The 115,343-nt window shown below is 49.7% G+C and carries 100 protein-coding genes and 9 pseudogenes (2 of these 109 cut by a window edge); 57 read left to right on the forward strand and 52 right to left on the reverse strand.

Annotated elements, in window-relative coordinates; all coding sequences use genetic code 11:
• The 3 genes in view from AC566Q_RS04175 to AC566Q_RS04185 are tightly spaced (at most 28 nt apart) and all read left to right on the forward strand, a layout consistent with a single transcriptional unit that may run on beyond the window.
• Positions 1-1,900, forward strand: the 3' portion of a protein-coding gene (locus tag AC566Q_RS04175) for an MMPL family transporter (protein WP_493806004.1). Its footprint begins 455 nt before the window's first position; 1,900 of the gene's 2,355 nt are visible here — the last part of the coding sequence; its start codon lies off the left edge, out of view; its stop codon occupies positions 1,898-1,900.
• A 28-nt stretch (positions 1,901-1,928) separates the two neighbouring features.
• Entirely contained in the window at positions 1,929-2,747 is an 819-nt protein-coding gene (locus tag AC566Q_RS04180; protein ID WP_499614031.1) for an outer membrane lipoprotein-sorting protein, read from the forward strand.
• Positions 2,748-2,769: 22 nt separating this feature from the next.
• A complete protein-coding gene (locus tag AC566Q_RS04185) occupies positions 2,770-3,996 on the forward strand; it encodes a hypothetical protein (protein ID WP_493806006.1) in 1,227 nt (408 codons plus the stop codon).
• A 215-nt stretch (positions 3,997-4,211) separates the two neighbouring features.
• On the opposite strand, the gene AC566Q_RS04190 is transcribed toward AC566Q_RS04185, so the two are convergent.
• From AC566Q_RS04190 to AC566Q_RS04205, 4 genes and pseudogenes are all read right to left on the reverse strand, one after another.
• On the reverse strand, positions 4,212-5,609 hold the full coding sequence (locus AC566Q_RS04190; RefSeq protein WP_333970111.1) for an IS1380 family transposase: 1,398 nt from the start codon (positions 5,607-5,609) through the stop codon (positions 4,212-4,214).
• A gap of 207 nt (positions 5,610-5,816) precedes the next feature.
• The gene (locus AC566Q_RS04195; RefSeq protein WP_499614037.1) at positions 5,817-6,434 is read right to left on the reverse strand and encodes a glutathione S-transferase family protein; all 618 of its coding nucleotides are present in this window, start codon (positions 6,432-6,434) and stop codon (positions 5,817-5,819) included.
• A gap of 129 nt (positions 6,435-6,563) precedes the next feature.
• Positions 6,564-6,950: pseudogene (locus AC566Q_RS04200) on the reverse strand (DDE-type integrase/transposase/recombinase); the annotation flags it as partial.
• A gap of 209 nt (positions 6,951-7,159) precedes the next feature.
• Positions 7,160-8,557, reverse strand: coding sequence for an IS1380 family transposase (locus AC566Q_RS04205; protein ID WP_333970111.1), 1,398 nt, complete (start codon positions 8,555-8,557; stop codon positions 7,160-7,162).
• Between the two features lie 129 nt (positions 8,558-8,686).
• Between AC566Q_RS04205 and AC566Q_RS04210 the strand changes: the two genes are divergently transcribed.
• Genes AC566Q_RS04210 through AC566Q_RS04220 form a run of 3 tightly spaced genes read left to right on the forward strand, consistent with a single transcriptional unit; the run spans position 8,687 to position 9,935 of the window.
• Positions 8,687-8,821: a hypothetical protein gene (locus AC566Q_RS04210; protein ID WP_499614040.1), complete on the forward strand. Its 135-nt coding sequence runs from the start codon at positions 8,687-8,689 to the stop codon at positions 8,819-8,821.
• 33 nt (positions 8,822-8,854) lie between these two features.
• On the forward strand, positions 8,855-9,670 hold the full coding sequence (locus AC566Q_RS04215) for an SDR family NAD(P)-dependent oxidoreductase (RefSeq protein ID WP_493806008.1): 816 nt from the start codon (positions 8,855-8,857) through the stop codon (positions 9,668-9,670).
• Between the two features lie 22 nt (positions 9,671-9,692).
• Positions 9,693-9,935 carry an SRPBCC family protein gene (locus tag AC566Q_RS04220; protein WP_499614044.1) on the forward strand — a complete coding sequence of 81 codons (243 nt, stop codon included), beginning with the start codon at positions 9,693-9,695 and terminating at the stop codon, positions 9,933-9,935.
• A 788-nt stretch (positions 9,936-10,723) separates the two neighbouring features.
• Here the strand turns inward: AC566Q_RS04220 and AC566Q_RS04225 are convergent.
• The 7 genes and pseudogenes from AC566Q_RS04225 to AC566Q_RS04255 form a co-directional block, all read right to left on the reverse strand.
• Positions 10,724-13,702 carry a Tn3 family transposase gene (locus tag AC566Q_RS04225; protein WP_499614047.1) on the reverse strand — a complete coding sequence of 993 codons (2,979 nt, stop codon included), beginning with the start codon at positions 13,700-13,702 and terminating at the stop codon, positions 10,724-10,726.
• A 234-nt stretch (positions 13,703-13,936) separates the two neighbouring features.
• On the reverse strand, positions 13,937-14,917 hold the full coding sequence (locus AC566Q_RS04230; protein ID WP_499614050.1) for an IS5 family transposase: 981 nt from the start codon (positions 14,915-14,917) through the stop codon (positions 13,937-13,939).
• 326 nt (positions 14,918-15,243) lie between these two features.
• Positions 15,244-16,266, reverse strand: coding sequence for an IS110 family RNA-guided transposase (locus tag AC566Q_RS04235; protein WP_105934647.1), 1,023 nt, complete (start codon positions 16,264-16,266; stop codon positions 15,244-15,246).
• 147 nt (positions 16,267-16,413) lie between these two features.
• A pseudogene (dmpG, locus tag AC566Q_RS04240) lies at positions 16,414-17,462 on the reverse strand (4-hydroxy-2-oxovalerate aldolase).
• Between the two features lie 19 nt (positions 17,463-17,481).
• Positions 17,482-18,373 (reverse strand): annotated as a pseudogene (locus AC566Q_RS04245) (acetaldehyde dehydrogenase (acetylating)).
• A 252-nt stretch (positions 18,374-18,625) separates the two neighbouring features.
• Complete coding sequence (locus tag AC566Q_RS04250) at positions 18,626-19,033, reverse strand: BphX family protein (RefSeq protein WP_342632656.1); 408 nt, start codon at positions 19,031-19,033, stop codon at positions 18,626-18,628.
• A gap of 480 nt (positions 19,034-19,513) precedes the next feature.
• Positions 19,514-19,869, reverse strand: a pseudogene (locus AC566Q_RS04255) (IS1380 family transposase); the annotation flags it as partial.
• A gap of 59 nt (positions 19,870-19,928) precedes the next feature.
• On the opposite strand from AC566Q_RS04255, the gene AC566Q_RS04260 reads away from it, so the two are divergent.
• Both AC566Q_RS04260 and AC566Q_RS04265 read left to right on the forward strand, forming a co-directional pair.
• On the forward strand, positions 19,929-21,065 hold the full coding sequence (locus tag AC566Q_RS04260) for an ISAs1 family transposase (protein ID WP_112403874.1): 1,137 nt from the start codon (positions 19,929-19,931) through the stop codon (positions 21,063-21,065).
• 88 nt (positions 21,066-21,153) lie between these two features.
• Positions 21,154-22,511: pseudogene (locus AC566Q_RS04265) on the forward strand (IS3 family transposase); the annotation flags it as partial.
• Here AC566Q_RS04265 and AC566Q_RS04270 read toward each other — a convergent pair.
• Together AC566Q_RS04270 and AC566Q_RS04275 are read right to left on the reverse strand one after the other, a co-directional pair.
• Positions 22,482-23,060 carry a DUF4158 domain-containing protein gene (locus AC566Q_RS04270; protein WP_499614054.1) on the reverse strand — a complete coding sequence of 193 codons (579 nt, stop codon included), beginning with the start codon at positions 23,058-23,060 and terminating at the stop codon, positions 22,482-22,484. The pseudogene AC566Q_RS04265 and the gene AC566Q_RS04270 overlap by 30 nt on opposite strands.
• Before the next feature lie 49 nt (positions 23,061-23,109).
• Positions 23,110-23,772 (reverse strand): annotated as a pseudogene (locus AC566Q_RS04275) (IS982 family transposase); the annotation flags it as partial.
• A 57-nt stretch (positions 23,773-23,829) separates the two neighbouring features.
• Here AC566Q_RS04275 and AC566Q_RS04280 point away from each other — a divergent pair.
• The 4 genes from AC566Q_RS04280 (at position 23,830) to AC566Q_RS04295 (ending at position 30,320) form a co-directional block, all read left to right on the forward strand.
• A protein-coding gene (locus AC566Q_RS04280; RefSeq protein WP_499613984.1) for an IS630 family transposase occupies positions 23,830-24,859 on the forward strand; the annotation gives its coding sequence in 2 pieces (ribosomal slippage) (positions 23,830-24,284 and positions 24,283-24,859; 1,032 coding nt in all).
• A 293-nt stretch (positions 24,860-25,152) separates the two neighbouring features.
• Positions 25,153-26,190: an IS110 family RNA-guided transposase gene (locus AC566Q_RS04285; protein WP_105933382.1), complete on the forward strand. Its 1,038-nt coding sequence runs from the start codon at positions 25,153-25,155 to the stop codon at positions 26,188-26,190.
• A 1,040-nt stretch (positions 26,191-27,230) separates the two neighbouring features.
• On the forward strand, positions 27,231-28,898 hold the full coding sequence (locus tag AC566Q_RS04290; protein ID WP_499614057.1) for a carbon starvation CstA family protein: 1,668 nt from the start codon (positions 27,231-27,233) through the stop codon (positions 28,896-28,898).
• A gap of 339 nt (positions 28,899-29,237) precedes the next feature.
• The gene (locus AC566Q_RS04295) at positions 29,238-30,320 is read left to right on the forward strand and encodes a CNNM domain-containing protein (protein WP_499614059.1); all 1,083 of its coding nucleotides are present in this window, start codon (positions 29,238-29,240) and stop codon (positions 30,318-30,320) included.
• Positions 30,321-30,335: 15 nt separating this feature from the next.
• Here AC566Q_RS04295 and AC566Q_RS04300 read toward each other — a convergent pair whose 3' ends face one another.
• From AC566Q_RS04300 to pdsR, 3 genes are read right to left on the reverse strand one after another with little or no spacing between them, the layout of a single operon-like run.
• Complete coding sequence (locus AC566Q_RS04300) at positions 30,336-30,770, reverse strand: hypothetical protein (protein WP_499614062.1); 435 nt, start codon at positions 30,768-30,770, stop codon at positions 30,336-30,338.
• Positions 30,771-30,787: 17 nt separating this feature from the next.
• Positions 30,788-32,956 carry a proteobacterial dedicated sortase system histidine kinase gene (gene pdsS / locus AC566Q_RS04305; RefSeq protein ID WP_499614064.1) on the reverse strand — a complete coding sequence of 723 codons (2,169 nt, stop codon included), beginning with the start codon at positions 32,954-32,956 and terminating at the stop codon, positions 30,788-30,790.
• Between the two features lie 28 nt (positions 32,957-32,984).
• On the reverse strand, positions 32,985-33,674 hold the full coding sequence (gene pdsR / locus AC566Q_RS04310; RefSeq protein ID WP_499614066.1) for a proteobacterial dedicated sortase system response regulator: 690 nt from the start codon (positions 33,672-33,674) through the stop codon (positions 32,985-32,987).
• Between the two features lie 292 nt (positions 33,675-33,966).
• Between pdsR and pdsO the strand changes: the two genes are divergently transcribed.
• Positions 33,967-34,695, forward strand: coding sequence for a sortase-associated OmpA-like protein PdsO (pdsO, locus tag AC566Q_RS04315; RefSeq protein WP_499614069.1), 729 nt, complete (start codon positions 33,967-33,969; stop codon positions 34,693-34,695).
• A gap of 3 nt (positions 34,696-34,698) precedes the next feature.
• Here the strand turns inward: pdsO and AC566Q_RS04320 are convergent, their stop codons facing one another.
• Positions 34,699-35,616, reverse strand: a complete 918-nt coding sequence (locus AC566Q_RS04320) for a GGDEF domain-containing response regulator (protein WP_499614071.1) — start codon at positions 35,614-35,616, stop codon at positions 34,699-34,701.
• 387 nt (positions 35,617-36,003) lie between these two features.
• Between AC566Q_RS04320 and AC566Q_RS04325 the strand changes: the two genes are divergently transcribed.
• The 4 genes from AC566Q_RS04325 (at position 36,004) to panP (ending at position 40,339) form a co-directional block, all read left to right on the forward strand.
• Positions 36,004-36,927, forward strand: a complete 924-nt coding sequence (locus AC566Q_RS04325; protein ID WP_499614074.1) for an ABC transporter ATP-binding protein — start codon at positions 36,004-36,006, stop codon at positions 36,925-36,927.
• Positions 36,927-37,700 carry an ABC transporter permease gene (locus tag AC566Q_RS04330; protein ID WP_499614076.1) on the forward strand — a complete coding sequence of 258 codons (774 nt, stop codon included), beginning with the start codon at positions 36,927-36,929 and terminating at the stop codon, positions 37,698-37,700. Before AC566Q_RS04325 ends, AC566Q_RS04330 begins: the two co-directional genes overlap by 1 nt.
• Positions 37,700-38,380, forward strand: a complete 681-nt coding sequence (trmB, locus tag AC566Q_RS04335) for a tRNA (guanine(46)-N(7))-methyltransferase TrmB (protein ID WP_499617354.1) — start codon at positions 37,700-37,702, stop codon at positions 38,378-38,380. The genes AC566Q_RS04330 and trmB overlap by 1 nt, the downstream gene beginning before the upstream one ends.
• Before the next feature lie 324 nt (positions 38,381-38,704).
• The gene (gene panP, locus AC566Q_RS04340; protein WP_499614079.1) at positions 38,705-40,339 is read left to right on the forward strand and encodes a pyridoxal-dependent aspartate 1-decarboxylase PanP; all 1,635 of its coding nucleotides are present in this window, start codon (positions 38,705-38,707) and stop codon (positions 40,337-40,339) included.
• Here panP and panC read toward each other — a convergent pair.
• The 7 genes from panC to sfsA all read right to left on the reverse strand — a co-directional run bounded on the left by panC (position 40,330) and on the right by sfsA (position 46,313).
• Complete coding sequence (panC, locus tag AC566Q_RS04345; RefSeq protein WP_499617356.1) at positions 40,330-41,178, reverse strand: pantoate--beta-alanine ligase; 849 nt, start codon at positions 41,176-41,178, stop codon at positions 40,330-40,332. The genes panP and panC overlap by 10 nt on opposite strands.
• An 8-nt stretch (positions 41,179-41,186) precedes the next feature.
• Positions 41,187-41,984 (reverse strand): 3-methyl-2-oxobutanoate hydroxymethyltransferase, encoded by a 798-nt coding sequence (gene panB / locus AC566Q_RS04350; protein ID WP_499614081.1) that lies wholly within the window; start codon positions 41,982-41,984, stop codon positions 41,187-41,189.
• Between the two features lie 36 nt (positions 41,985-42,020).
• Positions 42,021-42,536: a 2-amino-4-hydroxy-6-hydroxymethyldihydropteridine diphosphokinase gene (gene folK, locus AC566Q_RS04355; protein ID WP_499614084.1), complete on the reverse strand. Its 516-nt coding sequence runs from the start codon at positions 42,534-42,536 to the stop codon at positions 42,021-42,023.
• A complete protein-coding gene (gene pcnB / locus AC566Q_RS04360) occupies positions 42,526-43,815 on the reverse strand; it encodes a polynucleotide adenylyltransferase PcnB (RefSeq protein ID WP_499617359.1) in 1,290 nt (429 codons plus the stop codon). Before pcnB ends, folK begins: the two co-directional genes overlap by 11 nt.
• A 93-nt stretch (positions 43,816-43,908) precedes the next feature.
• Positions 43,909-44,829: a tRNA glutamyl-Q(34) synthetase GluQRS gene (gene gluQRS / locus AC566Q_RS04365; RefSeq protein WP_499614087.1), complete on the reverse strand. Its 921-nt coding sequence runs from the start codon at positions 44,827-44,829 to the stop codon at positions 43,909-43,911.
• A gap of 117 nt (positions 44,830-44,946) precedes the next feature.
• Positions 44,947-45,396 carry an RNA polymerase-binding protein DksA gene (dksA, locus tag AC566Q_RS04370; protein WP_070174721.1) on the reverse strand — a complete coding sequence of 150 codons (450 nt, stop codon included), beginning with the start codon at positions 45,394-45,396 and terminating at the stop codon, positions 44,947-44,949.
• 212 nt (positions 45,397-45,608) lie between these two features.
• Positions 45,609-46,313, reverse strand: a complete 705-nt coding sequence (sfsA, locus tag AC566Q_RS04375) for a DNA/RNA nuclease SfsA (protein ID WP_499614090.1) — start codon at positions 46,311-46,313, stop codon at positions 45,609-45,611.
• A 32-nt stretch (positions 46,314-46,345) separates the two neighbouring features.
• On the opposite strand from sfsA, the gene pepB reads away from it, so the two are divergent.
• Positions 46,346-47,623, forward strand: a complete 1,278-nt coding sequence (pepB, locus tag AC566Q_RS04380) for an aminopeptidase PepB (RefSeq protein WP_499614093.1) — start codon at positions 46,346-46,348, stop codon at positions 47,621-47,623.
• Between the two features lie 22 nt (positions 47,624-47,645).
• Here pepB and AC566Q_RS04385 read toward each other — a convergent pair whose 3' ends face one another.
• Positions 47,646-47,828, reverse strand: coding sequence for a helix-turn-helix domain-containing protein (locus AC566Q_RS04385; protein ID WP_499614096.1), 183 nt, complete (start codon positions 47,826-47,828; stop codon positions 47,646-47,648).
• A 117-nt stretch (positions 47,829-47,945) separates the two neighbouring features.
• Between AC566Q_RS04385 and AC566Q_RS04390 the strand changes: the two genes are divergently transcribed.
• On the forward strand, positions 47,946-48,542 hold the full coding sequence (locus AC566Q_RS04390; protein ID WP_123325672.1) for a YhgN family NAAT transporter: 597 nt from the start codon (positions 47,946-47,948) through the stop codon (positions 48,540-48,542).
• Between the two features lie 45 nt (positions 48,543-48,587).
• Positions 48,588-49,172, forward strand: a complete 585-nt coding sequence (locus tag AC566Q_RS04395) for a YjaG family protein (protein ID WP_499617362.1) — start codon at positions 48,588-48,590, stop codon at positions 49,170-49,172.
• On the opposite strand, the gene rsmD is transcribed toward AC566Q_RS04395, so the two are convergent.
• Positions 49,169-49,768, reverse strand: coding sequence for a 16S rRNA (guanine(966)-N(2))-methyltransferase RsmD (gene rsmD, locus AC566Q_RS04400; RefSeq protein ID WP_105934944.1), 600 nt, complete (start codon positions 49,766-49,768; stop codon positions 49,169-49,171). The two genes, AC566Q_RS04395 and rsmD, sit on opposite strands and share 4 nt — an antisense overlap.
• Before the next feature lie 104 nt (positions 49,769-49,872).
• Here rsmD and ftsY point away from each other — a divergent pair, with 104 nt between their 5' ends.
• Genes ftsY through AC566Q_RS04420 form a run of 4 tightly spaced genes read left to right on the forward strand, consistent with a single transcriptional unit; the run spans position 49,873 to position 53,480 of the window.
• The gene (gene ftsY / locus AC566Q_RS04405) at positions 49,873-51,168 is read left to right on the forward strand and encodes a signal recognition particle-docking protein FtsY (protein WP_499614100.1); all 1,296 of its coding nucleotides are present in this window, start codon (positions 49,873-49,875) and stop codon (positions 51,166-51,168) included.
• Positions 51,169-51,222: 54 nt separating this feature from the next.
• Positions 51,223-51,906, forward strand: a complete 684-nt coding sequence (gene ftsE, locus AC566Q_RS04410) for a cell division ATP-binding protein FtsE (protein ID WP_105934942.1) — start codon at positions 51,223-51,225, stop codon at positions 51,904-51,906.
• Positions 51,903-52,883: a permease-like cell division protein FtsX gene (gene ftsX, locus AC566Q_RS04415; RefSeq protein ID WP_499614103.1), complete on the forward strand. Its 981-nt coding sequence runs from the start codon at positions 51,903-51,905 to the stop codon at positions 52,881-52,883. Before ftsE ends, ftsX begins: the two co-directional genes overlap by 4 nt.
• 12 nt (positions 52,884-52,895) lie before the next feature.
• Positions 52,896-53,480 (forward strand): acyl carrier protein phosphodiesterase, encoded by a 585-nt coding sequence (locus tag AC566Q_RS04420; protein ID WP_499614106.1) that lies wholly within the window; start codon positions 52,896-52,898, stop codon positions 53,478-53,480.
• A gap of 6 nt (positions 53,481-53,486) precedes the next feature.
• On the opposite strand, the gene AC566Q_RS04425 is transcribed toward AC566Q_RS04420, so the two are convergent.
• Positions 53,487-54,731 carry an EAL and HDOD domain-containing protein gene (locus tag AC566Q_RS04425; protein ID WP_499614109.1) on the reverse strand — a complete coding sequence of 415 codons (1,245 nt, stop codon included), beginning with the start codon at positions 54,729-54,731 and terminating at the stop codon, positions 53,487-53,489.
• Between the two features lie 130 nt (positions 54,732-54,861).
• Positions 54,862-56,082 carry an EAL and HDOD domain-containing protein gene (locus AC566Q_RS04430; protein ID WP_499614112.1) on the reverse strand — a complete coding sequence of 407 codons (1,221 nt, stop codon included), beginning with the start codon at positions 56,080-56,082 and terminating at the stop codon, positions 54,862-54,864.
• Between the two features lie 504 nt (positions 56,083-56,586).
• Here AC566Q_RS04430 and rpoH point away from each other — a divergent pair.
• Positions 56,587-57,453: an RNA polymerase sigma factor RpoH gene (gene rpoH / locus AC566Q_RS04435; RefSeq protein WP_489808618.1), complete on the forward strand. Its 867-nt coding sequence runs from the start codon at positions 56,587-56,589 to the stop codon at positions 57,451-57,453.
• Between the two features lie 170 nt (positions 57,454-57,623).
• Entirely contained in the window at positions 57,624-58,058 is a 435-nt protein-coding gene (tnpA, locus tag AC566Q_RS04440; RefSeq protein WP_105933925.1) for an IS200/IS605 family transposase, read from the forward strand.
• Between the two features lie 85 nt (positions 58,059-58,143).
• On the opposite strand, the gene purT is transcribed toward tnpA, so the two are convergent.
• From purT to pip, 4 genes are all read right to left on the reverse strand, one after another.
• Entirely contained in the window at positions 58,144-59,334 is a 1,191-nt protein-coding gene (gene purT, locus AC566Q_RS04445) for a formate-dependent phosphoribosylglycinamide formyltransferase (RefSeq protein ID WP_499614115.1), read from the reverse strand.
• Positions 59,331-60,239, reverse strand: a complete 909-nt coding sequence (locus AC566Q_RS04450; protein WP_123326814.1) for a bifunctional GNAT family N-acetyltransferase/hotdog fold thioesterase — start codon at positions 60,237-60,239, stop codon at positions 59,331-59,333. The genes purT and AC566Q_RS04450 overlap by 4 nt, the downstream gene beginning before the upstream one ends.
• Before the next feature lie 75 nt (positions 60,240-60,314).
• Positions 60,315-60,752, reverse strand: a complete 438-nt coding sequence (dtd, locus tag AC566Q_RS04455) for a D-aminoacyl-tRNA deacylase (protein WP_105934934.1) — start codon at positions 60,750-60,752, stop codon at positions 60,315-60,317.
• A 7-nt stretch (positions 60,753-60,759) separates the two neighbouring features.
• A complete protein-coding gene (gene pip / locus AC566Q_RS04460) occupies positions 60,760-61,701 on the reverse strand; it encodes a prolyl aminopeptidase (protein ID WP_499614120.1) in 942 nt (313 codons plus the stop codon).
• Positions 61,702-61,798: 97 nt separating this feature from the next.
• Here pip and AC566Q_RS04465 point away from each other — a divergent pair, with 97 nt between their 5' ends.
• The 4 genes from AC566Q_RS04465 (at position 61,799) to AC566Q_RS04480 (ending at position 65,306) form a co-directional block, all read left to right on the forward strand.
• On the forward strand, positions 61,799-62,032 hold the full coding sequence (locus tag AC566Q_RS04465; protein ID WP_105934932.1) for a hypothetical protein: 234 nt from the start codon (positions 61,799-61,801) through the stop codon (positions 62,030-62,032).
• Positions 62,033-62,034: 2 nt separating this feature from the next.
• The gene (locus AC566Q_RS04470; protein ID WP_499614123.1) at positions 62,035-62,685 is read left to right on the forward strand and encodes a DUF2959 domain-containing protein; all 651 of its coding nucleotides are present in this window, start codon (positions 62,035-62,037) and stop codon (positions 62,683-62,685) included.
• A 132-nt stretch (positions 62,686-62,817) separates the two neighbouring features.
• The gene (locus AC566Q_RS04475) at positions 62,818-64,374 is read left to right on the forward strand and encodes a sensor domain-containing diguanylate cyclase (RefSeq protein ID WP_499614126.1); all 1,557 of its coding nucleotides are present in this window, start codon (positions 62,818-62,820) and stop codon (positions 64,372-64,374) included.
• Positions 64,362-65,306, forward strand: coding sequence for an EAL domain-containing protein (locus AC566Q_RS04480; RefSeq protein ID WP_499614129.1), 945 nt, complete (start codon positions 64,362-64,364; stop codon positions 65,304-65,306). The genes AC566Q_RS04475 and AC566Q_RS04480 overlap by 13 nt, the downstream gene beginning before the upstream one ends.
• Before the next feature lie 48 nt (positions 65,307-65,354).
• Here AC566Q_RS04480 and AC566Q_RS04485 read toward each other — a convergent pair whose 3' ends face one another.
• Together AC566Q_RS04485 and metF are read right to left on the reverse strand one after the other, a co-directional pair.
• Positions 65,355-66,248 carry a virulence factor BrkB family protein gene (locus AC566Q_RS04485; RefSeq protein ID WP_499614132.1) on the reverse strand — a complete coding sequence of 298 codons (894 nt, stop codon included), beginning with the start codon at positions 66,246-66,248 and terminating at the stop codon, positions 65,355-65,357.
• Positions 66,249-66,342: 94 nt separating this feature from the next.
• On the reverse strand, positions 66,343-67,236 hold the full coding sequence (gene metF / locus AC566Q_RS04490) for a methylenetetrahydrofolate reductase (RefSeq protein ID WP_499614135.1): 894 nt from the start codon (positions 67,234-67,236) through the stop codon (positions 66,343-66,345).
• Between the two features lie 266 nt (positions 67,237-67,502).
• Between metF and metJ the strand changes: the two genes are divergently transcribed.
• The gene (gene metJ, locus AC566Q_RS04495) at positions 67,503-67,835 is read left to right on the forward strand and encodes a met regulon transcriptional regulator MetJ (protein ID WP_123326806.1); all 333 of its coding nucleotides are present in this window, start codon (positions 67,503-67,505) and stop codon (positions 67,833-67,835) included.
• Positions 67,836-67,935: 100 nt separating this feature from the next.
• Here the strand turns inward: metJ and AC566Q_RS04500 are convergent, their stop codons facing one another.
• The 3 genes from AC566Q_RS04500 to AC566Q_RS04510 form a co-directional block, all read right to left on the reverse strand.
• Positions 67,936-69,111 carry a pyridoxal phosphate-dependent aminotransferase gene (locus tag AC566Q_RS04500; protein WP_123326805.1) on the reverse strand — a complete coding sequence of 392 codons (1,176 nt, stop codon included), beginning with the start codon at positions 69,109-69,111 and terminating at the stop codon, positions 67,936-67,938.
• A gap of 31 nt (positions 69,112-69,142) precedes the next feature.
• On the reverse strand, positions 69,143-69,964 hold the full coding sequence (locus tag AC566Q_RS04505) for a sulfite exporter TauE/SafE family protein (protein ID WP_105934926.1): 822 nt from the start codon (positions 69,962-69,964) through the stop codon (positions 69,143-69,145).
• Positions 69,965-70,133: 169 nt separating this feature from the next.
• Complete coding sequence (locus tag AC566Q_RS04510) at positions 70,134-72,707, reverse strand: TonB-dependent receptor plug domain-containing protein (RefSeq protein WP_499617365.1); 2,574 nt, start codon at positions 72,705-72,707, stop codon at positions 70,134-70,136.
• 479 nt (positions 72,708-73,186) lie between these two features.
• Here AC566Q_RS04510 and AC566Q_RS04515 point away from each other — a divergent pair, with 479 nt between their 5' ends.
• The gene (locus tag AC566Q_RS04515) at positions 73,187-74,200 is read left to right on the forward strand and encodes a LysR family transcriptional regulator (RefSeq protein ID WP_499614140.1); all 1,014 of its coding nucleotides are present in this window, start codon (positions 73,187-73,189) and stop codon (positions 74,198-74,200) included.
• Here AC566Q_RS04515 and yjeH read toward each other — a convergent pair.
• Positions 74,197-75,444, reverse strand: a complete 1,248-nt coding sequence (gene yjeH / locus AC566Q_RS04520) for an L-methionine/branched-chain amino acid transporter (RefSeq protein ID WP_499614143.1) — start codon at positions 75,442-75,444, stop codon at positions 74,197-74,199. The genes AC566Q_RS04515 and yjeH overlap by 4 nt on opposite strands.
• A gap of 279 nt (positions 75,445-75,723) precedes the next feature.
• Between yjeH and AC566Q_RS04525 the strand changes: the two genes are divergently transcribed.
• Positions 75,724-75,909, forward strand: coding sequence for a hypothetical protein (locus AC566Q_RS04525; protein ID WP_499614146.1), 186 nt, complete (start codon positions 75,724-75,726; stop codon positions 75,907-75,909).
• A gap of 56 nt (positions 75,910-75,965) precedes the next feature.
• Here AC566Q_RS04525 and katG read toward each other — a convergent pair whose 3' ends face one another.
• Positions 75,966-78,197, reverse strand: a complete 2,232-nt coding sequence (gene katG, locus AC566Q_RS04530) for a catalase/peroxidase HPI (RefSeq protein ID WP_499614149.1) — start codon at positions 78,195-78,197, stop codon at positions 75,966-75,968.
• 425 nt (positions 78,198-78,622) lie between these two features.
• Between katG and AC566Q_RS04535 the strand changes: the two genes are divergently transcribed.
• Together AC566Q_RS04535 and nei are read left to right on the forward strand one after the other, a co-directional pair.
• Positions 78,623-79,093, forward strand: coding sequence for a hypothetical protein (locus tag AC566Q_RS04535; RefSeq protein ID WP_499614152.1), 471 nt, complete (start codon positions 78,623-78,625; stop codon positions 79,091-79,093).
• 68 nt (positions 79,094-79,161) lie between these two features.
• Positions 79,162-79,986: an endonuclease VIII gene (gene nei / locus AC566Q_RS04540; RefSeq protein WP_499614155.1), complete on the forward strand. Its 825-nt coding sequence runs from the start codon at positions 79,162-79,164 to the stop codon at positions 79,984-79,986.
• 30 nt (positions 79,987-80,016) lie between these two features.
• Here nei and AC566Q_RS04545 read toward each other — a convergent pair whose 3' ends face one another.
• The 3 genes from AC566Q_RS04545 to AC566Q_RS04555 all read right to left on the reverse strand — a co-directional run bounded on the left by AC566Q_RS04545 (position 80,017) and on the right by AC566Q_RS04555 (position 82,971).
• Positions 80,017-80,619, reverse strand: a complete 603-nt coding sequence (locus AC566Q_RS04545) for an outer membrane beta-barrel protein (protein WP_499614157.1) — start codon at positions 80,617-80,619, stop codon at positions 80,017-80,019.
• Between the two features lie 83 nt (positions 80,620-80,702).
• A complete protein-coding gene (locus AC566Q_RS04550; protein ID WP_499614160.1) occupies positions 80,703-81,974 on the reverse strand; it encodes a hypothetical protein in 1,272 nt (423 codons plus the stop codon).
• Positions 81,975-82,074: 100 nt separating this feature from the next.
• Positions 82,075-82,971, reverse strand: coding sequence for a LysR family transcriptional regulator (locus AC566Q_RS04555; protein ID WP_499614163.1), 897 nt, complete (start codon positions 82,969-82,971; stop codon positions 82,075-82,077).
• A 216-nt stretch (positions 82,972-83,187) separates the two neighbouring features.
• Between AC566Q_RS04555 and uxuA the strand changes: the two genes are divergently transcribed.
• A complete protein-coding gene (gene uxuA / locus AC566Q_RS04560) occupies positions 83,188-84,360 on the forward strand; it encodes a mannonate dehydratase (protein WP_105934914.1) in 1,173 nt (390 codons plus the stop codon).
• A 156-nt stretch (positions 84,361-84,516) separates the two neighbouring features.
• On the opposite strand, the gene AC566Q_RS04565 is transcribed toward uxuA, so the two are convergent.
• Positions 84,517-85,530, reverse strand: a complete 1,014-nt coding sequence (locus tag AC566Q_RS04565) for a zinc-dependent alcohol dehydrogenase family protein (RefSeq protein ID WP_499614167.1) — start codon at positions 85,528-85,530, stop codon at positions 84,517-84,519.
• A 280-nt stretch (positions 85,531-85,810) separates the two neighbouring features.
• Between AC566Q_RS04565 and AC566Q_RS04570 the strand changes: the two genes are divergently transcribed.
• The 4 genes and pseudogenes from AC566Q_RS04570 (at position 85,811) to AC566Q_RS04585 (ending at position 89,579) form a co-directional block, all read left to right on the forward strand.
• Positions 85,811-86,308 carry a MarR family winged helix-turn-helix transcriptional regulator gene (locus AC566Q_RS04570; RefSeq protein WP_170308477.1) on the forward strand — a complete coding sequence of 166 codons (498 nt, stop codon included), beginning with the start codon at positions 85,811-85,813 and terminating at the stop codon, positions 86,306-86,308.
• Positions 86,309-86,397: 89 nt separating this feature from the next.
• Positions 86,398-88,387: pseudogene (locus AC566Q_RS04575) on the forward strand (FUSC family protein).
• Positions 88,378-88,578: a DUF1656 domain-containing protein gene (locus tag AC566Q_RS04580; RefSeq protein ID WP_105934781.1), complete on the forward strand. Its 201-nt coding sequence runs from the start codon at positions 88,378-88,380 to the stop codon at positions 88,576-88,578. Before AC566Q_RS04575 ends, AC566Q_RS04580 begins: the two are co-directional and overlap by 10 nt.
• Before the next feature lie 2 nt (positions 88,579-88,580).
• Positions 88,581-89,579, forward strand: coding sequence for an HlyD family secretion protein (locus tag AC566Q_RS04585; protein WP_499614170.1), 999 nt, complete (start codon positions 88,581-88,583; stop codon positions 89,577-89,579).
• Between the two features lie 9 nt (positions 89,580-89,588).
• On the opposite strand, the gene AC566Q_RS04590 is transcribed toward AC566Q_RS04585, so the two are convergent.
• Positions 89,589-90,302: a FadR/GntR family transcriptional regulator gene (locus tag AC566Q_RS04590; protein WP_499614173.1), complete on the reverse strand. Its 714-nt coding sequence runs from the start codon at positions 90,300-90,302 to the stop codon at positions 89,589-89,591.
• A 930-nt stretch (positions 90,303-91,232) separates the two neighbouring features.
• Between AC566Q_RS04590 and AC566Q_RS04595 the strand changes: the two are divergent.
• A pseudogene (locus tag AC566Q_RS04595) lies at positions 91,233-91,747 on the forward strand (GGDEF domain-containing protein).
• A 54-nt stretch (positions 91,748-91,801) separates the two neighbouring features.
• On the forward strand, positions 91,802-92,170 hold the full coding sequence (locus AC566Q_RS04600; protein ID WP_105934785.1) for an MmcQ/YjbR family DNA-binding protein: 369 nt from the start codon (positions 91,802-91,804) through the stop codon (positions 92,168-92,170).
• Positions 92,171-92,191: 21 nt separating this feature from the next.
• On the opposite strand, the gene soxR is transcribed toward AC566Q_RS04600, so the two are convergent.
• Complete coding sequence (gene soxR / locus AC566Q_RS04605) at positions 92,192-92,635, reverse strand: redox-sensitive transcriptional activator SoxR (RefSeq protein ID WP_420836932.1); 444 nt, start codon at positions 92,633-92,635, stop codon at positions 92,192-92,194.
• 104 nt (positions 92,636-92,739) lie between these two features.
• Here soxR and AC566Q_RS04610 point away from each other — a divergent pair.
• The 7 genes and pseudogenes from AC566Q_RS04610 to AC566Q_RS04640 all read left to right on the forward strand — a co-directional run bounded on the left by AC566Q_RS04610 (position 92,740) and on the right by AC566Q_RS04640 (position 99,550).
• Positions 92,740-93,326: pseudogene (locus AC566Q_RS04610) on the forward strand (superoxide dismutase).
• Positions 93,327-93,573: 247 nt separating this feature from the next.
• Positions 93,574-95,037 (forward strand): TonB-dependent receptor plug domain-containing protein, encoded by a 1,464-nt coding sequence (locus AC566Q_RS04615; RefSeq protein ID WP_499614180.1) that lies wholly within the window; start codon positions 93,574-93,576, stop codon positions 95,035-95,037.
• The gene (locus AC566Q_RS04620; RefSeq protein WP_499608136.1) at positions 95,018-95,974 is read left to right on the forward strand and encodes an IS1595-like element ISAma5 family transposase; all 957 of its coding nucleotides are present in this window, start codon (positions 95,018-95,020) and stop codon (positions 95,972-95,974) included. Before AC566Q_RS04615 ends, AC566Q_RS04620 begins: the two co-directional genes overlap by 20 nt.
• 3 nt (positions 95,975-95,977) lie before the next feature.
• Positions 95,978-96,973, forward strand: a complete 996-nt coding sequence (locus AC566Q_RS04625) for a TonB-dependent receptor domain-containing protein (protein WP_499614182.1) — start codon at positions 95,978-95,980, stop codon at positions 96,971-96,973.
• Between the two features lie 316 nt (positions 96,974-97,289).
• Positions 97,290-98,633, forward strand: coding sequence for a DEAD/DEAH box helicase (locus tag AC566Q_RS04630; RefSeq protein ID WP_499614185.1), 1,344 nt, complete (start codon positions 97,290-97,292; stop codon positions 98,631-98,633).
• A gap of 239 nt (positions 98,634-98,872) precedes the next feature.
• Entirely contained in the window at positions 98,873-99,181 is a 309-nt protein-coding gene (locus tag AC566Q_RS04635) for a hypothetical protein (RefSeq protein ID WP_105934789.1), read from the forward strand.
• A gap of 111 nt (positions 99,182-99,292) precedes the next feature.
• On the forward strand, positions 99,293-99,550 hold the full coding sequence (locus AC566Q_RS04640; RefSeq protein ID WP_105934790.1) for a hypothetical protein: 258 nt from the start codon (positions 99,293-99,295) through the stop codon (positions 99,548-99,550).
• A 124-nt stretch (positions 99,551-99,674) separates the two neighbouring features.
• Here the strand turns inward: AC566Q_RS04640 and AC566Q_RS04645 are convergent, their stop codons facing one another.
• The gene (locus AC566Q_RS04645) at positions 99,675-101,948 is read right to left on the reverse strand and encodes a S8 family serine peptidase (protein WP_499614191.1); all 2,274 of its coding nucleotides are present in this window, start codon (positions 101,946-101,948) and stop codon (positions 99,675-99,677) included.
• Positions 101,949-102,401: 453 nt separating this feature from the next.
• Between AC566Q_RS04645 and efpL the strand changes: the two genes are divergently transcribed.
• Positions 102,402-102,977, forward strand: a complete 576-nt coding sequence (gene efpL / locus AC566Q_RS04650) for an elongation factor P-like protein EfpL (protein WP_105934791.1) — start codon at positions 102,402-102,404, stop codon at positions 102,975-102,977.
• Between the two features lie 12 nt (positions 102,978-102,989).
• The gene (locus AC566Q_RS04655; protein WP_105934792.1) at positions 102,990-103,331 is read left to right on the forward strand and encodes an FKBP-type peptidyl-prolyl cis-trans isomerase; all 342 of its coding nucleotides are present in this window, start codon (positions 102,990-102,992) and stop codon (positions 103,329-103,331) included.
• A 220-nt stretch (positions 103,332-103,551) separates the two neighbouring features.
• On the opposite strand, the gene AC566Q_RS04660 is transcribed toward AC566Q_RS04655, so the two are convergent.
• Positions 103,552-103,860: a hypothetical protein gene (locus AC566Q_RS04660; RefSeq protein ID WP_105934794.1), complete on the reverse strand. Its 309-nt coding sequence runs from the start codon at positions 103,858-103,860 to the stop codon at positions 103,552-103,554.
• A gap of 188 nt (positions 103,861-104,048) precedes the next feature.
• Between AC566Q_RS04660 and AC566Q_RS04665 the strand changes: the two genes are divergently transcribed.
• Together AC566Q_RS04665 and AC566Q_RS04670 are read left to right on the forward strand one after the other, a co-directional pair.
• Positions 104,049-104,891, forward strand: coding sequence for a sensor domain-containing diguanylate cyclase (locus AC566Q_RS04665; protein ID WP_499614198.1), 843 nt, complete (start codon positions 104,049-104,051; stop codon positions 104,889-104,891).
• Positions 104,888-105,085 carry a diguanylate cyclase domain-containing protein gene (locus tag AC566Q_RS04670; protein WP_170308471.1) on the forward strand — a complete coding sequence of 66 codons (198 nt, stop codon included), beginning with the start codon at positions 104,888-104,890 and terminating at the stop codon, positions 105,083-105,085. Before AC566Q_RS04665 ends, AC566Q_RS04670 begins: the two co-directional genes overlap by 4 nt.
• Here the strand turns inward: AC566Q_RS04670 and AC566Q_RS04675 are convergent.
• Positions 105,082-106,695, reverse strand: coding sequence for an RNA polymerase sigma factor (locus AC566Q_RS04675; RefSeq protein WP_499614203.1), 1,614 nt, complete (start codon positions 106,693-106,695; stop codon positions 105,082-105,084). The genes AC566Q_RS04670 and AC566Q_RS04675 overlap by 4 nt on opposite strands.
• Positions 106,696-106,888: 193 nt before the next feature.
• Between AC566Q_RS04675 and AC566Q_RS04680 the strand changes: the two genes are divergently transcribed.
• Positions 106,889-107,485 (forward strand): CIA30 family protein, encoded by a 597-nt coding sequence (locus AC566Q_RS04680; RefSeq protein WP_499614206.1) that lies wholly within the window; start codon positions 106,889-106,891, stop codon positions 107,483-107,485.
• A 22-nt stretch (positions 107,486-107,507) separates the two neighbouring features.
• Entirely contained in the window at positions 107,508-108,704 is a 1,197-nt protein-coding gene (locus AC566Q_RS04685) for an acyltransferase family protein (protein ID WP_499614209.1), read from the forward strand.
• Between the two features lie 55 nt (positions 108,705-108,759).
• Here AC566Q_RS04685 and AC566Q_RS04690 read toward each other — a convergent pair whose 3' ends face one another.
• The 3 genes from AC566Q_RS04690 to AC566Q_RS04700 all read right to left on the reverse strand — a co-directional run bounded on the left by AC566Q_RS04690 (position 108,760) and on the right by AC566Q_RS04700 (position 111,926).
• A complete protein-coding gene (locus tag AC566Q_RS04690; protein ID WP_499614211.1) occupies positions 108,760-109,536 on the reverse strand; it encodes a FlgO family outer membrane protein in 777 nt (258 codons plus the stop codon).
• Between the two features lie 79 nt (positions 109,537-109,615).
• A complete protein-coding gene (locus AC566Q_RS04695) occupies positions 109,616-111,262 on the reverse strand; it encodes an MASE1 domain-containing protein (RefSeq protein WP_499614213.1) in 1,647 nt (548 codons plus the stop codon).
• 19 nt (positions 111,263-111,281) lie between these two features.
• The gene (locus tag AC566Q_RS04700) at positions 111,282-111,926 is read right to left on the reverse strand and encodes a response regulator transcription factor (protein ID WP_105934801.1); all 645 of its coding nucleotides are present in this window, start codon (positions 111,924-111,926) and stop codon (positions 111,282-111,284) included.
• A 177-nt stretch (positions 111,927-112,103) separates the two neighbouring features.
• On the opposite strand from AC566Q_RS04700, the gene AC566Q_RS04705 reads away from it, so the two are divergent.
• Positions 112,104-113,663 carry an MBOAT family O-acyltransferase gene (locus AC566Q_RS04705; protein ID WP_105934802.1) on the forward strand — a complete coding sequence of 520 codons (1,560 nt, stop codon included), beginning with the start codon at positions 112,104-112,106 and terminating at the stop codon, positions 113,661-113,663.
• 3 nt (positions 113,664-113,666) lie between these two features.
• On the forward strand, positions 113,667-114,821 hold the full coding sequence (locus AC566Q_RS04710) for a hypothetical protein (protein WP_105934803.1): 1,155 nt from the start codon (positions 113,667-113,669) through the stop codon (positions 114,819-114,821).
• A 291-nt stretch (positions 114,822-115,112) separates the two neighbouring features.
• Here AC566Q_RS04710 and AC566Q_RS04715 read toward each other — a convergent pair whose 3' ends face one another.
• Positions 115,113-115,343, reverse strand: the end of a protein-coding gene (locus AC566Q_RS04715; protein WP_499614218.1) for a trypsin-like serine protease. 906 nt of this gene lie beyond the right edge of the window; the window shows 231 of its 1,137 coding nt (coding positions 907-1,137); its start codon lies beyond the right edge, outside the window; it ends in the stop codon at positions 115,113-115,115.

The following is a 115,343-nucleotide window of genomic DNA, read 5'->3' on the forward strand; positions in this document are numbered from 1 at the left end:
CGCAGTGAAAGAGCCAAATCTGGTTAACCAGCTGGTCAGCCCAGATGGCGGCGCGGCCGGCGTCCTGGTGACGTTCCACCTTCCCGGGGAATCCATAGATGAAATGCCGACCGTAGCGGAAGCCGCCCGTCAGCTCTCCCAACAAATTCAGCAAAGCTACCCTGTCGATATAAAGATGACCGGCTCTGTCCCGCTTAACAACGCGTTCTTCCAGTCATCCGCACAAGATACCACTACCTTAGTGCCGCTGATGTACCTGATCATCATCGTTGCCACTTTCCTACTGGTGCGCTCGTTTACTGCAACGATAGGCACCGTCATCGTCCTCATTATGTCGGTTGCGGTTGGCGTGGGCATGGGCGGTTGGCTCGGGATTTTGCTTACGCCGCCTTCTGCAGCGACACCAACAATCATCACCACACTGGCGGTCGCAGACTCGGTCCATTTCCTTATGACGATGATGGCCGCCATGCGTTCGGGTATGGAAAAACGTGCTGCCATCGTTGAAAGCCTGCGCGTCAACGTACAGCCTATATTCTTAACAAGCATCACGACCGCTGTCGGCTTCCTGTCAATGAATTTCAGTGATGCCCCACCCTTCCGGGATCTGGGCAACATGACAGCGATCGGCGTGATGGCTGCTTGTCTGTTCTCTCTCGTTTTGCTGCCAGCTTTCTTGGCCATCGTGCCTGTAAAAGCCCGCGCCAGCAAAGATCGCATGACCGCATCATTTGATTGGCTCGCCGATTTTGTCATTCGCCACCGTAAGCCCGTTTTGGGTCTTTCACTGGTGGCGTCTTTTGGGCTGGTTGCTCTAATTCCGCTTAACAATGTCAACGACGACATGGTGGCGTACTTCGACAAATCGTTGGAGTTCAGACAGCACACCGACACTACACTCGATAAACTGACCGGCATCTACCAGCTACAGTTCTCGCTCGAAACTGGTGAGGCGAACGGCGTCAGTGATCCGGCATTCCTTGCTAAGACAGAGAGCTTCACCGATTGGTTGCGCCAACAGCCGGAAGTGATCCACGTTAACTCTATTACGGATACCTTCAAGCGTCTGAATAAGAACCTGCATGGCGATGACCAGGACTGGTACCGCTTACCCGACGAGAGAGACCAGGCCTCGCAATACTTGCTCTTGTATGAGCTGTCTTTGCCTTACGGGCTGGATCTGAACAACCAACTCAACATCGACAAATCCTCTACCCGCATCGTCGCGACCCTGCAGGATATGGATTCGGACGAAATGATTGAAATCACCGAGCGCTCGGAGCAGTGGCTCGAAAGTAATACCGGGATTCAAGCGCTCGGCGTCGGTCCTGCGATTATGTTTGCGCACATCAGCGAACGTAATATTGACAGCATGATCGACGGCACGTTGATCGCCATTCTCATTATTTCACTAATGATTATGGTGGCTTTGCGAAGCCTGAGTATCGGTTTCATCAGCCTTATTCCGAACCTTTTGCCTGCCGGCATCACCTTCGGCATCTGGGGGCTGTTTGTTGGCGAAGTGAATGTTGCCGCATCAATCGTGCTCGGTATGGCAATGGGCATTCTTGTGGATGACTGCGTCCATTTCCTCAGTAAATACCTGCGCGGCCGCCGTGAACACGGGCAGAGCTCGGAAGAAGCAGTACGTTATGCCTTCCATCATGTGGGCGGCGCTATCATCGTGACTTCGGTCATTTTGATTGCAGGTTTCGCACTGCTGTCCTTGTCTTCATTCGCGCTCAACAAATACATGGCTCAGCTCACCGGCATCGCGATTTTCGTCGCAGTGATTGCTGACTTGTTGCTGCTGCCGACGTTGCTGATGACCCTGGACCGCAAAAAACGCGGTGCTGACAAGACGACTTCTACTCCCGTCGCCGTCGCTCAAAAAATCTAAACCACTTACACATCGGAAAGGAAATATTATGAATACGACACCATTAACTAGACGCTCAATCTTGGGCACTACTGCAGCCCTCTTGGCGCTGTCGGCCGGATTTACCGCGCTGCCGGCAGCGGCACAAACTGCTGTAGAGCGTGGGCTTGAGATCGCTGTTGAAGCCGACCGCCGCGACATCGGCTTTGGCGACACCAAAGCCAATATGACCATGACGCTGAAAAGCGCACAGGGTGAAACGGCGACCCGTTCCCTGCGCATACGCACGCTTGAACAAACAGACGACGGCGACAAATCGATGATCATCTTCGATACGCCTGGCGACGTAAAAGGCACGGCTTTTCTCTCGTTTACCCACAAACAAGGTGCAGATGACCAGTGGCTCTACCTGCCATCCCTGAAACGCGTCAAACGCATTTCGCAGTCCAACCAGTCAGGCCCATTCGTGGGCAGTGAGTTTGCCTACGAAGACCTCTCTTCCCAGGAAGTCGAAAAGTACACTTACAAGTATGTACGTGACGAGAGCTTCGACGGCCGGGACCATTTTGTTATCGAGACCGATCCAGTGAACCCAAAGTCCGGTTACAGCCGACAGCTCGTCTATTTTGATAAAGAGCACTACCGCCCCTGGAAAATCGAGTTTTTCGACCGTCGTGGCTCGCATATGAAAACGCTGACGGTCTCAGGTTACAAGCAGTACCTGGGCAAATACTGGCGAGCTGACCGCCAGGACATGGTCAATCACCTCACCGGTAAAAGCACAACGTTGTCGTTCGGCGACTATGTGTTCAATAACGGCTTCAAAGACCGTGATTTCAATCAAAACGCACTGAAAAAGGCTCGCTGAGCGGGCTGAAAGGACAAGCGTTATGCTGACATCCCACCACAATATTCATCGAAAAGCAGCGCCCTGGCTTCTAGCTGGGGCGCTCACAATGCCAGTAGCAACGCTCGCAACCGCCGGGGAGATTTCAGGCCACGTCGGACTTGAGAGCCGGTACTTTACCAACGACACATCGGACTCCAGGCAAGATCGCTTCGGCCTCTCTGTGTTTGGCCAGTTTGAATACTTTCACGATTGGGACGACGGCAACCAGCGTTTCGTCGCCACGCCGTTCTTGCGCTACGACGAGGACGACAGCGAACGCACCCACTTTGACCTGCGGGAATTTTACTACCGCAAGAGCTTTGAAGATCAGGGTATCGACCTTTATGTCGGTGCTCGAACCGTCTTCTGGGGCGTCACCGAAAGTCTACACCTGGTCGATGTAATCAACCAAACGGATCTCGTCGAGAATCTGGACGGGGAAGACAAGCTTGGTCAACCAATGGTTCAGCTCTCTTGGGAGCAGGACTGGGGCACGCTCGATCTCTTCTATCTGCCCTACTTTCGTGAACGTACCTTCCCGGGCGAAAATGGCAGACTCAGAACCCCTTTCGTCGTGGATACCGACCGCGCTGAGTATGAATCCGGCGCAGAGCAGTGGCAACCCAGCTTTGCCGCTCGGTGGAGCAACAGTATCGGCGACTGGGACATCGGCGTATCGCAATTCTATGGAAACAGCCCCGAGCCGCGTTTCATTCAAGACAACAGTGGCAGCGAGACGGTTTTGGTCCCCCGATACGATCTATTGAATCAGACCAGTATCGATGTCCAATATACCGCCGAAGACTGGCTGTGGAAGCTTGAGGCATTAACGCGTGACAGCTTCGATGGCCGGTCAAACGCTTTCGTTGGCGGCTTTGAATACACCTTGTTTGATATAAAAGAGACCGGCCTGGACATCGGCCTGATCGCCGAATTTCAATATGACGATCGCAGCGGAGAAATTCAGCCCATTGGTGACAACGATATAGCCTTCGGCACTCGCTTTACTCTGAACGACACCAACGATACCGACATCCTGTTTTTAACGGCGATAGACGTTGAAACCGGTTCCCAGTTCTACACGGTCGAAGCGGATCGACGTATTGGCGAAGACTGGGAAGTTGAGCTTCAAGCCAGGTTTTTCGCCAATGCGGACAACGCCAACGATCCGCTGACAATTTTCAACCAAGAAGACTACTTCCAGCTCACGCTGCGGAAGTTCTTCTAGCCCGGATGTTTCATAAAAGCGCCAAATTGCCACCCAATCCTGTAGCCGAAACGTCCATCTCACCCGACCATGAGATCCGTTCTTATTAATTGGCCGGGTTTCGCTTCCGAGCAGACAACTCACCCGCTCAAATTGATTGCTATTTGATCAATTCCGACGCCCAGGCGTGCCAAAGCCTCCCGAGGGCCGGGATGGCGGTGAGCGCCGACGGCGGCTCAGCCGGTGTTTAACCTGGGCCGAGGCAGGCGATATAACCGTTCGGTGACTGTGTGCAGAAGGGCCTTGACCGGGCAGCTACTTGGCAGGTGGAGCTTGATGCGATCTTTATACTGCACCACCCGTACGGCCAGCTTGAACAGCTTGATGATGACCGTCGAGGGCTGGGCCTGGGACAACTCGGTGCCTTGCAACAGTTCGGCGCGCAAGGCGTGATGCAGCACATAGGCGGCACAGGAGAAAAACAGGCGCAGGTGGTTGGCCGCAAAGCGGCAATCCGAGGTGCGGTCGCTGGCCAGGTCGTTTTTCATCATCTTGATGAAATTCTCGTCCTGGCCCCGGGCGCAATACAGCTCGGCGTACAGTATTTCCGGGGTTGACTCTTCCAGGGAGGTGACGACGAAGCGGGGGTTATCGCCGAGGGCCATGGTTTCGGCTTTCAGGACAGTGCGAAACGCCTGTGGCCAGGAACGGGCCTGATAATCGATCTCGTGGAAGGTGCGCGAGCGTTGCGGCGGGGCCTGTTCCGCGAGGCGAGCGTTATGGCAGCGGGTATCGTGCAGCCGCCGGGTGGATTGCAGGTGTGGCTCGGCCAGTTTTTTCAGACGGCTGTTGCCGGCCAGGCCGAACAGAAAATCGGTGTACGGATCGTCGAGCGCCAGTTGCATCAATTCCACGTTGGCAAAATGAGCATCACCACGCAGCAGGATGCGGGTCTCGGGCCAATGCTGGCGCAGCCGTTTGAGCACCCGCTTGAGGATCATTGCGTTCTCTGCCCCCGTCGGGCGTTTGCCGGGGCGCAGTGCCGCGGTAATGAACTTGCCCGACAGACCTTCAAACAGAAACAGTGGCAGGTAGCAGTGACTCTGGTAATGGTGGTTATAAAACGCCAGTTCCTGTTGGCCGTGGGTCTGGTCTTCGGAGTGATCCATGTCCAGCACGATCATCTCTGGAGGCTTGGCGTAGCTGGCGACAAACTGCTCTACAAAGGCCTCGGCGAGACGGTAAAGGTCGCGGGTGTTAACGGCATTTTCCAGGCGCGAGAAGGTCGGTGCGCTGGCCAGATCCTGCTCTGGCTCAAGCGGCTTGCGTTCGGTGCCGAGCTTGAACATCGGGTCACGGCGCAGGGTGTTGGCGTCATTGGCATCGGCATAGCCACAGGCGATCTGGAAGATCCGCTGGGTCAGCAGATCATCAAGCGAGTGGTCGATATAAGAGGCATGACGGCGGTCGTCGATGGCCTGGGCCAATCGATGGATCAGGCCAATCTGTTGGTCGACACCTCGCAGCAGCAGGGGGCCAAAGTCGGATGACAAAGCCCCGCCCTCAAAATCAGCTCGCACGGTAAAGCCGGCAAAGGGAGGAAAGCGCAGTTGAGTTGGGATAGAATTGGACATGGGCGAACCTTGTTTAGCTTCTTCCGAAGCGTTATTGTCGTAACTCCCATTATATCAATGGGTTGAGCAAGGTTCGCCTTTTTTTATGAATTTTTCGGGTTAGGTGTAAAACAAGGTTGCCAACAGTCATAACGCCTCGCAACAACCCGTCTCGATATTTACACTTCCCTTACATTTAAGCCTGATTTTCGCTTAAAGCCAACGCATTCAGCCTAATTCTTTTTCGAGTTGCTCAGCTTTTTGACAGGCTTCGTGCGTTCTGAGGCGCTTCAAATAAGCATCCAAAACCGGGAAAAATGCCAGACCACCGGATTGCTCCACCATACCCACCACAAAAAACACCATGATGTCAGCGCCGCTGAGCTGGTTGCCCACCAGGTAGTCTTTGCCGTCCAACTGCTCGCTCAGATAGGTCAGGATTTTCAGGGCTTCGCCGTCGGCATAGGCTTCCAGAAAGTTGGTTTTACAGCCGTCTTTTTTCAGAAACATTTTCAGCAGTAAAGGTACCATCGCGGAACTCTCCGCAAAGTGCAGCCATTGCAGATACTCCACATATTCAGGCGTTCCACGCTGGGGAGCCAGACGATCTGCGGCGTATTTGTCGATCAGGTATTCAGTCATCGCCCCTGATTCTGCGATCACCAGATCGTCGTCTTTGATCACTGGCGACTTGCCCAGCGGATGAATGGCTTTGAGTGCTTCCGGCGCAAGGGAGGTCTCTTTATCCCGCTGGAAGGCTTCGATCTGATACTCAACGCCCAGCTCTTCCAGCAGCCAGATAATGCGTTTCGAGCGGGACTTGTTCAGGTGGTACAAGGTAATCATAAATTTCTCCGTCGTTGGGCGTTCCTGTGACACAGGTGATGAATAGTCTCTAAAAGATGAATAAACTCTAAAGGATGAATAGCCTCTAAAGACTGCAGACACTAAGTAAAGCAGACAATACTGTAGTGGTCAAGAAAAACTGGCCACCGGCTTATAGTTAATCCAGTATTTTTGCTCGGCCATATTTGGGCTCATTCCACCGTTATGCTGATGCGGTCGAAGCTGGCTGTAATACCCGATTAAATATTTCACAATGTGATGCTGCGCTTGTAAAAAAGAGCGATATCCATAAGTTGGCATCCATTCAATCTTCAAGCTTCGGAAAAACCGCTCCATTGGTGCATTATCCCAGCAGTTACCACGTCGACTTAAACTTTGCTTTATTCGGCACTTCCAAAGCGTTTGGCGAAACTTACGGCTCGTATAATGACTGCCTTGATCGCTATGGAACATGACGCCTTTGGGGCGTCCACGGCTCTCATAAGCCATTTTCAGCGCGTTACTCGTTAGCCCGGATGTTTCATAAAAGCGCCAAATTGCCACCCAATCCTGTAGCCGAAACGTCCATCTCACCCGACCATGAGATCCGTTCTTATTAATTGGCCGGGTTTCGCTTCCGAGCAGACAACTCACCCGCTCAAATTGATTGCTATTTGATCAATTCCGACGCCCAGGCGTGCCAAAGCCTCCCGAGGGCCGGGATGGCGGTGAGCGCCGACGGCGGCTCAGCCGGTGTTTAACCTGGGCCGAGGCAGGCGATATAACCGTTCGGTGACTGTGTGCAGAAGGGCCTTGACCGGGCAGCTACTTGGCAGGTGGAGCTTGATGCGATCTTTATACTGCACCACCCGTACGGCCAGCTTGAACAGCTTGATGATGACCGTCGAGGGCTGGGCCTGGGACAACTCGGTGCCTTGCAACAGTTCGGCGCGCAAGGCGTGATGCAGCACATAGGCGGCACAGGAGAAAAACAGGCGCAGGTGGTTGGCCGCAAAGCGGCAATCCGAGGTGCGGTCGCTGGCCAGGTCGTTTTTCATCATCTTGATGAAATTCTCGTCCTGGCCCCGGGCGCAATACAGCTCGGCGTACAGTATTTCCGGGGTTGACTCTTCCAGGGAGGTGACGACGAAGCGGGGGTTATCGCCGAGGGCCATGGTTTCGGCTTTCAGGACAGTGCGAAACGCCTGTGGCCAGGAACGGGCCTGATAATCGATCTCGTGGAAGGTGCGCGAGCGTTGCGGCGGGGCCTGTTCCGCGAGGCGAGCGTTATGGCAGCGGGTATCGTGCAGCCGCCGGGTGGATTGCAGGTGTGGCTCGGCCAGTTTTTTCAGACGGCTGTTGCCGGCCAGGCCGAACAGAAAATCGGTGTACGGATCGTCGAGCGCCAGTTGCATCAATTCCACGTTGGCAAAATGAGCATCACCACGCAGCAGGATGCGGGTCTCGGGCCAATGCTGGCGCAGCCGTTTGAGCACCCGCTTGAGGATCATTGCGTTCTCTGCCCCCGTCGGGCGTTTGCCGGGGCGCAGTGCCGCGGTAATGAACTTGCCCGACAGACCTTCAAACAGAAACAGTGGCAGGTAGCAGTGACTCTGGTAATGGTGGTTATAAAACGCCAGTTCCTGTTGGCCGTGGGTCTGGTCTTCGGAGTGATCCATGTCCAGCACGATCATCTCTGGAGGCTTGGCGTAGCTGGCGACAAACTGCTCTACAAAGGCCTCGGCGAGACGGTAAAGGTCGCGGGTGTTAACGGCATTTTCCAGGCGCGAGAAGGTCGGTGCGCTGGCCAGATCCTGCTCTGGCTCAAGCGGCTTGCGTTCGGTGCCGAGCTTGAACATCGGGTCACGGCGCAGGGTGTTGGCGTCATTGGCATCGGCATAGCCACAGGCGATCTGGAAGATCCGCTGGGTCAGCAGATCATCAAGCGAGTGGTCGATATAAGAGGCATGACGGCGGTCGTCGATGGCCTGGGCCAATCGATGGATCAGGCCAATCTGTTGGTCGACACCTCGCAGCAGCAGGGGGCCAAAGTCGGATGACAAAGCCCCGCCCTCAAAATCAGCTCGCACGGTAAAGCCGGCAAAGGGAGGAAAGCGCAGTTGAGTTGGGATAGAATTGGACATGGGCGAACCTTGTTTAGCTTCTTCCGAAGCGTTATTGTCGTAACTCCCATTATATCAATGGGTTGAGCAAGGTTCGCCTTTTTTTATGAATTTTTCGGGCTAGGTACATCCGGACACAGGAACCCATCCATGAAAACGATGCAAATAAACAGTTTTACCAACGATCAGTCAGCTTCTGCACTGATCGATACAACCGCACCTCAATTGGGTGCAAACAGAACACTCATCAAAGCTGGCAGCACTTCGCCAGCTTGTGAGACCTAAACCCTAAACAACCCTCAACAATAGGAAAATCCCATGACTACACAATCAAAAGTTATCTTCATCACTGGCACGTCTCGCGGTATCGGCAAAGCGCTGGCCGATGAACTGAAAAACCAGGGACACATTGTCTATGGTTGCTCGCGTAGCGGTGATGAAAATGACGACCGCCACCTTAAATTTGATGTCACTGATTATGACGATAGCGTGGCAGCGGTCGAGCAGATCGTTAGTAAGGAAGGTCGCCTGGACGCCGTTGTCAACAATGTCGCCTATCATCTGTTGGGCGCATCGGAAGAAACGTCGATTGACGAAATCCGCGCCCAATTCGAGGTGAATTTCTTTGGCGCACTGAATGTCATTAAAGCCGCCACCGGAACGATGGTCGAACAGCGTGCGGGTCACATCGTCAATGTGACATCACTGCCCGCCCGTATCGCCCTGCCCTTCATGTCGGCCTACTGTGCCAGCAAATACGCCCTAGAAGGCTACAGCCGTTCTTTACGAGCCGAAGTGCTGCCTTTTGGTGTGCAAGTGGCCAACATCGTCCCAGCCGGCGTTGACACTGGCACCGCCGATCAGTCGGTCAAAGTCACAGCCACACCGGCGGAACCTTTCGAGCCTCTGCGACGCGACCTGACCAAAGGCATCCAAGCCGGTCAGCACGAAGGGATCACGTCGGTTTCTGATGTGGTGACAGCCATTATCGACACACTGACGGACCCAGCTCCCGCTTTCAGCAATATCGTTGGGGCAACCGCCAAGCAGTTCATCGATGCCGAAAAGAATCTTCCAGAAGCGGACATCGAAGCAATGATCCGTAACTTCACCGGCTTACCTGAGTCTGTCTAACGGCACCTCTAAGGAGCATATTATGCCAGCAGTAACACTTGTCCATGATATGGACGCCAACCAGGAAACCGTGTGGAATGCATGGGCGGATTTCGGCAACATTGCCGAATTCCACCCAGGCTTAAAAGGTTCACGCATCATCCGAGGCCCGGAGACGGGCCAACCCTACACTGCGGCTGTATTTGAAAGCTACAAGAACTGGCTTTCCGACCCAGTAGAGATAACTAAGATGAGGAAACCCCTTCTTCAGATGAGCCCCACTTAGGAACAATTTCCTTAGATCAAGAGTGCGGCCTGAGCTTGGCCCACCGGTCGTGCTCTATAGATATTACTATCTAATAAACCCCCGCAAATACACCTTTCTAGCCAAGCGCCCGTTGTTCCCAGCGGTCAGCGATGACGAAATGCGTGCTATCCAAAATCTTCTGTCTGCCGAAATCGAAACTTAGCCAACATCATAGTCGAACAACTAAGCAAAATTCATCTGCAAATATGTCATGGATCATAGGCTTTCCCGTTGGGTCGTGCTCTATGGCTGCGCCACGGAGCCTGTAGTCTCCGCCATCCGGTAACGATCACTAAGCCCATTGGGACGCTGGCGAGCGTCCCCTGGTAAAGACCCAAGGCGAGTCGCCCGGTCGGTCTCCCCATCCTTCTCTTCACTGCGTTCCGTTGCAGGACGCTTTCGCGCCCGCAGGCAAGCTGCGCGTGGGTGATTCCCCTCCGACCGTTCGAGGTCTTGACCATTCCCCTTTCCGCTTATTGGCGCGGGCCTAGTCCCGGTTGCATGCGCAACCGGCCAATGGCCTAAAAAAGAGGAAAAAAAGATGAGTAAGACCACAGAGAACGACCAAGAAAACAGACCTTTAAACGCTTATGAGGCGAAGCAGGAAGCACGAAGGGAACGCTACGAACAGCGGGCAGAGAATGCCGCGAGGCGTTCAGACAGTCGCCACGATGGGGTTCTAGGGATTTTCCCCTCTAAAAAGACATAATCCTCTGTAGACCACACCAATAAATGGCTGCGGAGGTGGTTTACTTTCAGCTTGGAGCCTAATCATCCACTATCGGCCTTGTTATTTCGCCAATATTGGGCAATTTCCCAGTATTAGTGAAGTTATACGTTCCGCTTAAGTTGATATTTTGCCACGCAACGGGCGAAACAGCACGAGTGATACCCGCTTTCTCTTCATCTCCTCTCGCTTCAAAGTGTCCCAGCAGATGACTCAGTATCGCGGAGTTGAAGTAGATGAGCGCGTTGGCAAGCAATCTTGCGCATTCATTCCAGATAGCGATTTCAGACTCGTTTTTGCCACGGAACTGATCACCATTCACCGACGCAATGGCTCGTCTAAGGAAGTGCCATGCTTCTCCCCGGTTCAGGGCACGCTGAACGTACTGCCGCAAACTGGCATTGTCTATGTAATCCAGTAAATATTGCGCTTTGACCAGTCGATTATACTCCGTCAGCGCCTGTAATGTCGGGTGCCCCGAAGGATAACCAGACAACTTTCTTACCAGCATTGCCTGTGTCGTTCGCTTTGTCTGAAGTGACAGAACAATACGCCTGATATCTTGCCATCCCGTTGTAATAACATTCGTTCTGATAGGCTTCTTTAGCGCCAGTATGGTGCTGCCTTGTTCACTTTCAGTCACATCAAACAGATCATTGATGACACTACTGAACTGCGCGTATCGCGGTGCAAAACTGTAACCGCATAGATCCAGTAAGGCGAAGTTAACATGATTGACACCGTGTGTATCTGTTGAGAGTACGTCAGGTTTGATTTCACTGCTGTTGGATTGTAACAGGTCATAAATATAGTGTGATTCGTGCTCGTTGGAACCGATGATCCGAGCATTGAGGGCGCTGTGGTTGGCCACCAGTGTCATGGCCGTGATCCCTTTGTTGGTGCCGAAATACTTAGAGGAGTACCGGGTTTTAAAGGTTTCCAGATGGGTTTCGAATTTCTGACCATCCGCACTGGCATGCAGCTGGTCCTCCTGAATATGGTAGTGGCGGAAGATGGGTAGCGCTGCAACCGCATTATTGATCACGTCGCTGGCGTCATGCAGCGTTTCAGGCCGGATATAGTTGGCCTGCACCGTACTCAGGTGTTCATAGCTTCGATCGGAGATCTGCGCCATGCCATACACACCACGGTGAGTGGCGTTGGCAATCAGAATGGCCAGTAAATCATCCTGATGAGTGAACCCTTGTTTTTGTATCGGAAGTACATGAGTCAGACATTTCATGAACCCGGTTTCGCGCTCTACATACCGCAGTACATCCGCGATACCGACCGGTTGCATTCGCTTAAAAAAGGGATTGTTGACCAGAGATGTAGCGCTTTTGGTCGGCAGACGCCAGCGGGTACCGGTACGATTTTTCATGATCACATTTCGATTGTCTCCCTCATCAATATGGAGAGCAACGTCTTTGAGTGCACTTTCCAGCCGGTGTTGTTTCTCCTGTAACAATAACTCTGCGGGCTGTTTTAGTCTGTCCAGTGTTGATGAGGCCAGCAAGGTATCCTGCGATGTCTGGGGGATCAGGTCGTCTTCCAGTGCGCGGTATTTGGTAACATTTGGCAAATAAATGCGTCCATTCAGTCGTGAGGTTAACTGCCGGTAGAGCAGCCATTCGTAACGTTGCGGGTTAACGTTATCCTGTTTAACCAACCATGGGAGGTGCTTTTTCGGGATGAGCGACGTATCCATCGTCTTCAGTGGTCCACCGAATGCGATTTCCGTCTGCATCTGTTGAAGTTGGGCGACGACGGCTTCTGAGCCTTTACCGGCCTCACATTCAAGGCACAAAAACACCTGCCTTAACAGTTGCTCCAGGAGATTGCATTGTTCATCGTAATGTTGCCACTGGTACTCTTCCACGGTCCGTTTCTGTTTTTTCAGGTAAAGGCAGAGGGTCTGGATATCCCTGTCATTCATGACCTTCAATGCCTGTTGTCTGACTACTGAGAAGGGTTGATTATCATCAATGTTCTCATCCACAAACAGATGCAGTAACTCTGCCGCTTTCGTGACATTGTCCGCGGCTGACTGCCAGGACAGGAACACTGCTTGTTGTGCAAAGGTGTTGGCAGCTTCTTGTTGCTTGCGGATATGGTAAATGAACCCATCAGTTAACCGTTCCAGTGCCAGTTGTATCCGCTCTGTCAGGTGACATAGCAACCATAGATGCTGCTGTGCGCGTTTGAATCGTTTGAGTTTACTACCGTAATAGTTGATGAGCTCACCGAAGTGTTGTCGATTTTTAAGAGACAGATTAAGCCCATCGATAACGCCATTGATTTGCGTGCGCCATGGCGCTAACTGATGATAAAGGGCAAGCTCTTTTTTAAGTTCAGGTACGGTCAGACTTTTTGCACCGCCTCTGAGCTGGTTCAGGCTTAGTCCGTCATCAATGGCTGTTATGCTGTCCAGAAAGACGTGAAGTTCAGGACTGGTGAGTTGATTAAGTTGGTGCGCCAGGTCTTTTCTGACCTGCTGCATCGCTCTGCTTATCAGTCTCTGGAGTACGGTGTACCTAGGGATAGCAATGCTGTGACTGGTTAGGAATTCAATAGCAGTATCAAAGAGGTAACGCGGCTCCAGCCAGGCATTGCCCACCTGAACAAGGTGGTCGAAAAGAGAATTGAAGTGCTGACTTTCGTCCCATTTGTGATAACCAGCAAGGTCTAATACTTTTGCGTAGAGTCGATCTTTTTGTTTTTGTGAGGGAGTGAATGGTCTGAGCCCCTTGCCGCCAAGCAGCTCTTTACTGATGAACATTAAATCCTTAGAAACCTGCGAGTAAGCGATATCTAGGATGACGGGCTTTGATTTGAAGTATCCCAAAATCGCGACAAAGTAACATCTATGAGCTCTGAGACGAATTGACCGAAAAACTGCCAATTCCGCATCGTTCAGAGAAAAGTACAGACGTTGTTCTTCGATTGAAAAAATGGGTGGGGAATAAAGATCTGCCTGTTCTGCTCTCGTGAGAATAGTAATTTCGTTTTTGATGGCCATATCAGGGCTGTTCCGTATTAAATGTACGATATTTACCTAATTTGCCACACTTATAAGTAGTAACCCACCTCCGCAGCCATTTATTGGTGTGGTCTACAGAGGATTATGTCTTTTTAGAGGGGAAAATCCCTAGAACCCCAATAGCTTAAATTTTGAACCTTAAATTCCCAATTTCGGTCAATATACTGGCGTTTTAGGCCGGATTTCGCCCCTAGTCCGGGCTATTCCTGGATTTCAGACAGATCTTGGCTGTCGTCGTAACATTTGGTCTACTTTAAACAGGTTCGCCAAGGTGAATAGCATGGCTAACTGTGAGTTATTTTTCATCAGTCCTTTGTACCGTGCTTTGATAAAACCAAACTGGCATTTAATGATCCGAAACGGATGCTCCACCTTAGCTCGAATGCTGGCTTTCAGATATTCAATTTTGATGGCTGTTTTGTTTTTGCGGGGATGCTTTTTCAGGGCCCGGACTTTACCGGGGCGTTCGGCAATAAGCCATTCTGCATTCGTATCTTTGAGCTCTTCCCGCTTCTCTGCGCCCTGATAACCAGCATCGCCGGAAACGAATTCTTCTTCGCCATGCAACAGGTTCTTCAACTGGTTCAGGTCATGCTCGTTTGCGGCGGTGGTCACCAGCGTATGGGTGAGGCCACTCTTGGCATCCACACCAATATGGGCTTTCATACCGAAGTGCCATTCATTGCCTTTCTTGGTCTGATGCATATCAGGGTCTCGTTCATTCTTTTTGTTTTTAGTGGAGCTGGGTGCTTCAATAATCGTCGCATCCACCAGTGTACCCTGCGTCATCATCACACCGCAGTCAGACAGCCATTGGTTGACCGTTTTGAATAATTTGCGAGTCAGCTTGTGCTTTTCCAGCAAGTGCCGAAAGTTCATAATGGTAGTGCGGTCTGGAATGGCTTTATCCAATGACAGTTGCACAAACTGACGCATCGAGGCAATTTCATATAACGCATCTTCCATGGCTTCATCACCGAGGCTATACCATTGCTGCATACAATGAATGCGAAACATGGTCTCAAGCGCGTACGGACGTCTACCATTGCCAGCTTTAGGATAAAAGGGTTCAATCACTTCCAGCAGTTGAGGCCACGGCAGCAGTTTATCCATTCTGGATAAGAATATCTCTTTACGAGTCTGGCGGCGCTTGCTGGAAAACTCACTATCGGCAAAAGTTAACTGTTGGCTCATGGGCGGTAATGGCTGTGATTTACTATGCAGCTATGATCTCACATCGGGGACTTATTCGCATCTTGTATGGACTCCCCTCGTTTTGCAAGAGATAACTGCTGGCACTATCGGTTTAACTGCTTGCTTGTATCCGGCCTCATAATCTGTCTTTTCTCGACAGGGACCCTGATGGAGATCCGCTCGACAGCGCCTAATTTCCCTAACGGCCTATTATGGCCCGGTGCGAACGCAGGTTTAGCTGTCGTCGGTTCAACCTGTTGTGCCATCATGTCATACTCTTTGCAACTCTTTACTCTATACCCTGAATCGACTGCTTTAACTTGTGTTTATCGCGCTGGCATAACGCGGTATGCGGTGCCATTCGACAATATTGACCAAATTATCCTTGCGTGTTTAGCGGCCAGCGCTACGGCTGCTTTGTTAAAACCACGTCGTTCTTTAACTGCTTTGACCCATAAGCTCTTTCGATCACTTTTCTTCTCAACAAATCGCATGACAGCACGAGCTCCATGTACCAATAAGGTTCGCAAATAAACATCGCCTCGTTTTGTAATTCTGCCTAAACGATTCTTTCCTCCTGAAGACCATTGCCGGGGAACTAATCCTAACCATGCGGTAAACTGTCTGGCGTTTTTAAATTGCCCAATATCACCCACGCTGGCTAACAACGCAGACGCAGTCAGCGGACCCACACCTTCAATTTCCATCAAGCGTTTTGCGTCCTCATCTTGTTGCACCTGTATTGTAATATCACGTTCATACTGTGCAATTTCACTGTCCAGGTCACACAGGCGTCTATATTGTCTGTGGATCAATGTTCGAAGCAGGTGTGGCAATCCATTTTCTGCATCCTCCAGCAACTCGGGCAGTAGCATGCGTAGCTTTTCACGTCCCAGAGGCAGCACTTCGCCAAATTCCATCAATAGCCCCCGAATCTGGTTGACTAACGCTGTGCGTTCCGAGACCAGAAGAGCGCGAATTCGGTGCATCGCCAATATAGCTTGTTGCTCTTCGTCTTTTATCGCTACAAACCTCATATCAGGCCGGGAAGCAGCTTCACATATTGCCTGTGCATCATTCTGGTCATTCTTATTCCCTTTGCGATACGGTGCCACAAACTGTGGAGCTATCAACTTCACCGTATGGCCTAATTTTATTAATTCTCTGGCCCAGTAATGAGCACTGCCGCAACTTTCCATTGCGACAATACAAGGCGGTAAATGAACAAAAAACGGTAAAAGGTCGGCACGTTTTATCGTCTTTCGAAGTGCTGGTTTTTCATGCTCATCAACACCATGCACATCAAAAACATTCTTGGCTAAATCCACCCCAATACGCATAATAGTCATAGGACTCTCCTCATTGATTAACGATATTTACCTTAATCATGGCACATCGATGCCGATTGTGAGGGGAGTCCATCCCATTTCCCTAGAACCCCTGAATGGTGTGCAAACAAGTCAGGTGGAGTGATTCATACTGCGCTGGGTTTGATTTCATACGGAGGTTAAGGTCAACCCACGATCACGCGCCATGGTCATGGCGGTGTCTTCGATCATGTCTTCCTGCCCGCCACCATGCCGCGCCGTCCCAGCTCGACCAAGATGTCGCGCGCAGGCACGCCATACTTCGCACTGGCGCGTTTGGCAAACAACAGAAAGCTGGAATAGACCCCGGCATAGCCCGGCGTGAGCGAGTCGCGGTCGATGCGGATGATGCGGATGATGTGGTCCATGATCGGTACCACCAGGTCTTCGGCCACGTCCTGGATCTTGAACACATTGACCCCGATTTCAATCCCCATGCGGGCGTACACGGCGATGAACACCTCCATCGGCGTGTTGCCAGCACCAGCGCCCAGGCCTGCGGCCGCCGCGTCGATGCGATTTGCACCGGCTTCAATTGCTGCGATCGAGTTGGCGACGCCCATGGCCAGGTTGTGATGGCCGTGGAAACCCAGTTCGGTCCCGGGCTTGAGGGCCGCGGGCACCGCGCTCAGACGGGCTTTCACGCCCTCAGGCAACAAATAGCCTGCCGAGTCTGTCACATAAATGCAGTTGGCGCCATAGCCTTCCATCAATTTGGCCTGACTCACCAGCTCTTCCGGACTGGCCATGTGTGCCATCATCAAAAAGCCCACGGTATCCATGCCCAGCGCACGGGCCTTGGTGATGTGTTGCTCAGACACATCGGCTTCGGTGCAATGGGTCGCCACACGGATGGTGGCCACGCTCAGGTCTTTGGCCATCAGCAGGTGATCGACGGTGCCGATGCCGGGCAGCAGCAGGGCCGAGACCTTGGCCTGTTTCATCAGCGGAATGACTGCGCCCAGGTATTCCTCGTCGCTATGTGCCGGAAAACCGTAGTTGACGGAGGAGCCTCCCAAGCCGTCGCCGTGGGTGACTTCGATCAGCGGCACCCCAGCGGCGTCCAAGCCGCTGGCAATGCTCTTCATCTTGTCGAGCGTCATCAGGTGGTGTTTGGGGCGCATTCCGTCGCGTAGCGTCATGTCGTGAACGGAGACTTTTTTGTCTTGTAGCTTCATGGTGGTTCTCCTGTTTGGTTCAGGCGCGAACGGGCTTGAGTGTGAGCCGGCCGGCGAGGATTTCCTCGGCAAACATCTCGGCGGTGCGGGCGGCCGCTGCGGTCATGATGTCGAAGTTTCCGGCGTACTTGGGCAAGTAGTCGCCCAGGCCTTCGACTTCCTGGTAGACCGAGACGCGCTTGCCGGCGAACACCGGGCCGTTGACCAGCTTGTAGCCGGGCACGTACTTTTGCACCTCTTTGATCATGGCGTGGATGGACTTGATGATCCTTTGCTGGTCGGGTTCGCTCTCCAGCAGGCAGTGCACGGTGTCACGCATGATTAGTGGCGGCTCGGCCGGGTTGAGGATGATGACGGCCTTGCCCTTTTTCGCGCCGCCCACCTTTTCGACGGCGCTGGCGGTGGTGCGGGTGAATTCATCAATGTTCTTGCGAGTGCCCGGTCCCGCCGATTTCGCCGTAGGCCACCGGCTGCACACGGCTGACGGCCACCACCATTGGGATGGTGGCCTGGCCTCCGCAAGTCACCATGTTGACGTTCATCTCGCCTTTGCCGACATGTTCCTTGAGGTTGACCGGCGGTACGCAGAACGGACCGATGGCCGCGGGCGCGAGGTCGATCATGAGGGCGCCTTCGGCGTTGACCTTGCGGCTGGTGTCAGCATGCACGTAGGCACTGGTGGAGTCGAAGACGATCTGCACGCCGTCGGCCTGCATGTGGGGAATCAACCCATTGACACCGTCATCGGTGGTCTTGATGCCCATCTCTCGGGCACGCTTCAGGCCGTCGGATTCTGGGTCGATGCCGACCATCCAGGCCGGCTCCAATGCCGGGCTGCGTTGCAGCTTGGCCAACAGGTCGGTGCCGATGTTGCCGGGGCCGATCAGGGCGCATTTGATTTTTTTCGTCATATACAGAATTTCCGGAAAAGTCAGTGAAAGCGCACCGAGCCGCCCCCTATGGTTTCGATCATGGCGTCAGATACCCTCTTTCGAAGTCGACTGACACGTCATTGCCTTCGATGCGGACAGGAAATATTTCCAATGCCGCACAGGGAGGTGGAGATTTGACTTTGCCCGTGCGGACACAAAACTTTCCCAAATGCAGCCAGAATCCATCTGGTCGGGTATTGATCGGTCGCTGAAGAGTCATTCAAGCAGATTTCAGCGGTTTCGACGCAGGGTACGCCAGACACGAAAGCCCCAGCCAATCCAAATCAAATGAATCGCCAGCGTGACAAGCCCGAACCACAAAGCTTCGTGGCTCCATACGATGCTGTAAAAATCCCAGAGGCCATCGACAACTTCCGTTGCAATGACCACTGGAATGACGGCCTCATAGCGACCCGGATCGCGCGCGCCCCACAAGGCGACGGCCCCGATGGCACCCAACTGAAGACCGACAATGGCCCAGGCATCTTGCAGCAAGGTGAAGATCGGTTCATCCACGTGCAGTTCGACGCCTGGGTACATCGTGCCAAACAAGCCCAAGGTGCTAAAGGGCAGCGTGCCAATGAGGTTGATGATGTAAAAAACGCCGATGGCAATAAAAAACAGTCTTGCTTTTGTCATGGCAGCTTCCTCGGTTCAGGGGCGGGTTCAGGTTTCTTGATTGGAAAAAAACATGCCCAGGCTATTCGACAACAACGTGCTCTGGGTGACTCCGCTCCTCACTATATTTGCCCGGGCACCATTCAGGCCAATTTACACCAAGGTTCAGTTAACATCAAGTTGTTGTTGATGCCCATAATGTGCAGGTCAAGGACGGCCAGTCGCCTGAGATTGATCATTTTGCGACCAGGGGATGGCGTCCAGACAATAGTCGATGGCCCTGGGATGGTTTACCGGGTGATATCAAGTCAGTAATCGGATTGAATGACTTATCCGGAAGAGGCGAGACCTCTATAAATGTCGCGATAAACGACAAAGCGCGGACAGTGACGGCTAACTCGCAGTAGTCACTGCCGACCGCTGTGAGTCAGGGGCGGCAGGCCATATACATCAGTTTCTGCATCACACGGTCCTCAGGCGACGATGTTTGGCCGGGTGGCGTATCGGCGCATAGATGTTATACCTCTTGTATAGGAGTAGCTGACACCTTCCTTGCTGGTGTGGCTGTTGTCCACGGGAAAAGCGTCCATATTCAGGGCTACATGGCCCATCTTCAGAGGCGAGATCGGTGCACCACTGGACTGCAGAAGCTCAAGGCTGGGGTCATCCCAGAGCCAGTCCGGACTTGCCGCCTCGAAGTCACTCTGGCCCAGCGTAATCAGCCCGAGATAGGTCCGGATCAGTTCAGTGTTCGGAATACCGTGGCGCTTGATTACGGTGCGGGTGGTTTTGGTGAGAGACCTATGCCGGTTCAGACAGTGGCCCACCGGGGCCAGCACGGCAAGATCATTATAAATTGAACTTTTAGCCTAAGTGACGATCAGATCGAGGTCTAATCACTTACTTGGTCACTTTGATGAGCCCGACTTTCCTGAAACATTTTGCCCCCATTTCTGATCCGCGTATTGAACGCTGTAAAAAACATAACTTACTCGACATCTTGTTACTGGCGATAAGTGCGGTAATGTCAGGCAGTGAAGGCTGGGAAGACATTGAGCAGTTTGGTCATATCAAGCTTGACTGGCTACGCAAATACCGGCCCTTTGAAGCAGGGATCCCACGTCACGATACCATTGCACGGGTGATTTGCCGATTAAAACCCGCTGAAATCGAGAAAGCCTTTCAAGCGTGGATATCCTCGCTTATTGAAGAAACAGGGTGTGGTGTGATTGCGATTGACGGTAAAACCGCCCGTCGTTCGTTTTCCACCAAAGAGAGAAACAACGCGCTGCATGCGGTCAGCGCCTGGAGTTGTCAGCATCAACTCGTGCTCGGGCAAGTGGCCGTCGATAACAAAACCAATGAAATCACTGCCATTCCTGAATTGCTGAGCATGTTGGAAATAGAAAACAGTATTATTACCTTGGATGCCATGGGATGTCAGCGTGAAATAGCCTTGCAAATTGTGAAGCAAAAAGCCGATTACATTTTGGCACTTAAAGGCAATCACTCAGGTATGCAGGCAGAGCTGGCGGCGTGGTGGCATAAAAGTGTGCGGGAGGGCTTATCAGACGAGGTGTACTCGACGCATACAGAAATCAATGCAGGCCATGGGCGCATTGAAACCAGAACCTGTCAGCAACTACTCATCCAGAAAAACTGGCTAACTAAACAGTATCAATGGAGCGGCCTAAAAAGCGTTATTCAAGTGACATCAAAAATACATGAAAAATCGACAAACACTGATAGCGTTGAAACACGCTGGTACGTGAGCTCTCTGGGTTTAAATGCAGAGCAAGCTTTAAATTGTGTACGCAGCCATTGGCAAGTCGAGAGTATGCATTGGGTGTTGGATATGACGTTCAGAGAAGACGAGTCAAGGATCCGTAAAGGACACGGCGCACTGGTCTTCAATGTCATGCGAAAAATAGCCATGGCCTTATTTAAACAAGATGAAACAAAAACAGCGAGTATGAAAGCCAAAAGGAAAATGGCTGCGCTGGATGATGATTACCGCTCAACCCTTTTAGAATCTGGGATTAAAATGCGCTAGCCGTGAATGTAACCCATCGCCACAGACCTTATAATACAAGAGCTGTAGCGTTCTATGTTACTTTAGAGGGGGAAATCCCTAGAACCCCACATTAGAAGATCGCTTAGAATTGGTCATTGCGTGTGCCGGTTTGAAGGATGACGCCCGTGCAGAATATTGCCGTAAGCAAGGCGTATTCCCTCACCATGTTAAGCAATGGAAAGAGGATTTCGCCACCGGTAAAGGGCAGCATCAAGATATCACCATGAAGTCAGATGTGAAGCGCCTCAAAGACGAGATTAATGCACTAAAAAAAGAAGTTAACCGCAAAGACAGGGCGTTGGCTGAAACCGCTGCGTTATTGGTGCTCCAAAAAAAAGTGCAGGCAATATGGGGCAACGACGAGGACGGCTCACAGTGAGTACGCAACGTGACAACCTGATACAGCTGGTCAGTGAAGCGCAGAATGACGGTGCAAGCCAGCACAAGGCCTGTGAAATACTGGGTATTAGCAGTAAGACTTTGCAGCGTTGGCAACACACAGGCAACACCGCAGATAAACGCCCCTTGCGCCAACAATCACCGGCCAACCGCCTCAGCGAGCTAGAGCGCCAGCGTGTGATTGCCACTGCCAATGCATCGGAATATGCTGATTTGCCACCGAGTAAGATTGTCCCTTTGTTGGCAGACAAAGGACTCTATATCGCCTCGGAATCGACGTTTTATCGTGTTTTACATGCAGCCAATCAACTCATGCATCGCCAGCGAAGCCGCCCCACCAGAGTACATATTGCCCCAAGGGCACTCACGGCCGTCGCGCCTAATCAGGTTTATACCTGGGATATTACCTATCTGCCCACTCGGGTACGAGGTGTGTTTGTTTACCTGTATTTGGTGTTGGATATTTACAGTCGAAAAATTGTGGGCTGGCAGGTACATCATCTGGAGTTAAGCGCATTGGCTGCAGATTTACTGGTGGACATCTGTCAGCGGGAAGACATAAAACCCCATCAGGTTACCCTGCATTCGGACAATGGTAGCCCGATGAAAGGCGCCACCATGCTGGCCACATTACAAGAGTTGGGCGTAGTACCGTCCTTTAGCAGGCCCAGTGTGAGCAACGACAATCCGTATTCAGAATCCTTGTTTAAAACTTTGAAATACCGCCCTGAATACCCTGAACATGCGTTTGTAGATATACATGCCGCCAGGACCTGGGTGACAGAATTTGTCGCTTGGTATAATCACCAGCACTTGCACAGTGGGATAAAGTTTGTCACCCCACAGCAGCGCCATAGTGGTGAGGACAAAGCGATATTACGCCAGCGAGATACCGTTTATAAGCAAGCCAAGGCCCGGAATCCCAACCGATTTTCAGCCGGAACCAGAAACTGGGAGCATCAAACACCGGTGCATTTAAACCCTGAAAAGCATAAGTCAGAAACAACAGAAAAGAAGGTGGCGTAATTTAATCTTTAGGCGACAACTAGCTTGAAAAACACCGCTGATAATACGCTGAAGTGAGGTATATTTTGGGATAGCGATATGGTTTCGAGCAAGGTATTCGGTGCAGGCGTCAAATAAAAAGCGTGGTTCGATCCAAGATTTAGCAACTTGCTGTAAATGGCTAATGAGCGGTTCCTGATGTTGCTTTGCATCCCAAGCCTCAAAGTTCTGCAGACTAAGGATCTTGTTGTAGATACGTGTTTTCTGCTTGCCGTTAACACTGAAGCGAGGGACTTTAAATTTAGGGAAATATTCTTCAGCAACAAAGGTTAGGTCTTCTTTCAATTCCTTGTAAGTCGGATTGAGTTGGATGGGTTTGATCTTAAAGTAACCCAGCAGTGCAATGGCATAGCACTTATGATTACGAGCTCTAATGGATTTTATAACGTCCTGCTCCAGGTCATTCAGAGCAAAACTGACACGTTTTTCTTCCAGTGAAAGGCTGGGAACGCCATATAAATCGTTAATTTCTGCTTCGTGGAGTATGGTGAGGCGTTTTGAATTAGGCATGGGGTTCTCGCAAAACCCAGAATGTTACTCTAATTAACCTCAGATCTGGTTAAGCCAGCATTAGATTGTTGCTCTCTAATAGCTCAAACTCCTGAGACGTCAAACCCAATGATGGCTTTTCTTCTTTTAAACAGTAGGCGATGAGTCCGCCGAGCAAATTCAACATAAACCCGTGCATGCTGCGGTGTCGTGAGTGTTCGATGTAAGAAATGTTCTTCAATTGATCGTTCACCGTCTCAATGATGAATCGCTTCTTTAAGATAGCCCGGTCCCACAGGGATATGAACTTTTTCTTCATGTTCTTGCGAACCGTTGTGATCAACTCAACGCCTTTGTCCAATAGCTCTCCAGACAGTGCTTTGCTGATATAACCTTTGTCCCCGTAGAGTTTACCAAAAAGCGAGTCGGCCATTTCTGCCACTGGTTTTCGGTCATCCACGTTGCCCTTTGTGAGTTTAAGAGCCACGATTTCGCCCAGGTGATTGATGATCAAATGTAGTTTAAATCCAAACGACCAGCCCATTGTGCCTTTGCCATGCTGGGCTATGCCTTCAAACACTTTATTTCTCTTAGCGCGAATGATGTGGCATACCTCTATTTTGGTGGAATCAACAAATTGTATTCCGGTGGGTTCGCCAAGCTTCGACGTTAGGTAACTGCACATAGGAACGACGACACCAGGCATCAGAGCGAGAAACCGCGTATAGCTTATACCAATTGCCTTAAAAGTTTGATCTAATGGCAGTATTCATATTCGAGTGATTTTCATATGCATACCGCCGACGACTTTAAACAATTAGCAAAGCAGACATCCAACGGCCAATTACGGACCCGCTATTTAGCTTTGTATCATTTCAAGAAAGGAGAAACACGTACTCAGATAGCCGCTTACCTTGGGGTTGCCAGAGGCAGTGTTAATACATGGGTATCCAACTATCTGGCTCACGGACTTGAAGGCCTGCAATCCAAACCTAGTCCGGGTAGACCCTGCCAGCTCTCCGTCTCTCAGCGAGAACAGGTCGCACATTTTATTGAAGAAAACGCGGTTAAAAAGGAGGGAGGTCGTTTGATTGCACAGGATGTACGACAATACATTAGCGACACCTTCCAAATCGACTATCAGTTGCGAAACGTATACCGCATCATGGATACGCTCGGTTTCAGTTGGATAACCAGCCGCTCTAAACACCCTAAACAATCACAGCAAACCCAAGATACTTTTAAAAAACTTCCAGTTGGAAACGATCCTTCACACTCCAGGTCATCTCCCTCTGGATCGCGTTGACGTCTGGTTCCAAGACGAAGCACGATTCGGTCAGCAAAATCAGACGTCCAGAATATGGGCTGCGAAGGGCAGCAGACCAAGAGTGGTAAAGCAACAGCAATTCGATTATGGCTATATCTTTGGTGCGGTGTGTCCGAGCAATGGCAGTACCCAGGCGCTTATCAGCCCTCTTGTCAATAAAGAGGTGATGAAGCAGCATCTGAAATTGATCAGCGAAGCGACAGAGCCTGGGCGTCATGCCGTTGTTGTGATGGATGGCGCTGGCTGGCATACATTCGACACGGCCAGCCCATTTACCAACGTCAGTCTCGTAAAACTCCCAGCCTATTCTCCGGAGCTGAACCCGATGGAACAGGTATGGCAATGGCTACGGCAGCGTTGCTTATCAAACCGGGTATTTCGAGGTTACGAAGAAATAGTAGAACAGGTCTCTCGTGCCTGGAATACATTCATTGCGGATGTTGAGCGAGTCAAAAATCTCTGTTGGAGAGAGTGGACAAATTTGGTCAATTAATTAATGCAATTGGTATCACGCGTGCTCTCGCGTTATCGGGACACAAGGCAATGAAGAATCATTGCTCCGGGACAAATATACAAGAAGGGTCGGAAACCTGGGCGGTGTTTGCGGAGTTCTAAACGATAAAGCGGCGACACGATGAACGAAACAGACTCAGGTATTGACTATGGTCAATACAGACAGGAACCGCCGTGGTACGGAACCGTATGCCCGGTGGTGTGAGATGTATGGACTCCCTTCCCTGAAAGGGGTACGGTCTTAATTGTCAAATTAGCCAAAGGGGTCCATACATGATTAAGAATACAATTATTGCAATTGACCTTGCAAAGCATTCCTTTCAGGTTTGCAAGTTCAACAGTGACGGAAAAATTGATTATAACAAAGCAATGAGTCGTAAAGCATTGATAGCACTTCTGGGAAACCATGTGTCAGCGTTAGTGGCAATGGAAGCCTGTGGTGGCTCGAATTACTGGGCGCGTTTAGCGAGGCGGCATGGTCATCAAGTAAAAATCATTCAGCCTCGCGCAGTAAAAGGGCTGCAATTAAAGCAAAAAACAGATAAAAATGACGCCTACGCTATCGGTATTGCGGCTCAATTACCTCATATAAACTCTTGTGGCATCATGGAGGAAGATGAACAGGGTCTTCAGGCCCTGGAGCGGGTGCGAATGCTGCAGTTGGAGCAAAGGACGGCGTTGGCAAACCAGATACGAGGACTGTTGACGGAATTCGGGATTGTGATAGCAAAGGGGTTAAATCATTTAGTCACTGCGCTGCCTGACATTTTAGAAGATGCAGAAAACGGCTTGCCGATGAATTATCGTCAGGCTTTGGCTGCGCAGTCACAAATGTTACAACTCTATACGACTCAAATAGAAAGTTATGACAGGCTCATAGCAGAACACACGCGGCATAATCCTGTTTGCCAGAAATTAAGTAAACTCGAAGGCGTAGGCCCTTTGATTGCTTTGGGGTTAACCGTTCGATTGGGAAATGCGACAGAGTTCAATACAGGCCGGGATGCATCAGCATGCATAGGTTTGACACCGAAGCAGCATTCGACCGGCGGTAAAGAGCGATTGGGACATATTTCTAAAAACTGTGCAGATAAAAGATTGCGAAGTTTGCTCTATCAGGGAGCAATGTCGGTAGTGAATAAAGCAGTATCCAGAGAGCCTAAGACTGTGAAAGAGCAGTGGCTGAAGGCGTTAGTTGACCGAAGGGGAAAGAAGGTTGCTGCCATCGCGTTAGCAAATAAAACGGTGAGAACCGCTGTTGCTCTAATAAAGAATAATGACGATTACAATCCGATACTGTTAGCAGCCTAAGAGTTAGTAAATCAACAAATTGCGAAAATAAATGGTAAGACCAACCAGCAGAATTCAGCCAGTCCTCTCAAGTGACTAAACACTGTGTGTGAGAATTGAACTGTTGGTGCGTATACATCGAAGGGCAGGAGTAGCTCTCCATTTAAAGCCCGTATATAAGAGCGCATCTACTACTAATTTTTCAAAAGATGTTGATTACTTCAGGGAGTCCATATAAGAGGACGGGAGTTGCGAAACTCCCTCCTACTCGATCCTGTTGGAAAGGTCGTATTAAACCCACGATATCATGTCAGGGGGTCCCCGCTTAAAGCATGCGGGGATGACGTGGTGGATGTTTTGATATTGCCGAAAAAGGCGTGTTAACGCCACGACACCATGCAAGGGGGTGCCCGCTAAAAAGCATGCGGGGATGACGTGGTGGATGTTTTGATATTGCCGAAAAAGGCGTGTTAACGCCACGACACCATGCAAGGGGGTGCCCGCTAAAAAGCATGCGGGGATGACGTGGTGGATGTTTTGCTATTGCCGAAAAAGGTGTATTAACGCCACGACAGCATGCAAGGGGGTCCCTGCTAAAAAGCATGCGGGGATGACGTGGTGGATGTTTTACTATCACCGCAAAGGACGAATCAACCCACGATAACATGCTGTGGGGCCGCGCTCAAAAGCGTACTCGGATAGCGCGGGGGAATGTACTGTGATGTCTGTAAAGGTTGTATGAGACAGTCTCGATAGGGGGCGGGAATTATCCCTGAGCAGGTATTCTCTGCCAACAGTGAACTCGTCACGACTATCATTGCTGATAAGATGGCGTATGGATAATTTGAACTATTACAGGGTGTGACTTCGTATCAGCCTGCAGTGTGTCTGCATTTATCCTGCTCAGCCGTTGATTGGTCTATTGTTATAAAGAAAACATCAATGAGCCCATAAAAAAGCGCTAGAATCGCGCAGCAGGGTCAGTCAGACCCTTATTTTAAGCCGCAATCATTATCGGGCGAAGTTATCGCCCCGGTAGATTAACAATAAAAGGTGGACAAATGGCCTCGGTGTTAATTGTTTTGCTCGGTATTGCAGGAATGCTGCTGGGCTGGTTTGTTTATTCAAAATTTATCGCGGAACGGATTTTCCAGCTTGACCCTAATTTCAAAACGCCCGCTCACGAACTGCGTGATGGTGTGGACTATGTTCCCACCAACAAAGTGGTTCTATGGGGACACCATTTTACCTCTGTAGCGGGCGCTGCGCCAATTGTCGGCCCGGCTATCGCGGTTTACTGGGGCTGGGTTCCGGCCGTACTCTGGGTCGTCTTCGGGACTATGTTTTTTGCCGGCGTGCACGACATGGGCGCTCTGTGGGCCAGTAGCCGGCATAAAGGTAAGTCCATGGGGGCGCTGGCGGAAGATGTTATCGGTAAGCGCACCCGTTCACTGTTCATGGTAGTAGTATTTCTGGTACTGCTGATGGTCAATGCCGTTTTCGGCGTTGTTATTGCCAAATCCTTCGTATCCCAGCCCGACGCGGTATTTCCAGCCTGGATGGCAATTGCCGTAGCGCTGGTTATTGGTCAACTGCTGAAGCGCAATTTTAGCCTGATCCCGATGTGTCTGGTGGGGATCTTTGTGCTCTACGCCTCGGTATTTGCCGGTAGTTACATTCCTATCGAGTTACCGGATACCTTGTTTGGCTTATCGGCTAATGCCAACTGGATCATCATTCTGTTTATTTATGCTGCCATTGCCTCACTACTGCCGGTGTGGATGCTTCTGCAACCGAGAGACTTTATTAACGGCATGCAGTTGCTGGTTGGATTGTTTTTACTATATGGAGCGGTGTTTGTGTCGTTACCGGATATTACGGCACCTGCGTTTAATACCCAGACAGCGGTGGATACCCCCAGTATTATCCCTTTGTTGTTCGTCACTATTGCCTGCGGCGCGGTGTCGGGTTTTCATGGGATCGTTTCTTCGGGTACCAGCTCGAAGCAACTGGATAAAGAAACGGATGCCCGTTTCGTTGGTTACCTTGGTGCGGTAGGTGAGGGTTGTCTGGCTCTGGTGACGATTGTTGCGGTCAGCGGCGTGGCATTAGCCGCATCACCAGAAGAGTGGCATGAGGTATACAGCCATCTTGGGGATGGCTCGGTAGCGGCATTCATCACAGGTGGCGCTAACCTTATCCAACAGGGCTGGGGCTTACCGGTAGAGTTCTCATCGACTATCCTGGCTACAATGGTTGTGTTGTTTGCAGGTACCACTATGGACTCCGGAGTTCGCTTACAGCGCTACATTATTCAGGAGTGGGGTGAAATTTATCAGCTACCGGTACTGAAAAATGGCGTGATAGCGACTCTGGTTGCGGTAGCCTGCTGTTTGTTACTGGCCTTTGGTGCTGGCGGCTCTTCTGGCAGCGGCGGTATGATCATCTGGCCATTGTTTGGTTCTACCAACCAAATCCTGGCAAGTATGACCCTGCTGGTGATTTCAGTGATGCTGATTAAAATGAAGCGCCCGGCGATTTATACCCTGGTGCCCATGACCTTTGTTATTGTTATGGCGTTCCTGGCGGGGATTATTAAGTTAAAAGAGTACTATCTTGATGGCAACTATCTGTTGGTCTTTTTAGACGCGGTGGTGTTGATTGTCAGTGTGCTGGTAATGCTCGAATCATGGTCGGTGATCCGTAAATTTAAACGGCAATCAGCCTGATGAAAAAAGCCGTCAGTACAACTGACGGCTTTTTACTTTATGTGTTAGCAACGCTCACTCATAAAGAGCTTTTGCGTTTAGAGATATGCGTTAAAAACACCCGCAGTAATGATCATTAACGAAACAGAATACAACACCAGTGAAACTTGATCTGACAATTTAGCTTTAGCCATAATTCGAACCTCTTTTTCATCGAATGTAAGTTAAATGTAACAAAGAGGGTTGTTTTTGTTAATTATTCTTTGGTATTAGATAGTTTGTTACGATTGACTGTGCTTGTATCCACCGGATAAGGCCTCATAATACCCCTTGTACACTTGACTCAATGGACTGCTTTACATGATTTTATTGCTCGTTTACGTGATTATCGCACTGGGATTTTCATTCTTGTGTTCCATCGCCGAGGCGGTGATCCTGAGCGTTTCTTCAGCCTATATTTCTGTTCTGGAAAAAGAGCAGAAGCCCAGTGGTGTGGTACTTCGCCATCTTACCGAGGACATCAATCGTCCCTTATCAGCCATTTTAACTCTCAACACCATTGCCCATACCATGGGCGCAGCAGGCGCTGGTGCTCAGGCGGCGATCGTCTTCGGTGATGCTTATCTTGGTCTTATTTCGGCTATTCTGACTCTGTTGATTTTGATCTTTTCGGAGATTATCCCCAAAACCCTGGGCGCAACTTTCTGGCGTGCTCTGGCGCCGATCACTGCCTATTTCCTGAAGTACCTGGTTATTCTGCTCTATCCTTTTGTAAAGATGTCCGAATGGTTGACTAAAGGCTTCAAGGAAGAGAGCCCGTTGCGCGGGCTCAATCGGGCCGAGTTGCATGCTATGGCAGAGCTGAGTGGCGAGGAAGGCCAACTCAATGAGCACGAGGCGTCTGTTATGAAGAGTCTGCTTACTCTCAACGAGCTAACGGTGAAAGATGCTATCACCCACCGTACACAGGTATTTTCGGTACCGGAAACCTTAACCATCACTGAGTTTTTCCATAAACATGGCAGCATAAAATACTCTCGTATTCCCATTTATGAAGAGGGCGATTCAGAGCAAATCACCGGCTTTGTGATGCGTGCTGATCTGCTGGTTGCCCAGGCAAAAGGCCATGGCGACAACCCGTTATCACAATATCGCATGAGCATGGTTACGGTACTGAGCTCCATGCCGCTGTCTTCCACCTTCGATCAGTTTATTAAAAACCATGTGCATATCGTGCTGGTTGTCGATGAGTACGGTGGCCTGGAAGGCATTCTCACACTGGAGGATCTGCTGGAACGATTACTCGGGGTGGATATCGAGGATGAAAAAGATACCAATGTAAGCATGCGCCGCCTGGCTTATGTGATGCACCGCCGTAAGCAACTTATGATGCTAAAAAATGTGCCGGATAGCAGTATGACGTCGGCGCCGGGCAAAAAGTAGCCCGGCCTGATGGCGTTAAGGATTTTCCAGCCGCTCCTGCCACATCGCCAGATGTTCCCGGCGTTTATGCTGTAATTCACCTGCTACGTCGGGATTGTCCTGCAAATCGGTTGGGATCATCGCCAGCATGCGGTCGCAGGATAAGGCTGATACCGCCGCCGCCCACACCTGAGTTAAATGGACATTCGAGGTCTGCTGGTTTGTCGCCAGTTCTTTGGTGGCTATGATTTTCCGTTGCATACTCTGATCGCTGCCCGGGTACATGGCCACGGTGACCTCAAAGTCTCGTTTGAGCTGAGTATAATCATCATGGTTTTCGTCGATATCCCGGCCGGTTTGCATCACCGTCATCACTGCCGACTGGGCGTGACTGAAAGTATCGAACAATTGTACGTGTAACTGGCTGAACTGTTTTTCCAGTGCCACGATCCGCGGATCAGCTTCGCTCATGGTTTTGCCTTTTCTGGTTAGTTCTGGGGAACGGGTAATGAAATTACCACACAGACCCCGGTTTTGTCGGGTAAATCCTGCAGCACAATGTTACCTTTGTGAAAGGCCACAATCATATTGGCAATATACAGCCCCAGGCCTAAATGCGGCGGTCCGTCGGCATTATTGCCCTCTGTGCGCACTGACACCATGGACTGGGTCAGTTGCTCATGCATGCCTTTGGGCAACAACGGGCCGGTATTGGTAATACTCAATTTAACAGTGCGCTGTTCCTGCCACATATGCAGGGCAATAGTACTCTCTGCCTGGCTGAACTCCACTGCATTGGCAATGATTTTGTCGAGCATTTGAGCAACCAAATCCGGTGAGCCATTGAGCTGTACTTTCTCACAACTGAGCCTGAGCACAAACTGGCGGTGGGGGTACGCATGCTGATAGCCTTCTACACAACCACCAACCACTTTTACAATATCGAAACGTTCAGTGTCTTCCTGACTGATCATCTGTTCTAACCGGGTAGCTTCGCTCATACTGTTAAGAATGCTGCTCAGTCGGCTTATGCCTGATTGCGCACGGCTTAAAAACACCTGTTGCCGGGCCTGATCCTGAACCTCATCGAGGGTATCCAGAGAAGAGCGAACCACCGCTATTGGCGTACGTAGTTCATGGGAAAGGCGGGATGCCATATTCTCAAGATACGAATTGTATTGCTGCAGTCGGCTCAACACAGCACTGAATGAGCGGGATAAGTCACCTATTTCATCTCCGTGCCGGGATGGCGGCAGGCTGCCAATTATTTTGCCGTTGGGGTCGATGACCGCTTCGGTATCATCACGTAAATTGCGAATTCGGCTGGAGATACGGTGCGCAAACATCAGCAAGCCGAGCGTACCGAGTAGCATTACGGCAAGAATAACGTGAAAAAGCTGTTCCAGCGCCCGGTTGCGCAATGTGCGGATCCCGTGGGTGGTCTGTTCTACTACCACGGCACCCATAACGGAGTCGCCAATGTAAATGGGGTAGGCGGCCGACAATATCACCGCTTTGTTGTCCGGGGTCAGGCGCCACAGTGAATCTGGCTGGCCACTCAGAGCGTGATTGATATCTTTGCCAGCCAGCGCATAAGCGTCAGCCAGTTCGTCCACAAAATCACCGGGCGGACGGGTGAGTATCTGGTAATAGAGCGGCAGCAACCATTGTTGTTCAACATAGTGCCACCACCCCTGACTGCTACTCTCCTGGCTGCCGGCATTAAGCCCGAGAGAAGAATGGATAGAGCCCGAGCGGGCCAGTACCCGTTTGTGTTTATCGATAACCCACACCCGGGAATCGGCGTAGCGCAATCCGGAAAGTATCCGCTCGATTTCCGGCGATGGGGTTACCACAGTGCCCAGGTCATCGCTCTGGTTAGGATTGGCGGTCCCTACGGCATACTGTTTGGCGCGGTTAACCGGGTCGTCAACATCGACAATAGCGAAGGCCAGCGCGCCTGATGTCATGGTAATTGGAAAGCGCAGCTCAACATTATAACCGGTACTGGTCAGCTCCCAGCGCCCCTGAATTTCCAGCGCATTATCGACGGCGCGAAAGCGACCAGGGTTGTCATCAAGCTGGTAAGCATTCACCCAGCCGGAGTCGTAAGGAGAAATAATGTAACGGTGCAGGGTATCCTGCGCATCCAGCATACCGATCAGCAGGTGATCGGAGCGGTCAACGCTCAGACTGTTTGGCGCACGGAAAACCACATTGTCATCGGTTACTGCAAACATGGCATAAAAGTACTGATCGTAACGACCCACCATGTGCTCCACCGACAGGGTAACCGGCACATTCTGTTCGGCAAACCAGGTAACCACGTTATCTTCGTTATAAGACTGAATGAGCGGCGATACCGCCTGCCACTCCTGTAAGCGGCCATCGAGCTGAATGGGGACATCAATGGGCGGTGCGTATAAATCGGTACCCGGGCGCACGTTTTGTAAATATGCCGACTGGCTGTCAAACAAGGCCGGGCGCTCATGCAGCGCGGTGGCAACCGCTCTGGCCGTGCCAATCATGGTTTGTTCCTGGCCGATGCGCAGGTATTGCTCCAGCTCCCAGACATACTTATAGCCGAGCCACGGAATAGCAAACAAGAACAGCGACAGTACCAATAACTGCAGACGAATTGAAAAACGCAACTTCACCAGTCTGATCCCTCTTTACACCAGCCAGCTATTGCTGCCAGCGATATCCCATGCCATAAACCGTATCAATATGGTCGAAGCTTTCGTCGAGCTGGACAAACTTTTTCCGCATACGCTTGATATGTGACGTAATGGTGGAGTCATCGACCACCATGCGCGATTCATCCATTAGTTGCTGGCGGCTTTTTACATGTCCCGGGCGTTTGATCAGGGCGTGCAGCATCCAGAATTCGGTGACGGTCAGGGAAACCGGGATATCCTTCCAGCTCACCGTCATACGACTGACATCCACTTTAAGGTGGCTAAGGCGAATGGTATCAGAGTCCTGTCTGGGTGTGGCTAGCAAGTCTGTGCGTCGGAACAGGGCGGCAATGCGCGCCAGCAGGTGGGCCATACTGATGTCTTTAGTCAGGTAGTCATCGGCACCCATACGCAGGCCGCTGATGGTATCCACGTCATTATCCCGCGCAGTAAAAAAGATGATGGGGAGTGATTGGGAAAGCTGACGTAACTGCTGACACAGCATAAAGCCACCTTCCATTTCGTCATTCAGTCCAATATCGATAATAGCAAGGTCGGGGAGAGACTGGCTGAATGCCAGGCTGGCCGACGGGCGGTCAGCATAAGCCTGTACCGTATAGCCTTGTCCGCTTAGCACGGCAGTGTAGTTATCACGGATAGCAATATCATCTTCAACAATGGCAATGGTTTTTGGCATACATCATTCATCCTGTCTAATACCGGCCCCTACTATAACTTAGTTAACAGGGTTAGGAGGAAGTTCGGCACAAATTCCCCGAGCTTGCCATTTTTCTGCCACTTTTGTTCTGCTGTCGGCGGGTTTTCGCAACTGGCAAGGTGTTTGGTGGTTAATATCGCCACAAGTTGCCATGTTTTTCCTTTTTTGCTCAGCACATTGCCACAAGCTCACACCAACCGCGCCATATCCGACTGGTGTAATTCATATCGTTCACAGCGAAACACAAATTGATTACCCAGAGGAAACTATTATGCGTAAAACTATCATTTCAGCCGCACTTGCAATGTCTTGCTTAACTTCAGTTGCACCCGCCATGGCCAGCGACAAAGAGAAATCTTATGAACATGCCGCGGGCATTGGGATGGGATCCGGGGTGGTGATTGGTGCCATGGTCGCGGGGCCAGTGGGGGCTGCCGTCGCTGGCTTCGTCGGGGCGTTGCTAGGCAATGATATTCAGCAGGACAAGGAACTACAGGCTAATCAGGCCAGGTTGACCGCTCAGGCTGAGTTGTTGTCGCAGCGTGACCGTTCTTTGCTGGCAATGAAAAGCCAGATACAACAGTTACAGCAGGCGAGTATGACTACCCAGGTAAGTGATACGCGCACTCAGGATACGCCGGCCATCACTTTGCAGAGTGTGGTGCAGTTTCAAACCGGTGCCTATGTCATTGCACCGGATTACCAGCAGCAACTGGATCTGATTGCTAAGGCATTACGCGGCTACCCTTCACTGCAGGCCCGACTTACAGGTCATGCCGATCAGCGTGGTGATGCTAAGTACAATCAGGCGTTGTCTATGCAACGAGCGTTAAGCGTAAAGCAATACCTGCTTAATCAGGGGGTAGACGAGAAGCAGGTGTTAACCCTGGCGCTAGGCGAGGAACGCAGCAAACATAAAGAGTATGAGGGGACTTTCTTCGACCGTAAGGTTGTCATTGAGCTGGGTGAGGAAGATCCAACCTTAACCGCACAGCGATAGCGGTTAGCCGGTAACAACCTTATTCTTCCCTTTCAGCTTTGCATCGTACAGGTTGATATCAGCCTGTTCGATGACATCGTTGAGGGGATAGCGTTCTATATTCTGAATACTCACAGCACCAGCACTCAGGGTAACCCGCTCAAAAGGTGAGTGCTTGTGCGCTATTTCCAGCTGATAGATATCGGTTAAAATCTGATTGGCTATCTCCCTGGTACCGGACAGTCCGGTATTCGGCAGCAGCATAATAAATTCTTCTCCCCCGTATCTGATCACGGCATCACGGGCGCGGCGCGAATATCGTTTCAGTACCGCCGACACTTTTTCCAGACAAATATCACCTTTCAGGTGGCCATAAGTATCGTTGTACTGTTTGAAGTAATCCACATCGAAGATAATCAGCCCTAATGGCTGGTGGTCGCGCATCAGTTGGCGCGATAAGCGGTGATATTCCTCATTCAGGTAATTGCGGTTGTAGAGGCCGGTCAGACTGTCTTCATAACTGAGTTTTCTTAGAGCGTCGAGGCGCAGCTTACTCAGCAACTGATTACGGACCCGGTGAACAATGGTCTGGGCCACTACCGGTTTGGTCACAAAATCATTACCACCGGCTTCCCAACAATCTACCTGGGCATCTTTACCTAAATCAGCGGTGATAAAGATAACCGGGATATCAGCGGTATCATTGCGGGCTTTCAACTGGCGGCAGAGCTGAAGGCCATTGATATCAGGCATGTTTACGTCTACTACCAGCAAGTCAGGTAGTTTATTTTCGCAAAATTCTATGGCGTCGGCAGCGGATGATGCGGTGAAGGAGCGACAAACGTTATTCAGAATACTAGCGACCAGGGTACTACTGATGTGATCATCATCTACGATCAAAACCAGGCAGGACTCGATACTTTTCGTGGATTGAATGGGCATGAGAGGAACTTTCGAGCCACCAGTAAATAGATGCGTTGTTGCTGATTTGTAAAAATAGCATGGGTGAAACGGGAAACAAACCTCAAACGTGGGCAATAGGTATAACTTTGGTATGTATAATTGCTTTATAGTATTTTTTTTAATACGTTATTGGTTTTTTGAAATGGTTTGTCCGGCAAAGTAGACACTTTAAATCTGTAAATTTGTTACCATAATGAATTGGAAATCTAATTCTATCTGAACCCGTTGTGTTCAGGCCTCCTGCCAGAAAAACGAAATACCAATAACAGAACTTGGGTTGGATGGTCAGGCGAGTATGGTTTTTAACCATACCTTTTGCTAATTCATGCCCCTGAGGGCAACACAACACTAACCACGGAAATCAGCATGCAAGCGTTAACAATCTCGGGGTTAACAAAAACCTACCGTGGCTCTGTTCATGCCTTAAAGGGCGTTGAGCTGAGTGTGCAAGAGGGTGACTTTTTTGCCCTGCTCGGCCCTAACGGGGCGGGTAAATCAACTACTATTGGTATCATCAGCTCGTTGGTAAACCAAACTTTAGGCGACGTAAAAGTGTTTGGTTATGATCTCGATAAAGAGAAAGAACTGGCTAAGTCCTGTATTGGCCTGGTACCTCAGGAGTTTAATTTCAACCAGTTCGAAACGGTATTGCAAATCGTACTTAATCAGGCCGGTTATTACGGCGTGCCCCGCAACGTAGCTCACGAGCGGGCCGAAAAATACCTATCGCAGCTCGATTTATGGGAAAAGCGCAATGCCCGCGCGCGCGAGTTATCTGGCGGTATGAAACGCCGCCTGATGATTGCAAGAGCCTTAATGCATGAGCCCAAAATGCTTATCCTCGATGAACCTACAGCTGGCGTGGATATTGAGATCAGACGCTCAATGTGGCAGTTCCTGCAGGAAATAAACGGCCAGGGAATTACTATCATTCTGACTACGCATTATCTGGAAGAAGCGGAAATGCTGTGTCGTAACATCGCCATCATAGACAAAGGACTGATTGTTGAAAATACGTCTATGAAGGCACTGTTATCCAAGCTCAATATCGAAACCTTTGTGCTGGATTTGCAGGGCGAAACCGCTGATGTCAGCCTAGAGGGTTTCGAATACCGGTTACTCGATAGCAACACGCTGGAAGTAGACGTGGCAAAATCCGATGGCCTTAACCCTGTGTTCAGTCAGTTAACGGAGCAGGGCATACAGGTAATGAGTATGCGTAATAAGGCCAATCGTCTGGAAGAATTATTTGTTAGTCTGGTTGAAGCCGGACGTAAGGAGTCGGTGTAATGTCTGCCGGAAACAACTGGATAGCTTTAACCACCATCTGGATAAAAGAATGCACGCGCTTTCTGCGTATCTGGGTACAAACCCTGGTGCCGCCGGCCATTACCATGAGTTTATACTTTGTGATTTTTGGTAACCTAATCGGCGAGCGTATCGGTCAGATGGGGGGCTTTACCTACATGGAGTTCATCGTACCAGGCCTTATTATGATGTCGGTGATCACTAATTCCTATGCCAATGTTTCGTCGTCCTTTTTCAGTGCCAAGTTCCAGCGTAACCTCGAGGAAATGCTGGTAGCGCCGGTACCTACGTCGGTCATTATTCTGGGTTACGTAGGCGGTGGTGTTGCCCGGGCCATGTTAATTGGCCTGATTGTAACCGTAGTATCAATGTTATTTGTCGATGTTCATATTCACAATCTGGCGGTCATCGTGCTGACCTTACTGCTAACAGCAACACTGTTTGCTACGGCGGGCCTGGTCAATGGTATCTTTGCCAAAACCTTTGACGATATCAGCCTGATCCCTACCTTCGTGCTTACACCACTTACTTACCTTGGCGGCGTATTTTACTCGCTGACATTGTTACCTGAGTTCTGGCAGTGGGTCAGTAAGGCAAACCCTATCGTGTATATGGTAAATGGTTTCCGTTACGGCTTTTTAGGTGTGTCTGATGTTAATATCGGCCTGGCCATGGGCTTACTGGTGCTGTTTAACCTCGCCTTGTTTACTGTTGCATACACGCTGCTTAAGCGCGGTACAGGGATCCGTTCTTAATCATGCGGGGAAATTCACGCACTGTAGAAAGCCAGCAGAATGGCGTTCACGATAAACTTGAGGCGATAGTTGAAAAGTACCAGCGGACCGAAAACCGTCGTCCTATCCACGCTCACACCCAGCAGGCTTTCGACGAGGTGGCAGAGTGGCTGAGTGACTGGCAGGGCGAGGTGATCCTCGACTCCTGCTGTGGCGTGGGTAAAAGCACGGCCGGCCTGGCTCAACGCTATCCGCAGGCGCGGATTGTCGGCATCGACAAATCCGCACTGCGCGTTAATAAGCACCAGCATTATCAGAGCGAGCAGGGTAACTACCGGGTAGTACGGGCTGACGTCATCGACTTCTGGCGACTGATACGGGAGGCGTGTAAGCAAACCCCTTGGCATATCAGCGCTCATTATCTGCTGTATCCAAATCCGTACCCTAAATCCTCTCAGGTGCAAAAGCGCTGGCATGCGAGTCAGGCGATGCCCGATCTGATGGCTTTGTCCCCACGAATTGAAGTGCGCAGTAATTGGTTTATTTACCTTGAAGAGTTCGCTGTTGCCGCGGCTAAATACGGCATGCAATGCGAGATTACTGAGGTTAATCCGCAGCAACCAGCATTAACGCCCTTTGAGCAGAAGTATCAGGACAGCGGACAACAATGCTGGCGGTTGCTCGGGGCAGTGGCGCAATAAGGCTGTACACTAAAGCGCTTAAAATCTGGATTTGTGTCACTAATATGACAGATTTTCATGGGTTTTTGTTAGAAAATCCTTATAATCGCACTCTCTTTGGGGCAGCCCCGGAAGATCTTTTTACTGGCTGTTTAGCGTAAGAAACACTGGCTGGCCTTGGCGTGTCGGGTAATCTGCGCTACAGTCAGGGGCTGTGAAAGGTCATTGCTAAGTATCCGGCATGAGTTTCAGATTGGGCCGGTGAGCAATGTTGCGCGAGCGTTTAACAGTCAGTGTGGCAAAGCATCAGCGCAGTTATCATTTTCAATTCGAGAGGTGTACAGTGTGGGTGAAGCACAAGTAAGCTTGAAGCACCTGTTTCGGGTTTTTACCAAGCCAGAGCACAAAGACTCTAAGCTGGCACAAATTGAAGAACACCTTTCAGACAATATCCTGGATTTCTTGTCGCAACACGTCGTGACCAAGAAAACCTCGCTGGAAGAAGTCGAACAGGACTTTGCCGATGCAATGATGCCTGAGTCGCCTGAGTTTGTGTCGACGCACGCTGAAAACCTGCTGGAAAAGCTGGTTGCCCATTCAGTGAATACCTACTCTCCCACCTTTATAGGTCATATGACATCGGCGTTGCCGTATTTTCATTTATCGCTGGCCAAGCTGCTGGTGGGTCTGAATCAGAACCTGGTTAAAATCGAGACATCAAAAGCATTTACCCCCCTTGAACGCCAGGTACTGGGGATGATGCACAATCTGGTGTACGAGCAGGACGAAAGCTTTTACGAACAATACCTGCACAGTGCCCGGCACGCACTGGGCGCGTTTTGCTCAGGTGGTACCGTTGCCAACATTACCGCTTTGTGGGTGGCACGCAATAAAATTCTTGGCCCGGACGGCCGGTTCCCTGGCGTAGCCAGAGCCGGACTGGCCAGTGCTTACCGCCACTATGATATCGATAATCTCGGCGTGTTATGCTCGCGGCGTGGTCACTACAGTCTCTCAAAAGCGGTGGATGTGCTGGGGATCGGGCGCGAAAACCTAATCACGCTGCCATGTCCTGAGCAGGTCCTGGATCCTGCTCAGGCGCTAAGAAAAGGCCGCGAATATCAGGAACAGGGCAATAAACTGCTGGCCATCGTTGGTATTGGCGGAACCACGGAAACGGGTCACGTTGATCCGCTTGATGAACTGGCTGATGTGGCAGAGGAACTGGGCTGCTGGTTCCACGTAGACGCTGCCTGGGGCGGTGCTACGCTGTTTTCCAAGCACTATCGCGGCATTTTAAAAGGCATTGAAAAAGCCGACTCGGTTACCATTGATGCGCATAAGCAAATGTATGTGCCCATGGGAGCTGGCATGGCGCTGTTTAAGAACCCGGCAGATGCCAACGCTGTACGTCATCATGCGCAATATATTCTGCGTGAAGGGTCAAAAGATTTGGGCGCTACCACGCTGGAAGGCTCCCGTAACGGCATGGCCATGATGGTCTATTCATCATTGCACATTCTGGGCCGTCGCGGCTATGAGCTGCTGATTAACCAGAGTATTGAGAAAGCCAAAAAATTCGCCGCAATGATTGAGGCTCACCCTGACTTTGAACTGATCACTTCACCGACATTGTCTATTATGACCTATAGGGTTTGTCCGGCGGCTATTCAGGAACAACTGAAAATGCTACCGCAGGTGCAGGCTCAACGGCTGAACAGCAAAGTAGACCGACTGGTAGTTAACGTGCAGAAATTGCAGCGTGAGGCCGGTAAATCATTTGTGTCACGAACCCGTTTAGAATGCCCGGTGTATGGTGCATATCCCATTACGGTTTTCCGTGTGGTACTGGCCAATCCAATGACCACCACCCGCGATCTCAGAGCGATTCTGGAAGAGCAACACGCCATTGCCAGTCGCAACCGCGTATGGCAGGAATTACTGGCGGTGAGTACGCCTGCAACACTGGATCAAGCCTGATCCAGTGTAATCTGCATATTATCGATTAAACGCGTAGTGCCCATAAAAGCTGCCATCAGAATGACGAGCTGATAGTCACCCGGCTCGGCAGGTTGCAGGTTTCTGGCATTGCGAATGGTGACATACTCCGGCTTAAGGCCGGCAGCCATCAGCGATTGTGACGCTTTACGTTCAATATCAGCATAGCTGTCCTGCCGGGCACAGATAGCGGCACGCATTTGCTCCATGGCGGCGTATATCTGCGTAGCGGTAGTCCGTTGTTCAGCGCTGAGGTAACCATTACGGGAACTCATTGCCAGTCCATCTTCCTGACGTCTTGTGGGCACGCCAACAATATTAATCGGCATGGATAAATCTTCCACCATGGTGCGGATCACCTGTAACTGCTGGAAGTCTTTCTCACCAAAACAAGCTACATCTGGCTGTACCATGTTAAACAGCTTGCAGACGATGGTCGCCACACCGCGGAAATGACCGGGACGACTCGCGCCGCACAGCAAATCAGAAATACCGGGTACTTCCACAAAGGTTTGTTCGCTTAAGCCGCGTGGATAAACGTCATCAACCGCCGGGAAAAACAGCGCGTCAACGTCGTGCGCCTCAAGCTTGCTGCGATCGGCGTCGAGCGTTCGTGGATAGGCGTCCAGATCTTCATTGGCACCAAATTGCATGGGGTTAACGAAAATCGACACCACAACTTTATCAGCCAGGTTTTTGGCCTGCTTAACTAAATCCAGGTGGCCATCGTGCAGATTACCCATAGTGGGTACAAAAGCAACGGTATGATCGGCGTTGCGCCAGCTTTGACGCAGTTCTCGTAAGGTGTTTAGTGATTCAATAAATTGCATTATTTGTCAAAGCTATGTTCGGGGCCGGGGAACAGGCCGTTTTTTACTTGTTCAATATACAGGGCAACGGCCTTGCGCAGATCACCGGTTTCGGCAAGGTAGTTTTTTGAAAACTTTGGCATATAGTTAGCGCTGACTCCAAACATGTCGTGCATCACCAGGATCTGGCCGTCGGTGTGCACGCCGGCGCCAATGCCAATCACCGGAATGTTCAGCTGTTCGCTGACCGTTTTACCCAGCGGTGTGGGCACACACTCTAGCACCAGCATCTGCGCACCAGCGGCTTCTAGCGCCAGCGCGTCATCTATCAGCTGTTGTGCTTTGTCTTCTTCACGACCTTGTACTTTAAAGCCACCAAAGACATTCACCGATTGCGGGGTAAGACCCAGATGACCGCAAACCGGCACACCGCGTTGCTTAAGACCGGTGACGGTCTCGCATAACCAGGCGCCGCCTTCCAGTTTTACCATGCTGGCACCTGCGGCCATTAAGGCCGCAGCGTTTTCAAAAGCCTGGGCGGGCGTGGCATAGGACATAAACGGCATATCGGCAATAACAAAGGCTGCGTTCACACCCGCGGCAACCGAGCGGGTGTGGTAGGCAACGTCTGCCGTAGTCACCGGCAGCGTGCTGTCCTGGCCTTGTAATACCATGCCCAGCGAGTCACCGATTAACAGCACATCAATACCCTGTTCATCAAATAGCTTGGCGAAGCTGGCATCATAGGCTGTCAGGGCGGTGATTTTCTCACCCTGTTGTTTTTGTTTAATCAGCGTCGAAATAGTGACTTTTTTCATGGGCATTCTCCCAATGCAATAAAGGCGACAGGGCCGTTACAGAGTGGATGTCTCGTTGATTGAGGCGAGGCGCTTAAGACCGTCCAACGAGCAGCGTGACACCCACACTGACAGCGGCAGTCCGTCCGGCATAATCATATCCGGCGCAATTTCAAACAGCGGAACCAACACAAACTCGCGCTCGGCCATACCAATGTGCGGAATGATCAGATCATCGGTTTTGATGGTCTCGGTATCATACAGCAGAATATCCAAATCGAGGGTGCGCGGCCCCCAGCGCTCACCTTCACGGACCCGGCCGTGATGATGTTCGATTTTTTGCAGACTGGATAATAACTCATGGGGATCTAAAGCGGTTGTAATGCGTGCAACAGCGTTAACATAAACCGGCTGATCCTGCGGGCCCATAGGCTTACTCTGATAAAAAGAGGAGGCTTTTTGTACCTGGGTGTCCGGCAATTCACTGATCGCACAAATAGCCGATATCAACTGGCTCAGTGACTCGCCCAGATTACTGCCCAGGCCAATATAAACACTATGCTTACTGGACATGATTTTCGGATTTCGGCTTTCTGGGACGGCGGCGTTTACGCTGGGCTCCACCTTCTTCCTGACGCAGCGTGTTAAGCATTTTCTTCTGCTGATTAGGCACGGCATCCTGAAACTGGGTCCACCAATCGGCCAGTTCAAGCAGGGCGCCGCCTTCAGTCTGGCCGCGGGCGAGCAAAAAGTCGTACGCTGCACGGAATTTCGGATGTGACAACAGTTGGAAAGCCCGGCGGCCAAAGCGCCTTGGTAACCGCTGCTGCAGGTGCCAGATATCACGCACCACAGTGCTGAATCGTTTGGGGATCATAATGCGCTGGGATTGGCGATGTAATACATCACCCATGGCAATATTGAATGCATCGTGGGCGTTCAAGCCTGCCTCTGACTGGAGTTTGGTGGCATGCTCTTCTACTGGGTACCACAATAAAGTGGCAATCAGGAAAGCCGGTGTGACCCGCTGCCCGGTGTTAATACGTTCGTCGGTATTGACCAATACCCGTTCAATCAGCGCTATTTCCTTGCTGTCAGCCGCGGCAAACACTCTGCCAAGCATCGGGAACAAAGGCTCCAGAAGGTTAAACTCACGCAGCATGCGGAATGTCTTGAGACCCTGACCAGACAAAAACAGTTTGAGCATTTCTTCAAACAGGCGGGCCGGCGGAATATTGGATAACAGATGTGCCAGTTCACGGATAGGTTCTGCCGTTCGCGGGTTGATAGTCATATCCAGTTTGGCAGCAAAACGCACGGCGCGCAGCATTCTGACCGGATCTTCCCGATAGCGGACTTCAGGGTCGCCAATCAAATCCACTTCGCGTCGCTTAATGGCACGGATACCGTTGGCAAAATCAGTGACAGAAAAGGTTGCCACATCGTAATACATGGCATTGAAGGTAAAGTCGCGGCGTTCGGCATCTTCTTCAATGGTGCCAAATACATTGTCTCTTACCAGCTGTCCCTGCTCATCCTGTTTGGCCAGCGACTGATCTTCATTGTGGTGGCCACGAAAGGTCGCGACTTCAATGATTTCACGACCAAATACAATGTGCGCCAGGCGAAAACGGCGACCGATAAGGCGACAGTTACGAAACAACCCTTTGATCTGCTCGGGGGTGGCATTGGTGACAACATCAAAATCTTTAGGTTTATGGCCCAGCATCAGGTCGCGCACGCAACCGCCTACCAGATAAGCCGAAAACCCGGCGTTATTCAGGCGGTACATCACCTTAAGGGCATTATCACTAATGTCTTCCCGGGATATTGCATGTTCAGCGCGAGGAATCACCACACCTTCAATCAGCGGGGCTTGTTCACTGTCGCGACTCAATGCGCGTTTCACCTTGTCCAGAACGCGGGTAATGATGGTAACTACTCCTTAACTCTCAGGGGCGTTATGATAAGTAGATTCTGCCCCGTCGACAATAATTTCATGTCTTTTCGGTATTTTATTATACTGCCAGGCCGCTATCGCTGCATTAAGTAATGCCGATATCGTGCTGTGATTTTCTGCAATATTGCTGAATCCAAGAAAGCTCAGTGCATGTTGCAGGTTTTGCAGGGCGCGATTGTTATCCAGTGGCCGGGCATGATTTTGTTTGCTTAGTTTACGCCCTGACGAGGTCGCTGCAACCGGAATGTGTGCATAAAGCGGCGGTTGAGCGCCAAGTTGACGGTACAGGGTCAGGTGCGCGGCGGTGGTGGTTAACAAATCGCTGCCCCGTACAATGTGATTAACGCCCTGGGCAATATCGTCCACCACGACCACCAGATTATAGCTGTGCAGCCCATCGCGCCTACGCAGCACGGTATCTTCCAGTGCATGGGGATCGTTTATCACTACCGGGCCGAGTAACTGATCGGTAAAGGTCGTCACCGGTTGGTCGCACTTGATTCTGAGCGCATTGCCCTCTGGCGGTAACTTTAGATCACGGCATGTGCCCTGATAAACGCCGCCGGACGCTTTGATTTGTTTGCGGGTGCACTGGCAGGCATACAGCGCCTGTTGCGCTAACAAGGTTTGTAGTACCTCATCGTAGTCACTTAACTGTGCAGACTGATAGCGTACATCGCCATCCCAGGTAAGCTCGTGGGCAGCTAAGCAGTCCAGAATACTGATATCCATCCCAGCAATACACCGGGGGCGGTCAATATCCTCCATTCTGACCAGCCATCGGCCCTGATTGGCTCTGGCATCAAGAAAGCTGGCTAATGCGGCAATTAACGAACCAAAATGTAATGGTCCGGTAGGTGAAGGCGCAAAGCGGCCGGTATATGAGGGTTTGCTGCAGTGAGTCACGTGGTTAAACACTGTGGTAATAAAAGACGCAGGCCAATAGCCCTGCTAAAACGGACTTGATATAAAAGACGAAGTAAAATACCGGCCAGTTACTACAACACTGACCGGCAATTGTCATTAACCCTGGAGCTGCTTTTCTTTAATTTCAGCCATGGTTTTACAGTCGATACACAGATCGGCTGTTGGACGCGCCTCAAGACGACGAATACCGATTTCAATGCCACACTGGTCACAAAATCCGAAATCATCTTCTTCGATGCGTTTCAGGGTCTTTTCGATTTTCTTGATCAGTTTACGCTCACGGTCGCGGGTGCGCAGTTCTAAGCTGAACTCTTCTTCTTGCGCGGCGCGGTCTACCGGATCAGGGAAATTCGCTGCTTCATCCTTCATATGAGTAACCGTGCGGTCTACTTCTTCACGCAACTGGTTACGCCAGGCTTTCAGTATTTGACGAAAATGCTCCATCTGAGCATCGTTCATATACTCTTCGTCATCTTTTGGCTGATACGGGGTGAGCCCGGCTAGTGCCAAAAGACCAAGGGATTTGGTTTCTTTCTCAGCTGGCATGTGTCACTTCTCCTACACTACGACACCCTAAATGTACCGAAATAAAACAAATATCTATAACAGAATAGTATTGTACAGGCAACGTAAAGTGTCTATGTCTGACGAGGTAAACATGGTGCTGGATTGTTTACCCCATGGTTGTACCCGAGGGTACCTGCTTATTTCAGCAAGGCGCAAATATGACGTCCATTTCCTAAAAATCAACTCTTTTTTTACAAAATAACAGGTAGTGACTGATTTATATTGATTTTTTCTTGGCTGATTTGGCAGCCTACGGCGAAAACCCTGACCCCATCGGCTGCAGCCTGACGCACTGCAATGGCGTATTTCGGGTCGATATGCTCGGCGAGACGGACATTTTTAATGCCGCTGTGCTGAACACAGAACAATAAAGCGGTGGCGACGCCCTGACGAGCCAGTATGGCCAGTTCTTCGGCGTGTTTTGTGCCACGGCTGGTCACCGCATCGGGAAAGAAGCCGTCATTACCCTCGGCCAGAGTGACCGATTTTACTTCGATGTAGAGCGGCGTATTATCACTACGGGTAACACAAAAATCGAAACGGGAGTGGAAATCCGGCGGGCTGACTTCCCGTTTAATCTCGGTATAGTCTGCTATTCCCGGCAGTGTGTGGGCTTCCAGCGCACTCTGAACCAATTTGTTAGCGCGGTGCGTATTAACGCTTATCCAGTCTCCCTGAGGGATGACCGCCAGTTCCCATGTGAACTTTAGTTTACGCTTTGGGTTATCTGAGGGACTGACCCAGGCGGTAAACCCCGGCTCGGCACAGCCGGTCATGGCCCCGGTATTCGGGCAGTGAGCTGTGATCTGCTCACCGGAGTCGAGCAATATATCGGCAAAAAATCGTTTATAGCGCTTAAGGAGTGTGCCGCGTAACAAAGGTGAAGTAAACTGCATAGATAAACCTGACAATAATAGTAAGGAGCATTATGACTGACATGAAAGTGAAGATCACGAGCAACCCGGCCCCTGCGCATTGGGGAGATAAGGCGTTGGTAAGTCTTTCCGGCAACGACATCACCATCCACATCAGGGATGACGCGGACCGTCTGCGCAGCATTCGTAAAGCGGCAAGACAGATAGACAATCTCGGGATCCCTTCAGTCACGCTCAGCGGCGAATGGTCGGTTATTGAACAGGTCACCTTTGTCATGAGCTTTTCAAAGGCGCGTAACCCTGGTGAAGTCACCTTGTGCGATAACACTGAGCGAGCTGAAGCTGAGCGCCAGGTGACGGCGATGATGTTTACCCGTAAGCTGACCAATGATACGCCTGAACAGCTTTCGCCGGTTGGCCTGGCACAGGAAAGCGCTGACTGGCTGCAATCACTAAACGGGGATGCGGTAACCTACCGGGTAGTGAGCGGTGAAAAGCTCGCTGCTGAAGGCTGGACCGGGATATACAATGTCGGACGCGGTAGTGAACGTCCTCCGGCTATGCTGGAACTGGATTATAATCCTGGCGGTGATCCTGAGGCGCCAGTGGCGTTTGCACTGGTTGGTAAAGGAATTACCTTCGACAGTGGTGGCTACAGCCTGAAATCCAGCGAAGGGATGCTGGACATGAAATGCGACATGGGCGGTGCGGCAACCGTTACCGGCGCGCTGGGGCTGGCTATAATGCAGGGGCTTAATAAACGGGTGAAGCTGTTTTTATGCTGCGCTGAAAACCTGGTCAGCGGCCATGCTTACAAACTGGGTGACGTACTGACCTACAAAAACGGCGTGAGTGTGGAGATTGTTAATACCGATGCTGAAGGCCGCCTGGTACTCGCCGATGGCCTGATTGCGGCTTCAGAATCAGCAGCTGGCTGTATCATTGATGCGGCGACACTGACCGGCGCAGCTACGGTAGCGCTAGGATATGACTATCATGCGGTATTCAGCCTCAATCCGGTGCTCAGCCAGTCGTTTTTAAGTGAAGCACAGACCCAGCAGGAACTGTTCTGGCCATTACCACTACAATCGTGGCATCAGGAAAAGTGCCCGTCTGCCTTTGCTGATACGGCTAATAGTCGTCCACAAAAAGGGGGCGGTGCTGGCGGCGCGTCGAATGCGGCGGGCTTTTTATCACGCTTTGTTAGCCCAACAGACAGCTGGTTGCATCTGGACCTGGCTGCTGCCTATCACGGCAGTGCCAATAGCGAAATGCCGGCAGGCGCCACAGCGGCCGGCATCAGAACCCTGGCGGCATTTATCGGCCAGTAAGTGAAAAGTGGTTACTCAGTGGTCACAGGCCGCCGAGTCGTTCTGCTAAGGTTTTGTATTTTTCTACTTCAACAGAGTCGAACAAGGGATTGCCGTTAGCGTCTGTCTCTTTTGCAACGAGCAAACTCTCACGTTGTAGACGCTCAACGCGAATTTCCTGAACATCAAGAAAATCCGCAACCTCCTGGACTGTCATTAAACTCATAAATGCAACCTGCATTGTGAAAGCGGTACAAAGAGTAAAGCGCAAAAAGCTAAATTTGTGAAATAAACTTTAAATATAGGTAAATATTGCCTGTGTTTCGATGGGAGACAAACCATTATGGATACCTGGTCGGCAGCCGTCATGCTGTTCTTAATTATGGATCCGCTCGGCAACCTGCCCATATTCATGTCTGTGCTGAAGATGATCGAGCCAAAACGCCGACGCATCGTGCTGATACGTGAATTGTTATTTGCCCTGGTTATTTTGTATGTGTTTCTGTTTAGCGGTCAGGCGGTGCTGGACTTTCTGAACGTGAAACAGGAAACCGTCAGTATTGCCGGCGGGATTATCTTGTTTTTGATAGCGCTTAAGATGATCTTTCCTAAAGCCGGAGGTAGTCCGCTAGGGCTGGCTGCAGGCGAGGAGCCTTATATTGTACCGCTGGCTATCCCGTTGATTGCCGGACCGTCAACACTGGCAGCTCTGATCCTGCTTTCTAACCAGAGTCCCGATCGCATGGGGGACTGGTCACTGGCCCTTGGCGCCTCCTGGTTGGTGAGTGCCACCATACTGCTATTCTCCGGTGCCTTTCACCGGGTGTTGGGTGAGCGTGGTTTAACGGCCATGGAACGCCTGATGGGTATGATACTGGTAATGATAGCCATCCAAATGTTTTTAGACGGTGTGGGTACTTATTTTTCTCAGGTGGGTTAATATGTGCCCCAATATTATATGGCTTCAGATTGAACAACAGGCGTTATCTTGACAACTAAACTCTCAACATTCGCCCAGGTGCGGGCTTTGGAAGGCGCTGATGCGATAGCGTTCAGTGCTGCGCTGTTGCAGCGTATGGTACCCAATTATCAGCTTTTTTGTGAGCTTACGGAGTTTGCCGAACCTGATACCCTGGCAAAGTGCCTGGATCTTATCTGGGAATCCTTGTGCAGCCCGAAGAGTAAGATTAACTTCGCCACGCAACTGGAAAAAGTGGAAGAGGCAACGCCGGATGTCAGCGATTATGACTCTTTTGGAGTGTATCCTGCGCTGGATGCTGCCATTGCCATGTCGTCGGCCATTAACCTGATTATGAAAGTGGATCCCCACGGTGCCGTGGTTGTCAGTAAACTGTCCCAGGGCAGTGTTGAAGCTTATCTGCTGGCCAGCGGAGAAGCCACGGAAGACGATGTTAAAACCCATCCACTGATGCAGTTTGAAATAGCCATACAACAGGAGTTGCTCGACGCCGTAACCACCAAAGCGCCAATGACACAGAAAGTAGCAAAGCTTAAAATCATTGCCGCCAGTGAAGGGATCAGCAATATTGGCCTCGAAATAAACCCTTAAACCGTTGCGTTGGTATACTCAAGCAGACAATAAGCCAGCTGGCCTGTTTGCTTTTGCTTGATTACCTCACAGCCCGGAGGCAGGGCGAGTGCCGGCCCATTGATTTCCTGCTCAACATAAATCAGCGCGTTTTCGGCAAGCAACTGATGCTTATAGAGCGCAGCCAGACAAGGATTGACTAAATCATGGCCAAAGGGCGGGTCGACAAAAATTATATCGAAGGGAGCGCTTAGCGTTGGTAATACCGCCATTGCATCGTTACAGTGAACCTCAGCACCGGCTTGCAGCGTATTGAGATTAGCTTTTAACTGTTTGGCTGTGGGGGCATGTTTCTCAATAAACACGGTTTCTCTGGCATAGCGGGATAACGCCTCTAATCCCAGGACACCGGAGCCGGCAAAAACATCGAGTACCCGGCTACCCTGGACATGGGCCATAAGCCAGTTAAACAGTGTTTCGCGGGTACGGTCGGTACTGGGGCGTAACCCTTCAGCATCCAACACGGGTAACCGGCGACCGCGCCACTGGCCACTAATAATGCGTACGCTGCCACTTTTCTTGTTATGGCGTGAGGTTGGTTTTGCTACTCGATTCATTATGCCAGTCGATGGTATTATGTGCTGATGCAAGCAGCACGCTTAAATTAATATTCAGTAGTTTACCGCACAAAGCGGTTTCTCAGTAAGGAATTGTCAACACAATGTCTAAACTCTTTGGCTGGTTTAACAAAAACAAAAATGAAAATAAAACCCCGGAACCAGCAACTAATCCCCCACAAGAAGAAACGTCAGACAGCAATGAAGTCATAGCTGTTGAAAAAGAACTGCCTGAGCCAGAGCCGGTTGAAGAAGCGCAGCCGGACGTAGCAGATGAAGCCGACCAACCCCGCAACCCGGTTGGATCCGCAGCCGAGGAAGTATCAACCGATGAACCGAAAACTTCGGAAGAGCAGGTGGTTGATGCGGTAGAAGCTGCACCGCAGGAACAGGTAACACCTGAACCAGAACCTGAGGTTGAGCAACCGTCGGTAACGCAGGCTGTTGCAGCTGAAAAGAAATCGTTTTTTGGGCGCCTGAAAGCCAGTTTATCGCGCACTAAAGCCAACCTCGGCAGCGGTATCGTTAGTCTGTTCCGTGGCAAGGCTATCGATGATGAACTGTACGAGGAGCTCGAAACGCAGTTGCTGGTGGCCGATGTGGGCATGGATACGACCCAGAAAATAATCGACCGTTTGGTGGAAGGCGCTAAACATTCACAACTGAAAGACGGCGATGCGCTTTACGAATTGCTTAAACAGCAACTCAGAAGCATGCTCACTGCCGTACAGCAACCACTACCGGAGGTGATTGCCAATCACGATAAAGCCCAGGGGCCTTTTGTTATTCTGATGGTTGGCGTTAATGGGGTAGGTAAAACTACCACCATTGGTAAACTGGCCAAGCAGTTTCAGCAGCAGGGCAAAAAAGTCATGCTGGCAGCCGGTGATACTTTCCGGGCTGCGGCGGTGGAACAGTTGCAAGTGTGGGGGGAGCGTAACAATATTCCGGTTATCGCCCAGCCTACCGGTTCAGACAGCGCTTCGGTGTTGTACGATGCCTTGCAGTCTGCTAAAGCCAAAGGGACTGATATTCTTATCGCCGATACCGCCGGTCGCTTACAGAACAAAGACAACCTGATGGAAGAGTTGAAAAAAGTGGTGCGGGTAATGAAAAAACTCAACCCGGATGCGCCCCATGAAGTGATGCTCACCGTTGATGCCGCTACCGGCCAGAATGCAATTAGCCAGGCGAAACTGTTCAGGGAAGCCGTAGGCCTCACCGGTATTACCCTGACCAAGCTTGATGGAACAGCCAAGGGCGGGGTGATTTTTGCCATTGCAGATAAATTTGGTATTCCTATCCGTTATATCGGAGTGGGTGAAGGCATTGATGACCTGCGTGGATTTAACGGCGACGAATTTATTGATGCGCTGTTCAGCGAGGGTGAGAAAAGTTAATCTGGTATTGGTTAATCTTAATAAAAACAACAGACAGAATAGTCAGGATCCTTGATGATCAGATTTGAGCAGGTAAGCAAAACGTATCCCGGCGGCCAGCGAGCGCTGTCTAAAGTCGACTTTCACATAGCCCAAGGCGAAATGGCATTTCTCACCGGCCATTCCGGGGCCGGTAAAAGTACCCTGCTTAAACTGATCAGTATTATGGAGCGTCCTACAGTTGGCCGGGTGCTTATTAATGGTCACGATCTCAACGTCATTAAACGGCGCCAGATTGCTTATATTCGCCGTGATATCGGCATGATATTTCAGAGCCATCAACTGCTGATGGATAAAACCGTTTTCGATAACGTGGCATTGCCCCTGGTTATCGAAGGATACAGTCACAAAGAAATTGCCAAGCGGGTGGACGCCGCGCTGGAGATGGTAGGGCTGCGTAGTAAAGCACGTAATCTACCCATAACACTGTCTGGCGGTGAGCAACAACGTGTCGGCATTGCCCGGGCAGTAGTCAATAAACCGCCTCTGCTGCTGGCCGATGAGCCAACAGGTAACCTCGACCCCAAATTATCCATGGAAATTGTCCGCCTGTTTGAAGATTTTAATCAGGCGGGGGTTTCGGTACTGATAGCCACCCACGATTTGGGACTCATTGCGCGAATGCGTTATCGCACCCTGACGCTTAAGAACGGCAAAATGATCACCGACGGTTTAACAGACGGCGAGGACGGACTATGAGTATTTTGTTTAAAGGCCGTAGTCAGGGCGCCAGTGAGCGTAAAATCAATATTGCTCAGCGCTTTGTCATGTTCTTTGTTAATCACATTCGTCAGGCATTGGGAAGTCTTGGCGAGCTGTGGCGGCAGCCCGCAGCATCGCTGATGACTATTGGTGTGCTGGGATTAAGTATTACCTTGCCCAGTACGCTGTACATTCTGGTTAAGAACACCGAAAAAATCAGCGCCGGCTGGGAGCAGGCGGCGGAGATTTCGCTATTTCTCAAAGACCAGACCAGCGCCGCAGAAGCACAACAGCTGCTCACCCGCTTACAAACCTGGTCGGAGATCGAACGCGTGGTTTATGTTCCCGCTGATGATGCGCTGGAGGAATTTAAACAACTGTCCGGTTTAGGTGATGCGGTGAAATATCTGGAAGCCAATCCGCTACCGGATGTGGTGCTGGTGACTCCCGGCGAAAAGCACACTGCGCCAACCGCAGCGCAGATGTTGCTGGAGAAGCTTCAGCAACAACGTGAAGTGGATATGGGCAAGCTGGACATCGAGTGGCTGGAGCGGCTCTACGGCTTTCTGCAAATCGCTACCGAGCTGGTTACCATCATTGGCGTATTGTTATTTATTGCTGTGATCCTGATTGTTGGTAATACCATTCGCCTGAATATACTCAATAAGCGGGACGAAATCCTGGTGATGAAGCTGGTGGGGGCTACCGACGGCTTTATTCACCGGCCGTTCCTCTACACCGGATTTTGGTATGGCTTGCTGGGAGGCATAATCGCCTGGATGGCGGTTATTATTATTTTGTGGTGGATGGACAGCAGCATTCAGGCGTTTGCCAGTTTATACGACAAGTCTTTCCACATTACCGGCTTAACCGGTTCGGCGCTGCTTACCATGTTGTTTTTGTCGGTGATGCTGGGGCTGGTGGGGTCGTTGATTTCGGTGCAACGGCATGTGCGAGAAATTGAGCCGCAGTAACCTTTTTTCGTTATGAACTATCTGGCCCATTTATTTTTAGCCCGGCCCACTGCCGACTCCTGCTTCGGTAATTTACTGGGTGATTTCCGCCGTGGTGTTGATCTTAACAGCTATTCCAATGCGGTGAGAGCGGGTGTTGCTAACCATATCTTTGTGGATAAATTTACCGATTCGCACAATATCGTGCGTCAGGCCCGTAGTGAAGTTTCTGCCGGGCGCAGGCGGTTTGCCGGTATTATGCTGGACGTGTTATTTGATCATTTCTTAATCAAGCACTGGTCACTTTACAGCGAAGAAAGCTTCACGGTGTTTAGCCAGCGCGCCTATGATTGTCTGGGACGGCGCGTCAGCATAATGCCCGAGAATATGCAGGCAATGGTCGGGAGTATGCTGACTCATCGTTGGCTGGATACCTATAGCCATTTGCAGGGCGTTGAACGGGCGCTGGAGCGAACAGCCAGTCGCATTCGTTTTAAGCACAATTTTCATGGCAGTATTGAGGACGTACAGCAAAATTATGCGCTGTTTGAACAAACGTTTCTGACATTCTTTCCACAATTGCTAGCCGCTGTGCGCCAACACGGCGTGGAAGACTGAGCGACCTTATTTGTCGATGACCTGCTTTTTCGGGAAGTAAGACGAAATGGTTTTGCGTACCCCGTTGCCCCACACAATGGCCTGATTGTAAAAGCTGTGCAGGTATTTCTGGTCGATGTTGAGCTCTCTGGATTCACGGATCACATTCATCCACAGCGCCCCTTCAAAGGCACGAACCAGTTTCAAATAGTGATTGAATTCAGCCGATTTGCATAGCAGCGCATCGTTAACTTCGTCGGTCAGCGGGAGCTGGCGTAAAATATCCGGCATTTCCTGATCAAGCAGGGCATCGAGTAACGAAAACAGGCCAATTAAAAAGCCAATTGGCGGATCGGAATTAAGTCCACGCTCCTGAGCGAGCAGATCGAAGAACTTAGCCCGCACCAAAGACATATGCAGCAATTCAAGCGGCTTGTCGTCGCCTAAATGAGCCAGCGACAACAAGGCGATGAATTTCTTAATTTCCACCTCGCCCATGTAGTTGAGCGCATGCTTTAATGAGGTGATCTTGTAGCGTTTATTAATAGTGGGGTTATTAATAAACTTGAGTAATAAAAACGACAGAGCGGCATCGCGTTCTACAATCTGGTTAATGCGCTCCAGATTAAACTGCGAGCTGGCGCTTTCGCCCATCAGGTCAACCAGGTTCATTTTTGATGCCGGCAGCTGACGTTGCACGGTTTTTTCCGGCGTCGCAAAGAAGTAGCCCTGGAATAAATCAAAGCCCAAATCACGACAAACAACAAAGTCGTCGTGGTTGCTGACATTTTCCGCAACCAGTTGAATGCTCGATTGCAGAAAACGGGGAATGTTCTGTTCAATCACGCTGTAATTGGCTTTGTGCACATCCACTTTAAGAATATCGATAAGCGGAAAGATAGAGTGCTGGCCGCTGATCATCGCCGGATCATCTATTGCCAGTTTAAAGCCCAGTTGTTTTACATGTTTGCAGGCATCAACCAGCGCCGCTTGTTGCGCCGGATATTCAGATAGTTCAATGACGACCGTATCAGGGTTCAGAGTTGCGGGCAGACCAGCAATCAGTGTGTCGCTATGAAAGTTGATAAACGAGGTTTTATCGCCGCAGATATCATCCAGGCCCAGGGTGTGAAAATGCTCCGCTATGTAGCGGCTCTTTTCATTATCGTGGGTCGGGTAGGTACCGGATTTACCATCCCTGAACAACAGTTCATAACCGAAAACGTCCTTTTCCCGGTCTAGAATTGGCTGGCGTGCGATAAATGCAAACATTAAAATCATTATCCTTGTTATACAGTTGGCCTTAATAACAGGCCTATACAAACTTTAACCGATGGTTAACCTTTGATCCATCTTTAGTTATTCAAAACCGACTGATCCGGCGCAATGTTCTGCGCGATAATTAGTTACGTACTTCATTTTGCAAAGCCGCTGCCCAGCTGAGCGCATTGATATAAATTTCGTGCAGCTGCTTTTGGGTGAGGCCGAAACGCGTACTAATCGCTCTTACAATACCCCACTGGCCGCGTTCAAAGGCGGTGGCCAGTTGTAAACATTGTTTCAGATGATTGTTTTCACCGCATAAAGCGCCACTGACATCAGCGGGAAGCGGTAATTTGCTCACCAGTTCGCGCATTTCCTGTTCCATCAACGTATCGATAAGTGACAGCATGCCGGTAAGAAAACCACTGTTTGGTTTGCTTTGGTCTTTCATCGCAACCAGGATAAGCTCACAAAAACGGGCCCGCACCAGACTCATGCTGAGGATTTCACCGGGCTGGCCGTCAGATAAATTCGCCAGTGACAACAGGGCAATAAACTTGCGCACTTCCAGCTCACCCATAAAGGTCATGGCGTGTTTCAGCGAGGTGATTTCGTTACGCTTATTTACTGTGGGATTATTAATAAACCGCAGTAACAGGTAGGAGAGAGAAACGTCCCGCTCCAGAATAGCGTTAATGTTTTCAATGTTGAGTTCAGCCGCTGTGCTTTCTTTTAATAACTCGAGCATATTGACGGCTGACGAGCTCATCTTACGGTGACGGATAACTTCCGGGCGGGCAAAAAAGTAGCCCTGAAAATAATCAAAGCCCAGTTGCCGGTAATAATGGAACTGCTCTTTGGTTTCCACCCGTTCAGCCACTAATTCAATGTTATGGGCCTTCAACACGGGCACCGTTTCACGAATTTGTTGGTCCGTGACGGTAGTGATATCAAACTTTACGATACTGATGAGCGGTAACAGAACCTGCCATTTTTCCTCAAGATCGTAATCATCCAGTGCCAGTCGGTAGCCCTGAGCGTTAATTTGCTCACAGGCCTCCACCAGGTCATCACTCACATCAACGGTTTCGGTTATTTCAATGACCACATTCTTCGGGTCGAGACTGGTAGGAAAGCGATGAAGCAGCGTATCTGTATGAAAATTAATAAACGCCAGCGCGCCGTTGGTTACTGCTTCCAGTCCTACATTCAGATGACTGGCGGCGAGTATTCGTGAAGTCGCTTCGTCGGGCGATATATTGGGGAAACAGTTTTTCTCTCCGTCCCGGAATAACAACTCATAGGCATATAATTGTTGAGAGGTATCAACAATTGGCTGGCGCGCTACATAGGCAAACATCCGATCCCCATATCATGCAGTTCAGCGCAATTCATTTGCGTTTATTGATCTTGTTCTGTCCAATGGGGGTAATATACGTCGATTAGCGCTAATAATCACCTGTCCAAGGCAAATTTTCACAGTTGATGGTGCTATTCACCGGTAACCGATGGTCAATTAAGGTTTTGTCTGAAAGCGCTGCCAACAGAAGCCGGTCATCTACCGATAGAGGCTGCTATGCATGTGGCAGTAACAAAAAGTTACATGATGGTTCCGGTTAAATATTGCGCTGAAAAAGTGGTTTTTCTACACTCTTCATCCGGTTAGCTATCGTTGACGTAAAAATTTGAACTTTTTTATGATATCGGGGTCTTGATAAGTATGGTATTAACCCCTATATTTCGTTTTTGATTGGTTGATGCGTCGCCGCCTGAGGGCTGCGAAAATGCTACCAACCTAAGCTTCGCAAACTAGCATTTTTGTTATTGGATTAAGTGAAGTAAACAGGATTTTTTTGAGGTGACTATGAGCGTGGGTACAAGTAAAAACTTACAATCAATGGCCCTGTCTGTTCCACACAATGGAAGTATTGAAGGTTACATTCAGGCTGTCAGCACGATCGACATGCTATCCGCTGACGAAGAGCGCGAACTGGCGCTACGTCTGCGTGAAGATGAAGATATCGATGCGGCACGTAAGCTGGTAATGTCTCACCTTCGCTTCGTTGTGCATATTGCCAAGTCTTATTCAGGGTATGGGTTGCCTCAGGCAGACCTTATTCAGGAAGGCAATATCGGTCTGATGAAAGCGGTAAAGCGTTTTGACCCGTCAGTGGGTGTACGCCTGGTTTCTTTTGCCGTGCATTGGATTAAAGCTGAGATTCACGAATTTGTACTGAAAAACTGGCGCATCGTTAAAGTGGCGACCACTAAAGCCCAGCGTAAATTGTTCTTCAATCTGCGCAAAGCGAAAAAGCGTTTGGGCTGGTTTAGTCACGAAGAAGTGCAAACCGTGGCAAATGAGTTGGGTGTCAGTACGAAAGAAGTACTGCAAATGGAAGCGCGGATGAGCTCTCAGGATCAGGCTTTTGATTTGAGTGCCGATGATGACGAAAACGGCAGCTTCGCTCCGGTTCAGTACCTGGAAGACAAATCAGAAGACGTCGAGTCAAGCGTAATCAATGATGACTGGGATGCAAACGCCACCAAGCGTTTATACTCAGCCATGAAAACGCTGGACGATCGGAGCCAGGATATTATCGAAACGCGCTGGTTAGCGGACGATAAAACTACCCTGCAGGATCTGGCAGATAAATATCAGGTATCCGCTGAGCGAGTCCGTCAGATTGAAAAAAATGCAATGAAGAAACTGCAGGCTGCCATGGCAGGCTAACAGTCTCTCTTCTAAAAAAACAAAAAGCGCCCTGGTTGGCGCTTTTTTTGTTTTCAGCCCTAAACCACCTACTTCAGTAGGTGGTTATCATTCATGGTAGGGCTTTGCCCGTATACCTACCCATGTTAAATCTCCCTTTGATTTTTAGCGAAGTCAAAAAGGAAATTAACATGAGTAGATACGAGCAAGCATCGCATGTGTTCTGGCGATGTCAATATCACATAGTTTGGACGCCGAAGTATCGGTTTAGGGTTTTGAAGAATAAATTAGGCAAAGATGTTTACAGGTGTATTCACGTGTATTGCCAGCAACTCGGCTGCATAGTAGTGGAGTTGAATGTACAGATTGACCATGTCCATCTGGTAGTAAAAATTCCTCCAAAGTTATCCATATCGAATTTAATGGGAGCTTTAAAAGGAAAAATAGCATTGAAGCTATTTAGCAAATATCCGCATTTGAGAAAGAATAAGATGTGGGGCAACCACTTTTGGCAAAGAGGCTACTTCGTTGACTCAGTTGGGATAAACGAAGAGATCATAAGACGGTATGTTCGTCACCAAGAGAAGGTTGAAAGACAAGAGCAAGCTCAGCTAGCCCTTGAATAGAAGGCCCCCTTTTAGGGGGTTAACGCAAAGCCACCTTCTTTAGAAGGTGGATTCTTTACATGTGCAGGTTTATTATCGGCGTTGGTTAATCTTTACTGATGGTGATATCCACCAGATCGGCTGCTTCACGGGCCGTGGCAACGGCAGACTCAATGGTCTCGCCACGAGCCAGTGCTACACCTAAACGGCGCTTACCGTTGATGGTGGGCTTGCCAAACAGGCGTAAATCAGTCATCGGTTGACTGAGAGCCTTATCCAGGTTGCTAAAACTAATGCGGTTGCCCTCACCAAAGCCCAGGATGACCGCTGAAGCGCTCGGGCCATAACAGCTCACATCCGGTATGGGTAACCCCAGAATCGCCCGGCTGTGCAGAGCAAACTCTGACAGATTCTGCGAAATCAGTGTGACCATGCCGGTATCGTGTGGGCGCGGGGAAACCTCACTAAAAATCACCTCATCACCACACACAAACAGTTCAACACCAAATAAGCCATAGCCACCCAGTGCCCCGGTAATTTTATCCGCTACTTGTTGGGCTCCCGACAGCGCAGCGTCGCTCATCGCGGTGGGTTGCCAGGAATACTGGTAATCGCCGTCTTTTTGTATGTGGCCAATGGGCGGGCAGAATGTTACGCCTTGCCGCGTGCGTACGGTCAGCAAGGTAATTTCGTAGTCAAAATCCACATGCCCTTCAACGATCACTTTGCCCGCTCCGGCACGGCCGCCTTCCTGGGCATACTGCCAGGCGTGTTCAATATCGTCAGGGCCGGTGAGTCGACTTTGTCCCTTGCCTGAGGAGCTCATAATAGGCTTCACAAAGCAGGGATAGCCGATGGCCTCTATCGCAGCGACAAATTGTGCCTTATCGCTGGCGAAGCGGTATGCCGACGTTGGCAGGCCCAATGTTTCTGCGGCCAAAGTGCGAATGCCCTCGCGGTTCATGGTGAGATTAACCGCATTGGCGCTTGGCACTACGGTAAAGCCTTCTTTTTCGAGTTCAACCAGCTCAGCGGTAGCAATCGCCTCTACCTCCGGTACGATGAGATCCGGTGCTTCTTTCTCTACTACTTCGCGTAGCGCTTTAGCATCCAGCATAGAAAACTGATAGCTGCGATCGGCTACCTGCATGGCCGGAGCATTGGCGTAACTGTCGCAGGCAATAACCTCGCAGCCCAGGCGCTGGCATTCAATTACCACTTCTTTACCCAGCTCACCGCTACCCAGTAGCAGCACCTTTTTAGCCTGAGGTGTAAAAGGCGTACCTAGTGTTGTCATTTGTCGTCCTCTTTGGGCAATACCCAGTAAATACCGTGAAACTCCGCTACTGGCTGGGTATCGTCAAGCACTTCAACTTCCAGCTCCAGTCGGCATTTTTTACCTTTTTCCAACAGGGTGAATTTGCCTTTAAGGCGTTCGATATTACACACTGCGCGAGGCTTCATAGTGATGGGTTTATGATAATGGATATTGCCATCGCCAAGCACGATGTCGCCATCCAGACCTTTATTCTTGAGCTGCAGAAAAATCATTCCCCAGCCGGTTAAAGTGGCCAGCGAGAAAATACTGCCGGCAAACATGGTGCCGTGGATGTTAATGTTTTTATTCAGTGAGGCCCGGGTTTCCAGCGTCTTGCCGGTATACTGATGCAGCTTGATGCCCATATGCTCAGTAATCGGGATGGTCTCGGTCCAGGTATTCTGCAGTTCCTGGCACCATTCGGGGTGTAACACCAGTAAAGAAAAATCGTCCAGCTTCTTCACCATTTGCTGGCGTTTCAGCAGGCCCAGCTCATTAGGCGCCTCCCGCTCTACCTTAAAACCACAGGCCTGGAAGAAATCAATGGATATCTCGCGGCTGTTGGTTACAGCACGAATGGCACCCAGTTCACGGGCCACTGCTTCCAGTGCGTTAAGCATAAACTGGCCGAGCCCCCGGCGCTGGTAGTCGCTGTGTACTGCGATATGGCGGATTTGCGCTTCTTCGGCGGTGTTTAAATGCACCCGGCCACAGGCAATAATATCGCCGTCATTATTCACCACCATGCGGTGTTCGCTGACTTGCTCGTACTCGTCTCTTTCTGAGCCCGGAGGGAAATTCCATGGCTGGCGCAAATACTGCCAGCGGAAATGATAATAAGCCGCCAAAGCATCATCGGTTTGCGGTGTGACTATTTTGAACACAGCCTTACCTCAAATTAAATTAGGGCCCACATTAAATCTTAAGGCTCTACCAACAGCAAGAGGCGAACCGGAAAATTATACCTGTAGATGGAAGGTGACCGGACCATTATTGATTAACTGAACCTGCATGTCGGCGCCAAACTGCCCACTGGCAACAGGAATATCCATAGTTTGTAACCGCTGGATAAACGCTTCATACAAGGCGTTGCCTAACTCTGGTGTGGCACCGCGAGAAAAGCCTGGCCGGTTACCTTTGCGGGTGTCGGCTACCAGAGTAAACTGCGATACGACCAATACGGCGCCGCCAGTTTGCCTGATATTCAGATTCATCTTGCCATCTTCATCACTGAATATACGGTAATTTGTTAACTTCGTGGCGAGCTTTTCCACTTCAGCCTGGGTGTCATTTTTTTCCACACCCAACAGGATGAGGATCCCCGGGCCAATCTCGCCCACTGTTTCGCCCGCTACGGTCACGCAGGCTTCGTTTACGCGTTGAATGAGTCCAATCATAGATGTGCTAGCGCTTTAAAATAAATTGATGGGTTGCCTCGCGCAGTGCCATAGCAATTGCTGGTTCAGCACTGCTGTGGCCTGCGCCGTCAATCAGCAGTAACTTACTGTCTGGCCAGCGCTGATGCAAGACATAGACGCCCTGAGGTTTGCAAACCGTATCACAGCGGCCGTGAATTATCCTGCCGGGAATGCCGGCCAGGCGATGCGCCTGCTGAAGAATTTCATTTTCGCTGATAAAGCAGCGGTTGGTGATGTAGTGCCATTCCAGTATTGCCAGGCTCAGCATCAACGGGTGGGCAGACTCAGGTCGCACCTGCTGGCCCGGTGAATGGACCCTGGCAATCGCTTCTTCCCATCGGTACCAGCGGATAGCCGCCTGGTGACGCCGGCGCTCATCCACCTCTGAAAATACCTCGCTGTAATGAGCCAATACAGCGGTAAAACTGGTGGGGCTGTCAACTTCTTCAATAAAGCGCTGGTAAGCATCCGGGTAGATTTGCGCTGCTCCGCCATCAGGGGCCAGAAACCATTTAAAATCTTCTTCCCGCGCCAAAAAAATACCACGCAGAATAAGCCCGCTCACTGTTTCAGGCTCGCGGACCGCCGCAAGCAATGCCAGAGTAGTGCCCCAGGAACCGCCGAACATAAGCCAGCGGGTGATGCCGAGATGTTCGCGCAGCCGGGTTATATCGGTAAGTAAATCCTGGGTGGTGTTATGGCTCAGCGACAGGTAGGGTTGAGAACGCCCGCAGCCGCGCTGCTCAAAGCCAATAACATGATAGGCACTGAGGTCAAAAAAGTCTCTGTAGCGAGAGCCTAATCCGGCGCCGGGCCCGCCATGGATAACCAGCACAGGCTCGCCGTTCGGATTGCCACTTAGCTCATAGTAAACCCGATGGCCATCGCTGCCGGGAAGTAAACCATGTTGATAGCACACGCCGGACATAGACAAGTTCTCTTACAAATCAGAAAGGTGAAATGATTGTATCTCAACCCTAATTCATTTAGTTTAAACAGTAAAAGAGTATTTAACCGGAGTTATCATGGCTGGACAAGGTTCTGGCGGCAACGTAATTGCCGCGATTTGTAGTTTCTTTATTCCTGGTTTAGGGCAACTGGTTCAGGGTAGGATCATGGCGGCTTTATTCTTCTTTGTAGTGACCGCCGTAAGTTATGCCCTGGGAGCCACGGTCATTTTGTTCTTTATGTGGTTTGTCGGCGCAATCTTTCACCTGTGGGCTATTATCGACGCGGCCAGGTTCAGAGGTGTTGATTAACCATGAACAGGTTATTGAAAGCCAGCCTGGTTGCGCTGTTATTAGGCTCTGTAACAGCTTGTCAGAGTGCCTATTATGCCGCCTGGGAAAAGGTGGGGGTAGAAAAACGTGAAATTCTGGTTGATCGGGTGGAAGATGCCCGTGAATCCCAGCAAGATGCTGAAGAGCAATTTACCTCAGCACTGGAAGAGTTTTCGGCGCTTATCCAGTTTGATGGCGGCGATCTGGAGGAGGCGTATCAGTCTCTTAACGACCAGTACGAAGCCAGTAAGTCTGCTGCCGGGGACGTAACTAATCGGATTGACAAAATCGAAAGTGTTGCCGAAGCGCTGTTTGATGAATGGGAAGCTGAACTCGAAGAGTACAGTAACGCCAGTCTGAAACGCACCAGTAAGCAAACACTGTCCGAAACCCGGCTTAAATACAACAAGATGGTGCGCGCCATGCGCAAAGTCGAGAGCAGTATGCAGCCGGTATTAAGTACGCTGCAGGATAACGTGCTGTTTCTCAAACATAACCTGAATGCCAGTGCCATTGGTGCGCTGCAAGGTGAGCTCAATAATATCGAGCGGGACGTTAAAACCCTGCTAACCGATATGCAAAGCGCCATTGCTCAGTCCAATGACTTTATCGCCGATATGAATGGCGGTTAAGCCGACATAGATAACCTTTCATCGCAATTCTTACTGCGATAGCAGTAAGAATTGTTCTTAATCAATATCCCTGCCTGATAACTTATGCATGATTGCCGCCAGTGAGAGTAGAGGTGGTAGTGATAAATTGCGATGAATGCATTAGTTGCAAAATTAAAGAAATTGTCTGATTTTGTTGGTCAGACCCGCGGACAGGAATATTTCGAACTGTTAGTCCTGGCGTTGTCAGAAATTATCGAATGTGATTTCGTTTTTATCGGACAGCCTAACAATCGGGCTAACCGTTGTTCAACGGTGGCGGTGAGTGCCTTTAGCCGCATTGAGGAAAATTTTACCTACGAGTTAAAGAATACGCCCTGCGAAGCGTTAACCAACACCGGTGTGTGTTGCTACCAGAGCAAGGTGGCGGAGCTTTTCCCTAAAGATCAGTTACTCAAGGATATGCGTGTTGAGTCGTATATCGGCATGCCGTTGTACAGTGCACAGGGTAACGTGTTGGGGATACTGGTGGCTATGCATACCGCCGCGATAGAAAGTGAAGCCGAGATCACCGCTTTATTTGAAATAATCGGTTATCGAATTGCTGCTGAGCTGGAACGGGTAGAGCAGGATCGATCACTGAATATGCTGTCGTCGATTTTCAGTAATTCAGCCGAAGCTATGTTAGTTACCGATGCCGACTTAAAAATTATTGAAGTTAACCAGGCCTTTTGCGATATGTTCGGTTACAGCCGCGCAGAAGTGCAGGGACTTGAACCGCAGTTATTTTCCTCCGGTTTACATGATAAGTCCTTCTATCGGAATTTCTGGTTAAAAGTGTTTAAAAAAGGTGTGTGGCAGGGTGAGATAAAAAACCGCCATGCCGACGGCTCAGTACTTGAACAATGGGTTTCGGTGAACCAGGTTCGTGATGATAATGGCCACATTCATCATTATACTGCGATCTATACCGATTTAACTGAGCTCAATAAAGCCCAGGCAGAAAACTTATACCTGGCCAACACCGATCCGCTCAGCGGTTTGTCGAGCAAATCCTTTCTGGCTGAAGAGCTCAAATCGCCGGGCTGTAAAAGCTTGTTGATAGTGGGAATCGACGGCCTCAGGTACCTAAATGATGCATACGGCTTTGATGTCTGTGATGAGCTCATTCGCAGTATCGCCAGAATTATAAAGGAGCAGGTGCACGCCGACAGCTACGTGGGCGGCGGCCCGGGTAAATTTGTATTGTTGTTTAAACGGCCAGTGGACCTTTACGCCGTGGCTGAGCAACTGCGAATGCATTTTCGCCATCATCAGGTGTCGACAGCGGATATCAGCGTTTTTGTCTCGCTGTCTTTTGGTGGCGCCCGGGGGAAGACCGATCTGCTGCGGCTAGGCGTCACTGCACTGCGCCAGAGCCGGGAATCAGGTGATTTAAAATGCATTGTACTGGAACAGGATGCCATTGCGGCGGAAAGTCAGCAGCACTTACTGTTTGTTGAAGCCAACAATATTATTCACAGCGCGGTTAATCAGCAGCTTATCGTGCCGTATTTCCAGGGGATCCATGATAATCAGTTGGGCATTGTTACCCATTATGAAGCGCTGGCTCGCATTCACTACAACGACCAGGTGCTAAGCCCCTACAGCTTTATCGATGCTGCCAAGGTGGCAGGCATGCTGCCAAGGTGGCAGGCATGCTGCCGCTGATTACCCGCCAAATGGCCCGCCAGGCGTTTAAAGTCATGAGTCATCATGATTATACCTTTTCACTGAATATTACCGAGTTTGACCTCAATGCTCAGTATCTGCAGCGCTTCCTGATGGAGTTGTGTCAGCAATACCAGATTGCACCTCAGCGGGTAATTCTGGAAGTACTGGAGGGTATCAGCAGTGCCGGTAAAAACAGTCATCTGAAACAGCTTAAAGCACTTAAGCATGCCGGCTTCAGGCTCGCTATTGACGACTTCGGTACCGAGCATTCTAATTTCGAGCGGATCCTCGACTTAGAGGTCGATTACCTCAAAATCGACGCCAAATATATTAAGCATATTCACAACGACGCCAAGAGTTACGAAATCGTCAGGGCACTCAGTTTCTTTTGTCGCAACAGCGGAATAAAGTGCATCGCTGAATTTGTGCATTCCATCGAAGTGCAACAGTGCTTGTTGGCGCTTGGTATAGACTATAGTCAGGGCTTTCTGTTCTCGCGGCCGGAGTCATTCGGCGAACACCAGGAACAGGGCGAGGTAAAGGTGGAATTTGATGAGCTTAATCCTAATCTGGTGCATTTACAGCTAGATGGGCATATACATAAAGCCATGCGTTTCACCGACGCATTCCGGCGCTGTCTGGCTGAGCGGGAGCAACCCGTTGCTTATGGATTGTTTGATTTCAGGCATTCAGATTATTTTCAGATGGGGGAGTCAGATCTTGTCGACCGTGCGCGTCTGGCTGCAATCGAGCCTCAGTATCAACAGTTTGAAAAAGTCGCTTTGCTGGTGGAGGGGCAGTATTCGCAAAAGATGGCGGCGGTATGGTGCCGGCATGTGAAGGAGGTGTTTGATGTACGTTGTTTCGTTGATGAAGCCTCTGCCCGGCAATGGCTGCTCCCAGATGCCCGACTCAGCTTAATTGCGTAAGGTTAATATGCAGAAGCCGCCCGGAAGACGGCAGGCAGTTGATGACCCTTAACCTTCCGGGATATCGCTCACGTCATTGTCTGGCTTATCATCCTGCTCTGCGGGGAAGGCTTCCTCCAGACTGCAGGTAAATTCGGCGCCTAACAGCACTACAATCCACGACAGGTAAATCCACAGGAACAGCAGTGGCAACGCAGCCAACGCGCCATAGATAACCTGATAAGACGGAAAGCTGGTAACGTAAAAGGCAAAGCCCTTTTTACTGAGTTCAAACAACATGGTGGCCAGCACCGCTCCGCCTAAGGCGTGAAGTACCGGGACCCGGCGATTCGGCACCAACATGTACAAAATGATAAACGCTGCCAGGGCAGTAAAGCTTGGCACCAGTTCGAGCAAAAACGTGCCCAGCCCTGGCGTATATTCTTCAGCAAACTCGGCAAGGCCTACCAGATAGGAGGTCATAACAACGCTGGCCCCCATTAGCAGTGGCCCGAGGGTAATCACCATCCAGTAAATAGCAAAGGTGTAAATAATCGGCCGTTCACTCTGGGTACGCCAGATGCGATTAAGCGTTTTATCCACATTGGAAATAAGCAGGATGGCAACAAATAGCAGGGAGAGAATCCCCACAGCCCCCATTTGCGATGCGTTACCCACAAAATCGCTCATGTACTCATGCACCACATCACTGGCAGTAGGGACAAAATTACTGAAGATAAACTGCTCTAGTTTATTGCGTACGGTGGCAAAGGCCGGAAAGGCCGACAAAATGGTAAAAAATACCATGATGAAAGGCACCAGCGACAACAGGGTAACGTAGGCGAGGTGGCCTGCGGATATAGTAATATTATCCGTTTTACAGCGGGTGATGAACGTTGTAGCGAATTTTTCCAGATTGGGCTGGTATTGCTCCCAACGGGCGCGTAAATCTGATAATGCCACTCTTGTTCCCTGTCAGTTCAACTATATCAATAGTCTACCTGCGCTGGGTGAGGGAGCAACCGTTTTCTTAGCTGCCCCTGGATAAGTTGGCCTACTAGCCGCCGTTTTGCGGTTTTACGCCCAGCATGTGACAGATAGCGTAGCTCAGCTCACTGCGGTTAAGAGTGTAAAAGTGGAAGTGCTTAACACCTTCTTTCGCCAGTACCTTAACCTGTTCCATAGCGATGTTAGCACCCAGCAGATTACGGGTGGTTTGATCGTCAGCATCAAGGCCTTCATACAGTTTGTGTAACCAGCCGGGTACGTGAACGTTGGTGAAACCAGCGAACTTCACCAGTGTCTGGTAGTTGGTGACCGGCAGGATACCCGGCACGATGTCTAAATCGATACCCGCAGCGGCCGCTCTGTCGCGGAAGCGCAGAAATACGCCGGTATCGAAGAAAAACTGGGTGATTGCTTCGCTGGCACCGGCCTCAGCTTTGCGCTTGAGATTAAGCAGATCAAACTGGGCATTAGGGGCTTCCGGGTGTTTCTCCGGGTAGGCGGCAACCGAAATATCAAAGTCGTGAACGTCTTTTAACAGAGCAACCAAATCAGAGGCGTACATATCGGTCTTTTCAACGCCTTTGGGTAAATCGCCACGCAGGGCGACGATACGGCGAATACCTGAATCCCAGTAATCGCGGGCAATCTGGCGTAACTCGTCGGCTGTGGCATCAACGCAGGTAAGGTGCGGTGCGGCGGTAACGCCCGTTTGTTGCTGAATACGCTTTACTACATCATGGGTACGATCGCGCTCGCCACTGTTGGCGCCATAGGTTACGGACATATACGCAGGATTTAACGGCGCCAGACGCTCTACAGACTTCCACAGGGTCTTTTCCATGTTCTCGTTACCGGGTGGAAAAAACTCAAATGACACATCGATGTCGCGTAATTCTGACAAAGACTGATTTAGGGCATCGATCCCCTGCGCGTATGACACCATGGTGATAAATTCTCGATTGGACGTTTAGACGTCTAAACTAAAGAATATATGTCTAGACGTCAAGCAGTTTACACTGCTCAATTGATGTTTTCTGTGGTTTAATACCTTTATAGCGAATATTTTGGTTAAATTGCGCTGTGAATACAGCAGCATGACGAACTGGGTGGCCGCACCAATGCCGGGTTATCCGAGTCGTTCAGGAATTTGCTGTACAGGTATAAACAAAGTTTCTTATTACAATAATGATAGCAGAGCTGGGAAAGAGCATGGCAAAGTGGGACGGAAAATATATTTACCCTTACGCAGAGCACGGTAAAAAGAGTGAGCAGGTTAAAAAGGTCACGGTGTCGATTCCTATCAACGTACTAAAAGTACTGACCGATGAGCGTACCCGTCGTCAAATCAATAACCTTCGTCACGCCACTAATTCTGAATTATTATGCGAAGCCTTCGTCCATGCTTTTACTGGACAGCCACTGCCTGATGATGAGGATTTGCGTAAAGATAATCCGCACCGGATACCGGCTGAAGCGCGTCGCATCATGGAAGAAATGGGCATTGACGTGGATTTCGAGGAAAACGAACTCGACAACGATTAGTCCATGCTCAATAAGCAATGAAAAAGGCCGCTTTTACAGCGGCCTTTTTGCTTCCGGAGTTTTCTGTCGTTACATGCGGTCCAAGGGACCGGGTAGCGGCTTAAGCCTTAATGGCTTTATACATTTCATCCAGCGCTTTTGGCACCGCAGCCGCGTATTTCTTAACATCTTCAATGCGACCGGTACTCACCCGTGACCATTGCTGATAGGTACGGTACTGACCACGAATAAGGACGTCCTGTTCTTCCATCGCTTTGCGGAATGCGTTGGCGTCGCCGTCGTCACCGAGATTCACAAACACAAAGTTAGTGGTTGATGGTAACGCGCTTAAGCCGTTAGCTTTTACCGCATCCATGATGATGTCGCGACCTTCTTTGACTTTCTGGCGCGAGAAATCCTTAAAGGCTTCATCGTTGTAGCTGGCAATTGCAGCAGCCAGACCAGCCTGGTTAATTGAGTAACCACCCAGACCATATTTGTTAATGAACTCCATGTTCTCTTCGCTGCCGAGCATATAACCAACCCGCATACCGGCTAAGCCATAGATTTTCGAGAAAGTGCGGGCAACAATGATGTTATGACCTTCGTTGATCAGTGGGATCATTGAATGCTTAGGACCATCTTCAATCAGCTCGTTATAGGCTTCATCTACCAGTACCAGTGTCTTTTTCGATGCCTTGATACAAAACTCGCGAAGTTCCTTTGGATCCAGCAGTTTGCCGGTAGGGTTATTCGGGTTACAGATGTGTACCATGGCAATGTCATCATCAATGGCATTGTAGATGGCATCCAGATCGATGCTCAGATCGGCTTTGTTAGGTACGCGCACTATTTCCGGACCGCCCTGACGAACAGGGGCCATTGACGTGGTGTCCCAGAATAAGTCTGGGCCAAGAATCTTACCTTTACTGGTTGCAGCAAAAGCTGCAAAAGCCAGGATAAGGCTTGAACCAGCGGTAATTGACACATTTTCCGGCTTCAGGCCGTTTGATTCAGCCAGCATATCGCGTAAATACATGCCTGCACGGTAGGCGTAATAAGCACCACCGGTGCTGCTTGCTTCGGCAATGGCTTTGAGCGCCATATCACTTGGACCATAAGGGTTTTCGTTGGCGTTCAGTTTTGCTACGCCCGGGGTTGGTCCATACATGATTTTAGGCGATTTCATTGGTTGCGCTGCGGCCAGGCCTGCAGGCGTGATAAGACCCGTAGCACCAGCGGCTGAAGCGGCCAGTGAGCCTCCTAAGAATAATCGTCTTGATGGATTATAAGTCATTGACTGTTCCTCTTATTTTAATGTGTGAGCTTTATAACGCTTTGGCAAACATAGCGACTGACACAATCACCAGGTAAATACCAAACAGGCGTTTAAGCATTTTTTCACTAAAGCTGTGTGCCATTGATGCACCAATCGGTGCGGTCAGAATTGAACCAATACTGATTGCTAGCAGAGCCGGTAGATTTATATAGCCAACCGTGCCAACGGGCATGCCCTGTGGATTGGTGTTTTCCATAAACAGGAAACCAATTGCACCGGGTAAACCAATTAAGAACCCAACACCAGCAGCCGTTGCTACCGCTTGTTGAATGGTACGGCGACACATCACCATGGTGATAACTGTCGGCGTGCCACCACCAATACCAAGCAGTGCAGAGAAGCCACCAATGATAAAAGCAAGAACACTTTTGCCCACGCCTTGTGGCATCGAAAAAGTCATACCGGGACGAACTACAAATTCAGGAAACAGGAAGTAAACTGAATAGAGTAAAACGCCGCCGGCAAAAACCATTGTCAGGCCATTACTGCTGGTGTGATTAGCGATGGCTACACCGCCAAGCACGCCGAGTATGATCCATACTGACCATGATTTAAGCATGTCAAAATCGACTGCCCCACGTTTCTTGTGTGCTAAGACTGAACGAGCACTGGAAATAACAATGGATGCCAATGAGGTACCAATAGCTACTTTTACTAACTCTTCAGAATTGGGGGTAAAGAAAGGAAATACGGCGAGAAGGGCTGGGACTACAACAAAACCTCCTCCGTTGCCAAAAAGGCCAGAAGTTATGCCTGCGACCGCGCCCGCAACGCACAAAGTGAGGACGAACCAGACGAGTTCAATCTCCATAACAACAGTGCTCCACTAGTTAAATAATTATTCGGTTTTTTATTATTTTTATACGGTAGAAATTATAACGTTTTGTGCGGTTTGTCGCCTTGATAGCGATGAGTGACCTGATAAAGTCGACCAGCCTAGAGGCTGGTCGATAACAGGTTTATTTTCAGGGATAAGCTGCTTAGAAGCTCATGTTGAGGCGCATGTAGTAGTAGCCACCCTGCCAGTCAACAATTGAGTCAGAACGGTAGATACGACCACAACAAGTCTCGCCAATCTCACCCGCATCCGGGTAGTTGTCGAACAGGTTACGGGCACCGGCTGACACAGACAGCATCTCGCTGATGAAGTAAGTACCTTCCAGGTCAAACATAACTTCAGGTTCAAAGATCTGGATTGCAGACACCTGACTGCCACCGTCAGAGTTTGAGTAACCACCGAAGTAGTTCATACGAGCAGTAAATGACATATCATCCATAGCGTGTTTTACAGATAAAACACCACGAGTAGCTGGCGTACCATTTAAGAAGTCGTAGATAGCTTCGTTATTGAAGTAAACCTGCGGATCAGAGTTAAAGTTCTGGTCGGCAAAGTTCATTGAAGCTGTGATAGTGGTATCACCGTACTCAGATTCAAAGTTATAGGTACCAACAATATCAATACCCTGGGTTACCGTATCGAATGCGTTTTGGAAGTAGAATACGCCACCGATAGTGTTAGCGCCTTCTACACCTGCAGCATCCAGTGCCAGGTAACGTTGATAAGCATCATAACCATCTGCATCCGGGTCAGCCACCTCAGTTGCCGATACATCCAGCGTTGAAATCGCATTTACGCGGTCTTCAAGCAGGATGCGGTAGTAATCCACTGTTAAAGTGAAGTTACCTACATCTGCTGTAGCACCCAAAGTAAAGTTGGTTGAAGTTTCCGGATCCAGTGGTGAAGCACCCAGCGCCTGAGCTGTTGCACTGTTGGCTGGGAACAGACCTGTTGCAACCGGGAAGCCGTTAGGCAGACGGGTTGATACATTGGTCGTACCTTGCTGACCTGGAGTCGGGGCACGGAAACCGGTACCGAATGACGAACGAATTGCGATTTCGTCAGTTACCTGGAAGATACCGGCGATTTTGTAAACCAGCTCAGAACCAAAGTCTGAATAGTCTTCGTAACGAATCGCCGCCTGTGCGAATAATTTATCAGTGATGTCTCCAGAGATATCAGCATAAACAGCGTAAGAATCACGCTCGTAAGTACCAGTGTAGTCTGCTGAATAACCAGGGAAACCATTAGAACCAACACCTACAGCAGTATAAACCGGGTCATTGGGATCGCTACAATCCAGGCCATTTGCTAAAGCAGAGGCCAAAGCGTCAGCGGATGCTGTACCGTCACAGAAACCCCATGGATCAGGTGAAGAGTACGGACCAACTGCAACTGATGCAGCATCACCAGCCGATATTTCGTAAGATTCTTCCATGTAGCTTGCACCAAACGCCAGCACGTATTCCGCGAGGTCATAGGTAAAGTCAGCCTGGAATTGTAATTCATCGTTGCTCAGATCGCCTGGCTTAAATGAAGTAGGCGAATCAGGGCCCATTGATGGGTTGATGGTGTTTTTCAGGGTATAAGAAATTTCGTTGTAACCGTAACGACCACTAAAATCATAGCCGAGGTCACCTGCCATGCCTTTCAGACCAGCCGCGAAAGAGTAATCAGTAATATCACCAAAGAAGCGTGGCGTGAAACCTCCGGGGAATTTTTCCAGCGGGCTGTAGATAGAACCATCTTGTTCGCGCAGATCTTCGATAGTGCCGTTACCCGGGTAACGATAGAAGAATGAGCCATCGCCCTCACTTTCTGAATAATTGGCGAAGGAGTAAATTTCCATATCTGAATTCAGCGCGTAACCAGCGTTTACGAATACTTTTGCGCCGCTGTAGTTTGGCTGACCCCAGGGTTGTACCTGTGGTGAACCGTGCACTGAGTTGCCCATTGCTTCTGCTGCAGCGATGTATTCATCACTTTGCTCGTCTACACAGAACCAGCTTTCACAATATTGCTCACCGCGGTAAGTCGCTTCTGAATCAGTCACTTCGGCAGAGATGCTTAAGAAACCGTCGTCACCCAGTGCAAAACCTTTGTTACCACCAATGGTATACTGGTCGCCGTCACCTTCATAATACTGGCCAACATCCAGCGATAATGAACCGCCTTCGGCATTGTTTTTAAGCTGGAAGTTGATAACACCAGCGATGGCGTCAGAACCATACTGTGCCGCTGCACCGTCTCGCAGAACCTCAACACTGCCTAGTGCAGCTGAAGGAATAGTGGCAATATCCGGGCCCTGGGTACCAGAACCACCAATTTCAACTAATGCTGCGCGGTGGCGGCGTTTACCGTTAACCAGAACCAGGGTTTTGTCGGTTGGCAGGCCACGTAATTGCGCCGGACGAATAAAAGTACCACCATCAGATATTGGCTGACGGGTCAGGGTATATGATGGAACGAGTGTCATCATGATGTCGTTCATGTCTGATGACGCCACACCAGTAATGTCTTCAGCGGTTAATACATCTACCGGTACTGGAGAGCTGGTTACGGAGCGAGGCGCACCACGGGCACCCACAACTGCGATTTTCTCAACATTCTCTTCCGCTGCCTCTTCTTCTGCTAATGCAGAGGTTGCGACAGTCATCGAAAGCGAATAACCGGCAAGACCTGCCAGTATTGCTGCATTTAATTTCTTGAGTTTCATCATGTGTTCCCTAAATTGTCATATCGCTATGATCTTTTTAGGTGCAATTACGATAGGCGTGAAATCACGTCGCTGGCTAAAATTGCCCCAAATTGGTTCGTAAAAGCACCAAATTTAAACATTATTTGGACTGAATGAGCGCGTCAGACGTTGCTGACGACAATACAGAGACTAAAAAAAGAGCAAGTGTTTCAGGAAGAAAAAAGAATGTTGAGGGTTATAAAGAAAATATTGAGGTGTGAAAAAATTATATTAAAAACAAAGGTTTAGTATCATCTATAGCAAATAAAATATTTTATAATAAATGAGAGGGCTACAAAAACTTAACAAATTAAAGGCTGAACCTGACCATTTGGTGGCATGTAACTTGCTGAAATTAAAAATGAAAGTGACCGATTCGCTGTAGGTTGGTTGAAATGTAACAAACCTATGATTTACAGCAGTTTGCCATAAAAGTTGACGAGTTGAGTAGTCTATAAATGAATTCCAAACAGCTTCAGTATTTTCTTGTTACGGTTCAAAAAGGAAGTATTGCCGCTGCAGCGAGGGAACTGGATATCGCACAACCTGCGATCAGTCAGCAATTGGCCAATCTGGAACGGGAAATGGGTAGTGCCCTGTTTGAGAGAAGCTTTAAAGGAGTGAGTCTGACGGCAGCCGGCGAGGTTTTCGAAAAACACGCGAAGAAACTGATCGAAGACATCAATGCCGCTAAAATGGAATTACATCAGTTAGCCGCAAATCAGCATGGTGTTGTTCGTGTTGGTATGTTGCCGTCGATTGGCAATGTACTGTCGATGTCGTTAATTGCCATGGTTAATGAGTTTCATCCCCAGCTAAAACTTGAGATCAGCACAGGCCCGTCCTACGCGGTAAAAGAGTGGCTGAAGACCAATCAGGTGGATATCGCGCTGACTTACGAGCAGGAAGTTGAATCACGTTTTATGTCGGCCTACCCGCTAATTGAAGAATTTATGTATCTGGTAGTGGGCGTTAACGAAGCCTCCGCCTATTATCAGTTATTGCAAAACCGCGACACGATTTGTTTCTGGGAATTGAGTCAGTTCGAACTGCTAACGCCGGGGCCAAAAGATGCCCTCGGACGCCTGATCGAGAAATATGAACATGACACAGGCGTAGCCCTTAAGCATGATAAAGCCTACTCAGGGCAACTGATGACCGGACTGCGTCAGGTTATTCAGGGCGAAGGGCTGATGATTTTGCCGTCTTCTGCGATGTACCACCTGGAAGAAAGCAAGGTGATAAAGTCGCTGAAAATCACCCAACCCGATATGAAGCGGCAGGTACTGGCCGCCACTAACAGCAATTTTGCTATGACCGACGCCATTGTGAAGATGTTGAGTATTATTCAGGAGGCGAGCAGTACCGAGCAGGCTTGTGGCCACTGGCGCGGTAACTTACTCAATAAAGTGCCTAAAAGCGACGCGCGGTCCATGGGCTTCGCATCGTCATCGACTGTTAGCGTGCTCTAGCAACCCGGGCGTTTCAGGCTGAGGTGCCGCTGTTGATACCACAATAAGGGCGCAAACAGAGTAAATAAAGCCAGGGCATAAAGCATTTTACTGCCCAGGCCCAGGGCGACAATGCTACAAAACAGGCAGCCAAAATATACCAGCGGACGATGCGCTGGTGACAGTAGTTTTAGCGCGGCTAGCATACTGGCCAGATAAATCAGCACAAAAACACCATTCACCCAGCCAATCAGATCTTCCAGGTTGTGCGTTGAAAAGTGGGTGATGATCAGCGTCATCGACATGATCAGTAAAATAGCCTGCAAAGCTCGCTGTGGCACACCATACCGGTTAAGGGTATTGAAGTATGCGGGCAACACGCCGTCCTGACTCAGGCTCCAGGTTAGCCGGGACAAACTGGCCGTGTAAACATTCACCGTAGCCAGGCCACCGGCAACGCCCAGTACACCAATCACGTAAGCACCATTACCGCCAACAATCTGGTTGAACACGGCCACCATGGCCAGGGTATTTTCTGTGCTGACATCGAGCAGCAGATAAGTGCAGCCAATATAGATAACGCCCACTAACAGCGTGCCAAGCATAATTGCTGGCACCAGATCCCGTTTCGGATCCCGAAAATCATTAGCCAAGTGGGATAAAGCTTCAATGCCTAAAAAGCTCCAGAACGCCAGGCCCATTGCCGCTAACGTGCTGTCCAGCTGAAAAGCGGAAGAAGTCAGAGTCGCTGGAGCTGGCATAAGGCTGCCGCCAATAACCAGAGCGCAAACCACCAGAGTAATAATAAGTGTCAGGCCAAGCTGTAAGGTGGCCGAAAACTGAACCCCCCGATAGTTCAGCACCAGCAGTAGTCCTAAAATAGCCAGCTGGACCGGCAGCGACCAGGCGGCGTTGAGTTGTAGCAGGGTTTCAATAAACCAATAGGTCATTATGATGGCGGCGGGTGCCCCGATGGGTACTACAAACAAAAACAACATCCCGATGGTTCTGCCAGCGGTAACGCCAAAGGCCTTTTCCACAAAGAAAGCCGGACCACCGGCATGCGGATGCTGTGAGGACAGTTTGGCAAATACCATTGCCACCGGGAGAATGGCCAGAATAAGCAGCACCCAGCTTAATAATGCATAATGACCGGCGAGCCCGATGGTCATCTGTGGCAGGATAAACACACTGGTACCGAGCAGAGTGGTGGTTAATAAGCCAGCGCCGTGCCAGCGGCCGATTTTTTGTGAAGAGTGGCTCATAGCAAGTGTCAGTGGATGCCGAGGTTCGCGATTATAGCGTTTTATCTACTCTATCGTGGCAGTTTTTCTTTATGGTGGTCACATTTGTCGAATATTTTGACACTCTGACTGGTCGCCGGATTGCTATATTTCTCCATGTCTCTGATTCGAATAATAAAAATGACAGTGGCCCGGTTTATGCTGCAGTGAAGCATAATGTCGCCTAACAGTCATTAAGTGACTTTTGGCTCGCCAATCCTGGATGGTGTCTGACTCAGGCAAAGCGTATAAGAGGTATTTATGTCTTGTTTAACCCGACAACTGCAACAGCAACTGGCTAAGTACATCAAAAAGGAAGTCGAGGTACTATCGCCCTGCGATCCATCGGTGATCCGTGAGGAATTGATCAATCGCGGTGTTTGTCCAAGCGGTATTACAGAAGGACAGGTAAGACAGGTGCTGGAAGTCGCCGGATATCTACCCTAGAAACATAAAAAAACAGGTGGCTGAGTGCCACCTGTTTGTTATTTAGCAATTACGGATTACTTCAGGTCGAAGCGATCGTTCTGCATTACTTTTACCCATGCATCTACGAAGTCTGCGACAAACTTTTTCTCAGCGTCAGCAGAAGCATAAACCTCAGCAATTGCACGCAGTTCGGAGTTGGAACCAAAAATCAGATCCACCGGTGTGGCAGTCCATTTGGCTTTACCCGACGCACGGTCTACGCCTTTATACACACCTTCGTCATTGGTCTTATTCCATTTGGTACCCATGTCCAGCAGGTTGGTGAAGAATGCATTGTTCAGTTTACCCGGGGTGTTGGTGAGTACACCATGATCCATCCCTTTATAGTTGGCGTCGAGAACACGCATACCGCCAAGCAGTGCAGTCATCTCCGGTACCGACAGATTCAGGTAGTCAGCCCGCTCAACCAGCATTTCGGTTGGTGACAGGTAGTTCATTTCTGGGTCATAAAAGTTACGGAATGCATCAGCAGTAGGCTCCAGTACAGCAAAAGACTGTACGTCGGTCATTTCTTGTGAAGCATCCATACGGCCCGGTACGAAAGGAACTTTGATAGAGTGGCCTGCATCTTTCGCGGCTTTTTCAATGGCTGCGGCACCCGCCAGAACAATAATGTCTGCGGTGGAGATACGCTTGTTGCCTGAAGCCTTACGATTAAAGTCACGCTTTACCTTTTCAAGTTCTAACAGCACTTTATCGAGTTCTTTCGGGTTGTTTACCGCCCAGCCATTCTGTGGTGCTAAACGAACACGAGCGCCATTTGCACCACCACGCATGTCGGTGCCGCGGAAGCTGGCAGCTGATGCCCAGGCTACTCTTACCAACTCAGATACGCTTAAACCAGTGTCCAGAATGTCAGCTTTCAGTTTGCGTACATCAGCATCAGTGACCAGTTCGTGGTTAACTTCTGGAACCGGGTCCTGCCATACCAGTACTTCTTCCGGTACCTCATCACCTAAATAACGGGCACGAGGACCCAAATCACGGTGATTCAGCTTAAACCAGGCTTTGGCGAAGGCCAGTTCATACTCCGCCGGATCGGCGCGGAAACGTTCTGCAATTTTACGGAACTCCGGGTCTTTCTTGATCGCGATGTCAGTGGTAAACATGATAGGCGCGTGGCGCTTACCCTTCACATGAGCGTCGGGTACCATGTTGGCAGCAGCCGGATCGTCCGGGATCCACTGGGTAGCACCCGCCGGGCTCTTGGTTTTCACCCAATTGAAGCTGAACAGGTTATCCAGATAATTTGTTGTCCACTGGGTTGGAGTGACTGTCCAGGCGCCTTCCAGGCCACTACTTGTGGTGTCTTCTGAATGGCCTTTGCCGCATTTGTTTTTCCAGCCAAAGCCTTGTTCTTCAATATCAGCTGCTGCGGGTTCAGCGCCCACACAATCGGCTGGCTTTTTGGCGCCGTGAGCTTTACCAAAGGTGTGACCGCCAGCAATCAGTGCCACTATTTCTTCATCATTCATCGCCATACGGCCAAATGACATGCGAATATCTTTAGCGGCTGCCAGCGGATCCGGGTTTCCGTGTGGACCTTCCGGGTTAACGTAAATCAGACCCATCTCAACGGCTGCTAAAGGCCCTTTCAGTTTGCCAAACTTGTCACGACGATCGTCGGTCAGCATTTTTTCTTCAGGACCCCAGTATACGTAATCCGGTTCCCAGTCGTCTTCACGACCACCGGCATAACCGAAGGTTTTAAAGCCCATGTCTTCCAGCGCCACATTACCGGTTAATGCCATCAGGTCGGCCCATGAGATCTTACGGCCGTACTTTTGTTTTACAGGCCATATCAAACGGCGGGCTTTATCGAGGTTCACGTTATCCGGCCAGCTGTTCAGAGGATCAAAACGTTGTTGTCCGCCACCCGCGCCGCCGCGGCCATCGTGGATACGGTAGGTACCGGCAGCGTGCCAGGCCATACGAATGAAGAAGGGTCCATAGTGCCCGTAATCTGCCGGCCACCAATCCTGTGAGTCAGTCAGCACTTTACGTAAATCGGCTTTTACCGCTTCCAGATCCAGTGAGTTAAACTCTTTGGCGTAATCGAAGTCTTCACCGTAGGGATTAGATTCTACCCCGTGGGCGCGTAGCTGACTCAGGTCAAGCTGATCCGGCCACCAAAAACTATTGGCTTTTGGCTCTGCAGCATCAGCGTAGGCGGGGGATGTCAGCACTACCGGTGACATCGCAATGGCCACGGCTGCCGCCAAAGATAAAGTCTTTTTCAATTTCATTTGTCCTTCCTCGTATCGAATGTGAACAATGTACAAATACAATGTTTGTTAACATTTATAAGTGTTAACGAGGAACGGGGATTTGCATAATTAAAAAATCAGATGCACTTGATTGAAAAAACAAAAAGTAAGTAACTATATGTTTTTAATAATTAATGATGTCCTCTTTAAATGGTGGTATACACTTTTAAAAATAGTTACAACTATCCTTTTAATCCTGATTGATACAAAAAATTAACACTTTTAACAGGCGCGCCGGGTAGTGGTGACGGAAGTTAAAACTTTTTTTGTCACTTTCGCGACACAGCAGTGTTCATTTGTCTGGCTTTTAACAACCAGGTAAGGAAAGCCGGTGAAACCTGATTAAAGTTCGTGGTATTCTTCAGGTTTGCCGGCGCGTCGCCTTCACCACATCGTTATGGACCATGGGAACAATACAACGACATCTGGTTAATCTGGATATGCTGTTAACTGATATAGAAATGCTCGATGGAAATGAGTATGGCAGTCTGGTACATGTGAAATTATTAAAAGACATTCAGCGCGTACTCGAAGCACTTGAGATGGCGGTGCAGTCAGAAACCGTGTCTTCATTTCAAAAAGCAGTGATTAACGCTGGTCTGGCCGGGCCGCTCGAAGATAAGCGAATGCCTGGGATCTTTAAACGCCTGATAGGGTATGTTCTGGAATACTGGGATGCCCACAGCAAAGCCGCGAAAATCCTTGACTCACAGTTTGACGGCAATGCCGATAAACGCCTTGAACTGTTGCAGGTAAAAGGCATTAAGGCAAAATCACAGTTTAAAACGGTTGCCCGGGCTATGGGGCGTACCGACTATCTTCACTTTGTCGAGGCTCTGGGGCTGCGCCACGAAGACTGGCAGTGGCAGGCCTGAACCTTTCATCCAAAATCCTGCCCTTTCACGTATAAGGCACATCTTAATGCTGTTTCGGGAAATAAGCCGTGCCAGAAGGCCCAGAGATCCGCCAAAGCGCCGATGCCTTAGCTAATGTTTTACAAAACCAGAAGATCAATAAAGTTACCGTCGGGTTGCAGTCATTAAAGCCTTTTCAGTCTCAATTGAGTGGCCAGCGAGTAACACAAGTGAGCTGTCGGGGAAAAGCTATGTTGCTGCACTTTGACAACGACCTGAGTATTTATTCTCACAATCAGTTGTATGGGCGCTGGGTAATTGTGCCCCTTGATGAGTTGCCTGAAACTAATCGCTCGCTTCGTCTTGGCTTACATACTGACGAGCATAGCGCACTGCTTTACAGTGCATCCGATATCAGTGTGTGGCCACGCGAGAAACTCAGTGAACATCCGTTTTTACGCAAACTTGGCCCTGATATTCTCAATCAGACGGTCACGCCGGAAGTGATACTACAAAGATTAACCAGTTCGCAGTTTCGCAATCGAAGCCTGGCGGCACTTTATCTCGACCAGGGTTTTCTGGCCGGGATGGGCAATTACCTGCGTAGTGAAATCTTGTTTTTTGCCGGTATTCACCCTGATAAGAAGGTCGCTCACCTGAGTGATAAGCAAATCAATCACCTGGCGGAACAAACATTACAGGTTACATACCGTTCATATGAAACGGCAGGCTATACTACGTCGATCGCTGCATCCGTCCGTGCGCGGCATTCGGCAGCTGAATATGAAGCACAAAGGTTTATGGTTTTTGACCGGGAAGGGCAGCCGTGCAGGCGCTGTAATGAAACAATCCTGCGCGCTGAACGAAGCAGCCGCAGGATCTATTTTTGCCCGCAATGTCAGGTGATCGGGTAATCCGTTACGTGACGGACAACCTCAGGGGCGTTAAAACACATAGCGCGCAAACAACTTGCACCACTCGGAGTCGGAAAACTTAGTGTACTCTGCGCCCAGCACAAATTGTTTTGTTGCGCCGAAAGCATACTGAGCACCCAGTCGGTAGGCTTTCTGGTTTGAACCTTCGTGCCATTTTTGCACTTCCAGGCCGCCAAATAATTCTACAGCATCGGTTAGCTGATGACGCACGTTGCCGGCAACGCTGTAAAAATGCGTACCGTCTTTGGCTGATGCCTCGTTGTCTGAGAGTTTAAAGTCGATCTCGCCGTAATACAGCCTGGCATCAATAACGGTATTCTGACGGAAGTGGTAATAGTAGCCAGCGCCAGCCTGCCAGTTGGTTTCATCCAGGGTATACTGATCAACCTTATCGTCAGCGCTACGGTATTTACCGGTAATAAATATATTCCGGCCAATATCATAGCTGCCTTCAAATTCTGGCCCTTTGAAGTCAAATGGCTCGATGTCGGCATAATCGCCCGCTGCATAACCTAATTGCAGGTAATCATAATCGAGTGGATCGGCCGCAGCCACGGTGCTAATCACTGAAGCCAAAGCTACCAAAGTGGTTTTGATGGTATGTTTTTTCATAGGGGAGTCCTTAAGTGTTTACCAAAATGTGCGGTAAAGATACTTAAAGCGGGGTCAAATTGTGGTAAAGCTTCGCCAGTTATTCAGGCCAGCAACAACCCGTTTACCAGACTGGCAAGTGCCCACATAGTGATAACATAGTGCCAGTTGTTAGCGATAATACGGCGTGATGAAGCACCGTAGCGGCCGGTCAGGATAAGGCCTATTCCTGACAGCGGCCCCGAGCCTGTGGAAATAGCCCAGGTAGAAAGAAACATAAACCCCAGGCTGGTGGTGTTTGGGCTTAACGGCAGCAGTACCGGGCTTACTACCGCAATACTGATTACCGGATGAACGCCGAGCAGTCCTGCAATGATCATAAGAGCGAGAATGACAGCAAACATACTGGCATCGAAACTGAACTGGTGCAGGTCTATGAGGTCAGGAGACAAGGCAAGCATGGCTTTGATGCCAGCCGAAAAGACTCCGGCAGCAAGAAAAAGCGCAAACTGCGGGCCTGCACTATGCAGCCGGTTATCTACGAAGTCTTTCAACGTTAGCCTGCGGGGGCGTTCCTGCATAAACAGCAAAGCGCCGAGCACTGACAGCAGACTGATTAGAACCATTATTCGGATCTGCGGGAAATAGTGGTGCAATATGAGTACGGCAGCCGCCATTAACACCGGTATTATCAGGCTTTCTGCTTTCAGTGGATAGCCTTCAAAACGAGTTGTGGACTTGCGATTGACATCCACTAATGTATAGCCAATGCCCAGCAAAGCCATGATGGCGCCAGGGGCAACGGTTGCTTTCCAGGCCATTCCGGGGGCATACATAAGTGCTACGCCAGTGGCAATAAAAAACGGGGACCACCAGGCTGCGGCAGTAAAACAGCGGGCCAACAGAATTTGTTGGGCATCGGTTAACGTGCCGTTACGTTTTAGTCGGTCGCCAAACACAAAGATAACCGACATGTTGATCACGGCGCCGAGTAATGTGGTGCCAAAGGCGGTAATGGCTGCCGCCTTGCTGCCGGTGGGGAGGTGTTCGTCTCCGCCCGGGGCATTGGTTAAGGATAAGAATGTAATTGCCACGAACATGGTTAACAGCGGTACATTGGCAGCAAACACACTGTGCCAGCTGATATCTGCACCTTGCCAATAGCCTGTGGCTATCCCGCCGACGCCCAGCAGAAATAGCACCGTGGACTGCTTTCTGGCCGATGTTTTAACCGCTGGTAACATGGTAAGCAGGGTAATCCACGCCGCCACGGTGGCTATATCGGATGACAGTAACCCGGCTACCGAAAGCAGATAAGTGATTAATGTAAAACACGCTAGCCAGCCAGCGAAACGGGCAGGGTGATACGGCTTCATGGCAATGATAAGTGGCTCAAAGAGTCATGCTTAAACGAGAAATGCGCTTAGTTTAGCAAAAATACCCGGTTACCAGGTGGCGTTCAACGTAAATCTACGCTTAATCAGCCTGATTTACAGTTTGTTTTGCCAGGCGCACAAAATCAGCTATGTAGTCAATATTGACGTCATTATTGCGCATTCCCAGGTAAATATGCTTCATGATCCCCTCATCACCTAATTGCAAACTCACCAGTTGCAAGGATTCAGCATAGGTGTCAACCAACCAGCCTGGCAGCGCTGCAACGCCACGACCGGCACTGACCATTTGCAACATGATTTCGGTTGCCTCTATGTGTCTGTGGCGTTTAACAGTGCAGCCTGCCGGGGCCAGAAACTGACTGAAAATATCCAGCCGTTGTGGTTCTACAGGATAAGTGATCAGGGTTTCATTCTGCAGGTCGTGTGGCTCAATCTGCTCAAGCTTCGCCAGAGGATGATTGTGACTCACTACCAGTCGCTGCTCAAAGTCAAATACTGGCTCGAAAGTAACACCGCTTTTAAACAAAGGGTCAGGGGTTACCAGTACATCGATATCATAATCATACAAAGCCCGCATGCCGCCAAACTGAAACTCCTGCTTAACATCGACTTCAACACCTGGCCAGGTATCCAGAAAAGGGCTGACTACCTTTAAAAGCCACTGATAGCAAGGGTGACATTCCATGCCTATGCGCAATGAACCGCGCTGACCTTTGGCTATCTGAGTCAGTAATAGTTCGGTGTGTTCAAACTGGGGTAATAAACGTTTTGCCAGGATCAGAATTTGTCGTCCTGCCTGGGTGAGGCGAAGTTTACGGCCGTCTTTTTCCCATACTGGTGTGCCCAACTGTTGCTCCAGCTTTTTGATGCTGTGGCTCAGTGCAGACTGGCTAAGAAACAATTTTTCTGCTGCCAGTGTCAGGGTGCCATATTCATCTACCGCGGTGAGAAGTTGTAAATGGAATCGCTCTATCATTTTTAACTATGCATAATTTTCATTGTTTTTCCCGATTCTATCACTTTTTTTAATCAAAAAGGGCCGTTGACGGGTAATTGTTGTATACGGGTAGTAGCCTCACAACTAAAGCCGTTACAAAAACCGCAAATGCAAGTATATTGGTAAGGCCACCTTGCCATTGTGGTGATCGACTGTAAACCGACTACTTGTTTAACTCTCCCCGAGGATTTTTCTATGCTGGAAACATGGCGCTGGTTCGGACCAGATGATGCAATAACGTTAAGCAAAATACGACAGGCGGGAGCGTCGGGTATTGTAACGGCTCTGAGTGAAGTACCTACCGGTGAGATCTGGCCTGAAGCACTTATCAAAGCCCGCCTCGACATGATAAAGGCGGCTGGCCTTCAATGGAGTGTGGTGGAGAGCGTGCCCTTACATAACGATATTAAGACCCGCTCCGGTGATTATCAGCGCTTCATCAGTAACTATAAAGATTCACTGGCTAACCTTGGTAAAAATGGCATATACACGGTTTGTTATAATTTTATGCCAGTGGTCGACTGGACGCGTACAAACTTAAGTTACACGTTACCCAATTCGAGTCAGGCACTGCGCTTTGAAATGACTGACTTTGTTGCATACGACGTGTTTATTTTAGAGCGCCCTGGCGCTGAGTCAGACTACACGACGTTACAACTGGAACGGGCAGAAGAACGCTTTCGGGCAATGAACGAAGCCGAGCGCGAATTACTGGAAAAAAACATTATTGCCGGTTTGCCTGGTGGTGAAGGTTGTTATGACAGGCAGGGTATTAAACAGGCTATTCAGCAATTTACTGCAATCGGTACAGAAGGGTACCGACAAAATTTGTTTTTGTTTCTTAAGGACATCATGCCAACAGCTGAAGCTTATGGAATTAAGTTGTGTATCCATCCTGATGACCCGCCGTTCTCGTTATTTGGTTTGCCAAGGGTTGTTTCAACGGCCGATGATGCCAAAGCTTTGCTTGCTGCAGTACCGAGTGCCTGCAATGGCCTGACATTGTGTGCCGGCTCATATGGTGCGCGAGCTGATAATGATCTGGTGGAAATGGTACGCGAATTCGGCCCTCGTATTTTCTTTGTTCATTTACGAAATGTGAAACGGGAGGACGACGGTTCCTTTTATGAATCGGATCATCTCGATGGCGACAACGATATGATAGGCCTGATTCAGGCATTGCTGGATGCAGAGAAGCAACGCGGAGCCGGTGGCGATGTTATTCCTATGCGCCCTGATCACGGCCATTTGCTCGAAGATGAAATGGACAAGGCCGGGGTTAAACCGGGCTACTCCTATGCCGGCAGGATGAAAGCGCTTGCTGAACTACGCGGGGCTATTCACGTGCTGGAGCAGCTTCAGGGCTGATAGAAAGATTATCAAGTATTGCTTGCAGCGACGTTGCAGGGGCGGAGAGGTTAATCGGCCTTACCAAATTCGCGTGTTAAGCGATGTGCTTTGTGAAAAGTGTGCCCGGAGCGCTTTCTCCGCTCTACGCACACTGTTCCTGGAATACAGGTTGGTTTAGCGCGTATAGTCGATAGCAATTTTGCCAAAATGCGCGGCCGATAGTTCGTAACGGAACGCATCCGCAAGCTCTTCCAGCGCAAACGTTTTATCGATCACCGGTTTAATAGCCAGTTGTTCCAGGGCTTTAACCATGTCCTGTTGTTCCTGACGGTTACCCACAACAATTCCCTGCAAGCGAATTTGTTTAAGCATCATAAGCGCCGTGGGAATATCACCGGTCTTGCCGGTAAGCACCCCGATGAGTACAATTTTACCGCCTACACGACAGGCAGTAATGCTTTGGGTTAGCGTGCCAGGGCCGCCCACTTCTACTACCACATCCACACCGCCCGCAGACCATTGTGCAACGGTTTCTCCCCAATTCTCATCTTCTTTATAGTTAACGGTAAAGTCTGCACCAAGCGCTTTGGCCTGTTCGAGTTTATCGTTACTGGAAGACGTGATTGCTACTTTCGCGCCCATACCTTTCGCCAGTTGCAGCGCGTAGACAGAAACCCCACCAGTGCCTAACAGTAAGACCTTGTCGCCAGCTTTGATATTTCCTTCCGTGACCAGAGCTCGCCACGCGGTCAGGCCTGCGGTGGTGATGGTAGAGGATTCGGTGGCGGTCCATCCTTTAGGGGCTTTGGTAAACCAGCTCTGCGGCGTCACTACCTTGTCGCGGGCGTAGCCGTCGATACCATCGCCCGGTGTGCGGCTAAAATCACCAATTTGCGGACCGCCAGCCTGCCAGTCAGGGAAGAAACAAGAGACTACTTCATCGCCAGGAGTAAAATCAGTTACCGCGTCGCCAACCGCTTCTACGATCCCGGCACCGTCGGCCAGTAGAATGCGATCCTGGACTTTATTCAGTGTGCCCATGGCTACGCCGAGATCATGAAAGTTCAGTGAGCTGCCCAGTAACCTTACCAGGATCTGATCGCCCTTCGGGGCTGCCGGCTCCGGGATATCCGTTACTTTCAGGCCATCAAGTCCGTTATCCGGATCAGCGGTAATTATTGCTCGCATAGTGATTACTCTCTTTGTTCAGGGATCTACATTTACGTGTCGCAACACAGGTTAGTTTAACGCTTACTTGCGCCATGCTATCACAGCGTTGGTTAACAAAATAGGGCCTAAAGTAGCAATTTCAGAGTTGTTATTCGCAAAAATATGACGCTCATCTCAAATAGGAGCTTTAAGTTGGACACCAATTAACTTCATAAATTAATATTACATTAATGAACTAAATTCCATGCAAAAAAGTACTGTTTGTCCGTTTATTCAGTGCCAAAGAGTGAAATCGCCAATGACCCCATTTTCTGATATCGAAAAACAGTTAACTGCCTTCAGTCAGCGCCACCCTGAATATTCTCTGTCGGAGGCGTTACTTGTCCGGCTTATTCGTATGTTGGATAAACTCATGGCTGACAATGCTCATCAGCAATTACGAAAATACGGCCTGTCATTATCAGAGTACAATACGCTGACGATGCTGGAAGGATCTGAAGATGGCCTGACGGTGTCAGAAGTGATTGCCCTAACCGGTGAGAAGCCGTCGAATATCACCCGGGTAACGGATCAGTTATTTGCCAAAGGGTTGATTGAAAGACGTGTCAGCCCAATCGATCGGCGAGTTTGGCTGCTGAATCTGAATGAAGAGGGCAGAGCGCTTCTGAAGCAACTTTTGCCAGACATCTCCGCGCAATTACGCAGTATATTTGCCGGTGTTAACCAGCCCCAAAGGGAAAATCTTGAGGCCTCGCTAAAGTTGTTGCTTCAAAGTGTGAGTAAAGAAATACAGTGAAAAACCAGGCACTTTATCAACAAATAGTAACTCCGCTTTTTCAGGGCGTTAAAGCGAACCGTGAGCCCTGGTTATTTGTACTTAAGGCTATGTTGTCGTTATATCTGGCAACCGGGCTGGCCATGCTACTGGAGCTGCCATCACCAATGACGTCCATGCTAACCGTGGTAGTCGTTATGAATAGTCAGTCCGGTATGGTTATGGCGAAGAGTTTCTACCGGATCCTTGGAACGGTTATTGGTACGGTCGCCTCGGTCACACTGGTGGCTATGTTTCCACAACAGCCACAGTTCCTGATAACGGCTATTGCTCTGTGGAGTGGCCTTTGTGCTGCCGGAGCGCTTATGTTCAAAGGTTTTCGTGGCTATACCTTTGTGCTTGGAGGCTACACGGTAGCCATGATAACCCTGCCGGTACTGGGTAATCCCCATGCGATTTTTGATGTGGCTATTCACCGCTTTTTTGAAGTGGTGCTCGGACTTGGAGTGACGACGCTGGTATTCGACGGGTTGTTCCCCCGTCAGCTCCGAGGTCAGGTTAAAAAACAGGTTGAGGCAAACATCAGCAACTTACTTGCAGAAGTACACCATACGTTGTCGCAGGGGCAGCATTCCAGGCAAGCCCTCGCGATTTACCGGGAAACCACTTCAGACGCCATGAACTTTGAAGATCTGCTCGCCAATGCAAAGTTTGAAGGACCGTGGTTAAGTAGCCTCAGTCGGCCCCTACGGCTGAGTAACTATTATTATCTTGAAACAATCACCCACTTGCAGACATTACAAAAGCTAAAGCAACGTCTGGCCAACAATGCTTCCTCAAGCCTGCTGGTTATCAACCGGAGCAGCCAGCCGTTGGTAGACATACTAGAGAGGGAGGAGGATAGAGAAAATATCCTGGCACGCCTCCATCAGTACTCAGAACAGTTGCAAAGAGGCGCCCATAAAGCATACGACGATCACAGCAAGGTAAACACTGAACTTGAAGCCGGCATAATTTTGCTGGAAAAAGTGACTAAATCCCTGACTCTTTGTTTGCGTGCTTTTCTGGTGGCCAGTAAGCGGCGTCATACTGAAGCTGCTGCGCTCAGTAAAGTAAGGTTTAGCAGTGTATTTGATTCGTCGGTGGTAAGACTCACCTTTTTCCGGACCTTTTTGGTTACTGAGGTGGTTAGCTTAATATGGGTAAACAGCCATTGGCAGGCAGGTGCTATAGCCGTATTTATTGTTGTGGCGCTCAGCATGATGTTGGCGCCGCTGCCTAATCCGCTGGCGGCAGTAAAAATGGCCGCGGTGGGGCACAGTATCGCGCCATTCCTGGCACTTAGTTGTTTCGTTATGCTGCCCACATTTACCACATACCCAATGTTTGTGATTGGCACAGCCCCTTATCTGCTGGATGTTTTATATCGCTACCTTACCGGGCGGGATAGGGCTGGCTATACCGCTGCTAATGGGTTTTCTGGTGGCACTCAATATTGGTCCGGTAGTCAGCCTTGACTACACACGTTTTTTTAATGAAATGCTGGCTGCGATTGTTGGGGTGATCACCGCGTGCAGTGGTTTTCTGCTTATGCCTAAAATTGTCGGCACGCAAGCACAGTACAGCCGCTATCTCAACATGCTGGGACAAAGTGTGAGGATGGCAGGGTTGCATGGCGAAAAAGGGTTGGCTCAAAAAGTGCACAGTCGAAACAGTGATATCACGGTACAGGTGTCACAGCATTTTGCTTCCCGGCCCGAAGTGCTGGAGCGATTTTTAGCCGCAGCATTACATACCAATGAGCTATGTTATGCAGTGATTGCATTACGTGATGACCTCATCCAACATCCACCGCAGGCTCACCAAAAACTCGCTATTTCTGAACTTATACGTTTAATAGTAAATACCTGCAGTAAAAGTGAGTACTCACAAAATAAGATGCTGGCAATACAAGACAGAGTGAGCAGTTTGCTGGATGAGCTCGAGAGAAGTGAGCCCTATGGCGCTGTGCGGCAGCACCTTTTTTTACTAAGCAGCGTGTTAAAAGAGCCGTTGTCGATGGCCGAATATTCATACGAAGGGGTTGCAGCATGCCACTAGCGTTTTCTTTTGCCGGGGTGTATCTGCCCGGTGCCGCACTATTACTTATTGCTTTAATTCCTTTTTTCATCGTCATTGATCGCATGCTGGTAGTTATGGGTTGGTACCGCTGGTTGTGGCATCCATCTCTATTTCGCATGGCGCTGATGATTAGCTTATACGCGCTGGCGATTATTCAATTGGTAGGTTAATTATGAAACACATTTTATCTGCACGGGTACTGGTGACCCTGTTAATGGTAACCATAGCAACTTATGGTGCTTATCTGGCCTGGCACCATTTTACTACCCAGCCATGGACTCGGGACGGGCGTGTAAGAGCTGACATCATCAAAGTTGCCGGTGATGTGTCCGGTTTGGTCACTGAGGTTGCGGTAAAAGATAATCAGGCCGTGCGTAAAGGCGATCTGCTATTCGTCATTGATCCCGCTCGCTATGCGCAAAATGTTAAAGCAGCCGAAGCCGATTTGGCCGAAGCAAAGGCCGCCGTTATTGCGGCAAGAGCAAACGAAGCCATTGCTGAGTCTGCTGTAGCGGCCAGCGAGACTTACTATGCGAACCTGAATGAGCGGGCTGAACGACGTGCCAGGCTGAATAAAGCGGTCTCGAATGAGGAAATCCATGATAGCAAGGCCCTGGCGGAAGAAGCTTATGCCCAGCTGCAGCAAGCACTGGCACAGGCTAAACTCGCAACCGCCAACACTATTCGAGCCCAGGCGGCCGTAAAACAAATCGAAAACCAACTGGCACTTGCCGAACTGGACTATGCCCGTACCCGGGTGACAGCGGCAGTTGATGGTACTGTTACAAATCTCAATGTGAAGCAGGGAGATTACGTTACTTCAGGCGTTGCGAGTCTGGCCCTGGTAAAGCGTGACGGGATGTGGGTATACGGTTACTTCGAGGAAACCAAGCTGCCACGGATCCGTGTAGGTGATAAAGCGGAGGTAATTCTTATGGCCGGCGATATTAAAGTGCCAGGCAGGGTAGATAGTATTGCCAGTGGGATTGCCGATAATGCCGCAGCGACCAGTGCCGATATGTTAAGCGATATCACCCCGACTTTTAGCTGGGTGCGCCTGGCTCAGCGGGTACCGGTAAGAATTCACCTTGATACTTCTGCCTTGCCTGATGGCTATACTCTGGTATCCGGTATGAGCGCAACGGTAAGTATTTCCGGCAATGATGCCTGATAACGCCGACTAATCGTCCTCGTTGTCATGCAGATCCAACACCGACATATCCTGTTCAATTGCATTTGAAATATGGTGATGCATAGCGGTTCTGGCGCGTTCCGGATCGCGGAGTTTTAGCGCATTAAAGATTTTTCGGTGTTCTTCCACATAAGGTTGAACGCCCAGCTCCCGCACGCGCTGGTGAAAGCGTGAGCTCAGCGCAGACTGGTTTCTGAGTTCCCACAACCATTTAATGGTTGATGCCAGGGCACTGTTATCGGTGGCCTGGGCAATAGTGACATGAAAAAGTTCGTCTGCCTGCTCTTTTTGGTGTTCTGAGGAGTTGGCATCGCCCATGATCTGCACTGCTTGCTCAATGCTTTTTAACTGGGCTTTGCTGATCCGGGCGGCAGCAAGACTGGCAGCTTGAGGCTCAATCAGCAGCCGTGCCTCGAGGACTTCAAACGGCCCCGGAACGTCATCAAGACTATGAGGGGCGAGTGTTTCCGTTTGGGCCAGAACATAGATGCCCGAGCCAGTTTTAATTTCGACTAAACCGGCTATCTCCAGTGCAATCATGGCTTCCCGAATAGTTGGCCGGCTGACTTCAAAGCGACTGGCCAGATCCCTTTCGGAAGGCAAGCGCTCGCCCGGGCCAATCTGGCCGCTCTGAATTTGCTGTTCTATTTGAGTCGCAACTTCCAGATAAAGACGGCGAACTTTGACTGCATCCACTTGCATAATAATGACAGGCTCTTTCTAACAATGATCTAAATGGTCGAGAATATCGCCAACCATCAAATAGTCAAGGATGTGGCGCACCGGTTTTCCGAGTTTGTATCTTGTGAATATTTACTTTTAGACCAATGATATGGGACTAAGCTGAAATTATAGAAGCCTTCTGATAAGAATACTTGGGTATAATTAATTACACCTATATTGCCGGGGTTATACCTATCAGATGAGGTTACGGGCGGCCAAGTTGTTATACTTTTGACTATATTACAACTCTGGTGTCTGGTGGAGATTTCACGCTTCATGTCGTCTGGCCTTCCCACCGGTATTGCGATGGCTTTCGCCATCAATGTGCTGGTCAGCGTTTATTTTTTTGCTGTGTACAGAGCGCAACAGCGCAACCAGTCTTATTTGTACTGGTCTGTTTCCTGTGCCTTATTCGCGGCAGGTATTGGTGCGTCTGTCATTGCTCATGCAGCAGAGGGATTGCAGGCCGTCAACACACTGGCTTGTCTGCTTTTATTTACCGCTTCCTTTGGACTTTACTGCGGGCTGAACAAATTCGAATTGTCACCAGGCTCGATAAAATTTTACCGCCGGGTAAGAAGTATTTTTGTGGTTGGCAGCGCAGTCATTACGGTGGCCGGGTTTTATTCAACAATGGTTAATGTGGTGGCCTCTGTGGGCATGGCGCTTATGTTTGTGATGACCGAAGGGCTGTTTTATCAACGCAAGTCTCCCTATAAAAGTGTCTATCTGGTGTTGCGTGTGCTGCTATTGTTGCACGCCTTTGTATTGTTTTTGCAGGGGATTGTAATGCTGGTGCAAATGCTGGCTGCCCAGGACTCGGATACCCGCTATCTGTTCAATATCGTCTTGCTCTCGCACCTGTTATTAACCGTGGCTACGGCGCTGGTGCTACCATTATTACATGTGATGAATCAGCGCCGGCAATGGCAGAAACTCGCCAACCTTGATGAATTAACCGGGTTGCCTACCCGCCGCGCCTTTGTGCAAAAAGCCGCGAAATCGTTATCCGCCGATGATCAAACCTGCCATTCCCTGTTGATGGTCGATATCGATCACTTTAAACAAGTGAACGATCAGTTCGGCCACACCTTTGGCGATGAGGTACTCAGTCGGGTTGGGAAAATATTAGCAGAAGGACTGCGGCAAACCGATATTGTGGGTCGTATGGGGGGGAAGAGTTTGCTATCCTGCTACCAGGCGTCTCTACCGAGCGGGCCCAGGGCGTTGCCGACAGGCTTAGACATAAAGTGTCTGAGCTGCGATTTAAACAGGGTGATAAACAGGTTACTATTACGGTCAGTATTGGCATAGCGGTGTCTCATGAAGTGCTCTACGACTGGGAACATCTGTACTCACAGGCAGATCAGGCGTTGTATTCCGCGAAGCGGGAAGGGCGCAATCTGGTGTATGTGTTCAGCTGAGTAGCAAGCGTCGCCCGCTAACAGAATACTGCAGCCTCTGACAACGGATTAACCATGAATCATCACGCCTTTAATACCTATTGCCGGACGTTCAAAGCCACTACGCATGTGGTGCAGTGGGGGAACTCTGAGGTCTGGAAAGTTGGCGGTAAAGTGTTCGCCATCGGCAGTCGCTCGAAAGCTGGCACGCCAGCCTATACTTTTAAAACCTCACCGCTCAACTTCGAATTTTTATGTCAGGCTGAGGGCTACATTCCGGCGCCTTACCTGGCGAGTCGCGGTATGAAGTGGATCCAGCAAACCGGTACATCCGGCTCCCTTGATGACGACTTAAAATATTATCTCAGCGAGTCCTATCGAATCGTGGCGCTAGGCCTGAGCAAACGTAAGCGGCAGGAACTGGGCATCGCAGATATTAACTGAACCAATTTTTACACCTATGGTTTAACTCTGTCTCTCTTCCTCGAGGATTCTTGCCCCCGGCCCCTCTTCGCCCAGCTTATCCTCTGGGTTTCTTAGTGGACAGTCACGTAAAGAGAGACAACCACAACCAATGCAGCTGTCGAGCTTATCCCTGAGCTGGGTCAGGCTCAGAATGCGCTCGTTCAGCATCGCCCGCCATTCACTGCTCATCTGCTGCCAGTCAGAAGGAGAGACTTCGCGGGTGGGGAATTTTTCCAGATGTGATTTTATGATCCTTAACGAAATACCGGCCTGTTTAGCGATACGAATAATCGCCACCCTGCGCAGAATACTGCGGTGGTAGCGGCGTTGCTTGCCCTGCGTGCGCAGGCTCTGAATTAATCCTTTTTCTTCATAGTAATGAAGCGTAGAAACGGCCACGCCGCTGCGCCTGGCGACATCACCAACACTTAGTGTGTTATCCATCATCATCCCCAAAAAAGTTATTGACCTCAAGTATACATGAGGTTTTAGTATTTGTGTCGACTAGTCAAATTTGCGCTATCCACTATTTGAGTCAGGAGACAAAGATGAGTTTTACTTTACCCGATTTACCTTATGCAAAAGATGCCCTAGCACCAGCGATGTCCCGGGAAACGCTGGAATATCACTATGGCAAGCATCATGCGACCTACGTCAATAAACTTAATGATTTGGTCGCCGGTACTGATTACGCCAGCCAGTCGATGGAAGACATTATTGCAGCCAGCACAGGGCCGGTTTTTAATAACGCCGCTCAGGTGTGGAATCATACTTTCTTCTGGCAATGCCTGTCACCTGTCGGTGGTGGAGAGCCGCCAGAAACTCTGAAAGCGGTTATTGAGGAAAACTGGGCGTCGGTTGATGCCTTTAAAACCGAGTTCACTCAGCAAGCCATTAACAATTTTGGTTCCGGCTGGACCTGGCTGGCGCTTAACTCTGCCGGCGAGTTGTTGATGTTAACACCGCTAATGCCGATACACCGATTGCCCATGAGGGCCTCAAGCCTTTACTTACCGTGGATGTCTGGGAGCATGCTTATTATATTGATCACCGCAATGCCAGGCCGGCCTATCTGGATGCCTTCTGGCAACTGGTTAACTGGGACTTTGCGTTGACCAATTTAACCGGCGAATAAGCGGTAACTGCAATAGCACCCTGAGTAAGCCTTGGCTTGCTTAAGTTGCTATTTATTCATCGCCTGCAAAGTTGGCCTTAGACTACTTGAATAAGGCCGACTTTATTGATCCAAATTAACCAAATACGAATTATTTAACAATCTAAATGATAATTACTATCGTTTGCGTTGACTTTGCTTTTTAGTTGTTTACTATAAGCCCCCATAAAAACACACACTGAACAACGCACACACACATAGGAAACTCATGAAATCTCGTTTTGGATATTCTTGTTTGGCACTCGCCATCCAGTTAGGAATGATGCCCGCCGCTCTGGCTACAGCAGTACCAGATAGCGCAGATATTGAACACGTTGTAGTATCGGCAACCGGTTTTGAACAAAAAATTACCGAAGCACCGGCCAGTATTTCTGTGATCACCGCAGAGGATCTTAAAACCCGTTCGTTTACCTCTTTACTCGATGCGGTGCAGTTTCAGGAAGGTATTGATATTGGCACGACCCGTGATAAAACCGGCAAAGGCAGCGTGAGTATGCGTGGTCTTACCGGCGAGTACACACTACTATTGATCGACGGGCGTCGTCAGAATAACCATGGTGATATTTATCCAAACAACTTTGGTGGCAACGCATTCAATCATATGCCACCGCTCGACACCATTGAACGAATCGAAGTCATTCGTGGACCAGCGTCAACGCTTTACGGTGCAGACGCGCTAGGTGGTGTCATTAACGTGATCACTAAAAAGCACCGCATTGAGTGGGGCGGCAACATTACCTTTGGCCGCAGTCTGCAAACCAACGACGATTTTGGTGATGACATCACTACCGACTTTTCAGTAACCGGCCCGTTAATTGAAAACCTGTTAAGCGTCGGTATTCGCGGTAGTGTTTATGAGCAGCAGGCGTCTACGCCACAACTGGCACCGGCAATCGACCCGAATGGCGTTGTGCATATGCGTTCACTGGGTTTTGGTGGCGGTGGTCGCACGGTGGATAACGACAGCAAACATTATGGTTTCAGCCTTAATTACACGCCTGCTGACGGCCACGAAATTGGTTTCGATTTTGATGATTCACATCAGCAGTATGATAACACGCCTGAATTTAACCTGGATACCGGTGAAATTCTTTATCCGCTGGGGACCCGCGATAGCATTGAAAGTTTATGGCAGGACCGCCGTGGGCAGGTAAATCCGCGTGCCGGATATGCCGCAGAGCAGGAATTTGACCGTCAGTGGTGGTCATTAACTTACGATGGTAAGCTGAACTTTGGTACCGTTGCTGCCTCACTGGCCTACGTTGATACTCAGAACAATGGCCGTACGTTACCGCTGAGTGTGGCGGAACGTCAGTTGCTACAAGCCATGTACGACGGTACCGGTGAATACGAAGGCATGAGTGAAGAAGACCGGCGGGATCTGGCCGAACAAACGTTTCTGCCGCGTCCGGCACGTCCGCTCGACAGCAGTCAGTATACCTTTGATTTACGCTTTGATATTCCGGTTGAAGACTTAGCTGGCGATCATAATTTTGTGCTTGGCGCGCAGGTCATCGACGGCGAGCTTAAAGACGGCGTATTTGGTCTTGAGTCCGGCGAACCCGGTGCCGTGCAGGAACAAAAAATGTATTGGCTATGTTCTGCTAAATTGTTGCTATACTGTATATGGATACAGTTATTGAGGGTTGATTATGCTCCCAGCACAATTTAGAAAGCTTATAGCCGAGTTAGAACACTTAACAGATAGCCAAACCCGTTATGTTGAGAAGCTGCTGAAAGGCACTGATAGCGTCTCACAGTTGATAACAGAGCTTGAGGAGCGGATGGTTGAAAACCCTGAGTGCCCGCACTGTCATAGCTCACTGATCAATCGGCACGGCAAGGTAAACAAGATGCAGCGTTATCGCTGCAAGAACTGCGGCAAAACCTTTGTAGCGACAACGGCGACACCGCTAGCTCGACTAAGATACAAAGAGCTGTGGTTAGAATATATTCGCTGTATGCTGGACAGTAAGCCATTGCGTAAATGTGCCGAAGAATGTGGTCTCCACCTTGAAACATCGTTCAGGTGGCGGCATCGATTCTTGGCGCTACCATCAGCACTGAAGGCGAGCAAACTAGAAGGTATTATCGAGGCTGACGAAACACTTTTTCCCTACTCAGAGAAAGGCTCAAAACGGATGACTCGTCAGCCCCGCAAAAGAGGGATGAAAGCGAAAAAACGAGGGCGTTCAAAAGATGACTGGGTGCCCGTTTTAACGGTCAGAGACAGAGCCAAGAATACATATGAGGCCGTTGTGCCAAGTGTTACATCGGCAACTCTGCATCAGGAGCTAGCAGGAAAATTAGAGAAAGACAGTGTGTTATGTAGTGATGGATATAAGCCCTACATAGCTCTTTCTGAGAAAAATGATTTAATACACAAGCGCTTAGACGTGGCGGGAGGTGTTAAGGTGATAGATAAAGTCTTTCATATTCAAAATGTTAACGCCTATCACAGTCGTCTGAAAGCGTGGATAAAACGGTTTCACGGAGTAGCCACAAAATACCTAGAACATTACCTTGGTTGGTTCAGGTTTATGGATAACCCAGAAAACCTTAACGGAAACAGGCTCTTTTCGATTCAACAACAGTTAATCCGAACATAGCCAATGTATTCCCTGTTTGCCGAGGATAACTGGGGCATTATTGATAACATGACCCTGACTGCTGGTTTCCGCTACGACGAGCACGATGTTTTTGGTAGCCAGACTTCGCCGCGAGTTTATGCGGTGTATAACATAACTGATTACTGGACTGTAAAAGGCGGTGTGAGCACTGGCTACAAAACCCCGCAAACGACCGATTTGTACGACGGTATTATTGGTTTTGGTGGTCAGGGCACCAGCCCCTTTGCCGGAAACCCAGATCTGACACCTGAAACCAGTGTAAACTCTGAAATCGCGGTTTACTGGAGCCGCGATGCGCACAACTTCAACATCACATACTTTAAAACAGATTTTGAAGACAAGATTGCCCAAGGTGATACGGTGCAGAGCTGCAATACTACCGGTGGTGTTCGCCCTTGTGTAAACCTGGGTGAATATGACGAACTCGGTTACGATACCTACAGCCAGCGTATTAATATCGACGAAGTTGAGTTGCAGGGGATCGAAATGGCCGGCCGTTACGGTATTAGCGAAGACTGGTCTGTTTACCTTAACTATACCTGGACCGACAGTGAACAAAAAAGTGGCCCGGAGGCCGGCTTGCCTCTCACTAACACCGCAGAGCACATGGCTAACGGTAATATCACCTGGCAGGTGAATGCCGACTTAAACGTATATTTGCAGGGTGAGTACCGTTCAGATCGCTATCGAGGTTACGATTCAACCCTGGATCGTGAGCTGTATTTTAAAAACTTCGCCATGCTGCACTTAGGCGCACGCTGGCAGTTAAACGACAGCGTGATCCTGAATTTACGGGTTAACAACCTGCTCGACAGAGACTTTACTACTTATTCGGTTACCTACGACGACCTGAACAATGATGGTCAGTTTGAATACCTCACCGGGCGCGGTGTAGTGAGTGAAGTTAACTTTACCGACGATTACAACGTTAAAGACAGAGCCAGAAACTTCTGGGCTGGCGTAACCGTTAGCTTTTAATTTCGCTAATCCGGATTCTTTTGCATAAGCGGCCTGTGGGCCGCTTTTTTAATGGGTGGGCGTTTTCCGTTTACAGTGGTTGTTTAAAAAATAATCTGGCGGGCGCACCCAAAGGATGGTACTATTCGTGCGCCTTTGAAAGATACTATTTCAATTTGCTTCACGCTTCTTCCGTTAGTCCGAGTAAGTCCCCTTAGAGATTCACATTCTGACCGTCTGATATGAGCCAGGTAAACACCGATAGCCTTTTTCTTTCGTGCAACTGCGAGTCGTGCATGGACTCATTATTTCGTACTAACTAATACACCGAGGTATTATGTCTTTTAGTCAACTAGGGCTGTGTGACCCACTTCTTAAATCTATTAAAGAGAAGGGCTACAGTTCGCCTTCGCCGATTCAGCAAGAGGCGATCCCGGCTATTTTGACCGGCCGTGATGTGCTGGCCGCAGCGCAAACCGGTACCGGTAAAACCGCAGGCTTTGCCCTGCCGGTTCTGCAACGTCTGGCGGCGGGTCCGAAACCCAAAGCTAATCATGTGCGTGCGCTTATTCTTACGCCAACCCGCGAGCTTGCGGCGCAGGTTGAAACCAATATTCGTGAATACAAAACCCACCTGCGGTTAAAAAGTGCGGTGGTGTTTGGTGGTGTGGGTATAAATCCGCAAATGAAGATACTGCGTTCCGGCGTGGATGTGCTGGTGGCAACACCGGGCCGTTTACTGGATTTGTATCAGCAAAATGCAGTGAAGTTTGAGCAACTGGAAATCCTGGTACTGGACGAAGCCGACCGCATGCTCGATATGGGCTTTATCCACGACATTAAGCGTATTCTTAAGTTACTGCCTGCGCAGCGCCAGTCGCTGTTATTCTCGGCCACCTTTGCCGACAATGTGATGTCGTTGGCTGAGTCGATTACCCGTAATCCGATTAAACTGGCGGTCACGCCGGCTAATACAACGGTTGAGAAGATTGAGCAGCAACTGGTGCCGGTGGATAAATCACGCAAGATTGCGGCACTGACCAAACTGATTAAGACTCAGGGCTGGCAACAGGTGCTGGTATTCAGTCGCACTAAACATGGCGCCAACCGAATTGCAGCCAAACTCGAGAGTGCCGGTCTGCCCAGCGCAGCCATCCATGGCAACAAAAGCCAGGGAGCGCGAACAACGGCACTCAAAGCGTTTAAGGATGGCCGTGTAAAAGTGCTGGTTGCGACGGATATAGCCGCTCGTGGTATTGATATTAGTGAGCTGCCTGTTGTGATAAACCTTGACTTGCCCAACACTGCTGCCGACTATGTGCACCGTATTGGCAGAACAGGCCGGGCCGGTTCTGCGGGTCAGGCGTGGTCATTGGTAAGCGCCGATGAAATTGAACAATTGCAGGATATTGAACGACTTATTCAGTTGCTGATTCCGCGCGAGAGTCTGGCTGGGTTTGAACCTAATCAGTCTTTACCAGAAACCAAACTGTTACCTCCAAAGAAAATTAAAAAGCCGAAGAAGCCTAAGTCCAGTTCGTCAGAAGCGGCCGGTAAGCCTCAACGCACCGGTAACAACCAACCACGCTCTGATAAAGCGGCTGATAACAACAGTCAGTCACGCCCACCGCGTCGCCGCAGAGTCAATACTCAGGTAAAGCGGAAAGCGGTGGAAGCCTGAAGCCAGCGCTAGCCTGTAAAGCCCTGTGCATTTCTGACAGGGCTCTAGCTGAGTACATCATTTCGCCGTAATATCTTCACCTGGCTCAGTTCTGGCATTGTATTATCAGAACCAAAGGGCGCTGCAATGGAGTATGAGGCTGGTAACAGGCTTCTGGATCTGAAAATTGCTCTGTTCAGACAGTTGGCTAAACGCTATTTGCAAAATGCAAATGATGTTAGCCAAAAGTTGCAAGGAGCATGCTCCCACAAAAAGACCTCGTAATCGTATTCGTCACAACACAACAGCGAGGACTTAACGATGAGCAGGACCATGTCGCTCCTTGTAGCATGCAGTCTGCCATTTTTTTAACGGGTTGCTTATTCGACGATGACGATGATGAGATAGCACAACCGGAACCCGAATTTGCCAATGTGAGGGTCATTCACGGCTCTTGTGATGCGCCGTTGGTTAGCATTACGGGCAATGATGCTATCCTCAATAATCTTAAAGGCGTTGATTATCAGGCCGCTTTGAGGTTGAAACCGGCACCTACGATATTGGCGTAATCGCTATCCTGCCAACAGACGACGCGGATGTTCTGTAGGCCGCTGTGGCGCTGGAAGCCGATACCTACTATGACGTTTTAGCCGTAGGCAGGTGTAGCCGATGATTCGCTCATGCTGTTGCCGGTAACCAGTGCCGAAACGCCGGTAACCGCTGGTAATACTCAGGTCCGGATTGTCCACGCAGCGTCAGCGGCGCCCACCGTTGGTATCTATGTCTCGGCCCCTGATGCGATGCTGGCTGACGAGCAGCCTTTGGCCACTGCTGAGTTTACCGATGCCACCGACTTAGTGCAGGTGCCAGCAATGTGTATACTGCTATTGCGGTTAACGGTGCAATGGAAGGTGCATTGCCACAGCTGGTACTACTAGATGATTTTGTGGCGACCCTTTAAGATAGTCACTATAAAGCCTCTATAGCAAGCCCGCAGTCCGGGCAAAGAAAAAGCCTGATAAGGCTACCTTATCAGGCTTTTTTTGATGTGGCTTTACCGGCTTACTTTAAGCGCAATTCGAAGGTATTGCTGTAAGCTGATACTTCGCCGTCTTTGTAGGCCTGCACACGGTAGGCGTAATTGCCACTGGCTAACACGTTTGCATCGTCGGTTATTGTGGTAATGTTTTGGCCTACCACGGCGATGCGTTCAAACTGGATTTTACCTTTCTGCTTAACGCCTCTTTCCAGGTAAAAGCCGAGCTCATCACCGCTGTTGTCGGCCCAACTAAGATAAACAGTGTTGCCACTCTGAGAAGCTGACAGGTTACCCGGCGCTGCCATTGTGCCTGGCTGTGGTGCAGGTTGATCAGATGTCTCAGAGACTGATACCTGAATGCTTGCTGAGGTAGCTTCATAGCTGGCATTCACCGCAGTTACCCGATACCAGTAGTTGTCGGCAAACGGTACTGAATCAGTATATTCAGTGCTACCTGCAACTGCGGTACCCACCGATTCATAACGTGTTTTACCACGGAACTTCACAGCACGCTCAATAAAGAAGTAGTCGGCATTATTGTTCATATTGGTCCAGTTTAAGGTCACGTCAAGACCGTTGGCCGCTGCTGATAAATTTTGTGGAGCAGTAAGTGCCATAGGGTCATCTACAGTAACATTAATGCTGGTGCTGTTAAGCGCGCCGGCGTCATCTGTTACTGTCAGCGTAACGGTGTAGCTTCCCCCGGTTGGGTAAGCATAATTGACCGACTGGCCGGAAGCACTGTCGCCATTACCGAAGTCCCATGCGTACTGCATGATTTTGCCATCATTGTCATAAGAACCTGAGGCACTGAAGAAGGCTGTATCACCAATGTTATAACTGGTGACCATCGAATCAATCACTGCAACCGGTACTTCGTTAGTTACCTGAAGCAGTGTGGTTGCAGAGTTGGTCAGGCCGTCATTATCGGTGACAGTCAGGCTAACCTGATAAGTGCCGGCGGCGTCATATATATGCGAAACCTCAGCCTGAGATGACGTGGTACCGTCTCCCAGGTTCCACTGATACGCCACAATACTACCATCGCCATCGGTTGATCCTGCGCCGCTGAAAGTTACTGCAGAGCCAAAGGTAACGGAGCTGGAAGTTTGGCTGATGCTTGCCACTGGCGCGGTGTAATTACCCAGGTTCATCGCATAGTTTACTGCTGCCTGGGCATCTATGAGACCATGACCAAACACAATATCGTCGCCGTTGGCGCCGATGTCTTTGGCGGTGCTGAAAAGACCATTTTCAATCTCATCCGCCGAAATCCCAGGATTGGCTGCTACCATTAGTGCGGCAACACCAGCTACCACGGGAGAAGAAAAAGACGTACCGCTGTAATTAATATACTGACCATTCAGATAGGTGGTGCCAATGCTGACGCCCGGTGCAGTTAAGTCTACATAAGTGCCCCAGTCAGAAAAATAAGCTTTATTGTCGTTTTGATCGGTGGCACCTACGCCAACGAAGCTGGTGTAGTCAGGAAAAGTGGGGTATTCAGTGCCGGAATTACCCGCCGACATAAACAGCAGGCCGTTGCGATCGCGCAGGTACTTTGCGGCAGCATCGATGGTGGCTGACTGAATACCGCCATAGCTCAGGTTAACCACACGGGCACCGTTGTCGGCTGCGTACTCAATACATTTTGCCATGGTAGAAATATAAGCTGAGCTATTGGTATCACTAATGGCAATTCTGACCGGAATGATATCAACATTCCAGTTTACCCCGGCAAGGCCGGTACCATTGTTGCCCACCGCACCGATGGTGCCTGCGGTGCCGGTGCCGTGACCGTTGGCGTCTTCGATGTAACTGGTGCCTTCTTCGGCATTGTAAGCCAGGTCGGTGCGCAGGTTAGCCGCCAGATCCGGGTGATCCGCATCAAAACCGGTATCACAAACTGCTACTAACACGCTGTTGCTACCCGTAGTGACATCCCAGGCCCGCTGGCTGTTGATGTTATTATGATGCCACTGACCAGAGAAGCTCGGGTCGTTAGGCTGAACGGTAGGTGCCATGGCCTGATCAGCCTCAGCAAATTCAACCAAACCGCTGTGTTTTAATATTTTGGCAATCGCTTTTTCACGTCCTTTACCGTTGAACGTGGCAATGGTAATGCCGGAATTAGGCAATGTTTTTTCTGCGAGTAAGCCCTGACTATTGAGCAAACTATTGAGGCCTTTTAATTCACTCGCTGAGGCACCGCTCAGTTTTTTATATAAAACGGTACCAGGGCGAACGTCATCCGTTGACTTTGGTGCAGCCAGCAGGGTAGCTGGTGCAATCATCATTAAAGCAGGAAGTACGTACGAATACGCAGCGTTTTTTGGGGTATTACGGTGCATTAGCAGGCTCATAATACGGCTACAACATGAGTCTTGGTGATATGCATTGTAACTTTCGATTAACAAAATACGTGATGATTACCCATACAAAGGTATTTTGTTTTGTATAGCGGGGGGGGAACAAACAGCGAAGCAACCTGTCCGCTCAGGAGCAGGTATTCAAGGGTGAGTCTCACTACAACCACTTATTATTCTTATGCGGGGAAGTATGGACACATTTCACACAGAAGTAAAATACGCTTAGCGTTGTCATTAAAGCGGGTCTTTTGCAACGTAAACAAAACGGAGCTGTCAGGTTTTCCGCCGGATAAGGCTTTCCACCGGAGCAAAAATCGCGGAAAATAAGGTTTTCTAATCCGGCATATGCCAGCAGGCAGGCCATTAAGAGCGGAAGTGATCATGCCAAAGGCGAGTGAAATTAAAAAGAATAACACCATCGTATTTAACGGGAAAACCTGCATTGTGCGGGACATTGACCGTTCTGTTCCCCAGGGGCGAGCCGGAGGCAGTATTTATCGAATGCGGATGTACGACGTGGTAAGTGGTGCTAAGTTTGATGAAACCTTTAAAGACTCTGACATGCTCGAAATGGCTGACTTAGTTCGCCGGCCGGCTATGTTTTCTTACATTGACGGTGACGAATATGTTTTTCTGGATAAGGAAGACTACACGCCGTATCACCTTAATAAAGAAAGTATTGCTGACGAGGTATTGTTTATCAACGAAGATACCGATGGTCTGCTGGTCGTTATCGTCAGTGACGTACCGGTAGCCCTCGATTTACCGATGAGTGTGGAACTGGAAGTCACTGAAACCGACCCGTCGATTAAAGGGGCCTCAGCCACTTCCCGTACCAAACCGGCCACGTTGTCGACCGGCCTGGTGGTGCAGGTGCCTGAATATATCAGCACCGGGGAGTGGGTAAAAATTAATACCGAAGAGCGCAAATTCCAAAGCCGCGCCGATAAGCACTAGGCCGGGTGCAATATGACTCGTGAAGTAAAGATTGAAGACCTGGTGGTTGGCGACGGCAAAACCGCGGAAAAAGGCGCGTTAATTACGGCTCATTACCGGGGCTGGCTGGCCAGTGGCACCGAGTTTGACTCGTCGCATAATAAAGGCCGCCCGTTTCAGACCGTGTTATCAAAAAACAAGGTTATCCAGGGCTGGTTTATTGGCTTGCAGGGTATGAAGGTGGGCGGCAAGCGAAAACTTTGGGTACCATCAGAACTGGCCTACTCAGAGCGCCAGATTGGTGAAATTATTCCGCCGAACAGCGATTTAACCTTTGAAATTGAGTTGTTAGAAGTCCTTACTCGCGACGACTAAGACTTTTCAGCTATTCCCGCTGCGGCGGTTGTTACGCCGCAGCTACCCATCTGTACTATATTGCTTGATAAATTGCTCACAATCGCCGCCGTGCAGATTGTCTATTAAATAGTGAATCTTCCAGTCCGGGCCCGTTTTGACCAGTTGGAAGCTATTTACCCCGCAGTGACTTAGTTTGCCATCCAGATAAAACACATAGGGCGTCCATATTGCGGCCAGGTTATCGCTTTGTTGCACGGTAACCGCTAACAGCTAACAGCTTTTCATCCAGGTGTTTGCTGGTCTGACTAACGAACCCGGCAAACTGGCTTAGGTCGTTGCTTTTTATGTTACCGCCTGGCTCAGCGCGTTGCAGTAGCGCGCTGTTGGTGAACTGCGCTGCCAGTTGCTCGCCATCATGTGCACGCATAGCGTTAAACAGCGCCTTGACGGGCGTTTCCGGAGACTGGGCAATCCCCTTAAAACTCATTGAAAACAACGCCATGGTAAACAACGCCATGGTAAACAACAGTGAAATGGACTTAGGCATGTGGATTGTTACTTTTGGGTAACAAAACCCGCACATTAAGAGAATTTCAATGAAGCGTCAAACTGGTAATTTTTTAGCCAGACAGATAAATTAGAGGTATCTGCGTAGTGGTTGTATCAACAAGTGGTAGTGTGTTCTGAGGGAGCAGAGGCATGTTCGCGGTTTGTAAAATCACTTGCAGGGGGCAAATGACCTTAGCCGAAATCGAATATATTGCAGACAGCTGGCAGGACCGGTGCGAAAAGCTTACCACGATTGTGGATATGCAAACCTCTATTGCCAAAGTGGGCATGGATCTGACTTCCGTGATGCAAATTATCGTTAAACACTGCCTGGTGCTGGTGCAATGCGATGGGGCGGCAATCGAATTTAAAGAAGGCAATGCGATGGTTTACCGCGCAACCTCCGGTGTGGCTGAGCCTTTTTTAGGGCATAGTATTCCTATCGATAACAGCCTGTCCGGTTTTTGTTTGCAAACCGGTAAGGTACAACTTTGCAATGATGTTACCGTGAATCGTCGGGCCAACCAGGCAGCCTGTGCTGAAATTGGTGTTGCCTCGATGCTATTGATCCCGCTTCATCACCATGACAACACGGTTGGTGTGCTCAAAGTCTTTTCACACGCAAAGCCTCATTTTACGTCGCGGGATACCGCTGCTTTAAAGCTGGTGTCAGAGCAACTGGCCGCCACGCTTTATTATTGTCACCGCTTTGTCACAGACAATCTGGTTTATCAGGCTACGCATGATTCAATGACTAACCTGTTAAATCGTTCGGCCTTTATGGAACAACTCAATCGTGAGTATTCTTTGTGCAAGTCTTATCCGGGGCGGAAATTCGGGGTCTTTATTATCGACATGAATGGTTTGAAAGCTGTTAATGACGAACTGGGCCACCGGGTGGGAGATAGCATGCTCAGTGAACTGGCCAGGCGGTTATTAAAGGCTTTTCGACCTACGGACAAAGTGGCCCGTATTGGCGGCGACGAGTTTGGTGTGCTGATGAGCAATATCCACATGAAGATGCTGTGAAAAGTATCTACCAGCGGTTTGAACATTCTCTCGAACCCGAATTTGAATTTGAAGGCTGCTCACTCACCCTCAGTGCGAGTATTGGCTGGGCGCTATATCCCGACAATGCGCATACCCTTAATGAATTGCTGGATAAAGCGGATGCGCACATGTACAAGAATAAAAATGCCTACTATATGGGGGCTCATATTTAATCTGCTTTCATTCGTTGGGTGACGGCGCGGGCATGCCAGATGGCCGGAACAATCACTAATAATGCTATAGCCATAAAAACCCATGTTGATAGCCATTGGAATTCAGAGAGCCTGGCAATATCGGCCGCAATCTCATTGTTTGCGTGTGTTGCTATGGCCACTGCCCCGAGCGCTGCTTCTCGTGCCATTGAGAACCCACCGCTAATGGCACTTTGCCAGCCAACTGCCGACAAAGAAGCAAATGCCTGATAGCCAATGGCTGAGGCACCAAATGCCAGCACGCCAAAGGCAACAGTGCCGGTACCAATAACGCCAACACCCACGCCACCAATAGTGATAAGACCAAAGGAAATGATCCCTACACTCACCGGCGCTACTGCCACGCCGCCCCAGGCAAATAACAGGCCTCTGGCTTGTGAACCCGCGGCAATCCAACCCACGGCTGGCGTGTCGGTATGTTCAGGCATGCCAAACTGAAAATGACAAAATGGTACGCCCAGCAGCCTGAAGGCGCTGATATACTCCCGCTGTTTAGCGCCTGCCTGATGGGCGCTGGCCATAAAAGCCTCCGGCTGCGTTATTCGTTCAAGGGCGCGCAGGTCTTTCATGGCGTTGAACATTTTTTTCACCAGTATCACGTAACTGATCACTAACCCCGCAACGACGGTTTGGGAGAGTAGGCTCAGAGTGACAGCGTAATGCGGGAATACGTAGCAAAGCGCTTTTAGTCCCACCATGCCGGCAATGTAGAGGGCTGCGAACACAAAAAACAACGTCACTGATTTTTTGACCAGATGCCGTTCGCGTCTGGTACGTGATTGCGCCAGGCTGGCTTTGAGACTGAACCATGAACCAATCAGCCCGGAGACCGAGGCCAGCAGTGCGGCGAGCGAGGCAAATTTAAACAGCGAACCGGTCTTTAGGGCACTACCTCCTATAACGGCTGCTTTCGCCGGTGGTGATATACCACTGATCATGGTCATAACGGCTACGGTAAACGCGGCGCCGGGCTTACTGTGTTTAAGCGCATCCTCAACAAAGACTGACATGGCCTGTTTAAGCAGTTTTCGGCCTCGCGAGATACGCTGTTTTACGGCATCTTCACTGAGTTCCAGTTCCTCGGCGACCCGCTGCACAGATTGCTCTTCCCGGTAAAACAGAATCATTGGTTCACGATACAACGGCTCCATTTGATCAAGTACCTGCCATAACAAAGCCTGCTGCTGTTCACTTATTGCCGTTTGCTCCAGCGCAGCCTCGTCAGCGATGTCTTGCTCCGCGGTTAATGGCATATCCTGATGCTGGGTTTCTTTCGCTGTTTTGCGATAGTGCCGGCTGACCTTAAAACGCAAAATACCACAAAGCCAGGACCTGAGTTTTTCCGGATCGTGCAGAGTATCCAGTTTACGCCAGCCCTCAACGAAAGCCTCCTGTGCTATATCTTCGCTGTGCCTTAAATCGCCGGTAGATGAATAAGCCAGCGAACAGAGCAGAGTCTGGTAGCGACTAACAATCTCACTATAGGCTTGCCGGTTGCCACCGAGCGAAAGCATAACCAGTGTGGCATCGCCTTGCCCGGCAACTGAGGAGTGCTTTTTAAATAAATTCATGGTGTCTATTCCTGGCTACTTTGAGTGTATGTGCCTGCCTTGGTATAAAAGGTGACAAAAAATGCAAAAAATAATTTTTCATTTTTTGTCACCTTTCTCATGCTGTCTGGCTCTTATCCGTTAAATCCCGTCGCGCTGCCCTGGTTGCCGGGAGGAGATACTACTTTAACGGTTTAAATGGAGAACACCTATTATGACTATGCTTAATCAGACAATGCGCCACCTTTTTGGATTATTCGCCATCGCGGCGATGCTGCTGCCGGTTTGCGCCTCTGCAAACGAATTACCGGAACTGGTGGATAACTTTAGCCATCAGAGTCAAAACAACCTGGGTGTGCAGCGCCAGTTTATGAATGATACGGTGGCCGGAGGCAGCAGTGAAAGTGAAGTGGCTGTCCAGGACGGGAAAATACATCTCACTGGCAATCTCATCCCTCCACGTGGACAGCCCGCCTGGGCCAGTTCGATTCTGCTGCTCGATGCTAAAGGGAAGCCCATGGACGCCTCCGGGTATCAGGGGGTCCGTTTGAAGGTCAAAATCAATCAGGGCCTTATGTCAGTCTCAGCCAATAGCGCAGAGGTCGAAAACTTTGATTATCATGCCGCGCCGGTACTGGTTAAGGCCGACGGTAAATTTCATGAGGTTAAGCTGCCATTTACCAGTTTAAAACGCGCCTGGTCAGAACAGACCACACTGGATGCCAGTACGCTGAATAGCCTGAGCATAGTGGCTTTTGCCATGCAGCAGTCGGCTTATGATTTTGAGATAGACGAAATCGGCTTTTACTAATCTCCAGCGCAGGTAAAACAACATGACCATGTCTACCGAGCGCATCGAATATCTTGATGCATTACGCGCTTTTGCTTTAATACTTGGCGTGGTGTTTCACGCCGGATTGTCGTTTATGCCGGTATTTATTGGCTGGGCAGTAATGGATATTAATACCAGTCCGGCAATCAGTATTTTTAGCCTGGTGAGTCACTCATTTCGGATGCCACTGTTTTTTCTGATTGCGGGGTTCTTTACCTGTATGTCAGTGCAAAAATATGGTGTGAAAGCATTAGCAATTTCACGGGCAGTTCGTTTGGGACTACCTTTTATCGCCGGCTGGTTTCTGCTCAGGCCATTACTGGTCTCTGGCTGGGTAATGGGTGGTGCAAGTATGCCTGGTGAAGCTGATATAGCAGACGGCTTATGGCAGGGCCTGAGCAGCCTGACTGAGCTGCCTGCCGATATATTTACCGGCACTCACTTATGGTTTCTCTACTACCTGATGCTGTTTACCGCCATCGCTGTGGTGGTGATAACACAGCTTGAGCGAGTGCCTGCTACTTCGCAATCACTGGCCGTTGTGGGCAGGCGTTTTCTGACCTGGCTATGTGCCAGCCCCTCGGGTTTGATACTGCGATGTTTGCTGGTGGCTGGCTGCTTGTGGTGGATGGATCACTGGGGGCTCGATACGCCAGATAAGTCTCTGTGGCCCCATATGCCATTGTTGCTAATTTATGGAGGCTTTTTTCTGCTCGGATGTGGCTTGTACCAACACCAGTCTTTACTGGCAGACTTCATGCATATTAACTGGTTTCGACTTACCTGGCTGGGGATTGGCGTGGTGGGAGCGATTTATCTGTCTGCTTACGAGATGCATCCCGGACATGAGTTCTACCTTTACTTCAAAGCCGGGTTTGTATTGTGTTATGCCAGCATGATGTGGCTGCTGACGGCAGCACTAATGACTGTCTGTAAGCGGTTATTCAGCCAGCCAAATGCGATCATTCGTTATCTGTCGGGACGGGCCTACTGGCTGTATCTGATTCATTTGCCATTGGTTGTGTGGTTGCAGGTGGCCTTTGCTGAAATGCCGTTGCACTGGTTAGTTAAGTTAATCAGTATTACGCTTATTACCCTGGCTATCGCCTTTACCTTGTTTGAATTGATAGTGAAAAGAACGTGGTTAAGTTACGTCCTTAGCGGCGCGAGTAAACCAGTAGCTGAGCGGGCAGGTTGAGCCTGAACAGGCTCCGTTGCCGGAGCCTGGGTTGTTACGTCGATAACAGCGCATGTTAGCTGGTAGTATCCAGCACTATGCCGTCGACGTAATTACGCGGATAAAGTGAATCAACCACAAACTGAGGAATAAAGCCTTTGGAAGAGGCAACAACCACTTTCGAGTTGATGTCGACCATGCGGATATTAAGAATAATACCACGGTCATTGTAGGTCATGGTGCCGGACAAAATGTATTTTATGTAGGGATTGCGTTCCAGTTCGCCTAAGTTGCGGCTGAATACAAAGTCGCCACTGCCGCCAACATGAATCACACCTGTGGTTTTAAAATCAACAACAGGAATGCCAAACTCCTGCAGTTCGGTAATGAAGCTTTCCGCTAATTGGTTGCCCAGAATGTTAGTGTGGGAAAGTGAGCTATCCAGATCCACCAGTGATGTGACAGCAACGGGTGTATTCGTGGAGACATAGCGCATATTCTCAATTAACTTCATGGTCATTTGTTCGGCGTAATCGCCGAGTAATTTGTGGGTAAACACCGGCCTGTAAGTATGAGCCGGCGGTGCCCATCCTGAAACCGGTGTGGCTCTGGGAATATAGGGATCCACCGCTTGCAGGCGATCCTGATGTGGTCGGTACTGAACAAGCTGTGTTGGTGGTTGAGAATGGTCGGTGTTAGCGGGTGTTACCGGTTGCTCGGGCACTACCGCATAGGCTTCTGAGCCCGCGCTGTGCTGATGTGGGGGGGGTGTTTGTGCGTGATCAGTGGCGCAGCACCCGGCCAGCAGTGCGGCTGAAAGCGTCAGGCCGGATAAAATGGTGTTTCTTTTCATACTACCTCCTTAACTATACCTCGAAGATAGTTATTAACCGTTTCTGCTCAGGCCGCCATTGGTATTACTCTTAGTCAGACTAAGCCAGTTGCTTAGGCTGTACTGTTAGAGGAAGATCGATTATGACCCGTGTGCCTTGCTGCTGGCCTGAATCGAAGGTGAGCTGCGCGCCAATAAAGCGCGCCCTTTCCCGCATGGAGATTAACCCCAGTGAGGAGGGTTTAGCCTGGGGTTGAATCAGACCAATGCCGTTGTCAGCAATCTCGATGTGAATGGCTTCGGCAGCATAAGTAATACTGATTTCAACCTCAGTGGCATCGGCATGCTTAGCGATGTTGGCAAGGGCCTCCTGAATAATTCGGTACACATTAATTCGCACTTCATCGCTTAGCGAGGGCGGCGTTCCCTGACTATGCAACTGACAGTGAACACCGGCCCGCTGCATTGACTTAAGCGTGTCGTTGTTGCGCAGTACGTGTTCCAAAGGCAGGTTGTCGATACCGGCTGGTCGCAGTCGTCCGATACTCTGTTTCATAGCGCTATACAGTTCATCAAGCTTACAGGTAATGGTGCTAAGCGCATTATTCTGGGCCGGCATTCGGGACGCGACCAGGCCAAGCTGAAGTTGTAAATCTACGATTCGATGGCCAAAGTCATCGTGCAAATCCCGCGACAGCCGTTTGCGTTCAGCTTCCTGGGTGGCAACCAATTGATTAGACAGTGCCTGAATATCGTTAATAGCTTCTTGTAGAAGTCGATTCTTCTCTTCCATGTTTTTGTTGGCTGCCAGTAATTGGTTTGTCATCTGTTGCGACTGCTCTACAGCGGCGCCTAAAATTAATACGGTAATAGACATGCCAACAATGTAAAACTGATGCGCCAGCGGCGACTCATTTGAATGTAGCGAGGCAACGAAAGCCGTTAGCCCTATCAACAGTGTGGCCAGCGCGCCGCCGTGCATGCCAAAACGGTAGGCGAAAAACAAGGCAGGCAGTATGGCGATGTATTTTAGCTGATAAGTAAAATCGAATCCGGAACGAAATGACAGAATCACTGAAAATAGGGTAGTTACCCACAATAGTGCCAGTAGCAACAGTAGTTTGCTGCGTGTAGCGGTCAGTTTGCTTTGGAGAAGGACAATAACAATGGGGGTAAGGACCAGGATGCCAACAAAATCTCCGAGGATAAAGTCAAACCAGACAGGCCAGAGTATTTCGCGAAATTCGGTGTTCTCCATTGCTCGCCGGCCCAGAAAAGTCAGGCCCAGCAAAGCACTTAAAGCAACTCCAGAGAGCAAAAAGCTCAGCACTGAATTGACGTTATTGAAAAAAGGCCTGCGGTTATACTTTCTGAACAGCCACACGCATACCATTACAGCCGCTGGCGACAGTACTGAGTGTGCAATCAGCCAGCCAAAGCTACCACTCATGAAAGCACTTTCGTCAAGCGCTGCACCGGGTGAAAACAAAGTAAAAAAAGTAAGCTTTTCTGAGATAACCAATGCCGGCCAGGCCCGGTAAGGGCAAACTAAAAAGGCGGCAAGTCTGATGCCGGCGGGAAGATACCAACTGACAGTAGCTGTCACAGTTTCAAATTCGCGGCTCACCAGCCAGAAGGCATGAAATACAAAGGTATAGACCAGCCCCATCAGCAGGTAGCGAAAGCTGAACAGACGTTGTAAGGATGAAGTGAAAGACGACACCATAGACAACGGCGCTGGTAACACAAAAATCCTGGTGAAAAGTTTATGCGCTGGGTGCATGAATAAAGTCATCCAGGCTCAGAATACCTTCATTCAGAGCGATTCGCAGCAGTTCGAACTGTGATGTCACCCCGAGCTTATGATAAATGTTCGTTCGGTGCACCATGATGGTTTTTGGCATGGTTTTGAGCTGGCTGGAAATACGTTTGGGTTGCAAACCTTTGGCTAACAATAAAAACACCTCTCTTTCCCGTTCAGTGAGTTCCGAAAAGGCGTTATTGTGGCCAAAAGCAAGCTTGTTACTTAAATCGGTGCTGAGATAATTGTCGCCGTTTTCCAGTGCATTCAACGCGCACATCAGCTCTTTGGTTGCGGCTGTTTTGGTAACGTAACCGTCGGCACCCAGTTCCAGCGCCTTAGAAATATAGCCGACATGCTCATACATGCTTACCATCAGGCAGCGAACATCGGGGTAGTTGGTTTTAACGGTATTCAGTACATCAAAACCGGAGGCTTCCTGCAGTGATATATCAATAATTGCTACGTCTACATCTGCCAGAACATCTACATTCGGCAGTTCTTCTATCGCGGCTACATCAAACAAAACATGCCAGCCAAATTCCTGCTCAACCAGGTTTTTAATGCCGTCCCTGACTAATTCGTGATCATCAATAATAACAATATGCATCAGCAAGTCCTTTTTTACCGCACCAGTGTAACGCGACTTGTGATTAGCTTAAATAAGCCAATGGCTTAGATGGGGAGAACACAAAGTGTACAATTAAGGCTTCAACTCCTTTTCCAGTTAGGGTAATGTCAAAAGAAAACAGTAACCCTATAAAAACAGAACGAAAAGCGATAATGCATGCTGTTTAACTCCTACGAATTTATTTTTGCGTTTTTGCCGCTGACCATTTTACTGGTGTGGTTGTTTGGGCGGTATGCCTCGTTTCAAGCCGTTGTGTGCGTGCTGGTGCTTGCCTCATTATTTTTCTACGGCTGGTGGAATCCGGCTTACCTCGCTATCATCCTGGTCTCCATGGTGCTCAACTACCAGTTAGGAAAGCGCCTCAGTAAAAACCGCAAAAAAATAACTTTGTATATTGGTGTTTTCCTGAACTTATTGTCGCTGGGTTACTTTAAATATACCGATTTTGTTCTGGAGAACGTCAATTTATTGCTGGACACCCCTTTGCCGCTTCCCGGTGTGGTATTGCCTCTGGCTATTTCATTTTTTACCTTCCAGCAAATTGCTTATCTGGTGGATTCTTATCGTGGCGAAACTGTAGAAAAACACCCATTGGATTATGCGTTGTTTGTGACGTTTTTTCCGCAATTGATAGCAGGCCCTATAGTCCACCATAAAGAAATGCTGCCTCAGTTTGCTAATGGCCATGCCTCTATCACAGCCAGGAATCTGGGACTGGGATTGTCGATATTTGCTCTTGGGTTATTTAAGAAGGCGGTACTCGCCGATGGTGTAGCAGGCTATGCCAATGTTGCTTTTGCTAACGTGGATAATGGCGTAACACTGGATTTTTTTGCTGCCTGGGCCGGAGCTCTGGCCTATACCTTCCAGCTCTATTTTGATTTCTCCGGGTATTCCGATATGGCCATTGGGTTGGCCAGAATGTTTGGCATCATTTTGCCATTAAATTTCTATTCGCCTTATAAATCCGTCAATATTTCTGAATTTTGGCGCCGCTGGCACATGACATTATCGCGTTTTCTTCGGGATTATTTGTACATAGCTTTGGGAGGGAACCGGGCCGGTAACTTCAATCGATACCGCAATTTATTTTTAACTATGGTCATTGGCGGGATCTGGCATGGCGCGGGCTGGAACTTTTTAATCTGGGGGGCTCTGCATGGTTCTTATCTGATTATTTTCCATGCCTGGCGTTACCTGTGTCCTGCACTGCATGCGTTGCAGAGTGGCTGGGCCCGAATGATAGGTTGGGCTGTTACCTTTGTTGGCGTAGTCGTTGGATGGGTCTTTTTCCGGGCGGTTACTTTTGACGGTGCTATTACTATGTTAAAGGGAATGGTTGGCGGTTACGGCGTATCTATTCCTCAAGGTATCTGGACCCGCTTAGGCGACACCGTAACAGGGATGCTATCGCAGATAGGGATAACCGAGTCTTCCGCCGGAAGCAGCGCTTTTGTTGAAGTTTGGGTGTGGAACTTCTTTTTATTGGTGGTGGTGCTGATGATGCCGAATACGCAGGATATTTTCAGTCGGGTGGCGGGCTCGTTGAGCAAGTTATCTTATAACCGGCGCGATACCTTCTGGCCCGGATTTAACCTGGTCACCGGAATAGGCTGGAAAGCGAATACGCGCTGGGCTTTGATTTCAGCGGTACTTTTTGTGGCCGGGGTTCTCACTTTGTCTCAGGTGAGTGAATTCCTTTATTTTCAGTTTTAGCCTATGAATTATCTAACGCGTTTAGCACTGTTTATCGTTCTTGTCTTCGCCCTGGTCGGCGGATTCAACTTTCTGGTGGATCCCTACGGCTTTTATTGGAGCCCGGCGCTAAAAGGGTTTAATCAGCAGAAGACCCAGGCCGATGAAAGAGTAAGGGAAGTCACTCCTTACCGCGCACAGGCTCTGCAGCCTGATACTGTTTTAATAGGTAATTCAAGGGTTCAGCTTGGCATTGCTGCTGAATCTGAGGTACTCAAAGGGCGTCACGCCTATAATCTCTCGCTGCCCGGCGCTGGTCTGGCGGAAACATTGCGTCATGCCTTGAGTCAGGCCCGTTATAATCCCAACCTGACTACACTGATTATCGCCCTGGATTACCGGTATTTCCTGCATAATTACTCGCATAGTCCTGGGCCGTGGTCTCAGCAGGCGTTACTCGACACTATTACTCAACATCCTGAGAGCCCTGTAGACAGGCTAATGCGCATTTATCCTGCAGTGTTTTCACTTGATACGCTGTTCGATTCGGTGAGGACCATCGCCCAGCAGGGAGGGACTCATAATAATATTACCCACCTGGGCAGTAATACTGGCGGCTATTACCTGGATGCAATTAAAGCTGAAGGTAAAAGACGCTTCTTTCAACATCAGTTTGATGGCCTATTTATGCGTTTTGGGCGCAAACATTTGACTTACCAGGCTGGCGGGCAGGTTTATTCAATAGCCTTACTAACAAGCTTTCTGGAGGAGATGAAAACAGCGCATCCGAAGGTTGCACTGCATTTCTTTATCAATCCATACCATCAGTCTTACTGGCAGGTTATTTACAAGAGCGGTCACTGGGGAAGCTACCTGCAATGGAAGCGGGATTTAGCCCGGGTAGGAGATAGGTACCCTGAATACGCAATTTATGATTTCAGTTTACCCAGCGAGCAAACGTTGGAACCGCTTAACTATGCACAGGACAGGCAACTTATGACCTGGTACTGGGAGCCGGCCCATTATCGACCCAAGCTGGGCGATGAGGTGCTAAAAGCAATACTGGATAAACCCTCTTCCATTAATACTGCTGACTGGCCAATCAGGTTGCAACAGCACACCATTGAAAGAGCCATTGAGCTGAGTATCGACGGTTTAGCTCAGCCTGAAATCAGGTAATCGGCGATATGCAAATCGTGGCAGCACGGGTTCGTTCGCTTAGCATTGAAGACAAATAACGACTTTAAGATCGTCTGTATCGACAATTCTGTCCAGAGTTTGCTTATTCCACGTAGCCGTTCCCTGTTAGGTATATTGCTAACACCTGATGTCGCGTTTAATTCAATCAATGGCCGGTTCGACAGTCTGAGGCGGTGATAAGGTAGTTTGCAAAGAAAGGCGTTTTTTGAGGTAAATAAAAAGGGAGTTCAGTCACTACTGAACTCCCTTTATTAGTACGATCAGAGATGCTTATTTGGCTTTTCTGCGGCGTACAACCATGATGCCAAGACCACTTAACAAAATCGCCAGCGTAGCAGGCGCGTTTGCGTTAGTGATGCTGTTAATCCAATCAAGATAAGGCGCGTACAGGTTACCACCAAAGATGTGACCGTAACCGCCATTAGCGACTGGTGAGCTATCAATACCAAAAGTATTGTTACCCGCTAACAAAAACTTATCGTTTGTGGAATCATAAACAAA

This window comes from Alteromonas sp. H02, assembly GCF_059682525.1.

Excerpts from the sequence above, each read along its gene's own strand:
- AC566Q_RS04180 (WP_499614031.1), top strand. The coding sequence starts at position 1,929 with ATGAATACGACACCATTAACTAGACGCTCAATCTTGGGCACTACTGCA.
- AC566Q_RS04185 (WP_493806006.1), top strand. The coding sequence starts at position 2,770 with ATGCTGACATCCCACCACAATATTCATCGAAAAGCAGCGCCCTGGCTT.
- AC566Q_RS04190 (WP_333970111.1), bottom strand. The coding sequence starts at position 5,609 with ATGTCCAATTCTATCCCAACTCAACTGCGCTTTCCTCCCTTTGCCGGC.
- AC566Q_RS04195 (WP_499614037.1), bottom strand. The coding sequence starts at position 6,434 with ATGATTACCTTGTACCACCTGAACAAGTCCCGCTCGAAACGCATTATC.
- AC566Q_RS04205 (WP_333970111.1), bottom strand. The coding sequence starts at position 8,557 with ATGTCCAATTCTATCCCAACTCAACTGCGCTTTCCTCCCTTTGCCGGC.
- AC566Q_RS04210 (WP_499614040.1), top strand. The coding sequence starts at position 8,687 with ATGAAAACGATGCAAATAAACAGTTTTACCAACGATCAGTCAGCTTCT.
- AC566Q_RS04215 (WP_493806008.1), top strand. The coding sequence starts at position 8,855 with ATGACTACACAATCAAAAGTTATCTTCATCACTGGCACGTCTCGCGGT.
- AC566Q_RS04220 (WP_499614044.1), top strand. The coding sequence starts at position 9,693 with ATGCCAGCAGTAACACTTGTCCATGATATGGACGCCAACCAGGAAACC.
- AC566Q_RS04225 (WP_499614047.1), bottom strand. The coding sequence starts at position 13,702 with ATGGCCATCAAAAACGAAATTACTATTCTCACGAGAGCAGAACAGGCA.
- AC566Q_RS04230 (WP_499614050.1), bottom strand. The coding sequence starts at position 14,917 with ATGAGCCAACAGTTAACTTTTGCCGATAGTGAGTTTTCCAGCAAGCGC.
- AC566Q_RS04235 (WP_105934647.1), bottom strand. The coding sequence starts at position 16,266 with ATGACTATTATGCGTATTGGGGTGGATTTAGCCAAGAATGTTTTTGAT.
- AC566Q_RS04250 (WP_342632656.1), bottom strand. The coding sequence starts at position 19,033 with ATGACAAAAGCAAGACTGTTTTTTATTGCCATCGGCGTTTTTTACATC.
- AC566Q_RS04260 (WP_112403874.1), top strand. The coding sequence starts at position 19,929 with ATGAGCCCGACTTTCCTGAAACATTTTGCCCCCATTTCTGATCCGCGT.
- AC566Q_RS04270 (WP_499614054.1), bottom strand. The coding sequence starts at position 23,060 with ATGCCTAATTCAAAACGCCTCACCATACTCCACGAAGCAGAAATTAAC.
- AC566Q_RS04285 (WP_105933382.1), top strand. The coding sequence starts at position 25,153 with ATGATTAAGAATACAATTATTGCAATTGACCTTGCAAAGCATTCCTTT.
- AC566Q_RS04290 (WP_499614057.1), top strand. The coding sequence starts at position 27,231 with ATGGCCTCGGTGTTAATTGTTTTGCTCGGTATTGCAGGAATGCTGCTG.
- AC566Q_RS04295 (WP_499614059.1), top strand. The coding sequence starts at position 29,238 with ATGATTTTATTGCTCGTTTACGTGATTATCGCACTGGGATTTTCATTC.
- AC566Q_RS04300 (WP_499614062.1), bottom strand. The coding sequence starts at position 30,770 with ATGAGCGAAGCTGATCCGCGGATCGTGGCACTGGAAAAACAGTTCAGC.
- pdsR (WP_499614066.1), bottom strand. The coding sequence starts at position 33,674 with ATGCCAAAAACCATTGCCATTGTTGAAGATGATATTGCTATCCGTGAT.
- pdsO (WP_499614069.1), top strand. The coding sequence starts at position 33,967 with ATGCGTAAAACTATCATTTCAGCCGCACTTGCAATGTCTTGCTTAACT.
- AC566Q_RS04320 (WP_499614071.1), bottom strand. The coding sequence starts at position 35,616 with ATGCCCATTCAATCCACGAAAAGTATCGAGTCCTGCCTGGTTTTGATC.
- AC566Q_RS04325 (WP_499614074.1), top strand. The coding sequence starts at position 36,004 with ATGCAAGCGTTAACAATCTCGGGGTTAACAAAAACCTACCGTGGCTCT.
- AC566Q_RS04330 (WP_499614076.1), top strand. The coding sequence starts at position 36,927 with ATGTCTGCCGGAAACAACTGGATAGCTTTAACCACCATCTGGATAAAA.
- panB (WP_499614081.1), bottom strand. The coding sequence starts at position 41,984 with ATGAAAAAAGTCACTATTTCGACGCTGATTAAACAAAAACAACAGGGT.
- folK (WP_499614084.1), bottom strand. The coding sequence starts at position 42,536 with ATGTCCAGTAAGCATAGTGTTTATATTGGCCTGGGCAGTAATCTGGGC.
- dksA (WP_070174721.1), bottom strand. The coding sequence starts at position 45,396 with ATGCCAGCTGAGAAAGAAACCAAATCCCTTGGTCTTTTGGCACTAGCC.
- sfsA (WP_499614090.1), bottom strand. The coding sequence starts at position 46,313 with ATGCAGTTTACTTCACCTTTGTTACGCGGCACACTCCTTAAGCGCTAT.
- pepB (WP_499614093.1), top strand. The coding sequence starts at position 46,346 with ATGACTGACATGAAAGTGAAGATCACGAGCAACCCGGCCCCTGCGCAT.
- AC566Q_RS04385 (WP_499614096.1), bottom strand. The coding sequence starts at position 47,828 with ATGAGTTTAATGACAGTCCAGGAGGTTGCGGATTTTCTTGATGTTCAG.
- AC566Q_RS04390 (WP_123325672.1), top strand. The coding sequence starts at position 47,946 with ATGGATACCTGGTCGGCAGCCGTCATGCTGTTCTTAATTATGGATCCG.
- rsmD (WP_105934944.1), bottom strand. The coding sequence starts at position 49,768 with ATGAATCGAGTAGCAAAACCAACCTCACGCCATAACAAGAAAAGTGGC.
- ftsY (WP_499614100.1), top strand. The coding sequence starts at position 49,873 with ATGTCTAAACTCTTTGGCTGGTTTAACAAAAACAAAAATGAAAATAAA.
- ftsE (WP_105934942.1), top strand. The coding sequence starts at position 51,223 with ATGATCAGATTTGAGCAGGTAAGCAAAACGTATCCCGGCGGCCAGCGA.
- ftsX (WP_499614103.1), top strand. The coding sequence starts at position 51,903 with ATGAGTATTTTGTTTAAAGGCCGTAGTCAGGGCGCCAGTGAGCGTAAA.
- AC566Q_RS04420 (WP_499614106.1), top strand. The coding sequence starts at position 52,896 with ATGAACTATCTGGCCCATTTATTTTTAGCCCGGCCCACTGCCGACTCC.
- AC566Q_RS04425 (WP_499614109.1), bottom strand. The coding sequence starts at position 54,731 with ATGTTTGCATTTATCGCACGCCAGCCAATTCTAGACCGGGAAAAGGAC.
- AC566Q_RS04430 (WP_499614112.1), bottom strand. The coding sequence starts at position 56,082 with ATGTTTGCCTATGTAGCGCGCCAGCCAATTGTTGATACCTCTCAACAA.
- rpoH (WP_489808618.1), top strand. The coding sequence starts at position 56,587 with ATGAGCGTGGGTACAAGTAAAAACTTACAATCAATGGCCCTGTCTGTT.
- tnpA (WP_105933925.1), top strand. The coding sequence starts at position 57,624 with ATGAGTAGATACGAGCAAGCATCGCATGTGTTCTGGCGATGTCAATAT.
- purT (WP_499614115.1), bottom strand. The coding sequence starts at position 59,334 with ATGACAACACTAGGTACGCCTTTTACACCTCAGGCTAAAAAGGTGCTG.
- dtd (WP_105934934.1), bottom strand. The coding sequence starts at position 60,752 with ATGATTGGACTCATTCAACGCGTAAACGAAGCCTGCGTGACCGTAGCG.
- pip (WP_499614120.1), bottom strand. The coding sequence starts at position 61,701 with ATGTCCGGCGTGTGCTATCAACATGGTTTACTTCCCGGCAGCGATGGC.
- AC566Q_RS04465 (WP_105934932.1), top strand. The coding sequence starts at position 61,799 with ATGGCTGGACAAGGTTCTGGCGGCAACGTAATTGCCGCGATTTGTAGT.
- AC566Q_RS04470 (WP_499614123.1), top strand. The coding sequence starts at position 62,035 with ATGAACAGGTTATTGAAAGCCAGCCTGGTTGCGCTGTTATTAGGCTCT.
- AC566Q_RS04475 (WP_499614126.1), top strand. The coding sequence starts at position 62,818 with ATGAATGCATTAGTTGCAAAATTAAAGAAATTGTCTGATTTTGTTGGT.
- AC566Q_RS04480 (WP_499614129.1), top strand. The coding sequence starts at position 64,362 with ATGCTGCCGCTGATTACCCGCCAAATGGCCCGCCAGGCGTTTAAAGTC.
- metF (WP_499614135.1), bottom strand. The coding sequence starts at position 67,236 with ATGGTGTCATACGCGCAGGGGATCGATGCCCTAAATCAGTCTTTGTCA.
- metJ (WP_123326806.1), top strand. The coding sequence starts at position 67,503 with ATGGCAAAGTGGGACGGAAAATATATTTACCCTTACGCAGAGCACGGT.
- AC566Q_RS04500 (WP_123326805.1), bottom strand. The coding sequence starts at position 69,111 with ATGACTTATAATCCATCAAGACGATTATTCTTAGGAGGCTCACTGGCC.
- AC566Q_RS04505 (WP_105934926.1), bottom strand. The coding sequence starts at position 69,964 with ATGGAGATTGAACTCGTCTGGTTCGTCCTCACTTTGTGCGTTGCGGGC.
- AC566Q_RS04510 (WP_499617365.1), bottom strand. The coding sequence starts at position 72,707 with ATGAAACTCAAGAAATTAAATGCAGCAATACTGGCAGGTCTTGCCGGT.
- AC566Q_RS04515 (WP_499614140.1), top strand. The coding sequence starts at position 73,187 with ATGAATTCCAAACAGCTTCAGTATTTTCTTGTTACGGTTCAAAAAGGA.
- yjeH (WP_499614143.1), bottom strand. The coding sequence starts at position 75,444 with ATGAGCCACTCTTCACAAAAAATCGGCCGCTGGCACGGCGCTGGCTTA.
- AC566Q_RS04525 (WP_499614146.1), top strand. The coding sequence starts at position 75,724 with ATGTCTTGTTTAACCCGACAACTGCAACAGCAACTGGCTAAGTACATC.
- katG (WP_499614149.1), bottom strand. The coding sequence starts at position 78,197 with ATGAAATTGAAAAAGACTTTATCTTTGGCGGCAGCCGTGGCCATTGCG.
- AC566Q_RS04535 (WP_499614152.1), top strand. The coding sequence starts at position 78,623 with ATGGGAACAATACAACGACATCTGGTTAATCTGGATATGCTGTTAACT.
- AC566Q_RS04545 (WP_499614157.1), bottom strand. The coding sequence starts at position 80,619 with ATGAAAAAACATACCATCAAAACCACTTTGGTAGCTTTGGCTTCAGTG.
- AC566Q_RS04550 (WP_499614160.1), bottom strand. The coding sequence starts at position 81,974 with ATGAAGCCGTATCACCCTGCCCGTTTCGCTGGCTGGCTAGCGTGTTTT.
- AC566Q_RS04555 (WP_499614163.1), bottom strand. The coding sequence starts at position 82,971 with ATGATAGAGCGATTCCATTTACAACTTCTCACCGCGGTAGATGAATAT.
- uxuA (WP_105934914.1), top strand. The coding sequence starts at position 83,188 with ATGCTGGAAACATGGCGCTGGTTCGGACCAGATGATGCAATAACGTTA.
- AC566Q_RS04565 (WP_499614167.1), bottom strand. The coding sequence starts at position 85,530 with ATGCGAGCAATAATTACCGCTGATCCGGATAACGGACTTGATGGCCTG.
- AC566Q_RS04570 (WP_170308477.1), top strand. The coding sequence starts at position 85,811 with ATGACCCCATTTTCTGATATCGAAAAACAGTTAACTGCCTTCAGTCAG.
- AC566Q_RS04580 (WP_105934781.1), top strand. The coding sequence starts at position 88,378 with ATGCCACTAGCGTTTTCTTTTGCCGGGGTGTATCTGCCCGGTGCCGCA.
- AC566Q_RS04585 (WP_499614170.1), top strand. The coding sequence starts at position 88,581 with ATGAAACACATTTTATCTGCACGGGTACTGGTGACCCTGTTAATGGTA.
- AC566Q_RS04590 (WP_499614173.1), bottom strand. The coding sequence starts at position 90,302 with ATGCAAGTGGATGCAGTCAAAGTTCGCCGTCTTTATCTGGAAGTTGCG.
- AC566Q_RS04600 (WP_105934785.1), top strand. The coding sequence starts at position 91,802 with ATGAATCATCACGCCTTTAATACCTATTGCCGGACGTTCAAAGCCACT.
- soxR (WP_420836932.1), bottom strand. The coding sequence starts at position 92,635 with ATGGATAACACACTAAGTGTTGGTGATGTCGCCAGGCGCAGCGGCGTG.
- AC566Q_RS04615 (WP_499614180.1), top strand. The coding sequence starts at position 93,574 with ATGAAATCTCGTTTTGGATATTCTTGTTTGGCACTCGCCATCCAGTTA.
- AC566Q_RS04620 (WP_499608136.1), top strand. The coding sequence starts at position 95,018 with ATGCTCCCAGCACAATTTAGAAAGCTTATAGCCGAGTTAGAACACTTA.
- AC566Q_RS04625 (WP_499614182.1), top strand. The coding sequence starts at position 95,978 with ATGTATTCCCTGTTTGCCGAGGATAACTGGGGCATTATTGATAACATG.
- AC566Q_RS04630 (WP_499614185.1), top strand. The coding sequence starts at position 97,290 with ATGTCTTTTAGTCAACTAGGGCTGTGTGACCCACTTCTTAAATCTATT.
- AC566Q_RS04635 (WP_105934789.1), top strand. The coding sequence starts at position 98,873 with ATGCTCCCACAAAAAGACCTCGTAATCGTATTCGTCACAACACAACAG.
- AC566Q_RS04640 (WP_105934790.1), top strand. The coding sequence starts at position 99,293 with ATGCTGTTGCCGGTAACCAGTGCCGAAACGCCGGTAACCGCTGGTAAT.
- AC566Q_RS04645 (WP_499614191.1), bottom strand. The coding sequence starts at position 101,948 with ATGATGATTGCACCAGCTACCCTGCTGGCTGCACCAAAGTCAACGGAT.
- efpL (WP_105934791.1), top strand. The coding sequence starts at position 102,402 with ATGCCAAAGGCGAGTGAAATTAAAAAGAATAACACCATCGTATTTAAC.
- AC566Q_RS04655 (WP_105934792.1), top strand. The coding sequence starts at position 102,990 with ATGACTCGTGAAGTAAAGATTGAAGACCTGGTGGTTGGCGACGGCAAA.
- AC566Q_RS04660 (WP_105934794.1), bottom strand. The coding sequence starts at position 103,860 with ATGCCTAAGTCCATTTCACTGTTGTTTACCATGGCGTTGTTTACCATG.
- AC566Q_RS04665 (WP_499614198.1), top strand. The coding sequence starts at position 104,049 with ATGACCTTAGCCGAAATCGAATATATTGCAGACAGCTGGCAGGACCGG.
- AC566Q_RS04675 (WP_499614203.1), bottom strand. The coding sequence starts at position 106,695 with ATGAATTTATTTAAAAAGCACTCCTCAGTTGCCGGGCAAGGCGATGCC.
- AC566Q_RS04680 (WP_499614206.1), top strand. The coding sequence starts at position 106,889 with ATGACTATGCTTAATCAGACAATGCGCCACCTTTTTGGATTATTCGCC.
- AC566Q_RS04685 (WP_499614209.1), top strand. The coding sequence starts at position 107,508 with ATGACCATGTCTACCGAGCGCATCGAATATCTTGATGCATTACGCGCT.
- AC566Q_RS04690 (WP_499614211.1), bottom strand. The coding sequence starts at position 109,536 with ATGAAAAGAAACACCATTTTATCCGGCCTGACGCTTTCAGCCGCACTG.
- AC566Q_RS04700 (WP_105934801.1), bottom strand. The coding sequence starts at position 111,926 with ATGCATATTGTTATTATTGATGATCACGAATTAGTCAGGGACGGCATT.
- AC566Q_RS04705 (WP_105934802.1), top strand. The coding sequence starts at position 112,104 with ATGCTGTTTAACTCCTACGAATTTATTTTTGCGTTTTTGCCGCTGACC.
- AC566Q_RS04710 (WP_105934803.1), top strand. The coding sequence starts at position 113,667 with ATGAATTATCTAACGCGTTTAGCACTGTTTATCGTTCTTGTCTTCGCC.